The sequence below is a fragment of the Mesorhizobium sp. M7A.F.Ce.TU.012.03.2.1 genome, from assembly GCF_004006095.1.
Classification (GTDB): domain Bacteria; phylum Pseudomonadota; class Alphaproteobacteria; order Rhizobiales; family Rhizobiaceae; genus Mesorhizobium.
The window spans coordinates 4041330-4153945 of sequence record NZ_CP034779.1; the positions used below are offsets into that span (position 1 = coordinate 4041330).

Genomic DNA, 112616 nt, shown 5'->3' on the forward strand with positions numbered 1-112616 from the left:
CGTAGTGGACGTCGGGCAAGCCTTCGAAGCGTGTCGCCAGCGCGTCCCGTACGTTGCGTTTGCCCTCGCAACGCGTTCCCCAGGGCTCGGCGCCTCTCGGCATCTCCAGGACGCAGTCGTCGGCAAAGAACGCCATGATGCGATCGAGATCGTGCGCGTTGAAGGCTTCGAATAGCTGCGTCAGTGTCGCTCGAATGTCCATTCGCCCGTCTCCTGGATAGCCGTCGATGTCGAGTAGGTCACTGGCGACGGGGCCGGTCAAGCGCAAGACAACACGACGAAGGCCAAGCATGACCGTCCGCATCATTCCCGCAACCTTGCGCGATCTCAGTTACATCGCAGCCAATTTGCGCCCTGAGGACCGGGCCGAGATCGACTGCCAGCTCGACCACTGGTCGCCGGCACTGCTGGCGCTGACGGCGCTGCAGGGGTTTGCTTATGTCGCCGAGCTCGACGGCAATCCGGAGGCCGGCTTTGGCGCTGCCGAACAGCGCGGCGGCCTGTGGATCGCCTGGAGCTGGGGCACGCGCCGCATGAAGCGCTGCGTGCCTGGGATCACCGACTTCTTTCACGCTGTGCTGGGGCCGCAAGTATCGGCGCGCGGCGCCTGGCGGGTCGAGGCGCGGGCGCTGGCCGCCAATGAACTGGCGCTGCGCTGGCTCGGGCGGTTGGGCGCGACGCAACGCTGCCTGCTGCCGGGTTACGGCCGCAACGGCGAAGACTTTTTCCTCTACGACTGGACAAGAACCTCTAATTTTGGAGAAGGCTGGAACCATGTGCCTGTTGCAAAAACCACCGGAACTGAAGCCGCTGCCGCCGGTACCGACCGCGCAGGACAAGGATGTGCAGGCGCGCGAGGCGGCATTGCGGGCTGAGCTCGAACAGCGGAACGGCACCGCCGGCACCATCAAGACCGACCTCGCACCGGGCAGCCTGACCGGCCAGCGCCGCGTGCTGTTGGGGATGTGACCATGACCGCGATGAAGCGCAGTTTCAGGAAGCGGGTGTGGGACTGGTGGGTGTGGCGACGCCATGCGCGGGTGATGAGAAGGCGGGGGTGATCTCCCCCCTCGAGGGGGAGATGTCGCCGAAGGCGACAGAGGGGGCCGGTGCGACCGGACTCGGCCTTCTGTCTTGAAAAAAGAGAACGCTAGCGCTCCACGCGAGACGACCCCCTCTGACCGCTTCGCGGCCATCTCCCCCTCGAGGGGGGAGATTAGCAGCGCCTCATCTCACCCCTTCTTCGCGAAAGCCCACACCATCAGCGGGTATTCCTCGTCGTTGCTCAAATCCCGCCACAGGCCGTAGGCGCGGACGGGGCCGCCGATATGGGCTCTGGCGCAGGCCTTGTTGCCCCAGCCGTGGACCTTGACGTTGGCTTCCGCGAAGCCGCCCTCGACCATCAGCTGTTTGAGGCCGGCGGGCGTCCACCTGTTGTAGTCGTGCGGCCTGGCGTGGACGCGGAACAGGAACGGCGTCGCCACCATCGCCCAGCCGCCGGGCCGGGTCATGGCGTGGATGTTTTCCACCGCCGCGTGAGGCCGCCGCACATGTTCCAGCACCTGGTCGGCGATGACGATCGAATATTGCTCGTCGGTGCGATCCCTGCAGATGTCGAAGGCGGGGAAATCGACCGAGCGGTAATTGGGGCACATCGCCCGCCAGTAGCGGTTCCAGCCGGGCGAGATCTCGATCACGTCGGCGGCCTTGCGGTTTCCGGCTTCGAGAAAGAGGCTGAACGCCTCGATCTGGCGGATGCGCAGCCAATTGCGGGAATCGTAACCAATGAGCCGTTTCACGGCGCGTTTGCTTTGGCTTTTCAGGGCGGCAAGGCTTGTCGTCACATCGACCTCCTCCAAAACCCGCCGCGAGCAAGTTCGTAGCATCGCCAAGTGGGCAAAAGATGACAAGACATCGAGGCTGCCAATCTCTCCCCTCGAGGGGGAAATGTCGCCGAAGGCGACAGAGGGGTCGGTACGACGGGACGCGACCTTCAGGCTTAAAAAGAGAATGCTAGCGCTCCATGCGAGACGACCCCCTCTGGCCTGCCGGCCATCTCCCCTCAAGGAGGGAGATCAGCAGCTTCGGCGCCGCGCGCCCTTATCAACCCCATCTCATACCCCAGCGAGGCCTCCCATGACCGACACCCGCGCCCGCAATATCCTGTCCCGCCAGTCCGAGCTCGAGAGCGAGCGCAGCCAGTATGAGGCTGTGTGGGAGCAGGTGGCGGAGTTCTGCGACCCCGATGCGCCCGATATCTGGAGCGGCCGCCGGACCGGCGGCCCGGACTCGCAGGCCGAGCGGCAGGAGCGGCGCGGCGCCCGCGTCTATGCCAACACCATCAACTCGGCCGCCAACCGGCTGGCCGCCGGGCTGGAAAGCCTGATCATCCCGCAGTCGGAAAAATGGCACGGGCTGTCGACCGCCGCGATGAACGACGAGGAGACCGATGAGGAAAAGGAATGGGCGGAGGCCTTGCGCGATTTCCTGTTTGCGCTGCGCTACTCCGCCAATTCGAATTTCGTGCCGGCCACCCAAGCCTGCCTCCGCAATGTCGTGCGCTATGGCCCGGCCTATCTCTATGCCGAGGAGGGGTTCGGCGCGACGCTGATCCGCTATGCCTCGATCCCCGTGGTCGAAGGCTATCTCAGCCGCAACCGCTGGGGCCAGGTCGACATTTTCCACCGCCGCTACGAGCGCACGGCGCGGCAGGCGGCGCAGCTGCTCGGGTATGACAGACTGCCGGCGCGGATCAAGGTTCTGGTCGACGATCCGGCCAAATGCGAGACGAAAATCTCGCTGATCCAGTGCATTGAGTCGCGCGACGAACGCAAGATGTATCGGCTGGGCGGCCAGTACCAATATCTCGACACGGCCTTCGCCTCCTACCACGTCATCGAGGACGAGGAGAAAATCGTCCGGGAAAGCGGTTTTCGCACGTTTCCGGTGTCGACCTTCAACTGGCGGCGCTACGAGGGCGACCCCTATGGCATCTCGCCTGCTATCGAGGCGCTGACGACCGTGCGCGAGGAGAACGCGGTGCGCCGCTCGGGGCTTCGTGCCTTGCAGCAGATCACCGACCCGGCCACCGCCTCGAAGGCGCGGCTCGACTATGTGCCGGTGCTCAATCCGGGCGAGAATTATCCGGGCCTGATCGACGACAATGGCAGGCCGCTGATCGCGCCGATCTCGACCGGGCAGAACCCGACCTATGCCTTCAACTACGCGCAGAGCCGCGCCGACGAGATCCGCGACATGATGTTCGTCAATTTGTTCCAGACGCTGGTGCAGAACCCGCAGATGACGGCGACTGAAGCGCTGATCAGGCAAGAGGAGAAGGGCGCGCTGCTCGGGCCGTCCGGCTCGATCATCCAGGCGGGCTTTGCCAGCAATCTCGACCGCGAGCTCGGCATTCTCGAGGACAAGGGGCTCTATGACGAGGACAGCCGCTTCGTGCCGCCGGAGAGCCTGGCCGGCAAGGCGGTGCGGCCGACCTTCACCGGCCCACTCGACGTGCTCAGGCGCTCGGCCGAGGCGCGCGACACCATCCAGGTGGTGACGACGGCCATGCAGATGGCGCAGTTCGATCCAGGCGTGATGGACAATATCGACAGCGACGAGGCGATCAAGATCGTGCAGAGCGCCGGCCGCAGCCCGCAGCGCATCTTTCGCCGCAAGGAGGAGGTGGACGAGTTACGCGATGCCCGCGCCAAGGCCAGCCAGGCGCAGGCCGGCATGGCGGCGATCGCCACGGCCGGCAAGGCCGCCAAGGACGCTGTGCCGGCGGCGGTGCAGGCACGCGACAGCGGCTTGCTCGACGGGTTGCAGGATATGCTGGGCGGCGGTGGTCAGAGTGGGCAGCCCGTCGGTCCGACGGGTAACGGCGCATGAGCCGGAAACGCTTCGCTCATTCCGGCCAGGCCGGCAGTCCTGCCAGGGCGCGGGACGCGCTGGCCAAGGCCTATCTCCGGGTGTTTTCCGGCGAGGACGGCGAGACGGTGCTCGCCGATCTCGCGGCGACGACCGGCTATTACCGGCGTCCGTCCTATGGCGAGTGGATGGCGCGTACCCGGACGCCGAACGGGTTTGAGCTACACAGCGCCTTGAGCAATGCGCGCGCCGAGGTGGTGCAGCATATCATGGGGTTCCTGACGCTGGACGATGCTCAGCTTGCGGCGCTGGAGAAGGCGGCGCGGGCGGAGGGGTAGCGGAGCCCTGAAGCTGCCGATCTCCCCCACGAGGGGGGAGATTGGCTGTTTCGGCGCCGGCGCCTCAGGTCCACCGACCCACCAGGGCAGCACCGCTCCAGGATTTTCCAGAAAAGTCGAACCGACAAAACCCGTGAACGCGACAGCCAGCGTGCGGCCCGGCCCTGCCGTGATCGCCCGCGCCGCGCGCCCTTTTGTTCAAAGCCAGTTGGGCAGGAAACAGCCAATGGTCAGCATTATTCCTCTCTCCATTGCCCAGCGCCGGCTCGATACCGGCAATGCGGCGCAATATCCCCAGGGATCGCCGATCGGCGGCGCCATGCAGGGGCTTGGCGACCAGTTTTCCGCTGTCGGACGGCGCCGGCCTGCATGAGGCCATGTATGGCCAGGTCGACCCGCGTAGCGGCCAGGTGGTCAAATCAGGCCTGTTCGACACGCTGTTCGACGATGCCTTGCCTGGCATGCCCGAGAGCCAGCGCGCCAACTTCGCTGGGCAGAACGAGGCGATGCGGGCGGTTGGCGCGCGGCGCATGGCGCAGCGGCAGCTCCAGCAGCGCAAGGACTACGAGCAGGTCGAAACGACCACGGTGCTCCAAGCCATCACCACCGCAATAGGCAAGGCCGACCCCGACGACCCCGTCAGCTTCGAAACGGCCAGGCAGGACGGACTCGACCTGATCTCCAAGAGGGGCCTCGACCCGCAGATCAGGCAGCAGGTGGTGAAGGACTGGGTCAGCACCGCCGCCAAGGCGCGGTTCGAGGCGCTGATCGCCAGGGACCCGAAGCGCGCGCTGGAGATGTTTGGCGTCGGGACGCCGACCTCCGGCAGAGAGGCCCCCGGCGATGCCATCCAAGCGGCAGGCAGCTTTGGGAAAGGCGACCGCATTGGAAAGCGAACGTCCGATCCGGTGCCCGATCCGATCGTGACCAAGCCGGCAGCCGACCCTCTCGCCAACCTATCTCCAAACGACATTCGGCGACTGATCGACCAGGCGCACGCCGCGAACACGGCCCAACTGATCGAGGCGCGCACCAACCTCACCCTCGCTTCGCAGAACGCTCCGGACGCAATCGCCAACACAGGCAGCTATGCCGGCAATATGCCCAGCCCCGGGGACTTCGCCGCCGTCTATGGCACTGAGGAGGGCGGCGAACAGTACAGGGACTTCAGCCTAAAGCTGGATGTCGGCCGCCAAACCTTCGACATGCGAACGATGTCCAACCAGGCCATCCACGCAGCACTGAGCGATGCGGAGCCTGGGCCGGGAAGTTCGCTGGAAGAGCAGGAGCGTTACAGCGCGCTCAATGAGGCAGCTTCGCGCAACCTGATGGCAAGGACCGCCGATCCTGGCGGCTACGTCCGCCAGATATTCCCTGACATTGAGTTGGCCTGGAACGATGCGTCAAAAAACGCGGATTATCAGGGTGCAATCATTCGATCCGTGGCGGCACAGCAGCAACTTGGCATTGAGGATGTTCAGCCGCTGCCGGACTCCATAGCCAAGAGAGCGGTTATGTCGTTCGCAAATCATAATGCCAAGGTCAGCGATTCATATACGGGCAATCGCGATCTTTTTGGCGGGATATCGGATCCTACCCTTCGTTTGAAGCTGGTGATTCAACTGATATATGGGGGTGTGTTGCTTAGTTTAAATATAAATCAATAAGTTCCTATTTTTCATCGTTGACTTCTATATCGAGTTTCGCAAGTCCGTTCGGGACGACATAGACCAAGTTACTTTCTGTTGTATTGTATATCATGAATGTATGTTTCACTCCCGTCTTGTAAAAGTCTATGTTCGGTTTCCAATTTGAGAAAGAGCAGCATCCCATCGGAGAAAATTCTTCTCCGATGTAATCGATATATATCGAGTAGGATTCTTCGTCGGCGGTTAATTCGATGGAGAATTTTCCCGCGAGGTCAATGTCGCACTTCCTATCCTTCTGGCATTCATATGTACCTTCGTATTTTTTTCCGTACTTTGTAGCTATTTCTATATGCGCAGTGTATTTTTTTTCTTTTATTTGATCGTATCCAAAGTACTGAACTTGAAAAATATGTGATAGCGCAGAAGCATATACGATGATCTGTATTGGTGTGATCATGTCTTAATCCATATACTTCTTGATATTCGAGCGTTTTTACGGAGAATTCTATGGTCGAGAGAAAGCCGCTTCCTCCCATCGTCACGAAGGGGACCTCCATTAGTCCAGAAGACGCGCGGCGCTTTGCGGTCGATCTTCTGGACAATTATCTCTTGGGTCCAAATTCTTTCTACCTGGAGGGTCCTTGGAAAGATCCGTACAGCCCGCACAAAACCGTGCTCAACGGAATCTATGATCCCGATCATCGTACGAAGAAGGGTACGCTATACTACAAGCTTTCCGAGCTTCAATCCAGGACTGGTGACTCTGAATCCAAGGCATATGTGGCGTCCTTGATGGATGGCTTGGAGAAATTCAGAAAAGCGTTCGGGAATCGAATGGATTATGAAGAAGAGACGGAGCCATTCGAGAATTCTCCAGAGATTGATCCAGAAAGTTATGTCTCAAAGAATTTTGACCGCAACATGGTAATCGATCCTACCGGTTTTCTAGATATTCGGGATCGGATTCCCCGGAAGCCGGTTCAATTGCCTATGCGTCGGCCAAGGCCATAGCTCAAAATTCCGGTGACTCTACGGCAAGCAATTCACTTTTATCGGTCGCACCCCTGCGTTTCAAAAGTTCCGCCCCGGGAATTCAGTATCAACCTGCCTGAGGATTACTATCCCGCCGAGCGATGAACAGATACATTCTGAAAGTAGATGGGAAGGCTGGTCGCGACGATTTCGGGATCGCGATACCCTTCCGCCTCGTCATTCGAAACGCATTCTCAATCTGCTAGAGTCGTTGGGAATACCGTTCGCTGTGGTCGAGCCTTACGAACAGTAACGGGAACACGCTGTCGCAACGTTGCCGGGGTGTCGCCAAGCTGGAACACCCCTCATCCGGCCGCTGCGCGGCCACCTTCTCCCCGGGAGGAGAAGGGAAGATCAGCGCCTCAATAATCGCCGTTATAATACCGGTCGTCGCAGGGCGCGGTGTAGATGCGGCCGCTGCGGTCCTGGTAGCGGCACATCTGTTCGCCGCGGCGCTGCGGTGTGGTGGAACTGCCGACGACCGCGCCGAGCAGGGCGCCGGCGCCGGCGCCGATGAGCGTGCTTTCGGTGTTGCCGCCGATGGCCTGGCCGACGAGAGCGCCGCCGGCGCCGCCGATCAGCGCGCCGGTTCCGGCCCGCTGCTGGCCTTCGGTCTGCGCGCAGCCTGCGAGTGCGGCGGTCATCAGCACGGCGGCAATGGCTTTGTGAAAGTTCATGTGAAGTCTCCCTTGAAGGCCTGAAATTCCTATGCCTGGCCACGTGCGGTCGCATTGCGGCGGAACGGGGGCACGAGGCCTCACGATATAAGACATGGTTTCTCGGGCGTTGATAGGCCGGCGGCCGAAAACATCTCTTTCGAACAAGGCGCTAGCGGTGCTCCTTGTCAAAATGATTCAGCCTTCGACGGCTCGCCCCGCCGGGGCTTGATGGGTCGGGCTGTCAGAATTGCCACTGAAAAAATGGAGAAATGCCATGACCCGAGGTCTTCCCCGGACGCTTGCCCGTGCCGCCGCCCGCGAGGCCGGCCTTGCCCCGCCCAGGCCCGGCCTGAAAGCCGTCACCACAGGGCAGGGCGGAGCGTACCGCACCGTGTTCACCTTCGCCGGCATGCAGGTGCCGGTCACCGACGCGCTGGCCTATGCCGCCCAGAAGATCTTCGACTTCACCGAGGGCAAGGTGCGCATCAAGGGCGGCACGGCGCGGCTGCAGTTCGCTGTGCTCGGCACCCGCGCGACGACCATCAACGACAATGCGGCGCTGACCTGGTCTCTGGGTTCGGCGGCTGCATCGAGCGCGACGCTGATCTCGACCATGGTCAACGTGCTGGCCTCGACCGCGCGTACACTCGACGGCACTGGCGCCGCGCTGTCCACCGCCTCGGCCACCGACATCGCCGCCGCCGCGACGCTGGATGGGACGACGACGCCGGTCGACCTCTATCTCAACCTGGCGTTCGCCACCGGGACGGATATCGACGCCGACGGGACGATTGCCGTGACGGGCACGATCACGCTGCTTTGGGAGAACTGGGGGGATAATTAGCCGCTAATCTCCCTCCTTGAGGGGGAGATGTCGCCGAAGGCGACAGAGGGGGTCGTCTCGCGCAGAGCGCTAACCTTCATCTGTCGCAAGAGGTCGCGTCCAGTCGAACCGACCCCCTCTGGCCTGCCGGCCATCTCCCCCTCGAGGGGGGAGATTACGAAGCCGCCCCGGCTCTTTTCTAACCCCTAGCAAAAGGAACATCACATGACAGATCTGGCAGACGCCGGGTCCGTGGCGGCGCGTGCGCTGCCGGCGGGCAACCCGGCACAGTCACCGGCAGGCGCGGACAACGGGTCCGCCGCGCCTGGCGGCAAAAGTTGGTTTGACGGTCTTTCCGAAGGCAACCGCAAGCTCGCTGAAACCAAGGGCTGGACCAAGCCTGAAAGCCTCGATCGGGCTTTCACATCCTATGCGGAGCTGGAGCGGCAGCAGGGTGAGAGCCTGCGCGTTCCCGCCCTGGACGCGTCACGGGAAGACTGGGACCGGTTTCATGCCCGGCTTCCCGAGGCCATGCGTCCGGTCACGTCGTCCGAGAAGGTCGAATACCTCAGGCCGGAAGGGCTGCCGGAGAACTTCGCCTATTCGGACGAACTCGCTCAGGCGTCCAAGGCCTGGGCGGTCGAGGCGGGTGCCTCGCCGAAGACCGCGCAGGCCTATCACGACAGGTTCGTCGGCTACATGGCCGAGCAGGCCAAGCATCAGGAGATCGCGCTGGCCCGCTCGGTGGAAGCCACCCATGACGAGCTTGTCAGGGACTGGGGACCGACCGACAGCGACGGCTTTCGCCAGAGACTGGAGGTCGCCAACCGGGCGATGAAGAAGCTCGGCCTGGTCGATGCCTACAAGGCGAAGGGCATCCTTCTGCCTGACGGGGCGCTGACCGATCCGCGGATCGCCAAGGCGTTCCAGGCGATCGGCGAGGCGATGTTCCGTGAAGACACGATCGACGGCGGCGCTTCTTTCGGCGGAGCCAATCCGTTCAAGCGCAACGCCGCCGGCGAACGCAACCTGACTGACATTTCAGCCCTCGTCAAAAGCGACCCCGCCCGCGCCCGGCGACTGGCTCGCGAGGCGGGGGAAAATCCCGACCGCTGGATGCCCAACAACCCGCGCTGACGATCGATCAGCAGCACTGAAACGCCCCTCATCCGGCCGCTTCGCGTCCACCTTCTCCCCGTCGGGGAGAAGAGGCGCGCCGACGTCGCAAGTCTCCTCTCCCCCCGGGGAGAGGTCAGCCGAGCGAAGCGGAGGCTGGGTAGGGGGGCACCCGCCGCCAACCCAAACCTGAAGGAAGAGAAAAATGGCAGATGCCTATACCCGTATCGCGGACGCGATCGTTCCGTCCGTCTATGCGCAATATGCTTTCGAGGAACATGTGCAGTCGCTCGAGATCTACCAGGCCGGAATCCTGTTTTCCGACCCGGCCATCTCGTCAAAGCTGTCGATGGGCGGTCGCTCGGTCGACATGCCCGGCTGGAAGGATCTCGGCAACGATCCGTCCGAGCCGGTCAACGACGATCCGGCCGATTCCATCGAGATGAAGAAGATCGGCTCGCGCCGCGAGGTCGCCGCCCGCAATGTCCGCGCCCAGGCGTGGGGCGTTCCGGACCTGACCTCGATCCTGGCGGGCGACGATCCGCAGAAGCTGATCGTCAAGCGGCAGACCGAGTACTGGCAGCGCGCCAATAAGCTGACCCTGCTCGGCATCCTGAAAGGCGTCGTCGCCGACAACATCGCCAATGACGGCGGCGATCTTGTGCGCACCACCGGCGCCTCCATCGTCGACACCGACATCATCGAGGCCGCCTATCTGATGGGCGACCGCGCGGACAAGTTCAAGGCGATCTGGATGCACTCCAAGCAGATGAAGGCGCTGAAGCTCGCCGACCTCATCGACTATGTGCCGTCTTCCGAGCAGGGCGGACCGCTGATCCCCTACTACATGGGTCTGCGCGCCGTGGTCGACGACGACATCCCGGTGACGGCGGGCGTCTACACCGCCTTCATGTTCAAGGACAAGGCGATCCTGTGGAACGAGCTGCCGGTCAACACCGAGGGCGGCCCGCTGGAGTTCGACCGCAAGCCGCGCCAGGGCCATGGCGGCGGCGTTACCGAAATGGTCGGCCGCCGGCATTTTGTGCCGCATGTGCCCGGCACCCGCTTCCTCGACGCCTCCTCGGCCGGCGAGTTCGCCACCGATGCGGAACTGGCGCTGGCGGCGAACTGGGACCGCACCGCGTCGAGCGTCAAGAACATGACGTTCATCGCGCTGAAGACGACCGAGGCCTGATAGGACCGAGGTGGAGGGCGGGGGCGATGCGCTCCCGCTTCTTTTCTAAACTTGGCGCCGGCCATGTTCCGATCCTGGCGTGACAAACAGAGCCGGAATCCGTCGCCGGCACAGGATTGGCCCGCAGAATCAATGCGTGGGCAACACGCTCGTTGGCGGCCTCTCCAAAATCCGGATCCGACGAAGGCATCGGCCTCGAGCGCCATTGCCGGCCGTGCCGCAGCGGCCGGGTGATTTTCGGCGGTTCAGCCCTCAGTGCTTCGTGAGCAGGAAACAGCCATGGTACACATCATCCCCCTTTCCATTGGCCAGCGCCGGCTCGATACCGGCAATGCGGCGCAATATCCCCAGGGATCGCCGATCGGCGGCGCCATGCAGGGGCTTGGCGACCAGTTTTCCGCTGTCGCTGCATGAGACCATGTACGGCCAGGTCGACCCGCGTAACGGCCAGGTGGTCAAATCAGGCCTGTTCGACACGCTGTTCGATGATGCCTTGCCTGGCATGCCCGAGAGCCAGCGCATCAATTTCGCCAGGCAGAAGGAAGCGATGCGTGCGGTTGGCGCGCTGCGCATGGCGCAGCGGCAGCTTCAGCGGCGCAAGGACTACGAGCAGGCAGAGGTCGACACGGCGCTGAAGACCAGTGCCATCGCCATTGGCAAGGCCAACCCCGACGACACCATCACCTTCGAGGCAGCCCGTCAGGAAGGGCTCGATCTGATCGACAATATGGGTCTCGACCCCGGGATCAGACAGCAGAAGGTCAAGGATTGGTTCGGCACTGCGGCCAAGACGCGCTTCGAGGCGTTGATCGCCAAGGATCCGAAACGCGCGCTGGAGATGTTTGGCGTCGGGACGTCGGGAGAGTCTTCTGGGAGCGAAGCCTCCGGCGTTCAGCCGGTCACCTGGATCCACGTTTCGGGCAGCTCGAATGCAGCTGCCGCGAAAGGCGATCACGTTGGCACGCTCACGCCAGACGAGCGAGTGGCGCAGGCGTTCGGGGACATTGCTCCGGCGCCTGATCCAATGGCGATCAAGCCCGCAACCGACCGTCTCGCGGGCTTATCGCCAGATGATGTTCAGCGGCTGATCAACCAGGCACATGCCGCGACCACGGGCCAACTGATCGAGGCGCGCACCAACATCGCCCTCGCTTCGCAGAACGCTCCGGACGCAATTGCCAATACGGGCAGCTATTCCGGCAGCGTGCCTGGCCCTGCGGACTTCACCGCCGTTTATGGCACTGAGGAGGGCGGGAAGCGCTTCCAGGATTTCAGCCGACAAATTGATGTCGGCCGCCAAGCCTTTGGCATGCGGACGATGCCCAACCAAGCGATCCACGCAGCGCTGCGCGATGCGGAGCCTGGGCCGGTCGGCTCCAACGAAGAGGAGACACGGTATCGGGTTACGGCTGCCGCTGCGCTCAAGACCCTGGACATGAGGCGGGCGGACCCTGCTGGCTACGTCCGCGAGGTCTTCCCCAATGTCGACGCCGCGTGGAAGGCGACAACGAGCCCGGAGGCGGCGACTCCAGAGGCGTACAAATGGGCCATCGCCGTCTCTGTTGCAGCCCAGAAGCAACTGGGTATCGAGACCCCTCAACTTCTACCGAGGGCCGTTATCCAAAGCCTTGCCGACACCTTCGGCGACAAAAACATACCGCAGGCTGAGAAGCACATCATCCTGCGGGATCTTCTGGCAGCAGCGCCCGATCCGAGTGTCCGCCAGGCCTTATCTCAGCAGTTGGATCAAGCTGGCCTTTCTCGGTCGGCCCAAGTCGACCCGATCGTCACTACTGCGACAGTGCAAGGACGGCTTCCATCAGCGCCTCCTGGCGAAGCCCGGTCTGCACTCCAACGAGCTGCGGACGACTTCGGCGATTATCTGAGCGAGGGTTTCGAGGCCCTAGGCCGAATCCCCCATGACATTGGGCTAGGCCTCCGGGATCTGCACGATTCTCCTTTGGGTTTCCTTGAGCAACTGCCCGCCACCCCTGGCTCGGGGGCGGTTGGTGAAGGGCGCTTAGCATTAGAGGCAGTCGGCGAAGCTGTTGCAAAAGGCTTGGCCATAATCCGCGGCGGGACCGGCAAGTTTGCCAAACCGCTGGAGGAGTTTGCAACAAGTGGTTCGCGCGCCACATCGGAGCTTGCCGCTGAGGGCGCGGTGGCTCGCCAAGCCGTCGGTGCGGAGGCTCGTGCAATAAATGCAGCAAATGAGGCCGCTTACCGCTTGGGCACAGGTGCAAAGCCCGACAAGGCCGAGCTTCTTGAAATAATAAAGTCAATCGCGAGAGACCCTCAAAGATAAAGTACGCGGGGGCATCGTTTGGCAAGGCTCTTTCAAAAAATTACCGCAAAACGTTTCTCGACGCGAACCCGAAACTGGAGGGTGAAGTTGTGGTCCACCACGCGGCTGAGCAGCAAATCTTGAAGAGATATCTCGGGCTCGTGGCCAAAGAGGAGATGCACTCGCTTCAGAATCTGCGTGGGATTCCTAAAAGCTTGGACAACCTTTTGCACAACAAAATTTTCCGATACGAATGGGACGAATTTTATGCGTCGCATCCTCAGGCCACTCGTCAGCAGGTGCTGGACTACGTGGCTTATATCGACAAAAAATACGGACATCTGTTCAACCCTCCAATAGGTGGATAATGCAGTATTTCTATATCAGACCTGATGTGGCTGGTGGGCTTGGCAGAAACACCGTTTTGGACCCCAGCGTCCATCCTCCGATTGTGACCAAGCTCCACTACGTGGTAGAGGGCTGGACCGGTGATGTGCTCGTTACGACGTTCCCGTGTTACCTCGTCACCGAAGAAACCCAGCGTGCACTGCAGAACATAGGTTTTTCGGGTGCGACGTTCGCTGAAGCCGAAGTGACGACATCCGAAGAGTTTCATGAATATCAACCTGGGCAGGAACTTCCACCTTTCGTCTGGTTGAAAGTGAATGGGAAGGCTGGCCGCGACGACTTCGGGATCGCAGCGAACTATCGCCTCGTCATCTCGAAACGCATTCTTGATTTGCTGGAATCATTGGGAATACCGTTTGCAGTGGTCGAGCCTTACGAACAGTAACGGGATTACGCTTTTGAATTGCGATGACGGCTCATTTTTGTCGGCCGCACCCATGTGACTGCAGTGAATCTTCAGACCGAGAACTGGAAATAGTGCACTGTCACGCAATTCCTCATGGGAACGGCATCGCTCCGGGGTCGCGCCCGACGAAATCGCGCGCCTTGCCCTGGAGGCCGGACTACTTCAGACTTCACTGCCTCCGGCAATGATCTTTCACGAGAAAAGAAAATGAAGAAAGTGATGGTTCTGACGACCGCAACTATCTTGGTGGCTGCTGCAACTTTTGTTTATTGCAGCCCTCTTCTCGTCAAGCTTGAGACGGACGGATTTGTGGGCGGAACGCTGGAAATTGCAGGCACCAAACTGGATGAAGCGGCAGGATCTGGAACGACGTACCACCTCGTTTTCGTGAATGAGGAATCCAGCGCGAGCGTTTCTTGCAGCAAAGATGGGAAAGTTACAAGCCGGGATGGATATCTATCTCCATGGCTTGGGTGGTACGTAAGTTTCCATCTTTCGAATTGCTCGATTAGTGGATTTCGTCCGGTATTTTAAGGGTTGGAATCACGAATGACAGTGAGATGCCGGAGATCTCGCGCGTTTTGTCGATAGCATGTCCGGACTGAGACTTGGAAAATAGTGCGCTGCCGCCGTAATTCCTCGTTCTGACAATATTTCTTCGCGCCCCCTCCGTCCTGCCGGCTTTCGTCATTCGGAAAGCCAAGCAGTTGGCTTTCCGTCCGCTACGCGGATCACTCTTCAACCCCACGAAGGGAGATCGGAGGGGGTCGTAGAGCACGATCTCTGAATATTGCCATCTAAACCCCAGCCGCTTCGCAGCGGCTTTTTTCATGCCCGGAGAAAATCATGACCCGACCCACATGGACGAGGCGCTGACCCATGGCCATCACCCCGCTCGATATCGCCAACATGGCGCTGGCCGTGCTCGACGAGGCACCGATCGACAGCCTCGACCAGGACGTCAAGGCAGCGCGCTTGCTGAACCTGCATTTCGACCTCGCACGGGAAGCAGAGCTCACCAAATGCGCCTGGGTGTTCGCGATCCTGCGCGCCACGGTTGCCGGGGCGGACACCGGCAGCGATTGCGGCTTGAACTTCGCCTATGAACTGCCGGCCGACTGTCTGCGGGCGCTGCCGCTGACCCGTGATGGCGAGCCGGACGGCGCGCCGATTTCGTGGCGCCAGGAGGCGGGGCTGATCTATTCCGACCAGTCCGGCCCGCTGACCATCTGCTACGTCGCCAACCTCACCGACCCCAACGACTGGGATGCGCTGTTCACCGAGGTTCTGGTGGCGGCGCTTGCCATCAAGGTCGCACATCCGCTGACCCACAAATCGGGCATGATCGACATTGCCCGCTCTGCCTATGACCGGGCGCTGGAGGCGGCGCTGAGCGCCAACGCCGTCCAGCGCGGCGGCCGGCTCTACACCGCGTCCTGGTCCAGCCAGCGCGGCGACAGCAGGCCCGGCAATAACAGGATTGCGCGCTGATGACGACGCTGTACCCGATCCAGGACATCTTCACCCGCGGCGAAATCTCGCCGCGCCTGCATGCACGCGCCTCGCTCGACTTATATCGGGCGGCGCTGGCCAAATGCGAGAACTTCATCACCCTGCCGCATGGCGGCATCCGCAAGCGCGGCGGCACCTATTTTGCCGGCGAGGTGAAGATTTCCGCGAAGACGACGCGGCTGATCCCGTTCATCTTCTCGGCCGATCAAGCCTATGCGCTCGAATTCGGCGACCGGTACATCCGCGTCCATGCCTATGGCGCGCGCGTCGGCGCGGTGGAGGTCGCCTCGCCCTATCTCGAGGCGGACCTGTTCGAGCTCGCCTATGTGCAATCGGCCGACCAGATGTGGATCACTCACCGGGACCATCCGCCCAAGGTGCTGACCCGCAGCGCGCATACAGCGTGGGCTCTGACGGATTTCGAATTCCTCGACGGTCCCTACGACCCGGTCAATGACACGGCGACAACGCTGACGCCGTCCGATACCGGGCATCTGACGCCGCGGATGACCAGCAACACGACGCCTTCCGGCACCGCTTCCACCGGCAGCGGCAGCGCCTCTGCCTGGCAGATGTTCGACCGCGACAAGACGCAGGATATCGAAATTGCGAGCGGCGGCGACGGTTACATCCGGTTCCGCAATGCCGGCGGCGCTCAGCGCGTGGTCGATGCCTACTGGATCACCACGTCGCGGCTGGCAACTGGCGATTACGATTTCTTCACTGCCTGGGAATTGCAGGGTTCGAATGATGGCACCAACTGGGTAACCCTGGACACGCGTACGGGCGAACTCGGCTGGGGCAATGGCGAGACCCGCTTCTACGACTTCACAAACAAATCGGCGTTCGAATACCATCAACTGGTGTTCAGCGGCGGCGGTGGAGACGATGCAGTTGTCACCGTCTCGGCCGAGTTGGCGATGCATATCGCCGCTTTCGATCAGACGCCGTTCGATCTTACGGCGTCCTCAATCATCGGCATCAACAACGACACCGGATTCCAGGTCTCTGATGTCGGTCGATCCATTCGCCTCCTGGGAGCTGACGGCATCTGGCGCTGGGCCAGGATCACCAGCCGCACCGGCACGACGGTCGTCGAGATCATCCTCTACGGCCATGCGCTGCCGAACACGAACCCGATCACGCGCTGGCGGCTCGGCACCTTCGTGCCCGGCAAGTACGTCGAAAGCGGGTCGCTCTATGAGGAGCGGCTGGCCTTCAGCCGCAAATTCTCGGTCTATGCCTCGGCCACCGGCGACTTCGACAATTTCGCTCTCGGCGAGAAGGACGACGACGCGCTGAGTTCGTCCAGGCGGGCGGCGGCCAGGCCAACGACATCGTCTGGATCGCCGACAGCGACGGCGCGCTTCTAATCGGCACCGGGGGCGGCATCCGCGCGCTGTCGGGCTCGGGCATCGACGAGGCGCTGACGCCATCCTCGTTCAAGAACCGGCGCTCGCGTACCTTCGGCTGCGCCCGCATCCGCCCGGTCGATGCCGGCCAGTCGTTCCTCTATGTCACACGCTCGCGCAAATCGATCGCCGAGCTGACGCAGACGGCGCAGAGCCGTTTTGCTTCGGACGATGTCGGCCAGGTCTCCGAGCATATTCCCAAAAAGGGCGTGGTCGAGCTCGCCTTCCAGACCGATCCCGATCCGTTGCTGTGGTTCCCGCTGGAGAATGGCGAGCTTGGCGGTTACACCCACCAGCCGAGCCAGGAGGTGCGCGGCATGCACCGGCATCGCCTCGGCGGCAGCGTCAGCGGGGCGGGCCCCGATGGTTTAAATTGGGCTAATGTCGAAAGCGCTGCGGTCACCCCCGGCCAGGACGGCAATGACGACCTCTGGCTGATCGTGAAGCGCAGCATTGGCGGCGTGACCAGGCGCTACATCGAGATCAAAACCGCGCCGTTCGAATACGGCGCCATCGCGGACGCCTTCGAGATCGATTGCGGCCTGAGCTACGCGGGCCTTGCTGTCACCACGGTGGGCGGCGCCATGCATCTCGCCGGCCAGTCCGTCGATGTTCTCGCCGATGGAAAAGTCTATCGCGGCCTGACCGTCAGCGGCGGCGGCACCGTGACGCTGCCCGGCGGTTCGACCGCCGCCAAATGGCAGCTTGGCCTGCCCTATGCTGCGGGCGCCGACACGCTGGAGCTTGATGTCGGCGGCCGCGACGGCTCCGTCATCGGCCGCCGCAAGAAGGTGGCGAAAGTGATCCTGTCGCTGCTGGAGACCGACACCACGGGGCTTCAAGTCCAGTCCTTGATGCGCGGCCGCTGGGAGCCGGTGCGCATGCCCTCGATCGTTGCGCAGGACGGGCGGGCAACGCTGTTCACCGGCAATGTCGAGGTGCCGATCGACGACAGCTGGGAAGGGCAGGGCCGCGTGAGGATCCGCCACATCAACCCGACGCCCTGTACGATCAGGGCATTTACGCCGGTGTTTGACGCGGAGCCGTAACTAATCTCCCCCCTCGAGGGGAGATGTCGCCGAAGGCGACAGAGGGGGTAGGTACTATGTGACGCGACCTCCCACGTTGAAAAAGAGGATGCCGGCGCTCACGCGGGACGCCGACCTTCATCTGCCGCAGAAGGTCGCATCCGGTCGTACCGACCCCCTCTGGCCTGCCGGCCATCTCCCCCTCGAGGGGGGAGATAACCCTCTGCCCGCCCGCACTCCATCCACAAGGACACTCCTCCCATGACATCCCTCCATGCCGAAATCCTCGGCAGGGCGCGGACGGCTGCCGAATTCGCCGCCGTCATCGCCATGCTCGATACCGACCTCAACGACGCGCTTCACTGCAGAGCCGAACTGGCACAAGCCGAGGACCGCGCGGTCTTCGGCGATGGCGACCTGGCCGCCGCGCGTGCCGTGCTGGACGATTGCAACGAGCAGATCGGGCTGCTGGAAAAGATCATCGTCGCTGCCGGCAAATGCCGTGCGGAGGCTGCTCGGAGCGAAGCGCGGGCCGACATCGCCGCGCTTGGCGACGAGATCAAGGCCAAAGCTGCAACGCTTGGCGAGCGCTGGCGCAGCGCCCGCCGGCTGGTCGAGTTGCTGCGCCAGGAATTGTTCGAGGCCGATGCGCTCGCCCGCACCATTGCCACCGCCAACGGCCTGTTCGATGCCGCCGGCGTCGCGGAACTGAAGATCAACCTGACCACCACCCGCCGCGCCGCTATGGCCGGCCCGCGGGCCGCTGCCCCGGCCCGTCTCAGCCGGCCGGCGCTGCAGGCCGACAGGCTGCTTGTGTCGTTCCTCACCCCCGGCGGAGCGCTCGACCCGCGCCCGGCGCTCGGCGCGCCGGTGGACGGCGTCAAAAGCAAATTCATTCCCGCAACCACCTCCTTTGGCGAACGAGGCTGAACCATGTGCACACTTGCCCTTATCGGCACCGCCCTTTCTGTTGGCGGTGCGCTGGTCGAAGGCCAGCAGTCGAAGCAGATGGCCGACTATCAGGCCAAGGCCTACGGGCAGCAGGCGCAGGCCGAGGCGCAGAGTTCCGCCTTCGAACAGAGCCAGGAGCGGCACAAGCAGGATCTCCTGCTGGGCCAGGCGCGCGCCCAGGCCGGCGCCTCGGGCGTCGGCCTATCAGGCTCGCCGGCCGAGGTGCTGGCGGCCAATGCCAGGCAGGGTCAGCTTGATCTCGACGGGATGCTGTACGGCTCGCGGCTGCGCCAGAACAACCTGAACACGCAAGCCGCCATCTCGCGCTTCTCCGGCAAGCAGGCGGCGACGGCATCGATCTTCAACGCCGGCAGCGCGCTCGTTGGCGGCCTATCCAAAATCTACGACCCGACGAAGGCCGTGAGCCTCGGCGGTTCTGCATTTTCGCCTCGGGCGAGCGCGGCCATAGCCGGCGGCTATTCGGGGCTCTACTGAAATGGTCCACATCATCCCCCTTTCCATTGGCCAGCGCCGGCTCGATACCGGCAACGCGCCGCAATATCCGCAGGGATCGCCGATTGGCGGCGCCATGCAGGGGCTTGGCGACCAGTTTTCGGCTATCGCCGCGCGCTACCAGCAGATGAAGGACCAGCAGGAGGCGTTCGACGCCGAGCTGGMRCGSCGCCGGTTCAACGGCCGGATCGCGCAGGCGGAAGACGARGTGRCRGCGAATGCGCCGCCCGATGGCGCCGGCCTGCATGAGGCGATGTACGGCCAGGTCGATCCGTACAACGGCCGGGTGGTGAAGACTGGTCTGTTCGACAGGCTGTTCGACGATGCCTTGCCTGGTATGCCCGAAAGCCAGCGCGCTGGTTTCGTCGGGCAGAAGGAGGCGATGCGCGCGGTTGGCGCACGGCGCATGGCTCAGCGGCAACTCCAGCGGCGTGACGAGTATGAGGTGGCCGAGTGGACCAAGGTCGACAACATCTCCACCGGTTCCATTGCACAGGGCGATCCGAACGACACCGAGACCTTCGAGGCGATCCGGAAGAGCGGGTTCGACCTGATCGCCAAGATCGGCAATCCGATCCTTCGGCAAACAGCCGAGGCCACTTGGCGCGGCAACACGGCCAAGGCGCTGGTCCAGGCGATGATCGCCAAGGACCCGAAGCGGGCTGCGGAGATGCTGGGTGCGGGGACGCTCGGAGAGCCTTCCGGTGATGCCTCGGTTCAGCCGATTATCTGGATCGATGTTTCGGGCAGTTCAGATGTTGCGACCGCGAAAGGCGATCGTGTTGGCAAGCCCGCGCCGGACGAACGAGTGGCGCAGGCTTTCCGAGACGACATTCCGCCTGAAGACCGGCCGGCCTTAGCCCAGCAAGCGCGGACCGCTGAGATCGCACGGCAGGTCGAAACACGAACCAGCATCGGCCTGGCAGAACAGAACGCGCCTATGGCGATCAGGGAGACGGGTAGTTATTCAGGACCGACTTTCACACCTGAACAGTTCGTGGCGCTCTATGGCTCGACGGAAGGGGCCAAGCGTTCTCTGGCTTTCAATCAAGCGCTTGATGTCAGTCGCCAGTTTTACGGCATGCGCACGATGTCTAACGACGCCGTGCAGGCCATGGTCAACCAGTCCGCACCCAAGGCCGATAGTGCGACGCCGGAAGAGGACAGGGCGCGTCATGACGCCATAGCTTCGGCCGCCGACCTGACGTTCAAAGCGAGGCAGGGCGATCCGGGTGGCTATGTACGCAACACATTCGCGAACCTCGACGCGGCTTGGAACAATTTGTCGAAGCCGGAAGACTATCAGAATGCCGTCATCGGCTCGATCGCCGCCCAGCAGCAGTTAGGTTTCAAAACCGTTCAGCCTTTGCCTAATTCCGTTGCCGAAGACATTAGCGACAAGCCCGGTGACGAGAATCTGACCCCGCGGAACAAGGAAGCAGATCTAAGCAATGTGCTCCAGGCGGCGCCGCCTGGGTTTCGCCAAGCAATATTTGATCATTTGCTTCGCACCAGCGTCGCCAAATCGAACAAAGGCACGCTGAATGACGGCTCCCTGGCATGGTTGGTGAGTCCGGAGAAATTGGCTGAGACAAAGGAGTTTGTCCGGCGCGCGGTATCCGGAGAGGGGCCAAAACCGGAATGGCTGACCAGTTATGTCCAGACCAACCAGGAATGGTTGGGGGAATTGCTCGCCGGCGACAGCGAACGCGGAAGCTTGCAGCGCCTTCTTGCGCAAAAGCTCGTGGGCTCTGACGGACTCGGCGAAGACGGCATTTCCGTGGCTGATGTCACGCCACTAGGAGCGTCATTTGCACTGGAGAAAGCCGCGAACGCAGCGCTGGACGGCAATTACGGTGAAGCATTGTTCAACGTCGTGGGAGCAATTCCTGCCGAAAGGCTGGCCGGAAAGGCCTTGGAACAAGCCGGAAAAATTGCGAAGCCATGGGTAGAGAGCCTCTCAAAATTTTCGAAGAGACCAGCTGAACTTGTCGAAGGGAGCAAGGCTCTCATCCGACGAGTCGACGCTGAAACCCTTCGATCCCAACAAGAGATTGCGCGCACGGTCTCCCCACGGGTTCCAAAGCGGAGGAAGCTACCGGGTGAAATCCCCGAAAATGCTTTTAATACCGCATTACTGGCTTGGTTACTTGCGAGGGATCCCTCTGCCATCAAATATGCTGGCGCAAAGGTTGGATGGACAAAATCAAAGAACTACCGAAAAACCTTCTTTGCTGCCAATCCTACCCTCAATAGCGGAAAATACGTGATTCATCATGCTGTCGAGCAACGGATAACTAAGAAATACCCCGGTCTTTTTGCTGAAGAAGAGCTGCATTCGATAGATAATCTTCGCGGAATCCGACAGGAATTCGATATAAATCTGCACCAAAAAGTCATTCAGTCAGAATGGCACGAATTCTATCAAACGCACGTAACCGCCACCCGGCAGCAAGTGCTTGACTATGCGAGTCATTTGGACAAGAAATATGGGCATCTGTTTGATCCACCGATAGGTGATTGATGAATTATTATGAAATTAAGCCTATAGTCTGCGGAGAGATAGGCGAGGATACTGTCATGGACACCAGTGTCCATCCGCCTATAGTCAGCGAACTTCATTTAGAATTCGTTGGTTGGCATGGCGACGCGCTTGTGACGTCGTTTCCCTGTTTCCTCGTGACCGAAGAAGCCAAGCGTGGGTTGCTCGCTATCGGCATCACTGGCGCCACATTTGCCCATGCGGAGGTGACCATATCCGAGGATTTTCACCTGGTGCAGCCCGGCGTAGGGCTTCCCCCGTTCGTGTGGCTCAAGGTCGATGGCGAGGCGGGCCGAGATGATTTCGGGATCAACCAGAAACTGAACCTCGTGATATCGGAGCGCGCCTTCGATGTGTTTGATGAACTGTTTGGCCTCCCTTCCGCTGACTTCTGGCGGTTCGACGGCAGCAGTAACTAGGGTGTCACCCGCATCGTAGCCTGCGTCGAAGCAAAAACGACCGCTTCCAACCGAGCTATTTTGGACTTCTAGCTAGGGCTAACGCGGCTCCTGAACTCCACGCGGATCCGAGGCGTCAACCTATCTCGCGGAGTTAGTTAGTCATGGAGAACAATGCCGAGCCCGATTTAAACAGCGTCACACGTCTGCCTCCGGCCGATGTCAGCACCGGTGACGACGAGCTTGATTCCGCCCGGATCGAGGCGCGCCAATACCTTGAATTCTATACTTGGGTATCAGCCATCAAAGGCGAATATCTTGGTTACGGCGCCGAAGGGATAATTTACATTTTCCTTTTCGAGATAGAGGCCAACCGAGCAGATGTGAACCCATGGACATGGGTGATCGTCGGTGATGTGCCGCCGACGTATCTGCCAGCCGACGATGGAAAGACCCCATTTGAAGCGTTGGATGGGTATATTGGTGCCCTTGAAGTCTGGATTGAGGCCGCGCGCCACGGAAAATCCGTAGCGAAATTGATACCAGTCAATGTCGACGCGAATCCCGCCAACGCCGAGATTCTGGCGAGCCGGCTGAAATTCCTCGACGAACAGATTCTGCCGTTGCTTCCGCACTGATCTGCCGCACGCACCCCGCGCGAGCATCGTGAGTAGGGCTGAGGCCGGGCGGCAACCGAGTTGCTGCACGAGGGGTCGGCAGGGCGGGCCGACCTGTGATTGAACCGCAATCTTCACAGCCTCGCTTTCGCGGGGCTTTTTCATGGAGCAAGCCTCATGGCCCGACCTGCAACCGCCGCCGTTCGCTTGTTGACCGGCGAGCGCGAACCCGTGCGCCTGGCGACGACCGCGAACCTGGAGACGATCGTCATCGACGGCGTCGCCTGGATCCAGGGCCTCAAGATGGTTGACGGCGCCCAGACAGCGACCGGCGACCGGGTGCTGGTCAAGGACCAGGCGGACGCCAGGCTGAACGGCATCTATACGGCGTCGGAAGGCTACTGGTACCGCGCGGCCGATGCGCGCACGGGTCGCACCATGCAGAAGGGGACGACGGTGCATGTCCAGGAGGGCACGGCTTCGGCTGATTTTGTCTTTGCCTTCCAGACAGTGAGCCCCGTGATCGGTGCCGACGACATTGTGCTGTCGTTCTACCAGTCCGACGACACCGTCGGCGATATCCAGGCAGCCGCGCAAGGCATCATCGACCAGGCCCAGGCGGCCGCGGACGTGGCGACGGGCGCCATGACGACCGTGCTCGATCCGCAATTTGCGACCAAGGCGACGGCGGAAGCCTATTCGCCGGCGGTTGCGCCGGATTATATCAGGACTGCCGGCTATTCGCAGGTCGGCGACGGCCAAGCCCTCTACAGGAAGAATGGCACCATTTTGGCTGGCGGGGGCGGTCTGGCGATCACGCTGCAAGGTGGAGCGAAAGCCGGCTTCGACATCATCAACGCACCGAGGTCGAAGGAGATCAACATTCGCGCGGCGGGCGCCGACACGGCAGCCGGCAACAACAGGACCGCGATCGTCAACGCCATTGCTGCCGCCGGGCAGGGCAGGCTGATCATCCCGGCTGGCACATTCTCGCTGGCCGGCAATATCGACATTCCGCAGGGGTTGACGGTCGAGTTTGATGACAGGGCGCTTTTGCAGCGTACCGAGGACGCCATGCACCTTTTCAACCTGAAGGGCGACAACCGTATCATCGCGCCGAAGGTCAACGGCGCCTGGAATCATGTCGCGGTTGCGAACGGCTTTGGCGTCTTCAACATCAGCGGCATCTCCGGCGTCACGATCGAGCATGGCACGCTCACCGGTACGCAAGGCGACCACTACCGCATTGCCGATTCCAGCTGGGTCTACATCGACGACGCCAAGGGCGACACGGCGCGCAACATCGTCACCATCAACGACGAGGTTTCCGGCACAAGTCACGTGTTTGTCCGCCGCGCTCGCGTGAGTGCCTATTTGAACGGTTTCGATGCAGAGAGCGACGACGACTGGCCGGTGAGCGATATCGAGGTGGATATCGACTGGACGCAGCTTGGCGGCGTTCAGCTTGGCGCGGCCGTCGCCTTCACCCGCAGCGCTGCGCCCGCCGGATCGGTGTTGAAGTACAAACGCCTTCGCATCAGTGCCAAATCCAGGGATGGCCTTTATGGCCTGGTGCTGCGAGGGGCCAAGGATATCGAGGTGCGCAGCCTGGTGACGGAAGGCGTGCAGCAAGGCATTCGCGCCGGCACCGGCCATCATATCGAAGATCTTCGCCTGCTGTCGTTCGACATCCAGGCGACGCATCAGGGGATCTATATCGAAACCCCGGCCGGGCAACAGATCTCGCGCGGCGCCAGGATTGGTGCCGGCCGCCTCTTTGGGTTCACCCAGGCCAATGCCTATGGCGTCTTCAGCGCCGCGGATGAGACCATTGTGTCGGCCGACACGCTTGTCGACATGGGCGGCGCAGCGGCGTCCATTGGCGTTCGATTGAACGGCGACATGTCGCAAACCCATGCAAGCATCGCGGATGCGCGATCGTCCTATGTCGCACTGTCGACACTATCGAGCGAACGGCAGAGGGCGACGGGTGGCCTTTTCAAGGCGACGACCGGCAGCGTCGTCAACGATGTGAAAATCAGCGGATCCTCGCCAAACGTCGAGGTGCGGGACAACATCTACTCCGGCACGGCGACGGGCAAGCCAACCGATGACGGATCGCACATGGCGCTGATTGAAGGAAACCGGTGCGGCGATCTTTTCAAGGGCTATAAATCGACGGCGGACGCAACGCCCGTTCTTATGGTCTTCGAAGCCGGAAACAGCTTTGTTCCGATCAGGCCAGGGCAAGGCGCGAAGTTCACCGCCGATGTCGCTGCCCGCCGCACGGATGGTTCGTCGTCGACCAGCGCCGGCTATGTGTTCGCCGGCGTGATCCGCAACACAGGCGGTACCCTGGCAGTCGAAGGTGCTATCACCAAAACGGTGATCGGCGAATATGCGACCGACGCCGCGTCGCTCGACGCCTCCGTCGCCGTGGGGGCTTCCGGAATTGAGGTGACCGTTGCCGGCGTCGCGGCAAAGACCTATGGCTGGAACGCCGTTGTGCGGCTTCAGGAGGTTTGATGCTGCATGGAAGCTCGACGCTGCCAATGCCATCACAATCGCAGTTGATATCTGCCGGCTGATCCAAAGGCCTGCCTCCTCTATCTCAAGACCAAAATCTCTTTTCAGCCTCGCTTCGCGGGGCTTTTTTCATGGAGCACGCCAGCATGGCCCGATCTTCAGCCGCCGCCGTTCGCCTTCTGACCGGCGAGCGCGAACCTGTTCGCCTGGCGACGACCGCCAGCATTGCGCTTTCCGGCCTTCAGACCATCGACGGGGTGGCGACGGAGGTGGGCGACCGCGTGCTGGTCAAGGACCAGGCCGACCAGACGCAGAACGGTATCTATACGGTCAGCGAAGGCCGATGGTTCCGCGCTGCCGATGCCCGCACCGGGCGCACCATGCAGAAGGGAACGACGGTGCATGTCCAGCAGGGCAACTCGAACTCCAGCAAGGTCTACGCTTTTCAGACCGATAACCCGGTGATCGGGACTGACAATATCGTGATCAGCTTCTACCTCTCCGACGACGCCGTCGGCGATCTTCAGGAGGCGGCACAGGAAATTCTCGGTCTCGTAACGGGCGCTATGACGACCGTCATGGATCCTCAGTTCGCTACCAAAGCGACGGCTGAAGCATTCTCGCCGGATGTCGCGCCCGACTACATCCGCACGGCATTCTACGACGGCAACCAGGTGGCAGGCAGCGGCGGCGTCTATCGCAAAAATGGCACGACGACCGGCGACCTCGTGATCACCTTGCACGATGGCGTGACGGTCGTCGGATACACGCTCTCTGACACGCCGACAGCTTCGCAGAAGGGTGCCCGGAAAAACAACTCGACTGATGATGCCGCAGCCGTGCAGACCGCGCACAATCTGGGTTCGGGCGGCGTAGAGTTTCCGTCCGGCATCTACAAGATGGTGCCCGGCTCGGTCTCGCCATTCACGCTCGGCAACACCACTGCCAATGTCTATCGCGCGGTGGCACTGACCGCCGACAATGTCACCTTCAGCGGACATGAAGCAGTGCTGCATGGCGTGAGCCGGGCAAGTGTTGTCGCTACCGACATTCAACCGGTCTTCTCGACCGACAAAAATATGGCAGTCGGCGCACGCAAGAATATCGCGTTCGACGGCGTCACCTTCGATTCCAACAATGACGGCGACGCGACGAACAGCAACCAGCGTTTCCTTTACGCCGTGGGCGTTGATGGTCTGCGGTTTATCAACACCAAGGCCGAGTCGAGTGGCGGCCGTCGCGGCTATTATACCCACATTCAGAACAGCAAGAACGTGCAGGTGAACGGCCATCGTCACCAGAAAATGACAGGCGGATTTAATGTCCGCTATGTCGACAGCTTCGTGATGACCAACTTCATTTTCGAGGACTTCTCGGAGGCGATCGATCTCGACGGCACAAGCCAGCTTGTCGTGATCCGAGGCGGGGTCTTTAAATCGGTCGCGCGCGTTAACCAGTGCATAGATATCAACGACCAGATCGATGCGTCGATCGGCGATTTCTCGGTCCACAACACCGGCAACATCGCGACCATCAACTACAAGACGACGACGCCAGATACTTTTGCAGAGTACGTGGCCGGTACTGCTGTCAGAAATTTTCAGGTCAGCAAGCGCATTATTTTGTCCAACATCAGCGGCTCGGCCATCGGCTCGACCACGGCCCCTGCCTTCTACATCGGGTGGGATTGGGCGGCTGGCGGCCATGCAGGCACGGGTCCGGTGCAGGACATCACGCTACAGAACATCACGCTTGATGATCATGGGTATTTCTGGATCCGCGAAGCCGTCAACCTGAAGCTCAAGGACATAACGTCCTATCGTGCGATCTGCGGTTTCAACCACGCCTTTACTTGCTTTTCAAGCGTAGCCAACGCCGATCAGATAGGGTGGTCAGACCTTGATATCGACATCGATGGAATGCGCATCGAGGCTTCCGATAAAGGTGGCATCAGTATTCAATCCCCATCGAGCGTAAAAGTGCGTCGCCTTATCACTCGGGGCAACAACACTTCAGGATCAACCCAGGCTGACCTTGTCATCACCGCGCTACACCAGCGAGCGGGTTGCGCTACCGTCGATGAGTGCGACATTGAGGGCAGCGTGAACCTCAATGGGGACAGCACCGCAATTGCCTCGTGGGCTGCCGACACGATCTACAAGCGCAACGCCATGGTGACGAACGGGGGAAATTTCTACCGTGCGACCACCGAGGGCCGTTCGGCAAGCAGCGGGGGACCAACCGGGACGGCACTGTCCGTGACTGACGATGGCAGCGCATCCATTGCCGCGTGGGCTGCCTTAACACCTTATGCGGTTGATGCTGTGCGGAGGAATGGGAGTGCCTACTTTATCTGCATGACGGCCGGCACCTCTGCGGCGTCGGGTGGCCCGAGCGGAACCGACCAGCGGATTGCCGACGGCACGGCTGTCTGGCGTACCATTGAGGGGCTGGTAAGGTGGGAATATCTCCTCCACCCCTACTCCATCCGGTGGGGCAAAAACAACCGCGTCAGGGGCACCGTCACTTTTCAAGGGGATGCGCAGAAGCACACGTTCGGCGAGAGCATCACGGCGATCGCGGGCGACTACTCGGCGACCGGCACCGTGAACAAGTGCGTGTTCGTCGCGCGGCGTCGGTGCCTTGTCGCACGGGCCAGCTATCAGGTGCTCGCCGACGTTGCCGCAAGCGGCTCCAACTACCGGAACCTCATCCTGCGGCGGTATCGGGCGGGCTCATCTGCAAACGCTGCGACAATCGACACGACCGCAACCGGGTTCACTGCCTTTGTGTCGCGAGATGCCGGGGTCACTGCGAGCCCGGCCGGCGCATATCTGGAGCCTGGGGACGTGTTGATCCTCAACTCCAACTCTGCCGGGTCCGGCATCGCTCTGTCCGGGCTTGGCGTGACGGTCGACTATATCGAGTATTGATCGGCTACCGAAGCGCGCTGAACAGCAGGACGATCCACAGGTAGACGAAATAGGTTGCGGTCGGGCCAAGCACGATGATCGCCAACCATACCATCTCGTTGGTCATGATCTGAAGCTCAGCTTCTTCATCGAATGGGGCGTCTTTGTCCTTGGCGCCTCTTTCGATCATGGTCCATCCTCGCCAGCAGCACGAGCGCAGACCCATATCAAGGAGCGGCTAGCCAAGCAAGGAACGTCAATAACGCGTATCGACGGCGCCAAGGGCATTGATTAAATTGCAAGAGATGAGCAATGGTTGCAGCCATCGCTATACGAGAGAGTCCTTCGAATGCGGCCCGTTCGTCAGAATTGGTTCCCGGCACTGGCCTGCTTAGTGCCAGTGATGCTATTTGCGGTTTCGAGGACTGACTATGCCAATTACGTGGCATACACAGCCGATGGCGACATCGTCAGCTATTCGCGTGGTTTCTCCTATGCGACGCGAACTGGCTTTGTCCTCTATGTGACATCTGTAGAGCACGAGCGCGTGTTCCTAGCAATGCATTGGATGTATGCAAACCTGGGATTTTCGCTCTCCGACAGCATGCTGGCAAACAGCATGATGATGATCGCAGCCTATTTCTTCTATGCCTCCCGGCAGAGCAACAATGTGCTTCTTGGCGCACTAGCTACCGTGGCCTTCATCATGCTGCCATGGTTTGAACAGCTCGGGCAAAACACGCTAAGGCAAGGGTTTTCGCTGATATTCATTCTCACCTTTTTTCGGGCGGTGAATTATCAACAAAAACGTTGGGCCGTCCTCTTCGCGGCGCTCGCTATAGGTAGCCATTACAGCGCCGCATTGTTCGTGAGCGTGTACATCCTCACCGACTTCTTGCCGAGGTCCGGCAAGCTGTTTGTCGCGGTCGTTGTCCTGACGTTCGTCGGCTATGTCACCGATTACATCACTGTTCTATCTGGGATGATCGTCACCCCGATCCTCTTATGGACTGGGCTTTACACCCAGTACTCAACCGACGCGTTCTTGACTTATCAGGTGGGCTACAAGGCGCTGTTCTTCTACTACTCACTGTTTCAGTGCGTCGTGAGCGTCCTGCTGCTTCAAAAGGCCGAAAAGCAATCGGATGCGCGCTTGGCTAAATACTGCATTGTCATGACCGTGATCTACATGGCAGCGAGCGGCCTGCCTTATTACAATCGAGTGGCGATGATGCCGATGCTGCTGCTGCCGGTGGTGGTCGTGACCCTGTGTTCCCGAATAACTTTGCCTCGCTTGGGTCTGAGATCAATGCTTGATCCCGGGAACTATCCGTTCTTGCGGCGCGTCGGGTAAAGACGATCTTGCCGACCCTTCTTCGCAGGCCGGTTCGTCGGCTATCGGCTATAGCCGTTCCGCAAGAATTGCCGGAATTTTCGCAGCCAACCGAAGAACCGTCGCGGCTCGCTACCAAGGGCCAAATAGTGCGAGCGCCATCGTCAACCTTATGTAGGCTGCGCCGCTCGGCATGGGTATGCACCCTCAGAGGGTCGTACCTGTTCCAGACAAACCAGACAAACCAGACAGCCTGAGAGCAATGGGAGGTTCCCCGTCCCGTAAGCCGGCAGGGACGGCGGGCGCTCGGGTTGTCAGCCAGTTCCGCGTTGCTGTCGCCGGGTCGAATGACTTCCCACCCGCCGTCGTAGACAAGCAAGAGCCCGCCGTCGTGGGTTCTGATTTCGCCAGCCTTCGCCGCTGCGTTCGCACGAAACTTAGCGCTGTGCTTAGCCCACGGCGCGGCGAGTATCACTAGGTCCTTGCGTCGCTCATCATCCATCAGCCCGCTCCCCGGCGCCGACCATAGCCAAATCATCCGAAGAAGGAAAACCACCATGGACCGCAACTTCGCGCGGGCGCTTGCGCTTGTTCTCAAATCGGAAGGCGGCTGGTCGGACAATCCGGCTGACCCCGGTGGCGCCACCATGAAGGGCGTGACGCTTGCCAGCTTCCGTCGCTATGTGAAGGCCGACGCGACGAAGGCGGATCTGCGTGCGATCAGCGACGCGCAGGTCGCCACCGTCTATCGCCGCTTCTACTGGGACGCTGTGCTCGGCGCCGAATTGCCCGATGGCGTCGACCACGCTGTGTTCGATTTCGCCGTCAACAGCGGGCCTGGCCGGGCGGCCAAATATTTGCAGGCGGCCGTCGGCGTTGCGCAGGACGGGCGGATCGGACCGGTCACCGTCGCGGCGGCCAAGGCAAAGCCGGCCGGTGTGACCATCGATGCGCTTTGCGATGCGCGGCTGGCGTTCCTCAAGCGGTTGCCGACATGGGCAACATTCGGGCGCGGCTGGTCGGATCGGGTCAAGTCAGTGCGGGTTCAGGCCCTGCTGATGTCGGCGCAGCGCCCCGCGGCACCGGTGACCGCGCCGGCGCCGCCCAGGGTCGAAACATCGCCCAATGGGGCGTCGTCGATCCAGCCCGTGCCGCCGGCGCCCGGCGGCAAGGCGGCTGCCGCGGCCGGCATCCTCGTTCTCCTGGCCGGAGCGCTCGCTGCCTTCCGGCATCAGGTCGCCGCTCTTTTCGGGAGCCTGTTTCGATGAGATGGTTCAACACCAATGCGCTGCACAATCTCCTCAACACGCTGATCGCCATCATCTGCGGCGGCGCACTCGCCGGCTTCGACTGGACGCTGCTCGGGGTGAGCGACCGCACCGCGCTTCAGATCAGCGGCGTCATTGCCCTGGCCAAGATCATCATCAACGCAGTCCGTGACGGCCCGCGCGGCATGGTCGCGCCGCCGGCCAAGGAGACATGAGATGGGAACACTCGCCCTCGCGCTGCTCGGCCAGGCCTGGCCGTATCTTCTGGCAATTGGCGCCGCGCTTGCCGGTGTCTGGACGGCCTATGCCAAGGGCAAGGCCAGCCAGAAGGCCAGGCAGGATGCCGCCGACGCCGCGGCGCGCACCGAAGCCCAGAAGATCGACGATGCCGTCGCCGGCCGGACGCCGGAAGACAACAGAGGGAGGCTGGCCAGATGGTCAAAATCATAGCGCTCTCGCTGCTGCTGGCCGGCTGCACCACATCAGGCGGGTCGTTCTGCGCGGCCGGGCATCCCCTCCGGCCGACAAGGGCGGAGGCGGCGACCCTTTCCGACGCGTCGGTGGCGGCGATCCTGGCTCACAACGAAAAGGGCCAGAAGCTTTGCGGCTGGAGGCCATGATGAACGATCTTTTCGACCTGCTCGGCATCAAGGGACCGGTCGTGGCGGCGGGCCTCGCCGGCGGCGTTCTGCGCGCGCTGTCGCGGCATCGCTACAAGCTGCGCGAAATGGTGGCCTCGCCGATCTGCGGCGCGCTTGCGGCGGCCTATCTGACGCTGCCGGCGGTTTCCTACGCCAGGATCGCCGGCCTACCGATGCCCGCTCCCGCCGACGACACCACCACGCTGGCGGCCGCCTTCCTGATCGGCGTCTGCGCCATGTGGATTTCGGACGTCCTGTTCGAGTTCGTGGTGCGGAGAGTCAGCCGCGCGCGGGACGAATAGCTGGTGCGGCGGCGATTGCTTGGCGGAATTGCCGAGGCACGTTTCCCGCGGCATCGAACCATCGAAGACAACCCAAAATAGCCCGTTCCGGTTCGCCGGGCGGGCCATTTTTGCGTTTTGGCCTAATCAAGCCAGAATGTTGACCGCGCGTGCCGCGACCAGCGCGATGGTCAGCAGCGAGATCATGGCCTCGGCCATCATCAGCAGCTTGGCGCGCTGGGAGAGTGGCAAGGTATCGGTCGGCGAAAATGCGGTCGCATTGGTGAAGGCGAGGAAGAAATAATCGACGAAGCCGGGCAGCCAATCTCGAAGCTCACGGTCGTTCAACGTCATCTGCGCGAACAGGAAATCGGCCTGTGCGAGCTTGACGAGGCCGCAGGTCGGCGGACCGCCGCGGTCGGTGCTCCAGAACCACAAGGCAAAAACGGTGACGTTGGTGACCCAGATGTTGAGCGCGTCGATCAGCAGCGTCGTACCGCTACTGCCGGCATGGCCCTCCAGCAAGGCACGCACCAGCAGGACCAGCGAACCGCAATTGATGATGCTGATGATGGCGGTCATGGTCAGGGCTGTTCTGCGGATCATGACCCGAAACTGGCCGATCGCATGCCACTCGTGGTCCTCGACCGCCTTTCGGGTGGCGGCCTGCGTCCAGGCGGTGGCCACCGACAAGGGCAGCAGCAGGGCCGCCTCCAGCGCGGGCGCCACCCAGCGCGGCCCGAATGAGAGATTGTTGATGACCAGAAGCTGCAGGCAGATGATGACGAGAACGGCCGCACGGGCCATCCAGAAATCGAGCGCACGGTAGTGAATGACGGCGTGGTGGTGGCGCATTTTTCAAATCCTGGATGCTTTTTGGGGACGGTAACCGGTCAGGCGTAGGCGACGCCTGCCGCGATCACGCCCAAGGCGCCATGCCCGGCATGTTCAGGGTGCTGCGGGATGGCGTGTTCCATTGTTGTCTTGCTGGCGTGTGATGACGGGAGAGGCGGCATGGTGGCGCGAAACTCTGCCTCAATCTTGGTTTTGCCATGGTCGGCCAAGTATACATTTTCGTAAGCTTCAAGTTCTGGGCTGTTCGTAAAACCGTCCGGTGTGATTTATCCACCGCATGACGCGAATCGACGAAACCATGAACGGTTGGCTGCCGGTCGGCAGTTCTGTTCCAGGCGACTGGTGGCAGTCGTCGATCTGGCCGGGGCTGACGCGCTATCCAGAAGCCGGCCTGGCGCTTTTATGCCTGACGCAGATCCTGTGCTGGACCGTGATGCCGGCGCTTGTCGATGCCGCCCCGCCCGGCGACGTCGTCGAGAGTTTCATGTGGGGCCGCGAATGGGTGCTTTTGACCTACAAGCATCCGCAGCTCCCCGGCTGGCTGCTCGAGATCAGCCATCTTCTGACCGGATCGTTCCGCTGGCCGCAATATCTGCTCGCCCAGCTTGTCGTCTCGGCGACCTTCGTCTTCGTCTACCTGCTGGCCCGCGACATGCTCGGGAGAACCCGCGCGCTGGCCGCCGTGCTTTTGATGCCGTCATTGTATTTCTTCGGCTGGCCGACACCGCAGTTCAATCATGATTACGCGCAGATGCCCTTCTGGGCCGCAATCTGCTGGCTGCTGTGGCGTGCGGGCCGTAGCGGTGGGCCGGGCTGGTGGCTGGCGCTCGGACTGGTGTCGGGCGTCGGGCTCTATGCCAAGTTTTCCACCGGGCTGCTGTTGCTCTTCGGGGCGATCTGGCTGTTGTCGGACACGCGGGCACGCAATCGGCTCGCCACGCCCTGGCCCTGGCTTGGGCTCGCGGTTTTCCTCGCCGTCGCCGCGCCACTGGCCATCCAGCTCTACCGCATCGATTTCCTGCCGCTGACCTATGTCGCCGGCCGCGATGAATGGGTGTTGGTCCACCGCGCCCGCCTTTACTATATCGGTGTCCAAATGGCGGGGCTCTGCGGCTTATTGCTGGTGCTGTCGATATCGGGGCTGTTGCGGCGTTCGCCCGCGCCGGAACAGCCCATTGAGCGCGGCGCGCTGGCCTATCTCGTGTGGATGGGGCTTGGTCCGGCGGTGCTTGTCATGGTGGCCTCGCTGTTTACCGGCGCCGGCGAGGCGTGGGGCGCGCCGATGTACAATCTGGTCGGCGTTGTGGCGATCGCCTTGCTGGGTCATCGGCTTGGCGCCGTCGAACTGCGACGGCTGGCGATCTGCGCGTTCGCCTGCATCCTCGGCATGTCCGGTGCCTATGCGGGCATCCGCTGGACGAGTTGCAATTTGCGCGGGCGCATGGATGCCGTCTGCTGGCCAGCGCGGCAGATTTCGGACGAAGCCGAGGCGGTCTGGCACGCGGCGGTGCCCGGTCGGCTCGACATCGTCGGCGGCGATACCCGCATCGCGTTGCTGGCGGGCCTCAACGCCTATGACAAGCCGTCGATCTTCACAGACCTCGACATGCGGCTCGCCCCCTGGATCACCAGCCAGCGGCTGCGCGATCACGGCATGCTTCTGGTCTGGCCCGGGAGCGGCGTGCCACCTCGGCTGCTGGCGTGGCTGGGAAACATCCCGGTCAAGACCGTTCTTTTCGACTGGTCGCTCAGGGCACCACCGGTGGCGATCAGCTTTGCCGCCATTCCGCCTGGCATGAAGCTACTGGGTTTGATCGACAGCCTCGCCCAACCGAGCAATTGAGGTAGATCCACCGCGTCCGCTGGACGAAGCAGGTGACAATGCCCATTTATGGCGAGACCACTTGCTTTCACGCAATTCCAGACGGAAAACCGCCACACACTTTTCCTGGAATTGCTTTTGAGGAGACGTGACATGGCGACTTCGACCGAACGTGCAGTCCTTGCCGGCGGCTGTTTCTGGGGCATGCAGGATTTGATACGGCGCTATCCCGGCGTCATCTCCACCCGTGTCGGCTACAGCGGCGGCGACGTGCCCAACGCCACCTACCGCAACCACGGCACCCACGCCGAAGCCATCGAGATCAATTTCGATCCGGCCATCATAAGCTATCGCACGCTGCTGGAACGCTTTTTCCAGATCCACGATCCGACGACCCGCAACCGCCAGGGCAACGATGTCGGGACGAGTTATCGCTCGGCGATCTATTACACCAGCGACGAACAGAAGCGCGTCGCCGAGGACACCATCGCCGATGTCGATGCCTCGGGCCTGTGGCCGGGCAAGGTCATCACCGAAGTCGCACCCGTTGGTCCGTTCTGGGAAGCCGAGCCCGAGCATCAGGACTATCTGGAGAAATATCCCAACGGATACACCTGCCACTTCGTCAGGCCAGGCTGGAAGCTGCCGGTTCGCGAGACGGCGGTTTCGTAGAGTTCAAGGTTGTACCAAACCCCGATCCCCGCGTCGTGGTAGAACAAAGCCGCGGAGGTTGTGCTCCGCGGCTTTGGTTCGATCGCGTGCAGATTACTTGCCGCAATTGTTGTCGTTGACTGTCGGCGAGGTGGTGCCCGGGGAGGTGCCGTTGGCATCTGCCTGCGCCCCCTGCGGACTTGCCGGGCAATTCTGATCCGCGTTTGAATTCATATCTCCTACCGTGCCAGTCGTGCTGTTGGTCGTGCCCGGGTCGACAGTGTCCGGCTCGACCGTATTCGGTGAAGCCGGCGTGTTCGGCTCAACCGTCACCGATTTGCCGCTGCCGCTTCCATTTGCGTTGTTGCTGCCGGCGCTTTGCGCCATGGCTGACGTGGCCAGACCAATGGTGAGAACCGAAGCTGCGAGGATTTTCATGAACATGGTTTGTCTCCATTTCTGTGAAGTCGTCGCTTGTTTTCTACGAAAGTGATCGCGTTGCGACTGTGGGGACAACCGGTCGCAGCGGCGAAGGTTCCCGACAAAATTCCGCACAGGCGCACCGTGACTGGCGCAATGCTTTTGGCGCAGTGCTCTGAAAAAACGGCTTTCCCTTGAACTCGAATGATGCTTTAAGGCGCACATCCACAGGGGTGCTCCGTACGGTCGGGGCTGAGACGGGGGCGGCAAGCCCACAGACCCTAGAAGCTGATCTGGGTAATACCAGCGGAGCGAGGCGGGCGATGTTTTCAGGCGCACAGATTTCCCTATACCCCATGACCGACGATTTCGTCGGTGTCATTCTTGGCGCGCTCGGTGCGCTCGATCCCTGGCGCGACAAGCTCAGGATCGAGACCGACGACATCTCGACCTTGCTGGTCGGGCCGCCCGAAGTGCTGTTTCCCGCCATGCGCGACCTCTTCGTGGCGGCGGCACGCAGCGGCAAACATTGCGTGTTGTCGGCCACCATCTCGCGCGGGTGCCCTGGCGAGCCGGATGATCCGATCTGCCGCTCCGATGCACTTGGCGGGCCTGTTGGGCCACTCGGCCCGCGCAAGGATGCGGCCATCGCGGCGGTGCGCAATGCTGCTGCCACCGGCCAGCCGGCGGCGGCGCAGTTCTCGCTCTATGTGATGGGCACCGACGACCACATGGACGAGATCTACGGCTGCATCGATTTTCTCAAGCAGTCCGGCGTCTATGAGCGTTCCAAGCATTTCTGCACGAAACTGCGCGGTGATGCCGGTGCGATCTTTTCGGCGCTGGACGAGGCCTTCTGCCGCTTCGGACCAGGCGCCGGCCACGTAACCCTCGACGTCACGGTCTCGGCCAACAGCCCGTCGGCTGTCTGAGCCAGCCGCGCTTTCGCGCTGCCGTCAAAGGTTATCTCCCGTGGCCACATCATCAGTCGCTTCGCGCCCGATCGCGAGCCTTCTTGTCAAGGCAATGCCGGCCATGATCTCGGTCGGTTTGCTCCTGCTGGCGTGGGAGCTTTATGCCACCTATTCCGGCATCAGGCCGACGACACTGCCGGCGCCGTCGCGCGTTTTCGAGCAAGCGCTGCTCAATCGCCAGGCGCTGGCCGACAACGCCATTCCGACCATCGGCGCCACGCTGCTCGGCTTTGCCTGTTCGCTCAGCGCTGCCTTCGTGCTGTCAATGCTGGTCGACTTCTTCCAGCCGCTGCGGCGTGCGATGTTTCCTGTCTTAATCGTCAGCCAGACCTTGCCGCTGGTGGCGATCGCGCCGCTGGTGGTGCTCTGGTTCGGCTTCGGGCTGGCGCCCAAGATCATGCTGGTGGCGCTGGTTACCTTCTTTCCGATGCTGGTTGCGTTGGTCGAGGGTTATGAGTCGACCGAGGCCGAGATCGGGCAAATGCTGCGCGCCATGGGGGCAGGGCGCTGGCGCATCTTCGTGCTGGCACGGCTGCCTTCGGCGCTGCCCTATTTCTTCGCTGGTTTGAGGATCTCCATCACCTACGCCGTGGTCGGCGCGATCTTCGCCGAATATGCGGGGGCCGCGAAGGGGCTGGGCATCTACATGCTCAACGCCAAGAACAATTTCCGTCCTGACCTGGTTCTTGCCGCCGTCGGAGTGAGTGCCGCGCTGACACTTGTCCTGTTCGGGTCGACTGTACTGCTGCAGCGCCTCGCGATGCCCTGGGAGCGGGCCGGCAAGGAAACCGCCGGGAAGGGGGCCTGGCGATGAACCGGCTCGAGCTGCGGCATGTGCGCAAGGCGTTCGGTGGGCTCGACGTGCTGGCCGATATTTCGCTTAGCGTCGGCGCTGGTGAATTCGTCTCGATCCTTGGACCCTCGGGCGCCGGCAAATCGACACTCTTCCAGCTCCTGACCGGCGCCGAGCATGGCGAGGGCGAGATGTTGTTCGACGGCGCGCCGCTCGACGACCACGGCAGGCATTTCGCCTTCATGCCGCAGCGTGACGCGCTGATGCCGTGGCGGCGCATCCTCGAAAACGCGACGCTCGGGCTCGAAGTGCAAGGCATGAGGAGACAGGCGGCGCGGGCGCGCGTTGCGCCGTTGTTTGCCGAATTCGGGCTTGCCGGCTTCGAGCGGCATTTTCCAGCGCAACTGTCCGGCGGTATGCGCCAGCGCGCGGCCTTGCTGCGCACGGTGGTGCAGCAACGCGACATGCTTTTGCTCGACGAGCCGTTCGGCGCTCTCGACGCGCTGACCCGCACGGCCATGCAGCGCTGGCTGGAACAGATGTGGCGGCATCATCGCTGGACGGCGCTCCTGATCACCCATGACGTGCGCGAAGCCGTGTTCCTGTCCGACCGCATCTATGTGCTGTCGGCGCGCCCGGCCCGCATCGTGCGTGAAATCAAGGTGCCGCTGCCGCGCCCGCGCAGCCTTGGCGGCGATGCCGCGCGCCAGGCAAGTACGCTCGAGGCCGAGATTCTCGACATCATCCTCAACGCCACCCCATCCAAAGGACACGATCATGACTGACTTGACGCGCCGGCAGGCGTTGTTGCTGACCCTTGCCACAGGCCTTCCGCTCGTTGCCGGATCGGGGCGAGCCCAAGCACAATCGGCACAAAAGGTCACCGTTGCCCTCGACTGGACTGTCAACACCAACCACATCGGACTGTTCGTCGCCCGCGACAAGGGCTTCTATCGCGAGGCCGGGCTCGAGGTCGACATCCTGCCTTACAGCGATACCGGTGCGGGCACGCTGGTTGCAAATCGCGTCGCCGATTTCGGCATCAACGGCACCATCAGCCTGTTCACCCAGAGAACCGCCGGAGCGGACCTGAAGGGCGTCTATGCGGTGGTGCAATCGGAAACCGGCCGCGTGGTCTTCAATGCGGCCCGCAGCGAGATCGTAAGCCCGAGAAACCTCGACGGCCTGACCTATGGCGGCTTCGGCAGCGCCTGGGAAAACGCCCTGATATCGACCATCATCCGCCATGATGGCGGCAAGGGCAATTTCGAGACGGTGACGCTCGGCACCTCAGCCTATGAGGCGCTGGCCAACGGTTCGGTCGATTTCACGCTCGAAGTCTCGACCTGGGAGGGTGTCGACGCCGAGCTCAGGGGCGTCAAACAACGCAGCTTCGTCTATGCCGATTACGGCGTGCCTGACGAGCACACGACACTGATCTCTTCGAGCGAAGCCTATCTCCAGGCAAACCCCAAGCCTGCGGCCGCCTTTGTCCAGGCGACGCGGCGCGGCTACCAGTTCGCGGTCGATCACCCCGAAGATGCGGCAGCCCTGCTGATCGCGGCCAACAAGGATGCGTTGACCAATCCGGCGCTGATCCACGCCTCACTGAAGGCGCTGATCGACGGCCATTATCTGCGCAGCCAAAGCGGCGCCATCGGGACGATGGATCCGGCCAAGATGGGAGCGATCGGCGGCTATCTCTTCGCGTCCGGCATTTTGCGTGATGCCGACGGCAAGCTGGTTGCTCAACGCCCGGATTTCGGGAGCTATTTCCGCAACGACTATCTGAGCTAGTCTGGCAAAACCAAATGAGATGGGTCGCCAGTCTTTCTGGGCGACCGCGTGGAGCAGGTCGTCTGGGAGTGGCGCCCTGGCTCCCCGACAGCCAGTTTAATGCCGATCTGATCTTGTTGATTAACTGCCCGGCAATGGTTGCGTGCAAAGGTCGCCCTGAGGGATCATTGGGGTGTTTGCATTGCTCATATCAAAAAGCGAGGCGCTTTCGCACATCAGTGACGGCAGGATTTTGTCCGCAGCCCGAACGCGCGAAATCCTGGTGGATTTGCGCGAAGGTTTCTTTCGGATCTGCGCGCTGGCCTTCGCGGGCATGTTCGTCTACCGCGGCGTATATCACCTGATGCTCGACCCGACTCGCATCAATGTGGCGCTGGTGGCAATTTCAGAGATCCTGACCTTTACCTGGCTGCTTCTGTCGCGGCGACCACAGGTACGCGACTGGAACCCGCTGACGGTGGTTGTTTCGGTGGTCGCCAGCTTCGGTGTCGGCTTCATCGACCTGGAACCGGGCGTGGCCATCATCCCGATCTATGCCGCCGCGCCGCTGCAAGTCCTGGCGTTGGGGTTCGTGATCTGGGGGAAGATATCGCTAGGGCGTTCTTTCGCCATTCTGCCGGGCAATCGCGGCGTGATGACCGACGGTGCCTACCGCCTGGTGCGGCACCCGATCTATGCCGGATACCTTGCCGGTCATGTCCTGTTCCTGCTGTCGGCCTTTTCCTTCTACAATCTTGCTGTCTACGCCGCGATCACCTTCTTCCAGGTTCATCGCATCCTGCGCGAAGAGGCGCTGTTAGCCGCGACGCCGGAATACCGGGACTATATGAAGCGCGTCCACTACAGGCTGTTCTACGGGATCGTCTGACAAGCCGGCCAGCGCAGAATCGTTCGGCCTGCAATCACGCTTGCACTCTCTCGCTCCCGCATCCGCCGACAGACTCTGGCCACTTGCAATCATCGTGGCGGTCTTGCTGATCTTGCGAGAGGCTCATGCGCTGTCCGGTGCGGTGTACGGCCTCGCAGTAAAGACGAGCAGAGTAACGTCCGATCATCAATGGCCTTACGCGCTGTTAGTGTAAAGAGAAATTATTCCAACTTTATTATAATTTTATTTCAGAAATTTTGTTGATGTATACCACGCTTCAGGTTGAGTATTCTCTCTCTGAAACTGAAATTCACCACCTCGCGTAGTTGATCTTGCAATCGGCCTCTCGCCAATTGCTTTAGCGCAACGACAACAGGAGAGTGTTATGGCTCACACCATCAAGACAGTCGCCAACATGTTGGCGGGTAGTGCGGTAATCTTAGCCCTTTCCCTGCCCGCCAATGCTGCGGGAATCGGCCTTGGCGTTGGTGCCTCGGTGGGTGGTAGCGGCGGCGTCAATGCCGGCGTCGGGGCTTCCGTTGGCGGCAGTGGCGGCATCAGCGCCGGAGTGGGCGCCTCGGTGGGCGGCAGCGGTGGTGTAAAGGCCGGGGCCGGTGCCAATGTCGGCGGCTCGAGCGGTGTCAATGCTGGTCTCGGCGCTTCGGTCGGCGGCAGCAATGGCATCAATGCCGGCGCGGGCGCCAATGTTGGAGGATCTGGCGGCATTGCTGCCGGCCTCGGCGCCAATGTGGGCGGGACGAGCGGCGTCGGCGTCGGTGCCGGCGTGGGTATTGGGGGCGGCATCAATCCGTCCAATCCGTCGAACCCGAGCAATCCGTCCAATCCGTCAAACCCCAGCAGGCCGAGCCTGCCGGGTGTCGTGGCCCAGATGTCGGATAGCAAGGTGGCGCGGATGAAGAAGCGCTGCGTCGACGTGCTCGGCAGCGAAGGCGCCTACGACCGCGACCTACGGCAACTCTGCCTCCTGATCGCGCGCCGCTGATGCTGGAGGTGCCGGGACTGGAGGTGCCGAACAGGCCCTGAGGCTCGGCCGCACGCTCCTGGCCTCCGGCTGGTAGGAAGGCCCGCCACACTGGCGGGCTTTCCGCGTTCATTGGCGTGCCGGTATCAAAGTTCTGGCTTGCATCACGTTGGATGGCCGTTTCCGTTGCCACGATCGCACGGAACGGTAGAGCCTTGGGAACGTTCTCGTCTTCGAACATCGCGGCCGCGATGTTCGACCCAATGCGTCAGCGCTAACGGGAGCTGAAAGCCATGAGTCTTGGAACTATACTGATCATCATTCTTATCCTTGCGCTGCTTGGCGGCTTCAGCGGCCTCGGCGGCGGCCCTTTTTATGGCACCGGTTACTATGGCGGCGGCGGCCTCGGGCTCGTGCTGCTCATCGTCATCGTGCTTGTCGTGCTCGGGCGCATCTAGCCAGGCCCGCCCGGTTGTCGCCGACAGATCGCAATCTCGTGAGCGCCCCCAATGCCGGCGCGCACCGGATTGTGATGCAGGCAAGCCGGCTTGTGATCCTGCACTCTGCAAAACTTTCGTATGGTCATTGCGGTCCACACCCCCCCCGTGGAAACAAGAGGAGAGGGTCCCACCCCTTGTCCTCCTCCAAGGCCCGCTCCGGTTCACCGTGGCGGGCTTTTGCTTGATGGGCGAGGGAACCGGCTTGCATCAAGCTTCAAGGAAAGGCGGGTGTTTTCTGAGAAGTCTCCGTTCTGGCTGCGGCGTTGAGCGCAGGCCAGATCCTGACGCCAGATTACTCCATGTCAGGTACGTCGCCGCTGACGAAGAGCGTGTTCGGCGGGCCGTATTCGCCTAGCGTCGGATCGGCCTCACGGCTCCAGGCGATGACGCCGGCATGCTTTGCCGCCAGAGCCTTGGCGGTGCGTATAGCGCGGTCTTCGCTTTGCTGGTCGGCGGGTCCAAAGGCTGGGAACAGCTCGCCATCCTCACCGCGATCGAAGGCGACCACGACGATCAGCCTGGGATTTTTCTGGCCACTGGAATCGGACATCTTGCACCTTTGGCGCGGAACCTATCACATTGCTCGGGGTTGAAGGCCGCGAATCGATGAATGCCGACTTTGGGGAGTGGCATCGTGCAAGATCAGCGTTTCGATGAGCCGGTCAGGATTGCGCTCGGCCGATCGCGAAACTCGATCTTCAACGTGGAGCGGGTCGCTCAGGCTGCAGACATCCTGCTGAACCGCTGGCCGGTTGCGACCGGGCAAAAGCATATGGTTGCCCGCAAGGTCTGTCTGGCCGTGCTCGAGGGAAAGAAAGAAGTCTCGGCGGCAAGGGCCACGTTCATCAACGCGGCGGTCGAGGCGGACATCCTCGTCGAACCGCGTGAGGTGTCGATCCCGTAGCCTGCCCCGGTGAAATTGAATCAGGATCTGGCTCCATCCCCTTGGATGTGTGCCTCTTTTGGCGACGGCCGACCGGCTTTTCGGGGCTATTGACCTGCCTCTCGGCACGCCCTGCACGGTTATTCCGCCCATTCCGCTGCCTTTCGGTCAGTCTTCAGCATCCGTTGACAAGGCATCCGGGCCTCTGTATTGAACAGGATTATACAGGTTCATTGAACAGGTCCCTTATGAAACGGCGCGCGATTCAACTGTCTCCCGGCACGGGCAAGCCCGAGCAGATCGCCACCGTCCTCGAACATGAGATCCGCTCCGGCGTTCTCGGCTTCGGCGACCGCCTTCAAAGCGAGAACGAACTCGTCCAGCGCTTTTCCGTGAGCCGCAATACGGTCCGCAAGGGTCTCGAGGAACTGTCGAGCCGCGGGCTGATCACGACCAGGGTCGGTATCGGCTCGTTCGTCACCTTCGACGGCAAGCCGGTCGACGACGCGATCGGCTGGTCGCGGGCGCTGGCCGATGCCGGCGCCAATGCCGAGACGCGGACGCTGCGGCTGGAGGTCATCGAAGACCCCGATCTGGCTGCGCTGCTTGGTATCGAAAGCCCGTTCTTCATTGCCGTTGACCGGGTGCGCACCAACGCCAGCGACGGCCATGCGATCTCCATCGAGCGCAGCCGGCTGCCATTGTCTTCCGAGCTTGAGGACGTACCGTTGCGCGGACTGCGCGAGGGCTCGCTGCACCAGACGCTGCGCGCCGCCGGCCTCATTCCCGACCATGGCGAGGAATGGGTCGAGATCGAGATGCTCAATGCCGAGGATGCGGCCATCCTCGGTTGCCCACAAGGCACGCCCTTCCTGCGCGGGCGCCGGTTGACGCGTGCGGCTGACGATCGGCCGATCGAGTATGTCACCAGCCTGCTCAATCCGGCACATTTTGCGCTGCATATGAGGTTCTGAGCGATGTCGGATGCAACCAGCAAGACCATCGATCGCGCCATGGGCGCGCTTGTCGGCGGAGCGCTGGGAGACGCGCTCGGCATGCCGACGCAGCTTTTGTCGCCGGCTCGCATTGCCGAACTCTACGGCCATGTAGAGGATTTCATCGAGCCTGTCGCCGATCATCCGGTGTCGAAGGGCCTGGCCGCCGGAACCATCACCGACGATACCGAACAGGCGCTGCTGCTCGGCCGCATCCTGCTCGAATCCGGCGACCGTTTCGACCACGCGCGCTGGGTCAATGCGCTGCTCGACTGGGAGCGCGAGGTCAAGGCGCGCGGCAGCTATGATCTTTTGGGGCCGTCGACCAAGCGTGCCATCGATGCCATCAACAATGGCGTACCGGCCGAGGAAGCGGGACGCAGCGGCGACACCAATGGCGCGGCCATGCGCATCGCGCCTGTCGGCATCATGATGCCGCTTGAACCGTTGGAGACGTTCGTCGGCAAGGTGGCGGAGACTTGCCGGGCGACGCACAACACCTCGATCGCCATAGCCTCGGCCGCAGCCGTCGCAGCCGCCGTCAGCCGCGGCGTCGCTGGCGGCGGTTGGCGCGATGCTTCGGCCAGCGCGGTCGCGGCGGCGAGGCGAGGGGCGACGCTCGGACATTGGGTCACCGGCGGCGACATCGCCGCGCGCATCGTATGGGCGCAGGACATCGTGCGCGGCAAGGCGATCAGGGATGCGATCCGGCTGATCACCGATCTGGTCGGCACCGGCGTTGCCAGCCAGGAATCCGTTCCGGCGGCTTTCGCCGTGCTGGAAGTCGCCCGTGGCGACCCCTGGCAAGCAGCCATCATCAGCGCCAATCTCGGCGGCGACACCGATACGATCGGCGCCATCGCTGCCGGCATGGCCGGCGCCTGCACCGGCTTTTCCCGATTGCCGCAAGAGCACATCCTCCGGCTTGTCGGCATCGACTTGTCAGAGGTTGGCGCGCTCGCCGCCGACCTTGTCGTGGCAAGGGCGGCGAGAGCCGGTTCCAGCAAGGACGCGGCGGCGTGAGCGGCCGTCTCGTCCATATCGGCAGTGCCGTGGTCGATTATGTCTATCGCATCGACGCTTTGCCGGAGCCCGGCATGGAAAAGACGGCATCGAGCTTCGCCCAGGTCGCCGGCGGCGGCTTCAACATGATGGTGGCGGCCAGCCGCACCGGCATGCAGGTGGTGTTCGGCGGCCAGCTCGGCAGCGGGCCGAATGGCGACTTCCTGCGCGCCGCCTTCATGGCCGAGAACATCGCGACACTGACGCCGCCATCGCCCTTGATGGACAGTGGCAATTGCGTCGCCATGATCTCCAGCGACGCCGAACGCACCTTCGTGTCATGGCCAGGTGCGGAGAGCATACTCGGCCTCGAAATGATGGCGCCGGTCGCGGTGGCACCGGGCGATTGGGTGTTCACCTCCGGCTATACGCTGAGCTACCCCAAGAGCCGCGATGCGCTCACCGACTGGATCGAGGCACTGCCGGACGAAACCCCTTTCGTCTTCGATCCGACGCCGATCATCTCGGACATTCCACGCTCCATCCTGTCGCGGGTGCTTGCCCGCACCACATGGCTGAGCTGTAACACGACGGAGGCGGCTGAGATCGCCGGTTCGGGCAATGTCCAGGCTGTCGCTGCACGACTTCTGGTCGACCATTGCCCACGGGCTGCGGGCGTGGTCATCCGCACCGGCGCGAAGGGTTGCCATATCAGGCTGGCCGATGGCTCAGTGCAGACCATTGCCGGCTTCAAGGTCAACGCCGTCGACACCAATGGCGCCGGCGACACCCATATCGGCGCTTTTGTCAGCGCGTTGGCGCGCGGCACCCCGCCCTTCGAGGCAGCGCGCTATGCCAATGCTGCGGCGGCCATTTCGGTTACCCGCCATGGTGGCTCGTCGGCGCCGACGAACCGTGAAATCCAGACATTCCTGAGCCATGCCGCCGATCCATCGGGAGCAGGCCGGACACAGAAGGCCAATGCATAACAGCTGGAAAAGCCTGACAAGCCCGGGAACCGGGCAAACCCACAGAGAGGAACCAACCATGCGCATGCCTGATTTGACTGCTCTGCTTACGGCGACCGCCGTCTTTACCTCCGCACTTGCGTTCGCCGCCAAGGCCGACGAAGTGCATGTGCTCAACTGGAAGGGTTACGGCGCCGACGAACCGTGGGCTGTCGAGGCTTTCGAAAAAGCGACCGGCAACAAGGTCGTCAACGATTTCTTCAATTCCGAACAGGAAATGCTGACCAAGATCCGGACCAATCCCGGCCTCTATGACGTGGTCATGATCAACGCCGCCTTCAACGACCAGGCGATGGACGGCAAGCTGATCCAGCCGATCGACGTCTCCAAGCTGCCGAACTACGCCGACATCAGCAAGGACAAGGCGGGATCACCGATGCTCGTCCACGACGGCAAGGTCTATGGCGTGCCGTGGGTATGGGGCCTCACCGCACTCGCCATCAACGACAAATCCTTCGACAAGCCGCCGACGAGCATCGCCGAGATGTGGGATGCCGCCCACAAGGGCCGCGTCGTCATTCGCGACGATGCCGTCGAAGCGGTGCAGTTCGGGGCCATCGCCACCGGCCAGAACATCAACGACATCAAGGATATGGATGCGGTCAAGTCGAAGCTCACCTCGCTGATGCCGCAGATCAAGACCTTCTGGAGCTCGGAAAACGACTGGAACCAGATGGTCGCCTCCAACCAGATCGACATCGGCACCTATTGGAGCGGCTCGGCCGACCGCGCCAAGACGCATTTCAAGCTGCCGGTCTCGCTGGTGGTGCCGCAGGAAGGCGCCGTCGCCTGGCTCGACGCGTTTTCCATTCCGGTCGGCGCCAAGAACGTCGCCGGCGCCGAGGCCTTCATCAACTACATGATCGACCCGAAATTCTACGTCGAATGGGTCACCAAGGTCGGTGCTCCCGTCTCCGCCAACAACAAGGCGGTGGAAGCGCTGCCCGAGGATGCCTTCAACCGCAAGGTCATGGGTGATCCCGAAGTGGCCAAGCGCATCCAGTTCCAGGCGCCGATCACCGATGCCCAGCGCGAAGCCTATCTGGCGCTCTGGCAGCAGCTTAAGGTCGACGTGAAGTAAGATCACAGCCAGGCCAGCCGGCGGTTCGCGTCGGCTGGTTCTTCCAATCCTGGGAGGAGGGTACCATGGCAGCTGCGACAGCGTCGCGAAGCGGGCTGAGATCGGCATTGCCGCTGCTGGCACCGGCCTATCTCTGGCTGACGGTGGCGATCTTCCTGCCGCTATCCGCTATGGTCTTCTTCTCGTTCATGACCGAGCTGCCGCTGTCGGGAAAGCCGTGGGCGTTCACGCTTGGCAACTATGCCGCCTTCTTCTCGCAGAGCCTCTATCTGACGCTGCTGCTGGCCTCGCTGCGCCTTGGCCTCGAAGTGACGCTATGGTGCATCGTCATCGGCTATCCCGCCGCTTACGTGCTGGCCAAGGTGCTGAAGGGGCGCAGCCGTGAGGCGATCTTCCTGCTCGTCATCCTGCCGTTCTGGTCGAATGGGTTGGTGCGCATCTTTTCCTGGGCGATGGTGCTGCGCGAGGGGGGCATCCTCGACACCGCGCTCAACGCGGTGCTGCCGTTCAAGATCAACATCGACCTGATGTACTCTTATCCGGCCGTCATCATCGGGCTGGTGCATTCTTATGTGCCCTACATGGTGCTGACCTGTTATCTCACGCTACAGGCTATCGATGACTCGCTGATCGAGGCCGGCCGCTCGCTTGGGGCGTCGCGGCTGCAGGTGCTGAAGCGGGTGATCATCCCGCTGTCCATGCCCGGATTGGTCGCGGGTGCGGCCCTGATCTTCGTGCCGGTCGTTGGCTCGTTCATGGAACCGCGCATCCTCGGCGGCCGCACCGGCACCTTCTACGGCACGATCATCGAGGACCAGTTCGTCGCCGTATTCAACTGGCCGCTCGGAGCCGCACTCTCCTTCATCCTGCTGGCCGTGGTGCTGGTCATCCTGGCGGTTGCCTCGCCGGTGCTGCGGAGGGCTGCGTGATGACGACGACCCGCATCCTCGAAGGACTCGGCCGCCTCTATATCTGGCTGCTGCTCGCCTTTCTTTATCTGCCGATCATCATCATGGCGCTGATGTCGTTCAACGTTTCTCCCTTCTACCAATTGCCGTTCGAATGGACGACCGAATGGTATGCTTCGCTGTGGCAGAACGACCAACTGATCGCAGCGACCTGGAACAGCGTCGAGATCGCGGTCATCACCACGATCATCTGCGTCGTGCTCGGCTCGGCGGCATCACTGGCGCTCTATCGCTATGAGTTTCGCGGCAAGAAGTTCCTGCAGGCGCTGCTGTTTCCACCGATCGCCATACCGTGGCTGATCACCGGCACGGCGATGCTGATTTTTTTCTTCGGCGTCGGTATCGGTCGTGGCCTGCACGCGATCCTGCTCGGCCATGTCGCATTGGCGCTGCCCTATGTCATCGTCGTCGTCTCGGCCCGGCTGCAGACCTTCGCGCCGGAGCTGGAAGAGGCGGCGCGCTCACTAGGCGCCAACCAGTGGCAGGTGACGCGCCGCGTCACGCTGCCCTGGATCATGCCCGGCGTCATCGCAGGCGGGCTGTTCGCGTTTGCCGTTTCGTTCGACCAGTTCGTGGTGTCCTATTTCCTGGCGACGCCGGGCCAGACGACGCTGCCGGTCGAAATCTACGCCGCGATCCGCAAGGGTTTCACGCCCGAGATCAACGCGGTCTCGACCATCATCATTGTCGTGTCGATGGCGCTGATGCTGCTGACGGCGCGGTTCTTCAAATTCGGCGGAGAGAAATAATGGCCGGCGTGCAGGTATCTGATGTCTCGCGCAGCTTTGGCGCACACAAGGCGCTGGACAACGTCTCCATCGACTTCGCCGATGGCGGCTTTTACGCTCTGCTCGGGCCGTCGGGCAGCGGCAAGACCACGCTGCTGCGGCAGATCGCCGGTTTCGATTTTCCTGACTCGGGTCGCATCACCATCGGCGGCGAGAGCGTCGAGCGGGTGCCCGTCGAGAAGCGCCGTATCGGCATGGTGTTCCAGAACTATGCGCTGTTTCCCAATATGAGCGTCGCCGACAATGTCGCCTTCGGCCTGTCGGTGCGCGGCGAGGCCAAGGCAGTGATTGCGACGGAGGTGCAGCGCGCGCTCGATCTGGTGCAGCTCGGCAAACTCGGCGGGCGGCGTCCGCACCAGCTGTCGGGCGGCCAGCGCCAGCGCGTGGCGCTCGCCCGCGCCATCGTCACCAAGCCGCGCGTGCTGCTGCTCGACGAGCCATTGGGCGCGCTCGACAAGGCGCTGCGCGTCGACATGCAGATCGAGCTCAAACGTATCCAGCGCGAGATCGGCATCACCACGATCTTCGTCACGCACGACCAGGAAGAAGCGCTGACGATGAGCGACCGCATCGGCATATTGCGCGACGGCAGGCTGGTGCAGGAGGGGCCGCCGGAGGAGATCTATAACAGGCCGAAGAGCGAGTTCGCTGCCACCTTCCTCGGCGACGCCAACATTTTTCGCGGCGATACGACGGGCGATGGCATCCGGCTGCCGGACGGTACGGCGATTGCCGCCGGCGCGGGTGCCAAGCTTGCCGCCGGCGCCAAGGCGAGCTGCGCCGTGCGCCCCGAACGCATCCGCATCGCCACGGATGCCGGAGCACCGGATGGCACCGCCAACATGCTCAAGGGGCAGGTTTCCAAGCGCATCTTCGCCGGCAACAACAGCACCTATTTCGTCGAGCGTGGCGGCCAGACGTTGAAGGTGATTGTGCAGAACACGGGTGTCGACAGGCTGGCGGAAGGTCAGGACGTGATGCTCAGTTGGTCGCCGGAGAGTACGGTGTTGATCGCGGCGGGTTAAGTAGGACTGTGGAGGGATGGGATGGTTGGCGTTCCTTCGCGCCCCCCTCTGTCCTGCCGGACATCTCCCCCACAAGTGGGGAGATTGGCTTTGATAGCCGGTTTTCGCAAATCGCCGGCGTTGCAAAAAATGCGATAAGGCTCAAGCTGCCGATCTCCCCCTTCGTGGGGGAGATGCCCGGCAGGGCAGAGGGGGGGGCGCTGCCCCGCCATACGATCGCGTAAATGGTGGAGTACTGATGACGCTTGAATTGACCGCACAGGACCGGTCCATGCTCGACGGCGAGCAGGGTCCGTCCGCCGCGGCTGCCATGAAAATCCTGGCCGCGTTTTCCAATGCTGTCGGGGCGGGCGGCCTGCTCGACATTGCCGGTGCTCATATCGACGGCTGTCTCTACCACGGCAAGGCCGGTCTCGATTTCGTCGAGCGGCTGGTCGAAGGCGGTGGCCGTGTTCAGGTGCCGACGACGCTGAATGTCGGTTCGTTCGATCTCATCCATCCCGGCATGGTCAAGATGCCGGCCGCCGAAGAGGTGCCGGCGCGGCGGCTGATGAAGGCGCATCTGGAACTCGGCTGCCAGGCGACCTTCACTTGCGCACCTTACCAGACGCGGTTCAGGCCGGAGTTCGGCGAACAGATCGCCTGGGGCGAATCCAACGCCATCGTCTTTGCCAATTCGGTGATCGGCGCGCGCACCAATCGCTACGGCGATTTCATCGATCTGTGCTGCGCCATGACTGGGCGCGCGCCGGCCTGGGGTCTGCATCTGAGCGAGAACCGGCGCGGCCGGATCCTGTTTGAGCTGGATGTTCCGGACGGCGAGCCGAGCGACAGCCTTTTCGTCGGCGTCGGGCTATTCATTGGGCAAGCGAGCGGCGACCGCGTTCCGGTGATTGCCGGCCTGCCGCAGCCGCGCGATGAGGATCAGCTGAAGGCGCTGGGTGCGGCGGCTGCAACGACGGGTGCTGTGGCGCTGTTCCATGCGCTCGGCATCACGCCGGAAGCGATGACGCTCGATGAGGCGTTCCAGGGTCATGCGCCTGACGAGACGATCCGCATCAGCCGCGCCGATATCGACCATGCGCTGGCCAGGCTATCGAGCGTACGGGATGGCGCGCCGGTGGCGGCCGTGTCGCTCGGCACGCCGCATTTTTCGTATGAGGAGTGGATGCGCCTGTTGCCGTTGCTGCGCGAGGCAGCACCCGGAAGGCGCATCCCGATCTACGTCAACACGGGCCGTGCGACCCTGGCGCGACTGCAGGAGGAGGGCGCGCTGGCTGGGATGGAGGCGTTCGGTCTGGTCCCGGTCGCCGATACCTGCACCTATGTCACATCGATCCTGGAACGCCTCGACGGCGTGGTCATGACCAATTCCGGCAAATGGGCGCATTACGCGCCGGGCAATATCGGCGTGTCCGTCGCCTTCGCCGAGATGGAGGATTGCATCCGTTCCGCTGCCGTCGGGCATATCGTGCGGAGCGCCTCATGACGCGACCGGTGGAACGAACCGGCACCTTTCAGTTGGCCGGCGCGGCCGAGGGCCAGGCGTTGGTGTTTTGGCAAGCGCTCAGCTTTTGGGGTGGCATCGATGCCGAGACCGGCAACATAACGGACCATTCGCATCCCGGTCTCGGCCAGAATGTCGCTGGCAAGATCCTGGTCATGCCGAGTGGTCGCGGCTCGTCGTCGTCATCCTCGGTCCTCGCCGAGGCGATCCGCAGGGGTACGGCGCCCGCCGGCATTCTTCTGGAGCGGCCGGACCCGATCCTGGCGGTTGGCGCCATCGTTGCCGAATTTCTCTATGACATCCGCATGCCGCTGGTGGTGTGCGATATTTCGAGCCTTGTCTCCGGTGATCAAATTGACATCGGCATCGGCAAAGACGGCGGGCCGATCATCAGAGTTCACCCCGCCATCAATCCAGCCGCGCCGCGCCGCCAGTAGGCTGCAGCCAGCGTTTGATCACGACCGAGGCCCAGCGTGTCGCGCCAATATTCGCGCACGATCTTGGCGGCGGCGGCTTCCGCCGCGAACCAGCCGAAGGCCGAACCGTCCTGCGGCCACGCTACCGAGCGGACAGCCTCGGCCAGCAATCTGTCCTCGCCCGCCGCCACGCCGTTCCTTGTCAGCCAATGCAACTCGATGCCCGTGGCATTGTTGATCGCTTGCCTTTCGCCATCATTGGCGATCTCGACAAAGGCGACGCCCTTTGTCTCGGCCGGCAGCGTCTCCAGCAGCCGCGCCAGCGCCGGCAGGCCGGTTTCGTCGGCGCCCATGAGATACCACTGCGCCTGTCGCACCGGACGGCCCACCGGCCCCATGATGCCAACGTTCATGCCGGGCGCGGCCTGCATGGCCCAGGCGGAGCCGACGCTATCGCCGGGATGGATCAGGAAGTCGACATCGATGATGTCCCTGGCCACGTCCAGCGTGCGGATGGTGTAGACGCGCGCCACCGGGCGCCGGTCGTCGGCGGGCCAAGCCGGCAGGCCATTGCCGCCCAGCACTGGCCACAGCGGATCGGGCACCTCCCTGGTCGGAAACAGCATGCGGATGTGCATGCCGCCGAATTTGGTGAAACGCGAGAGATTCTCGCCGGCCAGCCGGATGCGGCGCATGTGCGGGGTGAGGTCGCGAATATCCGTCACCACCATCTCGCGGAACTGGGCGAGGCTGGTTTCGCCTGAGAGATCGCCGGTCCAGACGATCTCGGGGTTTTCCTCCTTGGCGTAGACCTGTACGGCTGTGGCCAGCAGGTCCTTGATACGGGCGAGCCCGTCGCGGTCGGCGGCATTGGCCCGCATCACCAGCCGTTCCATGTCGAAAGAGGCCCCGCCGAAGGCAAAGCGGAAATCGATGCGCTTTCCCTCATGCGAGGCATCGGCCTCGAAGCTCTGCAGTCTGTCGCTGATGCTGTCCATGTAATCAGGCAGATGTCGCAGGTTGAGCTGTGCCTCACAGGCCAATTCACGCACCGATGCTTGGCTCATTGTCAGCCTCCGATCCTGCCGGTGAGGGCCACCTTGAAGGTGCGGCCCTTGCCCTGTTCCGTTGCCGCCGAGGTCGACCATGCGCTTTGCGGGTCGGTATAGGCGGTGTTGAAGACGTTATCGACGCCGAAATCGAGCTTGAGGTTGTCATTGACGCGCCAGTTGGCGAAGACGTTGACCAGGTCGAAGGCGTCGTCGACGACGATTGGGTTGTTCAGACTGGTGCGGCGGGTGCGGGTGATCTCGCCGATGCTGAGATATTGCGCGCCGATGGTGAGCTGGTCTTCCAGCATGCGGAAGCCGATCGTGGCCGAGAAGCGGTCGAGCGGCGTGTTGTTCAATGCCTGGCCGGAATAAACCCCGCTGACCACCTTGGCGTCGATGAGCGCGCCGGAGAGGTTCACGAAACCCCAGACGTAGTCGTAGACGATCTCCGCCTCAATGCCTTTCAGTCGCGCGTCACCAATGTTGGCCGCCGTGCGCGGCCGGACGGCCGTTGGCACGGTCAGGTCGGTTTCGATATAGTCCTCGACGTCGGTGTGGAAGACGTTGACCTTGGCGCGCAGGCGGTCGCCCTCGGTCAGCACCTCGTCATACTTCACGTTGATGCCGGCTTCCCAGCTCTTCGCCGTCTCGGGCTGGAGCAGCAGGTTGGGCACATAGGTGTCGTCTGAGCCATGCGCGCCGCCACCACGGAAGACATCCTGCAGGCCCGGTGCCCGGTAGCCCTCGGAATAGGTGCCGTAGAGCTGAAAACCTTCGAAGGGCGTGACGCCGACAGTGACACGCGGCGACCAGCGGTCGCCGGAGATCGAGGCTTCCTGCGGCGGCACGGTTTTGGTCTCGCCATCCAGCGTATAGCCATCGTAGCGCAGGGCCGTGATCACCTGCAGCCAGTCCTCGTAATCGCCCTGCCACTGCAGGAAGCCGCCATAGCCCTGCTGTTCGCCGGCGCCGAAATGCGCCGCTTCCGAGGAGGCCTCGAGATAGTAGTAATCGAGTCCGTAGGTCAGCGTGTGGGCTAGCCCCCAGGCGTCGAAGCGCGAGGAGTTCTTCACGTTGAAGCCCGAGGTGGCGACATCATAGAAACGGAAATTGCCGATCCCTGAGGCGGGCGCGACCTGCGTCTGCTCGGCGCGGGTGCGGTTGTGATAGGCATTGGCGCTGAAGTCGATCAGCGCGTTGTCGTCGGGCTTCCAGGTATAGGCGGCGGTGTAGGTCTGGTTGGTGGTGTTGGTGTCGTAGCGGCTCAGTGTCGGCGAGGTCGAGCCGCTCGATCCGGTGATCTGGTCGTTGTAGCGCTGCAGGATGGCGCCGAGCTTCAGCTCGTGGTCATCGGCCGGCCGCAGAGTCGTCTTCAGATAGCCGCTGGTCACCCGCTCGCCGGTCCATGGCACGGTCTCGCCATTGCCGTCGGTGTAGCTGTCGCGGTCGCGATAGATGAGGTTGCCGATGATGTCGGCATCGTCGCTGAAACGGTAGGCGCCGGTGGTGCTGGTGGTGAAGCCGTTGCCATTGTCCTCGTAGCCGAGCTTCTCGCTCAGCGCCCAGCGTTCATCCTTCTTGAGGAAATCACCGGCATCCTTGGTCTCGAAGGAGACGACCCCGCCGATGCCGCCCGAACCATAGGCGTTCGAAACCGGGCCGCGAATGACGGTGGCTTCCTTGATGAGGTCAGGTTCGACATAGAACGAGCCAGAACCATGACCGACGCGCCAATAGTCCTGGCGGGCGCCGTCGAGCGTCACGACGACGCGGCCATATTGTTCCAAACCGCGAATGTTGATGGCGGTCGCCGGGTCGTCGCCATTCATCGAGGCAGCGACGCCGGGCGTGGTGCGAAAGATGTCGGCGGCGGTGTCGGGCTGGATACGGTCGAGTTCGTCCTGATCGATGGCGCTGATGGCGGCCATCGATTCGATCACCGCCGTCTTGATCATCGTTGCCGAGATGGTGATCACGTCGAGCATCGTCGCCGGCTGGTTCTGTGCGGGATTGGCCGGCGCCAGGCGGCCGGCCTTGGCGGCGGCCTTTTTCTCCTGGTCCTGTTCCTGCGCGCTGGCAAAGGGCACAGCGCATAGGCCGAGCACGAAGGCGAGCGCGGTGCTCGCCATCAAGGTCGTGTTTGTTGTCGTTGTCATGCAGCCCCTAAGCAAAAGCAAAACTGCTGGCGGTGGCTGAAAAGCCTTGGCTGGCATGATTGAAAATCCCTCGACCAGGCGGGTCGGGGCAGGGGTCACATATTAAAACATGATGACATGAGTCAACTTTAATTTTATAGCCGACCGTCATCGAGAAGCATCTGGCACGGAGCAGCGGCATGGTCGGAAGTGTGGGCGAGGGCAAGAGGATCGGCTGGTTGCAACCAGGCAGGATCGCGGCGATGCTGCTTCTGGCGCTGTCGGTGCTGGCGCCTTCCTGCGGTTTCAAGGCGCTGGCCGCCGAGGGCGTTGTCGACGCGCTGGGACGAACCGTCGCGCCGGGACCGGCAACGAGGATCCTGACGCTGGGCTCCGACGTTACCGAGATCGTCCACGCGCTCGGCGCCGGCGAGCGGATCATCGCCGTCGATCGCGGCAGCAAATATCCGCCATCCGTGGCCGGGAAGCCTAATGTCGGCTACCGCCGCCAGCTTTCGGTCGAGGGGTTGGCGAGCTTGCGTCCCGATCTGATCCTGGCGGCCGAGGACAGCGGGCCGCCGGAGGCGGTCGAGGTGCTGAAATCACTGGCGATCCCGATCGTCTTCGTCCCGCAGGACAACACCCCGCAAGGCATCGAGCGCAAGATCACCCTGATCGCCGCCAGCCTTGGGCTCGAGGACAAGGGCAAGGTGGTTTCCGCCGAGGTGCTCACCGCCTTTCAGACGGCAGCCGATCTGACAGCAAAAATCCCGCCGGAGCGGCGCAAGAAAGTGGTGTTCTTTCATGGCCTTGTGAAGCTGAGCGCAGCCGGTGCCGGCACCTCGGCCGACGCCATCATCCGCTACGCCGGCGGCCGCAACCCGATGGATGTCGTGCAGGGCTACAAGGCGGCATCAGAGGAAAAGCTGATCGAGATGGCGCCTGATGTCATCCTGATGATGAGCGACGGCAAGGGTGGCCCGACGCCCGAGCAGGTGTTCGGCAACCGCGCGCTGGCGGCAACGCCGGCGGCGGCCAACAAGGCGCTGGTGGTGCTCGACAGCGCCTACATGATCGGCTTCGGCCCGCGCACATCAGATGCGATCCGCGACCTGGCGAAGGCGCTCTATCCGGAAGGGGAATGACGTCGCGAAAATCGCAAGGCGTTTCGGCTGGGCAGTACCAATTCGTCGTCGAACCCGTTGCGCTTGATAAATCCTGTCCGTCCGGATTTCTCCGGATCGGCTTCCGCCCGAACAAACTTGGCGGCTCGGCCTGAAACATTGGCACGATATTCTAAGCCGCTCGGTTGACCGTGAATGTGCTCTCCAGCCTATAATTATACTAAATTCATAGACTAACTGCGAACGTTCGAGGCGCTCGCACTTGGCCTGTGAAAACCGGCTGCACAAAGGGAGCGCGCATCGATGCCGAAGACAGAGTCCAATCCGATCGACCTCGGCACCAGGGCGGCCGATTTCCTGTTGCCCGACGCGCAAGGCGTGCTGCACCGCCTCGCCGATTTCGACGCCAAGCCGGCCTTGCTCGTCGCCTTTATTTCCAACCGCTGCCCGTTCGTCGTGCTGATCCGTGAGCAGCTTGCCGTTTTCGCCAGGGATTATGCCGGCAAGGGGCTGCAAGTGGTGGCGATCAACGCCAATGACCATGAGGCGCATCCGGAGGAGACGCTGGCCCGCATCGGCGAAGAGGCCGAAAAATTCGGCTATTCCTTCCCCTATCTCAAGGATGCGTCGCAGCAGACGGCCAAGGCCTATGGCGCCGCCTGCACACCCGACTTCTTCCTGTTCGATGCCGACCGGCGGCTCGCCTATCACGGCCAGTTCGACGATGCGCGGCCGGGTAATGGCAAGCCGGTGACCGGTGCCGATCTGCGGGCAGCGGTCGACACGGTGCTGGAGGGCGGCAGGCCCACTGCCAGCCAGGTGCCGTCGATCGGCTGCAACATCAAGTGGAGCGCCGGCAACGAGCCGGTCTGGTCTTCCAGCGCGGCCCGCGCGGCCTAGCGCCGTCCTCGACGCATTCGCCAGGTATCCATGCCCAAGCCGCAAAAATCCGTTTCTGACAGCTTGCTGCTCCAGGCCGACGTGCTGGTGCTGGGCGGAGGTCCGTCAGCGGCCTGGGCGGCTGTCGCTGCGGCCGAGAGCGGCGCCAAGGTGGTGCTGGCCGACAAAGGTTATCTTGGCACCAGTGGCGCCACCGCGCCCTCCAACACCGGCACCTGGTGCGTGCCGCCGGGCGACAACAGGCATGCCGTCGTTGAGCGGCGTTGGCAGCGCACCGGCGAACTCGCCGACCCGCGCTGGATGCTGCGCTGCGTCGATACCGCCTACCGCAATCTGCTCAGGCTGTCCGAATGGGGCTATCCCTTTCCGAGCGAGGATGACGGCCGGCTCTACATCGCCAATCTGCGCGGGCCGGACTACATGCGCTTCATGCGCCGCCGGGTGCTGTTGGCCGGCGTCACCGTGCTCGACCATCACCCGGCGCTCGAACTTCTGTCCGACGGCGATGCCATCGTTGGCGCCGCCGGTGTCGCCCGGCAGATCGGCCAGGACTGGCGCGTCGACGCCAACGCGGTGGTGCTGGCGACGGGCGGCTGCGCTTTCCGCGAGCGCATCCTCGGCGCGACCGGGCTGACCGGCGACGGCTATCTGATGGCGGCGGAAGCCGGCGCCAGCCTGTCGGGCATGGAGTTCACCGGCAAGTACACGCTGGCGCCCTATGGCTCCTCATTGAACAAGGGCCTGCCGTTCCGCTGGGCATCGTTCCATCGCGAGGATGGTTCGCCGATCCTCGGGCCGACCGGCGAGCCGTTGCGCAACGGCATCGGCGACCGCGAGGAGGAAGTGGCGCGTGCGCTGATCGACGGCCCGGTCTATGCGCGGCTCGATCAAGCCGAGCCGGCGCTGCAAGGCTGGCTGCGCCAGGGTCAGCCGAACTGCTTCGTGCCCTATGACCGCGCCGGCATCGACCCGTTCAGCGAACTGTTCCGTATCACCTTGCGCGCCGAAGGCACGGTGCGCGGCACCGGCGGCATCGACATCGTCTCCGACGATTGCGCCACCGGCGTGCCCGGCCTCTATGTTGCCGGCGACGCTGCCAGCCGCGAGATGATGACCGGTGCGGTATCAGGCGGCGGCGCCTTCAATTCGTCCTGGGCGCTGGCCAGCGGCTGGTGGGCCGGCAAGGGCGCCTCGATTCATGCCCAGCGCCGCACCGGCAAGGCGTTCCGCAGCGCAGTGCAATCGCTCGGCCAGGCCGGCTTGCGTCCTGCATCATCGGCGAGGGCCGACATCTCGGCGGGCGAAGTTATCGAGGCGGTGCGTAGCGAAGTCACGCCGCTCGACAAGAATTTCTTCCGCACTGGCGAGGCCCTGGAGAAAAGCGGCGAGCGGCTGGAGAGTGTCTGGCGCGACGTGCGCAGCCATCTGCAAGGCGAGGGGCTGGACCGGGTCCGTACCCGAGAGGCAGCTTCGATCGCCGCTGCTGGGCGTTGGTCCGTGGCCGCCGCGCTGCACCGCACCGAGAGCCGCGGCATGCACCGCCGCACCGATCTGCCGGGCAAGAGCCCGGCCTTCGCGCACCGGCTGGTCATCACCGGTGTGGATGCGTTCCGCATCGCAGGTGCGCCTGAGCGGCTGGCGGAGCTGGCGTCATGATCGAGATCGTCTCGGCCACGCGCTGCGTCGAATGCGACATCTGCGTCAAGGTGTGCCCGGCCAACGTCTTCGACGCGACCGACAATGGCGTGCCGGTGATCGCTCGCCAGGAGGACTGCCAGACCTGCTTTCTTTGCGAGATCTATTGCCCGACCGACGCGCTTTATGTGGCCGAGTTCGCCGAAGGGCCGACCGGCATCACGGAAGCTCAGGCCGACGCCCGCCAGCTGTTCGGCTCCTATGCCCGCGCGCTTGGCTGGAAGCGCGGCAAGGCGGGCGGCTCGGAATTCGACCCGACGCACCGCATCCGCGTGGCGCAGTGAACCGATCGGAGACAGATATGGATCGCCCGAACATGGACCGGATCGTCGTCAGCGACATCAGCAAGACCTTCCAGCTCAAGCCGGGGCAGTTCGTCACCGTGGATGGCGAGGCGACCGACCGCGTCACCGTGCTCGACGGCGTCGATCTTTCCATCCGCAAGGGCGAGTTCATCACGCTGGTCGGCCCGAGCGGCTCGGGCAAGTCGGTGCTGCTCGATATCATTGGCGGGCTGACGCAGGCGACCGGCGGCAACGTCCAGCTCGACGGCAGGCGCATCACCAGGCCCGATCCAAAGACCGGCTATGTCTTCCAGCAATATGCGCTGTTTCCCTGGCGCACGGCGCTCGCCAACATCGAATATGCGCTGGAAGTGCGCGGCGTGGCCAAGGCCGAGCGTACCGCCACAGCCCGCCATCTGTTGGCGCTGTTCGGCCTTGCCGGTTTCGAGGACCGTTTTCCCAACCAGCTGTCCGGCGGCATGCAGCAGCGTGTGGCGATCGCGCGTGCGCTGGCCAGCAACCCGGAAGTGCTGCTGATGGACGAGCCGTTCGCGGCGCTCGACCAGCAGACGCGCGAGCTTCTGCAAGGCGAGCTGCTGCGGATCTGGGGCAAGATCAACACCACGGTGATTTTTGTCACCCACTCGATCGACGAGGCGATCTTCCTCGCCGACCGCGTCGTGGTGATGACGGCACGGCCGGGCGCGGTGAAAGAGATCATCGACATCGACCTGCCACGACCGCGCGACGGCGACATCCGCGCCAGCGCCGAATTCAATCTATATCGCGCCCGCGTCTGGGACGTGCTGCGCGACGAGGTCAACAAGGCGCAGAAGGACTGGACCCTGTCGCCAGCCTTCAGTCACTGAGGAGCTGGACCAATGGCCTATCTGACCGAGAAGTTTGGCTCCGCGGGAGCGCTCCACCTGTTTGCCGGCGCTGGCGAAACGGTAGCCGCCGCCAGGGTCCCGGCCATCAAGGCCAGCGCCAAGATCCGGAGCAAGAAAGCAAGCCACGGCACGTTCCTCTATGGCGTGCCGCTGCTCGGCCTGTTCTTCCTGCTGTGGGAGACCGCGCCCCGACTCGGCTGGCTGAACCGGATCTTCTTTCCGCCGCTGAGCGAGGTCCTGGTCGCCTGGTGGGCGCTGCTCGCCTCGGGCGTGCTGATCGAGCATATCGGCATCAGCCTGCAGCGCGCAGCGATCGGCTTCGCACTCGGCGTGGTGGTGGCCATCCCCCTCGGTCTGTTGATGGGGCGCTATTCGCTGTTCGAGAAGGTTTCCGACCTCCTGGTGCAGACGCTGCGAAACACATCGCAATTCGCACTGCTGCCGGTGTTCATCCTGTTGCTCGGCATCGGTGAGGAATCGAAGGTCGCGATCACCTTCTACTCCTCGGTTTTCTTTCTCCTCGTCAACACGATCAGCGGCGTCAAGTCGGTGGATCCGCTGCTGATCAAGGCGGCGCGCTCGATGGGTACGTCCGACTTCGATCTGTTCCGCAAAGTCATCCTGCCGGCCAGCATTCCCTCGATCGTCGCCGGCGCCCGGCTGGCGGTGAAATCCTCGCTGTTCGCGGTCATCGGCGCCGAGATGCTGGCGGCCAAATCCGGCCTCGGTTTCCTCATCCAGAACTCGCAGCTGATGATGGAAACGGCCGACATGTACGCCGGCATCCTGACGCTGACCGTCATCGGCCTGACCGTCAATTACCTGCTCGTCTGGTTCGAGCGCTGGGCAACGGCCTGGAAAGGCCAGTCCGAGACCTCGCTCATCTGAGCCACCCATTCATTCCAATCAGGAAGGATTTTTCCCATGCCCAACATTCCATTCGACGCCCTTCGCCGGCTGCTGCTGAAGGGCGCTATTGCCGTCGTCATCGGCCTTGGCGGCATGCCTGCCTTCGCGCAGGACAAGCCTGAAATTATCCGCATCGGCAGTACCGCGCCGGGGCATCTCAAATTCATCCTCGCCCAGAAGGACGGCTGGTGGGAGAAGGAGTTCGCCAAGGACGGCATCAAGGTCGAACTGGTGACTTTCAATGGCGGTTCGGAGGCGACGACCGCGCTGGCCACCGGCGCGATCGAGTTCACCTATACCGGCAACAATCCGGCGCTGCGGGTTGCTGCGTCCGGCGCCGACGTCAAGCTGATCGGCCTGTCGAGTTATGTGAAGGCCGGCGGTTCCTACATCGTCGTCAAGACCGACTCGCCGTTGAAGACGCTGCAGGATCTCAGGGGCAAGAAGGTCGCCTATCTCACCGGCACGGTGCGGCATTCGAACTTCAGCAAGGCACTGAACAGCGTCGGCCTGACCATCAATGACGTCGAAGGTCTGAACCTGCCGTTCGAGGCATCCGGCCCGGCGTTGCTGCGCGGCGATATCGACGCCATTGTCGAGACCGATTCGACGGCGGCCAAGCTGGTCGACACCGGCGAGGCGCGCGTCCTGTTCGACACCAGCACTCATCCGGAATGGAACGTGCCCAACGTCATCTCGGTCAACGGCGCCTTCGCGGCGAAATATCCCGATCTGGTCAAGCGGCTGCTGAAGGTCGATATCGAGATTTCGCGTTGGGCCGATGCCCATCCGGACCAGACGATCAAGACCTTTGTCGAGGCCACCAAGTCGTCGGAAAAATCCGTCCGCAAGACCTACGCCGACGGGGTGTTCCATCAGGATCCGAAACTCACGGACGACGCGATCGCCGCCTTGCAAGGCGAGGAGAAATTCATGGCCAGCGCCGGGCTCCTGAAGGGCTCGATCGACTATGGCAAATGGGTCGACAAGAGCTTTGTCGATGGCGCCGCGGCTGAAGTCGCTGCCGTCCAATAGACTAGAAGCATCGAGCGGGGCGGGCGCTTTGCCGCGCCGCCCCGTTCGTCTGGTTCGTCAAATCTCCGGGATGTTCTCCTTGAAGATCACCTGCAGCCTTGGCTGGTGCAGTTCATAGGGCAATCCCCGGACCGCATGGATCAGGGTGTTTAGCGCTTCGCGGGCCTCGACGCGCGGGTTCTGGTCGATGACCGCGTCGAGCGTGCCGTCGAGCAGAAGGTCCTTGGTGCCGTCCGTCACTTCGTGACCGAGGAAGACCATGGATTGGGCGCGGCCGCGCTCCTTGAGCGCGCGGGCGATACCGGTGTTGCCGGCGCCGACATTGTAGATCGCGGCAAGGTCGGGGTGCCGCTCCAGCAGGGCTGATGCCTCCGAATAGGCCTTCTCGCGATCGTCGAGCATTTCGCGCATCTCGACGATCTGCAGATTGGGTGATTCCTCGGTCAGCACGTGGCGGAACCCCATCTCGCGTTCTTCGTGGCCGCGATAGGACAGCGAGCCGGCGAACAGCGCCACCTTGCCCGGACGCCCCGATCCCATGAAGCGGTTGAGCAGATAGCCGGCCAGCCGCCCGGCGGCGCGGTTGTCGATGCCGATATACGCGACCCTGGGCACATGCAGGATGTCGGAAGCGATGGTCACCACCTTGATGTCGTTGGCCGACAGGGAGCGGATCGCTTCGCGCACCGTCGGATGGTCGAGTGCGATGACGCCGACGCCTTGCGTCTGTCCGCGCAGATCCTGCAGCAGGCGAGCGAGCCGGTCAGGATTGAAGCCCTCTATGGTGGCGATACGAACATCGAGGTCGGGCCGCGCCAGAGCCTGTGCCTCGATGTGGCGGTGCAGCATCTTGATGAAGGAATTGGTGCCGGCCGGCAGGGCGAAGTCGAGCCGGATGACCTCGCCGGGCGAGGGCCGTGGCGGCGTGCCGTTCGGGCCTTCGGCGATGTAGCCGAGGCGCTGCGCCATTTCGAGCACGATTTCCCGCGTGCGCGCCCGTACGCCGGGCCGGTTGTTGAGCACGCGGTCGACGGTGGCGGCCGAGACGCCGGCCTCCCGGGCTATGTCAGTCAGGGTGGAACGCACCGTCTTTCATCTCCTGCATGCGTCGGATCGGCTGGTGACGGCTTCCGCGTCATCGGCGATTCTGATGGGAAATGATGTATCCGCCCTTGGCCGATGTGCAAGCCGCCGGGCTAAATCAAATGGTCCGGCAGGGGTGCGCAGGGCCGGGAAGGGTCGGGTGCCCTCAAATTGAGGCATCCGGCTTGACGGATGGATCCCGTTTTTGTGCATTTCCTTGCCCTATTGCGATGTTATGATGTGTTTTGATTATTTATGATGTTGACAGCCTTGCCATGCTGTCGTCAATATCCCTCATAAGGGTCGTGGAGGAAACGTGGCCCTGAGGGAGGAGTTTCAATGTCTGACTTGATCCGCATCTCGCGGCGCCGGCTGCTGGCATCTGGAGGAAAGGCGGCCGTCATGATGGCCGCTGCTGGTATCGCACCCCAATTCATTCGTCCCGGCCGTGCCTATGCGGCCGACGCGCTGGCGCCAGGCATGATCGGCGGCCCGACGGGCTTCGAAGGGGCCGAGCGCTACCAGTATGGCGCCGATACGCCGGAAGGCCGCGCCATCGAGGCGGCGAAGGCGCTGAAGGGCGCCGGCAAGGCGCCGACCAAGATCGTGCTCGGCCTGTCCGACGGCTCGATCGGCCAGCTCACGCAGCCGTTCCCGGCCGGTGCGCCGTCGATCAAGGAGCTGTGGGAAAAGGAAACCGGCATCGCGATCGAAATCGTCGGTCTGCCGAACGGCCAGGAATTCACCAAGACGATGCAGGACATCTCCACCAAGGGTGGGGCCTACGACATCTACTCGACCGAATGGAACCGCCTCGGCGACCTCGCCGAAACCGGCGGCATCGCCAAGCTCGACGACTTTGTCGCGCAGCATAAGCCTGAATGGGACGATCCCGTCAGCGGCTATGTCAACGGCGCCAAGGGCGTGTCGCTGCTCAACAAATACCGCGGCTCGAACTATGGCGTGTCGCTGGACGGCGACTTCCAGACCTGGGTCTACCGCACCGACCTGTTCGGCGACGAAGCCGAGAAGAAGGCCTTCAAGGACAAATACGGCTACGATCTGGCGCCGCCGAAGACCTGGAAGCAGCATGGCGACATCGCCGCCTTCTTCCAGCGACCGGACAAGGGCCTGTTCGGCTCGACCGACCTGCGCAACCAGGGCTGGGGCTACACGAACTGGTACCAGCGCTATGTCTCGATGGCTTCGCCCAACCAGTTCCTGTTTGGCGATGACGGCAAGCCGATGATCAATTCCGAGCAAGGCATCGCCGCCACCAACGAATATGTTGCTTCGCTCGCGCATCATTCGCCGGATGCGATCTCCTGGGGCTGGCCGGAGCAATATGGCAACTTCGCCAAGGGTGGTGCGGCGATGACCTGCGCCTTCTCCAACCTGCCGAAATTCCTCGACAATGCCGGCAACAAGGATTCAGCCGTCACCGGCAAGATCGGCTCGATGCTGCCGCCCGGCCGCGAGATCGGCGGCAAGCTGATCAGCCGTTCCGTGCTGTGGTTCTCGCTGACCGGCATGGTCTCGTCGCAGTCGAAGAACCAGGAGGTCGCCTACCTCCTGCTGCAATGGCTGGGCTCGGCCCGCATCTATGCCTGGATGAGTGCCAACCCCGGCGGTTATCTAGACCCGTTCCGGCTTTCGGACTTCTCCGATCCGCTGGTGCGCCAGACCTATCATGCCTACCACATGGACGTCGTGCGCGAGACGGTCGCCCGCACCGTGCCGACCATCAACTATCCCGGCGCGACAGCCTTCCACAATGCGCTCGACGAGAACCTGATGGCGGCGCTGACCAAGGCCAAGACATCGGAGCAGGCGATGGCCGACACCGAGGCAGAGTGGAAAAAGATCGCCCGGCGCACCGGCGAGGACAAACTGCTCGAAGCCATCAAGACCAACAAGGAGGCCTGGCCGACAGTTCTCGATCCAATCGTCTGATCCTTCTCCCTGGATCATATCGAAGGAGGGGAGGAGCCTACTTCTCCCCTCCGCCCACAACGCCACCAGCAAAGCCGCCAGATGAAGCGTTCCGTTCCTTTCCTGATATTCCGCTATGCCGCGATCTTCGCGGCCATGGCGGTGACGCTGGTGCCGATCCTGTGGATGGTGTCGATGGCGTTCAAGCCGATCGCCGAATGGTCGGCGACCGGCGCCGAACTGACCTGGTGGCCGAAGAACCCGACGCTCAGCAATTTCCGTTTCGTCTTCGGCGAGTCGACCAACAATTTGATCGTCGCGCTCGACCGTAACGCGCTGAAGCCGATCCTCGCATCGCTGCTGTCGGCGGTTTTCGGCACGGTGATCGCCATGTCGGCGGGCACAGCCGCGGCTTATGGGCTGTCGCGTTTCGGCTCCGGCCAGAACCTGCCGCTGGCGCTGATCCAACTCAGGATCTTTCCGCCGATGGCGGTCATGATCCCGGTGATGATCATGTGGGCTTTCCTCAACTTCACCGACAGCTGGTGGGGCCTGGCGCTGATCTACGGCATCGTCACCTTGCCGTTCGCCTTCTGGCTGATGAAGACCTTCTTCGACGACATGCCGCGCGAGATCGAGGAGGCAGCGCTTGTCGAAGGCTGTTCGCGGCTGCGCGTCTTCACCCGCATCACGCTGCCGATGATGCGCGCGCCGCTCGCAAGTGCCGCGCTCTTCGTCTTCATCCTCAACTGGTCGGACTATCTGATCGCGCTGCTTCTGACGACGCGCGAATGGGTGACGATCCCGGTCTACATGGCCTCGCTATCCTCCTCGATGACCGGGCAGCTCTATGGCGCCAAGGCGGCGCTTGGCCTGATCGCGGCCGTGCCGCCGGTCATCATGGGCATCGCCATCCAACGCCATCTGGTGCGCGGGTTGACGTTCGGGGCGCTCAAGCAATGAGCGCGGTGACTGCCATGACGTCCAAGGATGAGATGAAAGCCGTCGGAGCAAAGCCGGTTTCGCGCGATGAGGGCGCAAGGCTGGGTTTCCGGCTGACGCTGCCTGCGCAGATCCTGGTGCTGTTCATCTCGGCCTTCCCGCTGTTGATGCAGCTCTACATCAGCGTCACCGACTGGTCGCCCCTGTCGGGCACCGGCTGGTGGAACGCCTGGTCGATGTGGAACAGCTTTGCCAACTACACCGATCTCGCCGCCGACGCGCGCTTCTGGAGCGCGCTGAAGCGTACGGTCATTGTCATGATCGTCTGCGTGCCGGCGGAATTCCTGCTTGGGCTAGCGCTGGCGACGCTGTTTGCCGACGATTTCCCGGGCAAGCGCGCCTTCTATTCGATCCTGCTGATGCCGATGATGGTGGTGCCGGCGGTGGCCGGCTACATGTTCTTCATGCTGTTCCAGTCGGGAGGGCCGGTGAACGACATCTTGTCGGCGCTCACCGGATCTCCCGTCACCATCGCCTGGCTGTCGGATCCGACTCTGGCGCTGATTGCGGTGATGGTCGCCGACATCTGGCAATGGACGCCGCTGATGTTCCTTATCCTGCTTGCCGGCCTGGTCGGCGTGCCGGAGGACCAGATCAAGGCGGCGACGCTGCTCGGCGCCAATCCGTGGCAGCGCTTCGTCACCATCGTGCTGCCGAAGATGAAGACGATCATCATCATCGCGCTGGCGATCCGGGTAATCGAGAACTTCAAGATCTTCGACACGCTCTACATCATGACCGGAGGTGGCCCCGGCGTCGCCACCGAAACCATCTCGGTCTACATCTACAAGCTCACCACGCAGGATTTGATCTGGGGCTATGTGGCGGCGATCGCGCTGGCCATTCTGGTCGTGCTGTCGATCGTCGCGGTGTTTGCCATGAAGCGCATGGCGCGGGCACGCGAGGTAGCGGCATGAGCGCGATCCACTTGCAGAACCTGGTCAAGAAATTCGGCGACTTCACCGCGCTGAAGACCATGGATTTGGCAATTGCCGATGGCGAGTTCATGGCGCTGCTCGGCCCGTCGGGCTGCGGCAAGTCGACGACGATGAACATGATCGCCGGCATGGAAGAGCCGACCGGCGGCAAGATCCTGTTTGGCGAGCGCGACATGGCCGGCGTGCCGATGGGCCGGCGCGGCGTCGGCTTCGTCTTCCAGAACTACGCCATCTTCACGCATATGACGGTGCGCCAGAACCTTGCCTATGGACCAAAAATGCGGGGGGCTGCCAAAGCCGAGATCGATCGCCGCGTCGGCGCCATCGCCGAGATGCTGCAGCTTTCGCCGCTGCTCGACCGCAAGGCCGACAGGCTGTCGGTCAATATATTGCAACGGGTGGCGATCGGCCGCTCGGCGATCATGGAGCCGGCGATCTTCCTGCTCGACGAGCCGCTGTCCAATGTCGACGCCGCTTTCCGGGCCGTCATGCGCACCGAACTGAAGCAGCTGCAGCGGCAGTTCCGCCAGACCATGGTGTATGTCACCCACGATCAGCTCGAGGCGATGACCATGGCCGACCGCATCGCGGTCATGGATCATGGCGTGCTGCAGCAGGTCGGCACGCCGCTCGAGGTCTACAACGATCCGGCCAATGTCTTCGTCGCCCGCTTTATCGGTGCGCCGGGCATGAATCTGCTCAAGGGCAGGCCAGCGGAGAGCGACCGCGGACTGGTCGTCGATCTCGGACCGCTGGGCGTCACGCCGCCGCTGCCGGGCGAACTCGCGATGGCCATGCGCGGTGCGCGCGGCGAGGTGCTTTACGGATTCCGGCCTGAACAGGCGACGTTGGTGCAGAATGGGCAGGGGCTCGCAATGCCGGTGACCTTTGTCGAACGGATCGGTGCGCGCACCATCGTTCATCTCGGCCAGGGCGAGGCGGCTGTGAAAACGGTGTTCGACAATGATGTCGGACTGGCTATCGGCGACACCGCTGTCATCGCCCCCACTACGTCGTCGGTGCGCGTCTTCGACGCCGCTACCGGCCGCGCCATGAGGGTGGGAGGCTGAGATGTTGGTCCGGCAAATTTTCGCAAGTTGGCGCCGCCCCTCACCCTTACCCTCTCCCCGTGTAGAGACGGGGAGAGGGGGGCGTCATCGTTGGAGCTTCTCCCTTCTCCCCGTCCCTATACGGGGAGAAGGTGCCGGCAGGCGGATGAGGGGCGGCGCCGGCGTTCGCTACCTGTCACTGATCCGTGGAGCGACCTGAGCCATGGCCGATATCGTCTTCCGTAATGTGACCAAACGCTACGGCAATACACTCGCCGTCGATGACGCCTCGTTCACCGTTAACGACAATGAGTTCTTCTGCTTCTTCGGTCCGCCGCTGTCGGGCAAGTCGACCATCCTGCGCCTGGTGCTCGGGCTGGAGACACCTGACACCGGCGAAATCCTGATCGGAGGCAGGCCGGTCAACGCGATGTCGCCGGCCGAGCGCAACGTGGCGATGGTGTTCCAGAACCTGGCGCTGTTCCCGCATATGAGCGCGCTCGAAAATGTCCGCTTTCCCCTGGTCGAACGCCGGGTCGCCGAGGCCGAGATCAAGCGGCGGGTCACCGACGTCGCGGCGAAGCTGCATATCGGCCATATCCTGCACAAGCCGCCGGGACAGCTTTCGGGCGGGGAGCGGCAGCGCGTGGCGATCGCGCGGGCTCTGGTGCGCGATCCCAATGCCTATCTGATGGACGATCCGATCTCGGCGCTCGACGCCAGGCTGCGCGAGGAAACGCGCGTCGAACTGAAGCGCATCCAGCGCGAACTCGGCAAGACGCTGATCTATGTCACGCATGACCAGGAAGAGGCGATGTCGGTCGCTGACCGCATTGCTATCCTGGAGGACGGCAAGATCAGGCAGATCGGTACGCCGGCAGAGATCTACGACCGCCCGGCCAGCACCTATGTGGCAAGGCTGCTTGGTTCGCCGATGATGAACATCCTCAGATCGGCGCGCGGCGAGGGCGGTGTCGAAGCGGCTGAAGGCACGATTCGCATCGACGACAAGACAGCGCCCGCCGACGCCGTGGAGATCGGGCTGAGGCCGGAGGACATCAAGGTTAGACCGTGGGCGGATGGGGGCCCGGGCCGCCCGGCGCGAGTGTTCGAGGTCGAGCCGCTTGGCGGCTATACCGTGGTGACGCTCGCTGCCGGGCAGGCGCGGCTGAAGGCATTGCTGCGCGGCCAGCCCGACATCCGGCCGGATGCCATGGTGGCGATATCCTGCGAGCCGGCCAGAGTGCATTATTTCGAACAGAGCGGCGGAGCGTTGGCACGATGACGGCCGCCGCAAGGAAAGAGTTTCGGGAGGAAGAGATGGGAAGCAAAGGCTTCGAGCCGGACGTGAAGGTCCGCACGAAGGAATACAAGATCGGCTGCGTCGGCGCAGGCATGATCATGGCCGAGTGCCATCTCGCCGCCTACAAGGAAGCTGGGTTCCCGGTGGTGGCAATGGCCTCGCGCACCAGGGCCAGCGCCGAGAAGGTGGCGACGCGCTGGGGCATTCCGACCGTCCACGACACACCGGAAAAACTGATCGAGGACGAAAATGTCGAGATCATCGACCTTGCTTTCCCGCCCGACCTGCAGCCGGCGCTGATCCGTCACGCGCTGAAGCAGAAGCACATCAAGGCGATCCTGGCGCAGAAGCCGTTGGCCTTGTCGGTCGAGGAAGCGGTCAAGCTGCGCGACGAGGCGGCAAAAGCCGGCAAGATCCTCTCGGTCAATCAGAACATGCGCTACGACCAGTCGATGCGCGTCTTGAAGCAGATCATCGACAGCGGCGCGCTGGGCGACATCGTCTTCGCGCAGATCGACATGCACGCCATCCCGCACTGGCAGAGCTTCCTCGAGGACTATGACCGGCTGACGCTCGCCAATATGAGTGTGCATCATCTCGACGTGCTGCGCTTTCTGTTCGGCGATCCCGACGAGATCACCACGCTGACACGCAAGGATCCGCGCACGACATTCGACCATTCCGACGGCATCACCGTGTCGACGCTGCGCTTCCCGTCCGGTGTGCTTGCCGTGTCGCTGGAGGATGTCTGGTCCGGTCCGCGTCAGGATGGCTACAAGGACGACCAGCACATCAACTGGCGCGTCGACGGCAGCAAGGGGGTCGCGAAGGGCACCATTGGCTGGCCGACGGGCGCTGCCTCGACGCTGACCTATGCCTCGACCGAGACGACCGGAGGCGAGTGGGTCAGTCCGAGCTGGGACACGATGTGGTTCCCGCATGCCTTTATCGGGGTGATGGAGCAGCTCCAGCACGCGGTGAAGACCGGCACACCGCCGGCGCTGTCGGTCGCCGACAACGTCAAGACCATGGCGCTGGTCGAGGCGGGTTATCGCTCGATCGACGAGGGCCGCACGGTCAAGCTTTCCGAAATCGCTACCTGATCACCGCAACTGAAACACCAGACAACTGAATCGCTTACAGGGAGGAATTCACACCATGATGCAGGCAGGTATTTTCACGGGCTATTTCCCGTACGGCCTCGAAGAGACGGCGAAGAAGATCCGTGGCCACGGTTTCAACACCGTGCAGCTCGACCTTCATTTCAAGGATATCGACCTGTCGGCCGGCCAGATCACCAAGGATAAGGCCAAGAAGGTTCGCGACACGTTCCGTGCCCACGACCTGCCGATCTGCTGCATCTCGGGCTACACCAATGTCATTCATCCCGACCTCGCGCACCGCAAGGCGAATGTCGATCGGCTGAAGGAAATCATCCGCAACGCCCGCCAGCTCGGCAGTCCTTACGTGATCTCGGAGACCGGTACCTACAACACCGAGAGCGAGTGGATGAGCGATCCCAAGAACAAGTCCGAAGAGGGTTTTGAGATGTGCCGCAAGGTGATCTCCGAACTGGCGCAGGAAGCCTATGACCACGGCTCAATGTTCCTGCTCGAAACCTACGTCAACAATGTCGTCGGCTCGGTCGAGGAAACGGTGAGGATGTTCGCGCAGGTCGACCATCCGGGCCTCGGCCTGCTGATGGATCCGACCAACTACTTCGAAAGCCACAACATCGACCAGATGGACAAGGTGCTGAACCAGGTGTTCGACACGCTGGCCGACAAGGTCAAGATCGCGCATGCCAAGGATGTCGCACGAGCCGGCGACGACAAGAGCGAGAAGCATGCGGACATCGGCGATGACGACGCGCTGGCCTCGCACACCTTCCGCGGCGTTGGCGAGATGGTCCTCAACGCGCCGGGCACCGGCTCGCTGAACTACGACCTCTATCTGCAGCGCCTGTCGCAGAAGAACCCGAACATCCCGGTGATCATCGAACACCTTTCGGAAGACGACGTGCCGAGGGCCAAGAAATTTCTCGACGACAAGTTCCGCGCCAACGGTCTCTGACCAGCTGTGCGCCGCCCTTTGCCGGCGGTGCATCCGGCTTGGAAGCAACAACAAGGGAGGAATTGCAGTGTTGAAATTCGGATTGAAACTGGCAGCGGCCGCGACTGTTTTCGCGGGCATCGCATTCGCCTCGCCGGTAATGGCGCAGGATGGCCAGAAGACGTTCTACCTGCTGTCGCATGGCGGCCCGTCGGATGCGTTCTGGCTGGACTGGAATGCCGGCGCAACCAAAGCCTGCGACCAACTCAAGGTTACCTGCAAGATTTCCTTCAGCGGCGGCGACATGGCGGCGCAGAAGGAGGCCTTCAATTCCGCGCTTGCGGCCAAGCCCGACGGCATCGCCACCACCTCGGCCCAGCCGGGCCTGTGGACCGAGGAAGTGAAGGCTGCCAAGGCGGCCGGGATCCCGATCGTGTTCTTCAACACAGACGATCCGGCGACCGGACGGCAGGCCTATGTCGGCGCCGATCTCAAGGAGGCGGGCGTGATCTGGGCCAAGTATCTCGTCGACCACAAGATGGTGAAGCAGGGCGACAAGGTGTTCCTGCCGGTGGAAGTGCCTGGCGCCAGCTATCAGCAGCTGGAGACCGAAGGCATCGCCAGCGTCTTCGATCCGTTGGGGATCAAATATGATGTGGTCGATTGCGGCACCGACCCGGCCGGCATCATTGCCAAGATGACCGACTACATGGTGGCCAACAATCCGCCGGCGATCATCGCGCTCGGCGATTCCGTCGCGGCCAGCGTCAAGCGGGTGTTCGACGGCGCAGGTGTGCCGGCCGGCAAGATCCCGGTCGTCGGCTGGGGCAATTCGAAGGAAACCGCGGAGGCCGTCAAATCCGGCTTCGTCAACGCGGCCGCCTGGCAGTTCCCGTCTGCGCAAGGCTTCATGCCGGTGGCATTGCTCGGGCTCGCCGCGTCGGGCGAACCGATCGGCTACGACATCCATACTTTCAGCCTCTACGACGCCTCGAGCGTCGAACCGATCCTGAAACTCTACGACACGAAGTGAAACCGGTGCCCGCGGCGCAGGCCGCGGGCACCATTTCAAAGCATGGTTCAAGCAGTCATGATGATCGCCGCAGAAGACGAAATGCCTGTCGGGAAACGTAGATCGAGCCTTATGCGCTCGCCGCAATTCTCCTCGCTCGTCATCCTCATTGTCCTGCTCGCGGTGTTCGCCATCGCCGATGCCAATTTCCTGTCGCCGCTCAACATCTCCAACATGATGGCGTTCCTGCCCGAGCTCGGCATTATCGCGCTCGGCATGACGCTGCTTCTGACGGCGGGCGAATTCGACCTGTCGGTTGGTGCCGTGTTCGGGCTGGCGCCGGTCGTCGTCATGCTTCTGGTGCAGAACGGAGGCGTCGATATCGGCATCGCGCTTCTGGCCGGGCTTCTGCTGTGCATCGCCATCGGCGCCATCAACGGGCTGATCGTCACCAAGATCGGCATTTCGTCCTTCCTGGTCACGTTGTCCATGCTGCTCGTGGTGCGCGGGGCGGCGCTCTACATCACGCAGGGCTTTCCGCTGAAATCCTGGGACCAGCCAGGCTTTTTCGTCACGCTGCTGGCCGGCAGCTTCAATGTCGGGTCGTTCCGGTTCTACACCTCGCTGTGGTGGTTCATCGGTCTCTCGCTGCTGGCGATCTACGTGCTGCGCTATGCCAAGCTCGGCAACTGGATCAGCGCCATCGGCTCCAACCGGAACGCGGCGGTGGCGCGCGGCGTGCCGGCGGACGCCGTCAAGGTGTGGCTGTTCATCCTGACTTCGGTCCTTGCGGGACTGGCCGGCATGATCAGCGCCTTCCGCATCTCGGCCGCCTCACCGGTGGCCGGCACCGGCTACGAGCTCGAAGTGATCGCCATGGTGGTGGTCGGTGGCACGGCGCTGACCGGCGGACGCGGCACGATCCTCGGCACCGTCGTCGGCGCGCTGATGCTGCGCGCGATCCGCAACGGCATCGTGCTGATCGGCGTGCCGGGCCTCGCCTACAACATCTTCGTGGGCCTCATCATCCTCGCCATGCTCATCCTGCACGCTTTGCTGCAGAAGAACGCCGCAAGGGGCTGATCATGGAAGTTCTCCGGCTGCAGAATCTGCAAAAATCCTTCGGCAGCGTTCGGGCGCTGAAGAATGCGTCCTTTGCTCTCAAGGAGGGCGAGGTTGTGGCCTTGCTCGGCGACAATGGCGCCGGCAAATCGACGCTTATCAAGGCGATTTCCGGTGTGTTTCCGATAGACCGTGGCGACATCTATGTGCGCGGCGAGAAGGTCTCGATCCGCTCGACGCGCGATGCGATGGACCTCGGCATCGAGACCATTCACCAGGATACGTCTCTGGCGCCGGATCTCAGCATTGCGCGCAATCTTTTCCTTGGGCGCGAACCGGTCAAGCTGAAATGGCTGGGCGTGTTCGCGCCGCTCGATTTCGCCAAATTGCGCGATGCGGCGTCGGCGCTGTTGAAGCGCGTCGGCATCTCGAAAAAACTCGACGCCGATGCGCTGGTCTCGACGCTGTCGGGTGGCGAGCGGCAGTCGATTGCGATTTCTCGCGCCATGCAGTTCGCCGCCAAGGTCATCATCCTCGACGAGCCGACCAACAATCTCGGTGTCGAGGAAACCCATGGCGTGCTGCGCTTCGTCAAGGAGGTGCGCGACGCCGGTCATTCCGTGCTTTTGATCACCCACAACATCCACCACGTGTTCCAGGTCGCCGACCGCATCATCGTCATGCGCCGCGGCGAGATCGTCGCCGAGCAGACGGTTGCCGATACCGATCTCCTGACCGTGGAGAGCATCATCACCGGCGCCGACATGTCGGCCTTGCTGAAAGAAACGAGAGCGAAGTGAAGAAGTTGGCCGTCACATGGTAGAACTTTACGGCAAGACGCTTTCGCGCCGTCAGGTGTCGGAACGTTCGGGCATGCTGTCGCAATTTGCCGGCGTGCGACTGATGACGCTTGGCGACGGGGTGGAACGCGGCATCCGCATGCTGGAGTTCCGTAGCGGCACGGGGCTGCGCTTCACGACGCTGGTCGACCGGGCGCTCGATATCGCCGACTGCGACTTTAAGGGCCAGGCGATCGGCTGGCATTCGCCGAGCGGTTTTCGCCACCCCGGCTTGCACGATTATGAGGGGGAAGGGGGGCTCGCCTGGGCGCGCTCGTTTTCAGGCCTGCTTGTCACCTGCGGCCTCGACCACATATTGGGCCGCGAAGAGGTGCCTGCCGATAGCTACAACTACCCGGGCAAGAAGACCGTGATCCATTCGCTGCATGGCCGCGTCGGCACCATTCCAGCGCGGCTGACCGGTTATGGCGAGGCCTGGGATGGCGACCGCTGCGTGCTTTGGGCCGAAGGCATCGTTCAGCAATCGGCGGTGTTCGGCGAGGATTTGCATCTGATCCGGCGTATCGAGGCCGATGTCGGCGGCAACGAGATCCGGCTGTCGGACCGCGTCGTCAACCATGGCTTCAATCGCACGCCGCACATGTATTTTTACCACGTCAATGTCAGCCACCCCTTGCTCGACGAGGGTTCGCGCTATCTGGCGCCGATCCGCGACGTCGTCTGGGCTGGCCATGCAGGCGAACGCTACGAGGCGCAGAAGGTCGGCTACCGCACCGTGCCGGCGCCGCGACTGGGCTTCAGCGAGCAGGTCTGGCAGCATGAGATGGCGGCGGACGCCAATGGCGAGGTGCCGGTGGCGGTGGTCAACGATCAGCTCGGGCTCGGCTTCGAAGTGATCACGCGCAGGGATCAGCTGCCTTGCGCCTACCAATGGCAGAATTTCCAGGCAGGGCAGTATGCGCTGGGCATAGAGCCCTCGACACACCATGTCTTGGGCAATCTCGCGGCGCGCGAGCGAGGCGAGATGATCTGGCTGGAGCATGGCGAAGGCCGTTCTTACGACGCGGTGTTCCGGGTGCTCGACGGCGCCGGCGCGATCGCCGCGGCCGAAGCAAAGATCGCGTCGATCGCCAGGCAGCCGCAACAGGATTATCCTGTGCCGTCGGGCAATTTTCCGGGATTGGCGGACAGGGCATGATGCGAAACGAATGCTCCGGCTGGCGGGCCGGAAATCGGAGGTCGATGTGATGGAGAAAAAGCGCGACTACAGCCTGGTCGGGGAAAGCACGCGCATCGCGATCGAGACCGGGCTGGCCTCGGCCGAGTGGTATCACACCGATGTGCCGCGCAAGGCGATGAAAGAGCTGATGCAACGCTCGGACGGGCCGGCGATCCGCGACACGATCATCTGGATCGTTGCCATATTGGGCTCTGCCGCCGGGATCGTCTGGTTCTGGGGCACGTGGTGGATGGTGCCGTTCCTGCTCGTCTATGGCGTGCTCTATGGCTCGTCCAGCGACTCGCGCTGGCACGAGTGCGGCCACGGCACCGCCTTCCGCACGCGCTGGATGAACGATGCCGTCTACCAGATCGCCAGTTTCATGCTGATGCGCAACCCGGTGACCTGGCGCTGGAGCCATGCCCGCCATCACACCGACACGATCATCGTCGGCCGCGACGCCGAGATCGCGGTGATGCGTCCGCCGGACCTGCTGCGCGCCGCACTCGCCTTCACCGGCATTCTCGATTTCCGTTATTCGCTGCCGACGCTGGTGCGCAATGCGTTCGGCAGCATCTCGCCCGACGAGAAAAGCTTTATCCCCGAGATGGAGCTTCACAAGGTGGTCACCGCCGCGCGCTGGCATGTCGCCATCTATGTCGCGACGATCGTGCTGGCGCTCTATTTATGGTCGTTCCTGCCGCTGGTGCTGATCGGCCTGCCGCGCCTCTACGGCAGCTGGCACATGGTGCTGACCGGCCTGCTGCAGCATATCGGCCTGGCCGATAATGTCACCGACCACCGGCTGAACACGCGCACCGTCTACATGAACCCGATCAGCCGCTTCATCTACTGGAACATGAACTACCATGTCGAACATCACATGTTCCCGATGGTGCCGTATCACGCGCTGCCGAGGCTGCATGAATTAATCAAGCACGATCTGCCCGAGCCGAACCCTTCGATGTGGCATGCCTATCGCGAGGTCTGGCCGGTGCTGCTGAAGCAGCTTCAGTACGAGGACTATTTTCTCAAGCGTGAATTGCCGCCGACGGCCAAGCCATACCGGGACGAGTTCCATGCGCTGACCGTTCCGGCGGCGGCGGAATAGGGGAGAGGCAGATGGCCGACTGGGTTGAAGCGTGTGGCGTCGACGATGTCGAGGAAGAGGATGTCATCCGCTTCGATCATGGCGGGCGTACCTTCGCCATCTATCGCAGTCCCGATGACGAGTATTTCGCAACCGACGGGTACTGCACGCATGAGAAGGCGCATCTGGCCGATGGGCTGGTGATGGACGACATCATCGAATGCCCCAAGCACAATGGCCGCTTCAACTACAAGACGGGTGTGGCCCGAGGCGCACCGGTATGCGTCAATCTCGCCACCTATCCAGTGAAGGTCGAGGCTGGCAAAGTGATGATCCAGATCGGCTGACCTGCCGCCGAATGCAACTGAGGGAACCCTTTTGATGAGCCGGAAAAGACCGACGGTGGCGGATTTGCGCGCCATGAAAGGCAAGCGCCAGCTGACCATGCTGCGCGTGCTGACGATGGACGAGGCAGAGGCCGCGGAGCGCGCGGGGGTCGACATCGTCTCGGTGCCGCCCGAACTGGTGCTCAACCCACAATACCGGGACGCCGCACCCAGCCTGTTCACCATGCCGGGCGACAATTTCTACGAGATCGGCACGGCGGACGATTTCGTGCGCTGGGCCTTCCGGCTCTACAAGGCCGGCGCCGACGCGGTCTATTGCAGCGCCGGCTACGCCACGATCAAGCGGATGGCCGATGACAATATCCCGGTGATCGGCCATGTCGGGCTGATCCCGTCACGGGCCACCTGGACCGGCGGCTTCAAGGCGGTCGGCAAGACCGCCGACACCGCCATGGGGGTCTTCGCTGCGGTGAAACAACTGGAGGCCACAGGCGCCATCGGCGCCGAGATCGAGGTCGTGCCGGTCGAGGTCGCCAAGGCGATCTCGGAGCGGACGTCGCTGATCATGCTGTCGATGGGGGCGGGCACTGGCTGCGACGCGCAGTACCTGTTCGCCGACGACATCCTCGGCCAGAACCGTGGCCACATGCCTCGTCACTCCAAGGTCTATCGCAACTTCGCCGCCGAGTATGACCGGCTGCAGGCCGAGCGCATCGCCGCGTTCTCGGAGTATGTTGCCGATGTCAACAGTCTCGCCTATCCCGAAGACAAGCATGTGGTGCATATGGATCCGGCTGAGCTCAGCCTGTTCATGAAAAGGGTCGACAGGGCGTGAAATCTCAAGACAATGATGCGACGGACGACGCCGCGCCGGTTCATATTCTTACGCTTTCCTGCGAGGACCGGCCGGGGATCGTCGCCGCCGTCACGGCGGAGCTTGCCGCGAACGGCGCCAACATCGCCGAAAGCAGCCAGTTCTGGGACCGGCAGACCAATCGCTTTTTCATGCGGATCGCCTTCATCAGCCCGCCAGGCTCGACCAGCGACAGCCTGGAGCGGGCCTTGAAATCAAGTGTCGACCGGTTCGGCATGAAGACCGCGCTCGTCGATCAGGGGCGCCGCCCGAAGATCATCGTCATGGTCTCCAAGTTCGACCACGCGCTTCTCCATCTGCTGTACCAGATCAGGGTCGGCTGGCTGAACGCGGAGGTTGCCGCCGTCGTCTCCAACCACGAGGATGCCCGCCGCTTCGCCGAGCTGGAGGGCATTCCCTACCACCATTGGCCGACCACCAGGGAGAACAAGGCCGAACAGGAACAGAAGCTGCTGGACCTGGTGCAGCGGACAGGGGCCGAACTGGTCATCCTGGCGCGCTACATGCAGGTCTTTTCAAAAGGCCTGTCGGACCGGCTGTTCGGACGGGCGATCAACATCCACCATTCCTTCCTGCCGAGCTTCAGGGGCGCCAAGCCTTATCACCAAGCCTTCGACCGCGGCGTCAAGCTGATCGGTGCGACGGCGCATTACGTCACCTCCGACCTCGACGAGGGCCCGATCATCGACCAGGAGACCGAACGCGTCACCCACGCGATGAGCGCCGAGGATTTCGTTGCAGTCGGGCGCGACATCGAAAGCCGGGTGCTGGCGCGCGCGGTCAAGCTGCATCTCGAAGCCCGCGTCATGCTCAACGGCCACAAGACCATCGTCTTCTGAGAAGCCACGTCAGGCCGGCCAACTGCCGCCGGCGAGCGCGGCGTAAAGCGTCTCGGCGTCGATACCGAGCGGCCGGTCCTCTTTCAGCATGGGGACGAGCGAGCGTATCGCCGTGTGAATTGCGGCGGTGCGTGGCGCCAATGTGAAGCCGTCGCGCAGGTCGATGGCCTGTGCGGCGGCCATCAATTCGAAGGCGATCAGGCGGCGCCACAGCGCAATCATCCCGGCGCATTTTGCCACCGCCAGAGGCGTCTGCGTGGCGTGATCCTCGACTCCTTCCGACACGGCCAGGAAGTCGAGCATCACCGGATTGGCCTTGTGGCGGATGGCGGCCAGGATCGACGTCACCGTCTTCTGCAGCGGTACGAGGCCGGCCGAGGCGCCGCCGACCGGCGACAGATATTTCGGCAGGCCATTGCGGCCCGAACCGGTGAGCTGGATGAAGCGCGCTGCACTGGCCGCGGCACATTGGGCGATCGCCAGGCCGAGCGTCTCGAAGGCGAGCGCCAGCGAGGCTGTGTGGAAATTGCCGGTCGACAGCACCAGCTCATCATCGCCCAGCACCAGCGGGTTGTCGGCGGCGGCGTTGAGTTCGATCTCGACAGCCTGTCTCGCCTGACCGATCGCCTCGATCAGCGCGCCATGGATCGACGGCATGCAGCGGATCGACAGCGGGTCCTGCAAGGTGGTCGGCGCCGGCGCCTCGTCGCGGACGAGCAGATCGTGCAGCACCTTGGCTGCTTGCTGCTGGCCTGCCGCCGGACGCGCCATATGCAGGCGCGGATCGAGGATGGTGCGGTTGGCGCCAAAACCTTCCATGGTCAGCGCGCCGGCCTGCTGCTGCTGGGCAAGGGCGGACAGCGCATCCGTCACCGCAAGCGCGCCGCTGCCGGCGGATACCGCCGAGGCGTTGATCAGCGACAGGCCGTCCTTGGGCGCCAGGCTGATGGGGGCGAGGCGCGCCATCATCAGCGCCTTGGCTGCCGGCATGCGACGGCCCTGATAGTCGGCTTCGCCTTCGCCGGTGAGCATGCGGGCGAGTGCCGTCATCAACACCAGGTCGCCGGCGCCGATCGAGCCGAGCGACGGCATGACGGGATGGACGCCGGCATTGAGCGCGTCGACCAAAGCGACGAAGACGGAAGGCGACAGGCCGGAGCCGCCGACCGAGAGCATCGCGGCGCGGGCGGCCATGGTTGCCCGCACGGCTTCGACCGGCAGCACCTCGCCGACGGCGCCGCTGCGTCCTTCAAGCAACTGGCGCTGGAAGGCGCCGGCGTCGCCGTCGACCGCGGTGCCGAGATTGGCGCCGAGCCCGGTGTTCAGGCCATAGATCTTCTGGCCGGATGCGGCGGCTTGGTCGAGCACTTTTCGTGCCTTTTCCAGCCTGCCGATGACATCGGGTCCAATCTCCACCTTGCGCCCATCGCGGGCGACCGCAGCGACATCGTCAATACCGACACCGGTTCCGGTGAGGACGAGCGCGCTCATGCGAAGCGCAGCCGCTGGCCGATGCCTTGCACTTGGGCCTTGGCCAGCATCGCCTTACCCAGCGCAATGTCGGACAGCGACAGGCCGCGATGCCAGAACAGGATCGTTTCGGCGTCGCTTTCGCGCCCGGCTTTCAGACCGGCGGCGATCTGGCCAAGCTCGGCATGCAGCGTCTTCTCGCTCAGCCGCCCGGTCTCGACATGGGCGCGCAGCGAGCCGAACTTGCCGCCCTTGCACTGGCCCCAATCGTCGACGACGATCTTCTGCATAATATCGGTCAACGACAGTTCCACCGCGCTCATCGTGCCGTAGGGCACGACCAACGCGCCGGGCTTGATCCATTCGGTCTTGAGCAATGGCTGCGGCTCCGGCAACCGCGAGGCCTCGACGACAATGTCGGCGCCCTCGATGCAGCTTTTCCAGTCGGCGACCGCCGTCACCGTCTTGCCGAGATCGGCGGACAGTCTGGCGGCAAAACCGTCGCGGCTTTCCGGGCGGCGCGAATGGACGCGGATCTCGTCGAAATCGAAGAGATGGTCGAGCAGGCGGACATTCCAGTAGGCGGTGCCGCGCGCGCCGATATGGGCCAGCACTTTGGAATTCTTTCGCGCCAGATGCCTGGCGCCGATGGCGGTGACGGCGCCTGTGCGCATGTCGGTGATGACGGTGGCGTCGAGGATGGCGCGCGGCGCGCCGGTGCGCGGGTCGAACAGGTTGAGGATGCCGAATTCGGAAGGCAGGCCATGCAGGTAATTGTCGACATAGTCGCCGACGATCTTGACGCCGGCCGTGTCGAGCGGCGCGACGTAGCCGCGCAACACGTTGAAATGGCCGTGGAAGGACGGGTCCGGCTCAAGATGGACGCGCGGTTCGACCACCGTCTGGCCCTTGCCTTGCGCCACCAGGCCAGCCTCGACGGCGGCAATGATTTCGCCATCGGTCATGGCAAGGGCGTCGATGTCGAGGGCATTGAGGTAGTCGATGTAGATGGGCTTCATGTTACGCGGACACTTTCCTCGACCACCCCGTTCATCCCATAGCAGGCCAAGGCGGGACACGAAAGTTTGTTGCGAGGTCTCTGGACGCCGCCGGTGAGATGCTGTTCAAACCGGTTCCGTCATGACAGCCGTTCCCGAGACCGCAACCTTATCCGAAACGGCCACCAATGCGCGGCGCGTGGCGCTGATTGTCGCCATCGCTTTCTTCATGCAGTTTCTGGATTCGACGATCATCTCGACCTCGCTGCCGCAGATGGGGGCTTCCTTCGGCGTGTCGGCGGTGGCGATCAGCATCGGCATCACGGTCTACATGCTGACCATGGCCGTATTCGTGCCGCTGTCGGGCTGGCTCGCCGACCGGTTCGGCGCACGTAACATCTTCCTGCTGGCGATCGTCCTGTTCACCCTGGCCTCGCTTGCCTGCGGCGTCTCGCAAAACCTGACCCAGTTCGTCGCCGCACGTGTCGTGCAAGGGCTCGGCAGCGCGCTGATGACGCCGGTCGGGCGCATCCTGGTACTGCGTAATGCGTCGAAGTCGGAGCTGCTGAACGCCACGGCACTGATCACCTGGCCGGCGCTGTTTGCGCCGGTGATCGGGCCGGTGCTTGGTGGCTTCATCACCACCTATCTGTCCTGGCACTGGAATTTCTTCATCAACATCCCGCTTGGCGTGGTCGGGTTGGTGCTGGTCGCCCGCTTCATTCCGGGCGATCGCGAAGCCGACCCCAAGCCGCTCGACTGGCCGGGTTTTTTCCTGACATCGGCGGGGCTTGCGTTGCTTCTCTATGGCCTTGAACGCATCGCGCACCCGGAGGACGGCGTTTTACCGACGGTGCTGCTGGTCGTAGCCGGCATCGTCATCGGCTGGCTGGCGGTGCGGCATCTCAGGGGCGCGCCGCATCCGCTGCTCGATCTCTCCTCGTTCAAGGTGCTGACCTTCGCCATCTCGACGCTTGCCGCCGGCACCATTTTCCGGGTGGCGATCAACGCCACGCCATTCCTGTTGCCGCTGCTGTTCCAGGTCGGCTTTGGCCTCTCGTCCGTCGATGCCGGCTTGATGATCCTGGCCTATTTCCTCGGCAATCTCGGCATGAAGACGGTGACGACACCAACGCTGCGCCGTTTCGGCTTCCGGTCGGTGCTGGTCGTCAACGGCCTGATCGCTTCGGCGGCGATCATGGCATGTGCTGCGATCTCACCGCAGACGCCGCAAGCGCTGGTGGTGGCGTTGATGCTGATCGCCGGCCTGTCGCGCTCGATGCAGTTCACCGCGCTCAACACACTGGCCTTCGCCGACATCGATGCGGCGCAACGAAGCTCGGCGGCGACGCTGTCCTCGATGCTGCAGCAGGTGGCGATGTTGTTCGGCGTCGCGGTGGCGGCGGCGATCCTCAATTTGTCGCAGATCGCCAGGGACCGGCCGGCCCTCGATCTTGTGGATTTTCGAGTAGCCTTCCTGGCGATCGGCGCCATCGGGCTGGTGGCGGCGTTGCGTTTTCTCGTGCTGCCGCCAGGTGCGGGCGCGGAGGTTTCCGGCCACTCGCCGGGAAATTGAGATCGATTTTTCCGCCTAATGCGGAGATAAATTCCGTCTTGTCCTTTCGCCTTGGTGCAGCCTTTTCGCGAGTGGCGGCTATGGCGCAAGCAATTGCCAAAAGTGCAGAGTTTTCCGAGCATTGCGCCAGCTTCGGCAATCGATGCGTCCATTTGGCAAATATCGCTGCCGGCCGGGGTTCCGAGCGCGGATTCATTTGACGAACCGGCGTTGGGCCGATTAGCGTTCTTTCCCAGGGATGGCAGCGCTGCCATCGGGGCAAACGCAGACATGAACACGATCGGCTGGCCGAATTTCAGGAGCCTGAATCAGGAAGGCATTGTCTTTGCCATAGCGGTGGTGTTGTTCGTTGCGGCTGGCATAGGCCTGCCGGGCTTCATCGACCCCAACAATCTCGTCGCCATTGTCCGCTCGGTGTCGGTGCTGGGCATCCTTGCGCTCGGCATGGCCGTGGTCGTCATCGGCCGCGGCATCGACCTCTCCGCCGTGGCGATCATGGCGATGTCGGTCGCCTGGTACCTGCAACTTCTGAATTCGGGTACGCCGGACGGGCTGGCCTTCGCCTATGTGCTGGCCGGTGTGCTGGCCATCGGCCTGCTCAATGGCTTTCTCGTCGCCTATGCCGACGTGCCGGCGATCTTCGTGACGCTGGCGACAGGCTCCTTCGTCTTCGGCTATGTGCGCTCGCAACTGATCACGCAGGATGCCGTGCCGGTGCCGCAGGGCCATTGGGTCGAGTTGCTCGGCGGCCTGCGCTTCCTCGACATTCCCATCGAGGTTTTCGTCTTCGCCGGCCTGGCCTTCCTGTTCTTCCTGTTCCTGCGCTACACCAAATGGGGCCGCTACATCTATTTCGCCGGCGACAATCCGGTCGCCGCCCGCAACATCGGCATTCCGGTGCGGCCGATGCTGGTGCTGCGCTATGTGCTCTCCGCCCTGGTCGCGCTGATCGCCGGCCTGCTGACGGCGGCGAGCCTGCATTCGATCAACACCCGGGTCGTCAACTCAACGCTGCTCTACGATATCGTGCTGGTGGCGGTGATCGGCGGCATCGGCCTGTCCGGCGGGCGCGGCGGGGTGCGCAACGTGCTGGTCGGTGCGGCGCTGATCGGCATCCTGCTCAACGCCATGACCATCATCGACATCCCGCTGCTCTACCAGAACCTGATCAAGGCCGCGATCCTGCTCGGCGCCATCATCGTCGACGGCATCATCAATCCACGTGACGAGCAGACCGCCCAGCAGGGCGATATTTAGTACCTGAACTGCAGCGGACGGTTGGGGCCGGCCGCTGATAACAAAACCAAACCAGAGGATGTGACATGAAACTGATCAGAACACTCATGGCAGCTGCCACGGCGCTTGCCGTCACCGCCTTCGTGCCGCCCACCTTCGCCGCCGACGATCCCGGCCCGGCGGCTTACGCGCAGGCGCTCAAAGGCAAGCGCGTCATGCTGGTGCCGCTGGCGATGGGCTTCGACCTGGCGCAGGGCTGGGCGCATTATCTGAAGACCGAAGTCGAGGCGTGGGGCGGCGTGTTCGAGACGCGCGATCCGAACTGGGTCGTCGACGCCGGCGCGCAGGCGATCACCGACGCCATCTCGTCGGACACCAGGCCGGATGTGCTGATCATCCATGCGCCGGACCTCAACTCCTATTCCAAGCTGATGAAGAAGGCGCAGGCCGCCGGCACCTACGTCATCCTGGTCGACAATCCCGCCAACTTCCCGGCCGACGCCTTTATCGGCAGTGACTGGGACCGGCTTGGCCAGCTCGAGGCCGAAGCGGCGATCAAGGGCTGCGGCCCGAACTCCTCCAAGAAGCTCGGTTTGGTGCAAGGCGACCAGGCCAATTCGTCGAGCCTTTACCAGTATGCCGGCATCATGAAGGTGCTGGAGAAGCATCCCGACTTCAAGGTGGTGGCAAAGCCCGATTCAAACTGGGATGCGACGACCTCGCGCAATGTGACGACGACGATGCTGCAGCAGAACCCGGACATCTGCTCGATCATCGATTTCTGGGATGGTGACGCCACCGGCGCGGCCGCCGCGATCCGCGACGCCAAGCTCGACGGCAAGGTGTTCCTGGTCACCACGGGCGGTGGCGAGAAGGCGGCCGATTGCGACAAGCTGCAGGACGGCACCTATGGCGCCGTGGTGATGACCGACCTTGCCCGCCAGTCGGGTGACATGAACGCCATCATCAAGTTCTTGCTGCAGAGCGGCCAGCCGGCCGGCACGTCGCACACCTACATCTACACGCTGGAGAAGGCGACGACCAAGGCCGACCTGAAGCCCGACAGCTGCTGGGACCTGAAGGCGCTGCAGGCACAAGCGGCGGCGAAATAAGCGAACTCTTCTCAACACCGATCGAAGAGGTGGCCGGATTGCCCGACCACCTCTTCTCTTGAATCCCAGATTTGCAGCAGTGACCTGATGTCCTTTCGCGAACGCCTCCAGTCCTGGCGCTACAATCTCGTGCCCGACCATGTCGTCGGCGAGATACTGACCAAGCGCTGGACCGACAATGCCATTCCGTTCCTGGCACTGGTGGCGACGCTGGCAACCTTCGGCTCGATCATTCCGGGCTTCTTCAAGCTGACCGCTTTGCAGGAATCCACCCGCCAGCTTGGCGAGTTCTCCATGGTGGTAACCGGCATGACAGTGGTTATGCTGGGCGGCGGCATCGACCTGTCGGTCGGCTCGATCTTCGCACTGTCCTGCTTCTCCGCCGTCTATGTCTTCTTCATCCTCGAACAGTCGATCTGGCTGGCGCTGGCCGCGTCGCTGGCCACCGGCCTCATCTTCGGCGCCATCAATGGCTATCTCGTTGGATATCTGCGCCTGCGCGCCTTCCTCACCACGCTGGTCACCTTCATCTTCGGACGGGCGCTGTTCGACATCCTGGTCACCACCTATGCCGCCGATGTGCAGCTCTCGACCGCGACATCGGATGTGCTCGACTTCATCGGCGACAGCACCTTCTGGGGGCTCTCCGTCTCGGTGTGGCTGGCGATCATCCTGGCCATCGTCACCCATATCGCGCTGACCCGTTCACGTCCGGGCTGGCACGTGCTGGCGGTCGGCGGTTCGAGGCGCTCGGCCCACAATGCCGGCATCCGCGTGCGCCGCACGGTGTTCATGACCTATGTCTTCTCCGGCTTCTGCGCCTCGATCGGCGGCTTCCTCATCGCTTGCCGGCTGAGCGGGGCAGGGCCGGGCACGGGCCTCAACCTCGAGATCATGGCGCTGACGGCGGCGGTGGTCGGCGGCGTCAGCCTTGGCGGCGGCCGCGGCTCGGTGATCAAGGGGCTGATGGGCGCCATCATCGTGCTGACCATGACCAACGGGCTGATCCGGCTGGGCTATGGCACCGGCACCAACCAGATGGTGCTGGGCATCATGCTGGCGGTCGCGGTGACCATCGACATCCGCTGGCTGAAGAACCGCCACAAGGTGCTGAACGAGGTCTATGTTGCGCCGGTCTATCTCAAGATGGGCGAGACGCAGTCGGCCGCACCAGGCTCCGGAACGCCCTACGAACTCGACAACCGGTTGTCGGCCGCAGAGCATATCGGGCTTGGCGAGCTGGAAGGGCCTGAAGACGTCATTCTCGACCGTGACGACAATCTCTATTGCGGCACGCGCCATGGCGAAATCGTCCGCCTCTTCGCGCCGGACTACGTCAAATCCGAGGTGTTTGCTCACATCGGCGGTTTCCCCCTGGGGCTGGCCTTCGACAAATCAGGCAATCTGATCAGCTGCGTCGGCGCCATGGGGCTCTACTCCGTCTCGCCGGAGCGGGAGGTCAAACGCCTGTCGGCGGAGACGTCGCGTTCGTGGACCTCGATCGTCGACGATGCGCGGCTGCGCGATCCCAATGACTGCGACATCGCACCCGACGGGCGCATCTATTTCACCGACTCCACCAAGCGCTACGACGCGCATGAATGGGCGCTGGATTCGATCGAGAACCGCGCCACGGGCCGGCTGCTGGTCTATGACCCGAAGGACGGCTCGACGAAGACGCTGCTCGACGGTTACCGCTACACCAACGGTGTGTGCATGGCGCATGACGGCAAGTCGCTGTTCTTCGCCGAAAGCTGGGCTTGCCGCGTGCATCGCTACTGGCTGGAAGGACCGAAGGCCGGCACCGCCGAATGCGTCATCCGCGACATGCCGGGCTATCCCGACAACATCAACCGCGCCTCCGATGGTAATTATTGGATGGCGTGGCTCGGCATGCGCACGCCGAGCTTCGACCTGTCGCTGCGCCATCCCGACATGCGCAAGCGCATGACGCGCCGCCTGCCGCAGGATGAATGGCTGTTCCCCAACATCAACACCGGCGGCGTGGTCAAATTCAACGAGAAGGGCGGCATCGTCGAGGCAATGGGCGACCTCACCGGCGGCGCGCATCCGATGGTCACCTCGATGCGCGAGCACAAGGGATATCTGTTCGTCGGCGGCATCCTCAACAACCGCATTGGCCGCTACAAGATCGCAGGCGCCGACCCGAACTGGACCAGTCCCGCTTCCTATTGGGGGGCGAAGCCATGATCCTCGATCCGGTGCTGGACCTGTTTCGCGGCAAGGCGGTCACCATCCCGCCGCTCGACGGCGCTTTTCGCCCCAACACGCGGCTGGATGATGCGCCGGCCTTTGCCGAGCTGACGGAACCAGACAATCTGCTCGTTACCGGTGACAGGCTACTGGCCTCCAGCGGCAACGCCATCCATTCGATTGCGGCTGGAGCGGAACCTGTCGTGGTCGAGACCTTTCCGTCTGCCGTCACCGCGCTGGCGCTGTCGCCATCCGGTGAACTGACGGTCGGGCTGGAAAGCGGAAAGCTGCTGATCGGGGGCAGCGACGTTTCGCTGCCGGCTGACCTCAGCTGCATCACCGCACTTGCCTATGCGGATGACGGCACGTTGTGGCTGGCCAATGGCTCGGCCGAGCACGCGCCGTCGCAATGGGCTGCCGATTTGATGAAGAAGGGTGCCTCCGGTTCGCTGTGGAAGCGAGACGCCGCGGGCGGTGATTTCCGCAAAGTCGCCGGCGAGATTGCCTTTCCCCATGGCCTGCATCCAGTCGGCAGCGATGTGCTAGTCTGCGAAAGCTGGCGTCATCAGTTGGTGCGTTTCGATGGCGCGACGGGCAGCCGCTCGACGGTTCTGACGCATCTGCCCGGCTATCCCGCGCGGCTGTCGCCTTCCGCCGATGGTGGGGCGTGGCTGACCCTGTTTGCGCCGCGCAACCGGCTGATCGAGTTCGTGCTACAGGAAACGCATTACCGTCAGGACATGCTGAGCCAGGTGCCGCCGGCCTACTGGATCGCGCCGGCGCTGGCCTCCAGCCGCAGCTTCCTCGAGCCGCTGCAATGCGGCGGCATCCGCACCATGGGCATCCACAAGCCATGGTCGCCGAGCCGCTCCTACGGGCTGGTGGTCAGGCTCGACCAGAAGATGCAGCCGCAATTCAGCCTGCACAGCCGCGCCAACGGCACGCGCCATGGCATCTGCAGCGTTGCGGAAAAGGACGGTCTTCTGTTCATCGCCTCCAGGGGCGGCGACTGTATCCTTTCCGTCGCCACGGGAGGTTTCTGATGGAACCGATTGTCCGTCTGGAGAATGTCACCAAGAACTACCGCGGCGTGCCCGCGGTGAAGAATGTCAGCTTCGACCTGCGCAAAGGCGAAATCCACGCGCTGCTCGGTGAGAACGGCGCGGGAAAATCGACGCTGACCAAGATCATCGCCGGTGTGGTCGACGCCACCTCGGGCAAGATGTTCCACAAGGGGCAAGAGATCGCCTACGCCTCGCCGCATGCAGCGCTTGAAGCCGGCATCGCCATGGTGTTCCAGGAGACGAGCCTGGTGCCGTCGATGACGGTGGCGCAGAACCTCTATCTCGGCACCGAAAAGTTCCTCAACCGGCTGCGCGGCACCTACATTTCGGCGCAGCAATTCCTGCAATCGCTGAACTTTCCCGTCGACCCGAACGCCATGGTGGCGACGCTGGGTGCTGCCAAGCGGCAGATGGTCGAGATCGCGCGCGCGGTGCACCACAATGCCGAGATCATCATCTTCGACGAGCCGACGGCGACGCTGACGCCGGAAGAAAAGCGGCACTTCTTCGCGCTGATCCGGCGGCTGAAGGCGAGCGGCGTGTCGATCGTCTTCATCAGCCACGCGCTGGAAGAGGCGCTCGATATCGCCGACCGCATCACCATCCTGCGCGACGGCGAGCTGGTCATCACCGACGACACGTCTGCTTTCGACCGCGACAGGATCGTGTCCGCAATGGTCGGGCGCACGCTGTCGGGGCAGATCTACCGGCAGCGCGACGAAGCGAAGCTTCGCAAGGCGGGCAAGAAGGTGCTGTCGGTGCAGGACATCTCGATGAGCAATGTCGTGCGCAACACGTCCTTCTCGATCTTCGAGGGCCAGATCACCGGTGTGTTCGGGCTGATTGGCTCCGGCCGCACCGAAACCTTCAAGATCGTCTCCGGCATCTACAAGCGCGACTTTCTGCGCGGCGGCGCCATCGAGCTGGACGACAGGCCGGTGCGCTACCTCGTGCCGAGCGAGGCGGTGGCCGACGGCATCGTCTATGTCACCGAGGATCGCAAGAGCGAGGGCATCTTCGAGACGATGGGCATTGCCGAGAACCTGTTCGGCGGGCTGCTGGCGGCGGGCCGCGAAAAGGCCTGGGTAATCAACGCGCAGGAAATGCGCGCGCTCTCAGCCGAATGGACGAAGACGTTGAACATCAAGGCGATCAACGACAATGCGCGCGTCGTCGAACTGTCCGGCGGCAACCAGCAGAAGGTGGTGATCGGCAAGGGGCTGGTGCAGCAGCCGCGCATCGTCATCTTCGACGAGCCGACGCGCGGCGTCGATGTCGGCGCGATCGCCGAGATCCATCAGATCATCAACCGGCTGGCCGACGAGGGCCTGGCCGTCGTCGTCATCTCGTCCTACCTGCCGGAGATCATGAACCTGTCCGACCGCATCCTGGTCTGCCGCCAGCGCCGCATCGTCGAGGAGTTTTCGCCGGCCGAGGCGACGGAGGAGAAGATCATGTACGCGGCCGTGCATTAGGTTTTTGGCTGGTGCCTACGTTGATAATTGGCCAGGACATCCATCCCTTCGTCATCCACGGGCGGAGCAAGGAGCGCAGCGACGCGGCGCAGACCCGAGGATCCATGCCGCGACTTCCAAGCGTCGCTGCGGTGCAGGATTCTGTTCCGCTGTACGCTTTGCGAGACGTCACGGAATGGATCCTCGGGTCTCCGCGACGGCGCTTCGCTCCTGCTTCGCCCGTGGATGACGAAGTTTAGGTGCCTCGGCTAATCTTCAACGCTATTGCGCGCCAAAAACTGGGTCAAAGAAGCCGGTTAGCCGCCTTTGCTCGAAACTTGATTCAACGAACCAGTTCATCGATCGAAGCGAAAGGACCACACCATGGCCACAGCAAGACTCCTGACCGATGCCGAAGTCGAAAAAATCCCGGCCGTGAAAGTCGTCTTCGACGACATCCGCGCGACGCGCAAATCTGATTTCGTCAACAATTTCTGGCGCGGGCTGGCCAATGATCCTCCGGCGCTGAAGCGGATCTGGGAACAGTTGAAGGTGGTGATGGTGGCCGACAGCGCCATCGATCCGCTGACCAAGGAGATGATCTACATTGCTGTCTCGACCGCCAATGGCTGCTCCTACTGCGTCCACTCGCACACGGCGGCAGCGCGAGCCAAGGGCATGACCGATGCGCAGCATGGCGAGCTGGTGTCGATCATCGGGCTCGCCGGCCAGACCAACCATCTGGTGACGGCGATGCAGATTCCGGTCGATCCGCAGTTCGAGGTGAAGTGAGGCCTCACACCGGCCGGTAAACCTTCTCCGCCGTGTTCCAGAAGATATCCGCTTCCGCTACCGAACCATGCTTCGCCACCGCGTCGCGGTGCGCCTTGATCAGCTCGGCGTGGCTGGTCCACAGTTTTTCGATCGGGAAGTTCGAGCCGAACATCAAATGGTCGGCGCCCAATATGTCGATCGCATTGTCGACGATATAGGCGATCAGAGCCGGGTCGTTGCGGTGGACGAAGGTGCCGAGGCCGGAGAGCTTGGCGTAGAAGTTGGGGGCGGCTGCAAGCGTGCGCAGGCCTGCCTTCCAGGCTTCGGTGGTTTCCGGCTCCATGCCGGTCAGCATACCGGCATGGGTGAGGATGAAATTCGTCTCCGGGTTTTCGCCGACCAGCGTCAGGCCGTCCTTCATCTGGGCGGGGAAGAGCTGCAGGTCGAAGGACAGGCCATAATCCTTGAGCCGCGCCACATTGGCGCGCACCTTGGGGTCGATCACCTGGTCGGCGGAGGCGGCGAAACGGAAGGCCGGCGTCTCGTGCCAGTGCAGCTGCATGCGCACGCCGCGCAGCAGCGGATACTTTTTCAGGCGATCGATCTGAGGCCTGATATCGTCGACGGTCATGTCGGTATAGCCGACGATGGCATGCGGCCAGCCGGTTTCGTCGGATGTCTTCTGCAGGAAGGCGACTTCCTTCTCGAAATCCTCCTTGGCCCAGTTGGTCTGGACATAGACGGCCTTTTCGACGGCTGAATCCCTCTGGTCTTCGAGAAATTCCTCGATCGGGTAGTCGCGCCGGATCGGCTCGTAGGGACCGAAGATGCGCGGCACCATCGGCCCGACCAGCCAGGGCTGGTCCTTTTGGCGCCAGATGTGGAAATGCGCGTCGATTGTTTTCTGCATCATGAAACCCTCTTCCAGATTGCCGCCGCCGCTGAAGCAGGGCGAGCGAGCGACAGGATGAAATCGGTGAGGCCGGCGAGTGATGAGCCGTCGACCAGATCGTCGAGCACCGGCAGGATGGCGCGAAGTGCAGCCGTTGCCGGCCGGAAGCGCGGGTCGCCGGCTAGCGGTGTGGCCAGCGACAGCCGGAAAGCGCGGGCGCTCAGCCGTCGCATGGCTGTCTCCAACTCGCCATGATCGCCGCGCTCCAGCGCGTCGGACAGGATCACGACCGTGGCACCGCGTGCAAACGACGAGAAGCGCGGCACCGAGAGGAAGGCGAGCAGCGTCGGTCCCATGCGGGTGCCGCCGTCCCAGTCGTCGACCTGGGCAGCGGCGCGCGCCAGCGCCTGGTCGCGGTCGCGGATGCGCAATGCCGTGGTGATGCGCGTCAGCCGCGTGCCGAAGGTGAAGATTTCGGCGCGGTCGGCACCTTGTACGGCCGCATGTGCCAGCTTGAGATAGTCCGCTGTGTGCAGCTTCATCGAGCCGGACACATCGATCAGCAGAAGCAGCTTGCGCGGCACAGTCTGGCGGCGGCGCAGCAGCGGCGAGGGGACGTCGCCATCGGCGCTGACTATTTCCCTCAGCGACCGGCGCAAATCGAGCTTGCCGCGCGAGTGGGTGCGTACGGTGCGGAAGGAGCGCCGGGCTGGTAAAGCGGTCGAGAGTTTGCGACGAAAGGCGGTCAGCCTGTCATCGTCGCGCTGGAAGTCGCGGGCACTCAACTGCTCCAGGGCCGAAGAGAGGTCGCCGCCCTCTTGGCTTTGTTCGGCCTCGAGCCGTTCGTCGTCGGCGCCGCCATCATCCTTGATGCGAGTTTCCTCGTCGGCGTCGCCTTCGACCACGGCGGACGTATTGCCATAAAAGTGGCTCTGGAAATGCGCCTCGAATTCGTCGCGGCGGTCGGGCGGCGGCGCCAGCGTGGCAAGGGCGGCCTCGCGGATGTCTGCCATCGAGCGCGGCCCGAGCAACGTCACCGCCTGCATGAAACAGGAGACCTGCTCGGGGGCGATGGCGAAACCATAGCGGCGCAGCAAGCGGCCGAAGCTGAGGAAGGGCGCAGCGGCGCGAGGCAAGCTTGTTTCCCGCATCATTGCGTGGCGCCCCCCTCTGTCCTGCCGGACATCTCCCCCTCAAGGGGGGAGATTGGCAGGTTCGACGCTTCGCTCTGTTCGGCGACGTCAGCGATTAGCGAAAGCGGGGATGACATCCGATCTCCCCCCTTGAGGGGGAGATGCCCGGCAGGGCAGAGGGGGGCGCTCTCCCGCCAGCATTGCAAAATGACCTCCCGCGTCACGCCAGCGCCTCCTCGACGATCCGGCCAAGCCCCGGTGCGATGTAGGAAAGGTCTTCCTCGTCCTTGATCAGCACGCCGATGGCGCGGCGAAAGGCTTCAGGCCACGGGCTGCCGCCTTTCTCCAAGATGGTCGCCGCGTTGGCCCATTCGACGGCCTCGGCGATGCCGGGCGGCTTGGCCAGCGGCCGGGCGCGAATGGTCTGCACGGCTGCCGCCACGGCGCGCGCCGTTGCTTCAGCCACATTGCCGGCGCGCAGCATGATGATGGCGGCCTCGCGCTCGGCGCCGGGATAGCCGATCCAGTGATAGACGCAGCGGCGGCGCAGCGCTTCGGCGAGCTCGCGGGTGCGGTTCGAGGTCAGGATGACGATCGGCTGTGCGGCGGCGCGGATGGTGCCGCGCTCGGGAATGCTGATCTGGAAGTCGGAGAGGAATTCCAAAAGCAGCGCTTCGAATTCGTGGTCCGAGCGGTCGATCTCGTCGACCAGCAGCACGCGCTGCTCGGGCGCCTTCAGCACCTGCAGCAGCGGTCGTGCGATCAGGAAACGGTCGTCGTAGATGTCGATCTCATGCTCGCCGGCATGGCGGATGGCAAGCAGTTGGCGCTGGTAGTTCCATTCGTAGAGCGCGTGCGCGGCGTCGATGCCTTCATAACATTGCAGCCGCACCAGATCGCGGCCGAGCAGCTCGGCGATCGCTTTGGCCGCTTCCGTCTTGCCGACGCCCGGCGCGCCTTCGAGCAGCAGCGGCTTGCCCAGCCGGATTGCCAGGAAGATGGCGGTCGAAAGGCTTTCATCGGCCAGATAGCGCGAGGCGGCCAGATGCTGCGCCACCGCCTCCGGCGAGGTCGCTGATGTCTCGGCGCTTGTCCCGGTCATTTCGGCCCTCAGTTCGCCGCTTGCGCCTTCAGCGCGCGCAGGATGCGCTCCGGCGTGATCGGCAGCGTGTCGATGCGCACGCCGACGGCGTCGAAGACGGCATTGGCGACCGCCGGGATCTGTGGGTTGGCGCACATTTCGCCCGGCCCTTTGGCGCCGTATGGTCCGTCCGCCGATGGCCGCTCCAGCACGATGATCTCGGTCTCGGCGAGGTCGCCGGGACCCGGCATCAGATACTGGTTGAAGTCGGTGCCGCCATGATCGCGGTTGGGATAATAGGGCTCGGTCGTCTCATAGAGCGCATGGCTGATGCCCATCCACGAACCGCCGACCAGCTGCTGTTCGACCATTTTCGGGTTCAGCGCGCGGCCGATCTCGAAGACGTTCTTCACCGTCAGTACGGTGACCTCGCCGGTTTCGTCGTCGACCTCGACCTCGGCCACGGTGCAGGCATGCGCGTAGCAGGTCGACGGCTTCATCGCGCCGGTTTCTTTCTCGGGATAGGAGCGCGGGATCAGGAACATGCCGCGGCCTGATATCGAGCGGCCGCGCTTGAAATGTGCCGACAGCGCGACATCGAAGATCGAGATCGATTTTTGCGGTGCGCCCTTGACCAGGATGTTGCCCTGGCCGTCGGTCTCGAGGTCGGATGCATTCACCTCCAACTCCTCGGCCGCCACTTCCAGCATCACCTGGCGGGCTTCCCTTGCCGCCTGGATGACGGCGTTGCCGGCGCGGTGCGTGCCGCGCGAGGCGAAGGTGCCCATGCAGTGCGGGCCGGTGTCGGTGTCGGCGGTGTCGACGACGACACGGTCGGTCGGCACGCCGATCGTCTCGGCGCAGATCTGCGCCATGATCTGCTTCATGCCCTGGCCGAGATCGACCGATGATAGCGTCAGCATGAAATTGCCGGTCGGCGTCGAATGCACCAGCGCCTGCGTCGGGTCGCCGCCGAGGTTCATGCCGGTGGGATAGTTGATCGCGGCAACGCCGCGTCCACGCCTGATCGCCATCTCAAGCTCCCTTCACGTAGGATGACATCGCCATGTATTTCTCCGCCACCGGCCAGTTGGCGGCGCGCGAGGCTTCCTGCATGCACTCGATCAGCGCCGCGCCCTCGGTCGGCTGGCGGTGCGCCTTCATGTCGCCGTCGCGATAGGCGTTGATGAAGCGGAATTCGAGCGGATCCATGCCGATCAGGCGCGCCAGCTTATCCATCTGCACCTCCAGCGCGAAGTCGCCGATGGTGACGCCGAAGCCGCGCATGGCGGAGGAGGGCGTGCGGTTGGTGTAGACGCAGTAGGTGTCGATCCAGACGTTCGGGATGGTGTAGGGGCCGGGATAGTGCCCCGCGCCCTTCTGCGCGCCATAGGGCGAGTGGCGCGAATAGGCGCCGGCATCGGTGTAGCCAGTGACCTTGCGCGCGACGATGCGGCCGTCCTTCATGACGCCGTCCTTGATGACGACCTTTTCAGCGGCGCGTGGCGACGAGATCTGCATCTCCTCCTCGCGGCTGTAGATAAAACAGACTGGTCGTCCTGTTAATTTTGCGCCGAGGATGGCGATCGGCTCGACGATGACGTCGACCTTGCCGCCAAAACCGCCGCCGACGGTGCCGCCGACGAAATGCAGTTTGCTGCCCGGCATCTGCAGGATGATCGAGGTGTTGTCGAGCGTGAAGAACATCGCCTGCGTGTTGGTGTAGCAGGTGAAGCGGTCATTGCCCTCGGGTGCCACCACGCAGCCGGTGGTCTCGGTCGGCGCATGTTCGATCGGCGAGGACTGGTAGCTCTCCTCCAATATGTGGTCGGCGCCGGCGAAGCCCGCCTCGACGTCGCCGAAGCGCACCTTGCGGCACTCGCCGCTGTCGTAGAGATAATAATTCTGGCCGTGATATTCGTTGACCAGCGGCGCGCCAGGCTTCAGCGCCTCTTCCATATCGAAGACGGCCGGCAGCACCTCATAGTCGACCTTGACCTTGGCTGCGGCCTCTTGGGCGGCCCGCTCGGTTTCGGCCAGCACCGCCACTACGGCCTCGCCCTTCCAGCGCACCTTGCCGTCGGCAAGCACCGTTTCGTCCTCCGGCCCGACCTGGATCAGGATCAGGATGGTGTAGACATTGTGCGGCACGTCCTTGGCGGTCAGAATTTTCACCACACCCGGATGCTTTTCCGCTTCCGACGTGTCGATCGAGCGGATGCGGGCATGGTGATGCGGGCTGCGCACCATCTTCAGGTGCAGCATGCCGGGGAAATTGCGGTCGGCGAAAAAGGCGGTCTTGCCGGTGACATGGCCGGGTGAATCGGAGCGCGGCCGAGGTTGGCCGATCTCGTGCAGATCATCCTTGCGGACATCGGCGAAGTAGCTCTTGCGCAGTTCCATTCTTTTGGACCCCTCAGGCCGCGTTCTGCTAATTGGCGCGGGCGGCGGTCAGCACCGCCTGGATGATCGGTTCGTAGCCGGTGCAACGGCAGATGTTGCCCGATAGCGCCTCGACCACCTCGTCGCGGCTGGGGTTGGGCGTGTGGTCGAGCAGCACCTTGGCCGCCATGATCATGCCCGGCGTGCAGAAGCCGCATTGCGTGGCGAAGGTGTCGAGGAAGGCGCGCTGCAGCGGGTGCAGCACGCCGCTTTCCGAAAGCCCTGAAGTCGTGCTGATGGCCGCCCCATTGCAGGTTTCGGCCAGCGTCAGACAGGAGAGCCTGAGTTCGCCGTCTATGATGACCGAACAGGCGCCGCAGGTGCCTTGATGGCAGCCGCCTTTCGGCGAGGTGTCGCCGATCTTGTCGCGCAGCGCCTGGAGCAGCGTCGTGCCGCTGTCGATGAATTCGGCCTTTTCCGAGCCGTTGAGCGTGAATTGAACCGGAACCTTTGCCATGTTTTCCTCCCAGCGCGCCTGCCCAACCAGCGGACAGACGCGCGCCCCCGAACGAATATTAAGCGAGCAGCAACCGGCCGAGATGAACCGGCAGGACTTCGGCGCGATACCAGGCGCTGGCGATCGGGTCGGTGATCGGCGAGATGCCATCGCCGGCCGCGGCCAAGGCCGGCGCGATGCCGTCAGCGGTCAGCGTTCGGCCGATCAGCGCTTTTTCCGCCGCCCTGGCGCGCATTGGCCGATCCGCCATGCAGCCGAGCGCGATCCGCGCCGAGGTCACGGTGCCATCCGGCGACAGTTCCAGAACAGCGGCTATGCTGAGCACAGAGACGCCCTTGGGCTTGACCCTCGACACTTTCAGGAAGCGGAAACTGTCGGTCTTCGGAAGCGTGAAGCTTACGGAAGTGACGACGGCGCGGCTGCCGTCCCGATTGGCCAGAAAAGTCTCGATCGGCGTTTGCCCGTCATCGGTGCCGACCGTCGCATCGAGCGCCAGCAGGGCAACGGCGAAATCGCCATAGGGGGCCGGGGCAAAAAGATTGCCGCCGATGGTCGCCATGTTGCGGATGGCCGGGCCGCCGACGGCGCGGGCGGCCTTGGCGAGCGTGCCGAGCTCCGGATGGCCGGCGATCGCCGCCATCGTCACCGAAGCGCCGATGCGGACTTTGCCGCCGGCAACAGCGATGGTGGACAAAGACGGCTCGGTCGACCTGACAAGGCCGGAAACCGAAACATCGCCTTCATTGGCCGCGCGGACGACCAGCGTGCCGCCGCCGAGATAGCGTGTGCCCTGGGCTTTCAGTGCCGCGTTCGCGTCTTTCACCGTTGCAAAGGTCTGCAGTGCCAGCGCCATGGTTTGGCTCCTGTCAGCTCTGGCCGGCGAAATGGCTTTTCAGGGCGTTGAAGCCGCCCTGAAAGACATTCGCGCCCATGCCCTCGGCCAGCTTGTCTGCCTCCTCGGGCGCGGCGTCGAAGCTGGCGGTCCATTCGGCGTAGGTGCGGTCGCCATCGGTCACACGCCGCAGCTGCAGGGTCGCCTTGTGATTGGTCAGCGGTTGCGGCGTCTCGAGGATGGAGTAGCTGACCAGGAAATTCTGATCGGAGAAGTCGAGCAACTTTTCGCGCAGGCGGGCGCCGCTGGCGAGCTGGAAATTGCGCACGCAGCCGATCATGGTGGCATCCTTGCCGTCTTCAATGTGGCTCTCCACCATGCGCGGATGCCAGCCCGGCAGCCCGTTGAAGTCGCGTATGCGCGCCCAGACCTTTTCGACCGGCGCGTCGATGACGCTGGATATGGTGACTTTGGCCATTCAAATGTTCCCTTGCAAAAACGATCCGGTGCAAGGGTAGGGCGGCCATTTCAGCGACGCTTATCAATGCGTCTTGAGCGTGTATCAAGGAGTCTGAAAAACAGTCGACCTTGACTAAACGAGGACAGGCTCAGGCAATCGCCCGCGCGGCCTCGCGGTAGAGCGTCGGCGGCACGCCGACATGGTCGCGGAAAAAACGCGAGAAATTGCCCTGCGTGGTGAAGCCGAGATTGCAGGCGACCGAGATCAGCGGCTCCCGCGACCATTGCAGCTGCCGCACCGCTTCCTCCATGCGCAGCGTGTTCCAGTAGACATTGGGCGTCAGATTGGTCTGTTCCTTGAACAAAGCGAAGAAATGCGGTCGCGACAGGCCGACGCTGCGCGCCACGTCGTCGAAGCAGATGCGCTCGCAGACATTGGCCTTCATCAGCTGGATTGCCTTGCGGACACGGAAATCCTGCATGGTGTTGATGCGGACACGGGCCTCCTGCGGCGCCGAGGCGTCGGCGGCGTCGAGCACGCTATCGATGAAACGCTCGATCTCGTAGTTGGCGATATCGTCGACGCTCTCATTGTCGCTGAGGTGGTCGAGCAGATTGGCGGCGGCCTGATGCAGCCACGGTTCCAGCGTGATCGCGGCTTGTGAAAACAGCGGTGCCGACGAAGGCAGGTCGCGGCGGCGCCGCGCCCAGTCGGGATCGATGTAGAAGGCTAGAAACAGACCGGGCGTCCCGTTTTGCGACAGAACATGGCTGTGCGGCTGGAAGGAGTTGATGCCGGCGGCCGTTCCAGGTCCAAGCCGGACGGTCTCGCGGCCGATGGTCATTTCGCCGGCCGTACCTTCCAGCCAGATGATCAGATGGGCCTCGACATGGGCATGGGTGACGAAGTCGCTTGCGACATTCAGGATAGATACATGTCCGAACCGGCCCCAGTAGAGCCTGATCGCTTCCGTCATGGGTATATCCTCCCGCAGACGACTGGCCTCCCTTCGTCTGCAACAGGGATTGTGCGGCTGAGTTCGGGGCCGCGTCAAGACGCGCGGGGGCGGCGAGGGCGAATGACGGCCGATGCGGCAGGATTTTCAGACTGAGCGATAGGTTTCCTCTCCTCCCACAAGGGAAGAACGCCCCTCAAACCGAAGCCGTCATGCCGCCATCGACATACAGTGTATGGCCGTTGACGAAAGACGATGCGTCGGACGCAAGGAACACGGCGGCGCCGATCAGCTCGTCGACAGCGCCCCAGCGTCCGGCGGGCGTGCGCTTTTCCAGCCAGGCGGAAAATTCCGGATTGTCGACCAGCGCCTGGTTCATCTCGGTGCGGAAATAGCCGGGCGCGATCGCATTGATCTGCAGGCCGTGTTTGGCCCAGTCGGCGCACATACCCCTTGTCAGGTTGCGGATCGCGCCCTTGGTCGCGGTGTATGGTGCGATGTTCGGCCTTGCCAGTTCGCTCTGCACCGAGCCGATGTTGATGATCTTGCCCTTGCCGCGCGGGATCATGTGGCGGGCGACCGCCTTGCCGACATGGAAGGCGCCCGACACATTGGTCTTGAACAGGCGCTCCCATTGCTCCTCGGGAAAGTCCTCGAGCGGGGCGCGGAACTGCACGCCGGCATTGTTGATGAGGATGTCGATGGCGCCGATCTCGGCCTCGATGCGGGCAATGTCCTCGTTGACCGCCTGAAAATCGGTGACGTCGAAGGTCGAGGCGTGCACCTTGAAGCCGGCATTGCGCAGCTTTTCGACGGCACCGCCGATCCTGGCGGCGTCGCGGCCGTTCAGCACCACGCTTGCCCCATGTTCAGCCATGCCCCGAGCCAGCGCGAAGCCGATGCCCTGGCCGGAGCCAGTCACCAGCGCCAGCCGCCCCTCGAGGCTGAACAGGGAGTTGGCCATCAAACCGTCTTTTGTTTGACCATGATCTCCGGACAAACGGTTCCGTTTGTCCGAGAAAACCGGTTTCCACTTTTCGGGATCATGGTTCTAGTCACTGCGGCGGAAATTGCGGATGCGGTCGAACAGCACCGCCAGCAGAATGGCGCCGCCGATGAACACGCCTTGCCAGAAGGCATTGATGCCGAGCAGGCCGAGACTGTTGCGGATCACCTCGATCAGGGCCGCACCGACGATGGCGCCAAAGGCGGTGCCGACGCCGCCAGCCAGATTGGCGCCGCCGATGACGGTTGCGGCGATTACCTGCAGCTCCATGCCGGTGCCGAGATTGGTGGTGACGGCGCCCAGCCAGCCGGTCTGGATGATGCCGGCAATGCCGGCGGACAGCGCCGAGATCATGTAGACGGCAACCTTGATCTGGCGCACCGGAACGCCGGTCAGCGTTGCCGCGTGCTCGTTGCCGCCAATGGCGAAGATGTGGCGGCCGAACTTCGTCCAGCGCAGGATGAAGCCGGTGATCAGCGCCAGAAGGATCATGTAAAGCACTGGATTGGCGATGCCGAACACCCAGGCGCCGCCGCCCAATGACAGAAGCTTGGCGTGGTCCGGCCCGAACTGGAAGACGACGGTGTTGTTGGAGGCGACCATGGCGAGGCTGCGGGCGATCGACAACATGCCGAGCGTCACCACAAAGGGTGGAAAGCCGAGATAGGCGATCAGCACGCCGTTAAAGGCGCCAATGGCGAGCGCGGTGGCAATGGAGGCCAGGATGCCGACCTCGATCGAGTAGCCGGCATGCATGGTGACGGCCAGCACCATTGACGACAGGCATAGTACCGAGCCAACCGACAGGTCGATGCCGCCGGTGATGATGACGAAGGTCATGCCGAGCGCGATGATGGCGACGAAGGTGATGTTGCGGGTGATGTTGTAGAGGTTCTTCGAGGTGGCGAAGGCGTCGGTGGCAAACGACAGGAACACGCAGGCGAGGATAACGGCGATCACCACCCAGAAGGTCTGGCTGGCAAACACTCTCGCGGCCAAGGATTGCTGCTTGTGTTCGATCGGCTGGTCAATTGTCAGTGCCATCGTCGACCTTCATCTGCTGTGCGTGGTGAAATTCGCTGAAATCAAACCTGTTCGATGGCGCCGGTGATCAGCCCGGTGACTTCCTCGGGCGAGCTCGACGCAATCGTCTTGTCGGCGACCTTGCGGCCGCGCCGCATGACGATGACGCGGTCGGCGACGGTGAAGACGTCAGGCATTCGGTGGCTGATCAGCACGACGGCGATGCCCTGATCGCGCAAATGGCGGATCAGGTTCAGCACTTCGGCGACCTGGCGCACTGAGATCGCCGCCGTCGGTTCGTCCATCAGCACGATCTTGGCCTGCGACAGCATGGTGCGGGCGATGGCAACCGCCTGGCGCTGGCCACCCGACATCTGCTTGACGAGATCGCGCGGACGGGTTTCGGACTTCAATTCGGCGAAGAGCTGGCCGGCGCGCTTGTACATCGAGGCATAGTCGAGGATGCGGAACGGCCCGACGCCGCGCCGCAGCTCGCGGCCGAGATAGACATTGGCGGCGGCGGTCAGATTGTTGCAAAGCGCAAGGTCCTGGTGGACGATCTCGATGCCGTGCTGGCGGGCTTCCGCCGGCTTGTGCAGGATCAATTCCTTGCCGTCCATGTGCATGGTGCCATGGCTCGGGCGGAAATTGCCGGCGATCATCTTGACCAGCGTCGACTTGCCGGCGCCGTTGTCGCCCATGAGGCCGACCACCTGTCCGGGCTCGATCGACAGCGAAACGTCGTTGACAGCCTGGATGGCGCCGAAATGCCTTGAGATGTTGGTGAGTTCGAGAACCGCCACCAGCCTTTGCCTCCCCTTGATTGCGACCTGCTGCTGTTCCCGGCATGGATGCCGACGCTGCTTAGGCCTCGCTCTCCCCGGCTCCTCCCGAAGTCGGCGTTAGCGTTCTTTTACGCAAAAGCCGGCGCACGTCAATCAATTGTCGGACGAATTGGGCCAGGACTATTTTAAAAATCCGTTTTGTAGGACAAATAGCATTGACGTTGGCGCCAAGCCGATATTAGCTAAGCGTCGGAGGAGATTATGTCGATCCCCGCTGGCGGTTCGCCGGCCGGAATCGGCGGAGGTTTGACGGCCCAGCATCCGGCGGCACCTGTGTGTGAGCTGATCTGAAGCCGAATCTGGAAATGCTTATCGATCTGTCCTGGCGACACGAGCGCTCGAAACGACCCTCGGTCATCACGCATCCGGTCGATCTGTATGGCGGGCACGCCGTGTCCGTTTGTTTCAAGGGAGGACTGACATGAGGAAGACACTTTTGCTCGCCGCCGTCGCCGCAATGGCGTTGGGTGCCGGGCCGGCTTTGGCCAAGAAACAGCTCGTCATTGTCGTGAAAGGTCTCGACAATCCGTTCTTCGAGGCCATCCACCAGGGCTGCGAGAAATGGAACAAGGAAAACGCCAGCTCGGAGTATGAATGCTTCTACACCGGTCCGGCGTCGACTTCGGACGAGGCCGGCGAGGCGCAGATCGTCCAGGACATGCTGAGCAAGGCCGACACGGTGGCGATGGCCATCTCGCCGTCCAATGCGCCGCTGATCGCGCAGACGATCAAGAGCGCCAATCCGACGATCCCGATCATGACGGTCGATGCCGATCTCAGCAAGGAAGACGCAGGTCTTCGCAAGACCTATCTCGGTACCGACAATTACCTGATGGGCAAGAAGATCGGCGAGTACATCAAGAAGGGCAAGCCGAATGGTGGCACGATCTGCACCATCGAAGGCAACCCGGCAGCCGACAACATCCTGCGCCGTGCGCAAGGCATGCGTGACGCACTGTCGGGCAAGGAAGGCCTTGCCGCACTTGCCGGTGAAGGTGGCTGGACCGAAGTCGCCGGCTGCCCGGTGTTCACCAATGACGACGGCGCCAAGGGCGTACAAGCGATGACCGACATCCTCGCCGCCAACCCCAAGCTGGACGCCTTCGGCATCATGGGCGGCTGGCCGCTGTTCGGCGCGCCGCAGCCCTATCGCGATCTGTTCGGGCCGCTCAAGGACCGGATCGCCAGCAACGACTTCGTCATCGGCGCCGCCGACACGATCGGCGACGAAGTGGCGATCGCTCGTGACGGCCTCGTGACGGCTCTGGTCGGTCAGCGGCCGTTCGAAATGGGTTACAAGGCACCGTCGGTGATGATCGACCTGATCGAAGGCAAGGCAGTCGCCGATCCGGTGTTCACCGGCCTCGACGAGTGCACCAAGGATACGGTCGACACCTGCATCCAGAAGTAGGTTCTCGATTTCGGGGCGCCCGGTTGCGGGCGCCCCGTCATTCCTGAACGGAAGCGATAATTCCCGAACGGACGCAATGGTTGGGGCAACCGGCTCCGGCTTTGCCGTGCCCGTGATCTGGATTTTTCGGCAACGAGATCGGCGCCCGTGCGGTTCGGCTCAATCCGGACGACAGACGGTCGACGCATTGGAACGTGGATGCCGGACGAGAAGTCAAGCAAGCAAACCGACCGGGCCAAGGCACAAGCCAGCCACGGCCCGGCTGTCATGCGCAAGGCCGGTGCCGCGCATTTTGCGGGAGCGAGCGTCCATGTCTCGCTGGCCGGCGAGATTGGCCTGCGGATCGTGCGTGGCGACTATCCGCCCGGCACCATCCTGCCCAACGAGTCCAGATGGGCCGAGATCTTCAATGTCAGCCGTTCGGCGGTGCGCGAAGCCATCAAGATGCTGATGGCGAAAAGCCTGCTGGCCTCACGCCCCAAGATCGGCAGCTGGGTCGAGCCGAAGGAGCGCTGGAACCTGCTCGATCGCGACGTGCTGGCCTGGTACGCGACGGCGCCCGACCGCGAGGCGTTCCTGCGAACCGTGCAGGAGTTTCGTCATATCATCGAACCGGAAGCGTCGGCCTTTGCCGCCATACGGCGCAGCGACGAGCAAATGGCGGAAATCAGCCAGGCCTGCCGCGAGATGGGCGAGGCCTTGAGCCTGCAGGAGCGTATCCGCGCCGATACGCGCTTTCATCTGGCCATCCTGCGCGCTTCCGGCAACGACCTTCTGGTGCCGCTCGGCGTGCTGATCGAGTCGGCGCTCGACCATCTCTTCGCATTCACGACGCAGCAGGTCGCCGATCAACGCCAGGCGCAGAAGCTGCATGAGGCGATCGAAAAGAACATCCGCCTGCAGCGCCCAGCCGCCGCGCGCAACGCCGTGCACAAGCTGCTTGCAGATACCGACGATGGGATAGGGCGGTGGAGGCGGTGATCGGCGCCAGCCTTGGGCAATCGGTTAAATGGTCTGCTTCTTGCCATCCTTCATCGGCATCAGGTCGACACCGTTCACCCCCGCGATATGCGTTGCCAGCATCGGCACGAATTGCTCGGCCGGCCCGGTTGCATGGGCACCGGCGAAGGAGTTCTTGGTGGCGTTGCCGAGCGGATTGGCAATACCGGCCGCACCCGCCATCGATTCCAGATAGGTCAGGTCCTTGAAGGCATTGGCGATGGTGAATTTGTGCGCGTCGCGGTCACCTTCCAGCGTCCAGCGCATGAAGGTCTGGTAGAAGCCGCAATCCATGCGGCCATTGCGAATGACGCTGTCGAAGCGTGGCGGCGAGATGCCGACCTTCTCAGCCAGCGCCAGCGCCTCGGAATAGATCGCGGCGTAGCCGAGCGAGATGAAATTGTTGAGCAGCTTCATGCGATGGCCGTCGCCGGTGTCGCCGATATGGACGATGCGGCCGGCCCAGGTTTCGATCACCGGCTTCACCCTGGCAAAGAGGGCGTCCGGCGCGCCGACCATGGCGTCGAGCGTGCCTTCCCAGGCTTCCTTCGGCGTGCGGCTGAGCGGCGCGTCGACAAAATCGATGCCGAGCGCCTTGAGTTCCGCTGCCAGCGCCACCGTCGAGACCGGATCGGAGGTCGAGCAGTCGACGACGACCGAGCCCTTTTTCAAGCCCTCCTTGAGGCCGCCGGGGCCGCGAATGATGGCTTCGACCTCGCGCGAACCGGTGACGCAGATGAAGACGATATCAGATGCCGCCGCCACATCGCGCGAGGTCGATGCTTCCGTGGCGCCGCGGCCAAGCAGGTCTTCCGCCGGTTTGCGGTTCTTGCGGCCGAGGAAGGTCAGGCTGTAGCCCTTGTCGACGATGTTCTTGGCGATCCCGTGGCCCATAAGGCCAAGCCCGATGAAGCCGATCTTTTCGCTCGCGGCAGTCGTGTTCATGTCTTCAAGTCCTGTTGCAATGATTGATGTCAGGCGCTGCCGTTTTGCAGGCGAGGGTGGTTGCGAATGGCGATATTGTCTGACAATACACATAAATTCCTGAGGATGTGGAGAGCAAAATGACGAAGCGGATCATGTTCACCGGCGGCAGCGGCAAGGCCGGACGCCATGTCGTCCAATATCTGGTCGAGCAAGGCTGCCAGGTGCTCAACATCGACACCAAGCCGCTCGACAATCCCAAGGTGCGCACGCTGATCACCGACATCACCGACAGCGGGCAGGTGTTCAATGCACTGTCGAGCTATATGGGCCTGCATGAATTCGACCCCTCGCTGCGCCCGCAGCCGGTCGATGCGGTGGTGCATTTCGCTGCCATCCCGCGCATCATGATCACCACCGACAACGAGGTGTTTCGCATCAATGCGCTCGGCACCTACAATGTCATCGAGGCGGCGGTGAAGCTCGGTATCCGCAAAATTATCATCGCCTCCAGCGAGACGACCTATGGGCTTGTGTTCGCCAACGAGCCGCGCGATCCCAAATATTTCCCGCTCGACGAGGAGTATGATGTCGATCCGATGGACAGCTATGCTTTGTCCAAGGTCGTCAACGAGAAAACGGCGCGGGCCTTTGCGCAACGCAACGGCACCGACATCTACGCCCTGCGCATCGGCAACGTCATCGAGCCGCACGAATATTCGCTGTTTCCGAAATGGTTCGCCGATCCGGGTTTCCGCAAGCGCATCGCCTGGAGCTATGTCGACGCGCGCGACCTCGGCCAGATCACGCTGCGCGCCATCGAGAAGGACCGGCTCGGCTATCAGGTGTTCAACGCCGCCAATGACGACACCTCGTCCGACCTGCCGACTGCCGAACTCCTGAAGCGGTTCTACCCCGGCGTGCCGGTCAAGGCCGAACTCGGCGAATACGAGACGCTGCTGTCGAACCGCAAGGCGCGTGACGTTCTGGGCTTCCGCCCGGAGCATAGTTGGCGCAAATACGTCAACCAGTCCTAGGCATGTCGACATTCAGGTGATGCCGGCCTGCGAATGACAGCTTTCTGCGCTTCCGGTTCTACCGCGTTGCGGTAGAACGGTGCTCACGTACCCAAAAGTACGCTGCGCTCCGGTTCTCGAAATCCATCATTCTCGGCTCGGCCTGACCTGAATATCGACATGCCAATCAAGCGGCGGATCGGGGCTGATCTGTGCACAGCGGGCGGCTTTGCGGTGCAAGCCGCTTGCCGCGCTTGACAGCCTGCTTAATACGGACTTTCTGGAACCCATGCGGGACGCGAAGCCGAACAAGGAAAAATCGTTGGGGAAAGCGGCCTCCGGGGACCGTCCGGGCGGCGTTCGCCGCGCGGACGCCGCGCGTATTCCAGGCTCCAGCGTCCACGCCTCGCTGGCCAGCGAAATCGGCCTCAGGATCGTGCGCGGCGACTATCCGCCCGGCACCATCCTGCCCAATGAAGCGAAATGGTCGGAGACCTTCAGCGTCAGCCGCTCGGCGGTGCGCGAAGCCATCAAGATGCTGATGGCCAAGAGCCTTTTGGCCTCACGCCCCAAGATCGGCAGCTGGGTCGAGCCGAAGGAACGCTGGAACCTGCTCGATCGCGATGTGCTTGCCTGGTACGCGACGTCGCCGGATCGCGAAGTGTTCCTCAAGACGGTGCAGGAATTCCGCCACATCATCGAGCCGGAAGCGACCGCGTTTGCCGCCATGCGAAGAACCGACGAGCAGATGGCCGAGATCAGCCTGGCCTGCCGGGAGATGGGAGAGGCGACGAGCCTGCAGGAGCGGACCCGCGCCGACACGCGCTTCCATCTTGCCATCCTGCGGGCTTCGGGCAACGACCTTCTGGTGCCGCTCGGCGTACTGATCGAGTCCGCGTTCGATCACCTCTTTGCCTATACGACGCGGGAGATCGACGATCTCAACCACGCGCAGAAGCTGCACGAGGCGATCGAGAAGAACATCCGCCTGCAGCGCCCCGACGCCGCGCGCAATGCAGTGCGCAAACTGCTCGCCAACACAGACGGCGTCATCCGCGCCCGGTAGGGCCGGCCGCCGCTAATCATCCTTGTCACGTCCGAAGGCGCTGCGCAGTTCGTCCTTGGCGTCCTCAAGCACTTTTTTGCGCGCGGCAGGCAAGTTCTTGCCGGCGCGGTTGATGTAAAAATTCAGCATCGACATGGCGGATTGGAAAGGCTCGGCCTTGCGCCTGTGGCTGTGTTCGGCGGATCGTTTCAGCGAGCCGGCGATCTTCCTGGCGTCGTCGGATTCGAAGACGTGATCCTCAAGATCCATTGCGTTGCTGTGCTCGGTCACCTCGGCCGACCATTTTTTCCTGGTGGCGGTCATCGCTGGACTCCTTTGCAGGGGTGGGTTGCCGGGAAAACTCTGCACATCGGCATCGGTTCCGGCCTGGCTCTGGAGCCACGGATTTGCCCGCTGTGGCGCTGCTGCGGCCTGAGAATGCGCCGATAGTGGCGCAAACGGCAGCCGATCTCCGAGACCGCCGACAGGAAACGCCTTGACCCGAACCGACAGCATCCAGCCCGGCCCCGGCATCGACAGCTCCTATGCCTGGATGCGGCTTGCCATCTCGATGCTGCTGGCGACGATTGGCGCCGTCGGTATGTGGGCTGTCGTCGTCGTGCTGCCCGCGGTGCAGGCCGAGTTCGGCGTCGACCGCGCCGCGGCGTCCATGCCTTACACCGCGACCATGGTCGGTTTCGCCGCTGGCAACGTGCTGGTCGGCCGCGCCATCGACCGGATGGGTTACTGGATCCCGGCGCTGCTCTCTTCGATTGCGCTTTCCGCCGGCCTGCTGCTCGCGGCGCTGTCGACCTCGATCCTGCAATTCACGCTTGCCCAAGGAGTGCTGATCGGTGTCGGCACGTCGGTGATCTTCGGGCCGCTGATCGCCGATATCTCGCACTGGTTCAACCGTCGTCGCGGTGTCGCGGTCACGGCGGCGGCGGCCGGCAATTACCTTGCGGGGGCGTTGTGGCCGACCATCATGCCGACGCTGATGAAGGCGGAGGGCTGGCGCTTCACCTATGCGGCAATCGGCATCTTCTGCCTGGTGACAATGGTGCCGCTGGTGCTGATGCTGCGGCGCGGTGCCCCGGCGGCCGCCGTCGCGGGTTCGCCCGGAAGCCGGTCGGTGCAGCCGATCTCGCTGTCGCCGGCGGCCTTGCAGGTGCTGCTGGTCGTCGCCGGGCTCGGCTGCTGCGTGGCGATGTCGATGCCGCAAGTGCATATCGTCGCCTATTGCATGGACCTCGGCTACGGCGTGGCGCATGGCGCCGACATGCTGTCGATCATGATGGCGGGCGGCGTCGTCAGCCGGCTGGCGTCCGGCTTCCTCGCCGACCGGATCGGCGCCGTGTGGACATTGATGATCGGCTCGGTGCTGCAGTGCCTGTCGCTGCTGTTCTATATCCCGTTCGACGGGCTTGCCTCGCTCTATGTGGTGTCGCTGGTGTTCGGCCTGTCGCAGGGCGGCATCGTGCCTTGCTACGCGATCATCGTGCGCGATTACATGCCGGCCAACGAGGCCGGCCAGCGTATCGGTATCGTCATGATGGCGACCATCTTCGGCATGGCGATCGGCGGCTGGATGTCGGGCTGGATCTACGATTTGACCGGTTCCTACGCCGCCGCATTCCTCAACGGCATCGCGTGGAATTTGCTGAACCTGGTGGCGATCGGGCTGCTGTTCTGGAAGGCACGGCGCAGCACAGCCGTGATGGCGTGAGCTCACCGTGCCCAATGGTCCGGGAGCTGCGCGGCTTGACAACCACCCAAGGCTGCGCGACGCCGGAAGGCGAATGGGTGCGGCAACAGGCCGGTTTGGCATGACGACGGTGGCAAAGACCCCGAATATGGTACCAAAGGCGCTTGGCTGCACAAGCCAGTCGCCAGGAGTGCGTCCTTGACCAAGCCGCGCTCGCGCCGGGGCGGCGGCCGCCCGACCATCGCGGATGTCGCGCGTAAGGCCGGCGTCGGCGCCATTACCGTGTCGCGCGCCTTGCGCGAGCCGGGGCGTGTCTCCGAAGAATTGCGCCGCCAGATCCAGGCCGCCGTCGACGAACTGGGCTACGTGCCGGACCCGAATGCCCGGGCGCTGGCCTCGGCGCGCGCCGAGGTGTTCGGCGTGCTGGTGCCGTCGCTGACCAACAACGTCTTCGCCGAGGTGGTGCGCGGCATCTATGACAGCCTGTCGGCCAGCCCGTTCCGCATCCAGCTTGGCAACACCCACTATTCCGGCCTTGAGGAAGAGCGGCTGCTGCAGCTGTTCGGTTCGCAACGGCCAGCCGCGCTGATCGTCGCCGGCATCGATCAGACACCGGCTTCGCGAAAGCTGCTGGAAAGTGCCGGCTGCCCCGTGGTGCAGGTCATGGAAACCGGTCCAGATCCGGTCGACATGATGGTCGGCTTCTCGCATCTTGATGGCGGCAGGGCGGCGACCGAGCATCTGATCGAGGCGGGCTATCGCCGCATCGGCTTCATCGGCGCGCGCATGGATCCGCGTTCGCAGCGGCGCCTTGCCGGCTATCGCGCGGCGATGGAGGCCGCGGGCCTGTTCGACCCGCGCCTCGTCACCACCACGCCGGTGCTGTCCAGCGTGTCGCTTGGCCGCGAGATGTTCCGCGACGCGCTGGCCAAGGTGCCGACACTCGACGGTGTCTTCTGCAACAATGACGACATCGCGCTCGGCGTCTTGTTCGAATGCCATCGCGCCTCGATCGCGGTACCGAAGACAATCGGCATCGTCGGTTTCAATGATCTCGACATGATGCAGGTGGCGTTTCCTTCAGTCACCAGCATCCGCACCCCTCGTTATGAGATCGGCCGGCGTGCCGTCGCCATGGCGCTGGCGGCGATCGCCGGCAACAGACCGGAGCAACGGATCGTCGACCTCGGTTTCGAGCTCAAGCGCCGCGAGAGCACGGCGCGTTGAAACGCACAGGAGCGACTGTGCGAATGCCGGTTTACACGCCAGTTTGGTAGCGCTACCATCCTTGTTTGACAGGCGCATGTGGGAGAGATAACGCCTGTTTATTATACATAAGCGACAACTGATACTTGTTTATTATGGATAATATGATAGTTTCAGCTTTGCTGACGGGGACAAGGGGAGGAACCGGGTCGGCCATTCACCGACCAATGAAAGCGTGGCCAAGGCAGGAGGTGCCGGGCATCGCGCGAGACTTCGCAAAGTCAAATAACAAACAGAACTGCAATTGGGAGGAATATCGATGATCAAGTCACTTGTTGGTGGCATCGTTGCCGCCACTGCATTCGTCATGTTGAGCTCGTCGGCGATTGCTGCGGGCCCCGAAATCGTCAAGGGTCCAGCGGCCGAGCCGGATTGCTTCGCACCCTGGGCTGCGGATACGCAGTTCTTCAAGTTCCCCAAGAAGGACGGCCCTTACCGCATTGCGCTCGCCAACGGCTATATCGCCAACACGTGGCGTATCCAGATGGTGCAGACTGCGAAGGCCTATGCAGCCCAGAAGGACGTTGCTGCAAAGCTGAAGGAATTCAAGGTCGTCTCGACCGGAGAAGACGTGCCGGCACAGATCTCGGCGATCAATAACTTCATTGATTCCGGCTATGACGCGATCGTGGTCAACGCCCAGAACCCGACCGCTTTCGGGCCGGTGATCAAGCGCGCCAAGGAAGCCGGTGTCATTCTGGTTGCCTTCGACAACATTCTCGACACCAAGGACGCCATCAACGTCAACGTCGACCAGAAAGGTCTTGGCGAGCTGTGGGGCAAATGGTTGGTCACGCATGTGCCGAATGGCGGCAAGGTGCTCGAAGTGCGCGGCGTTGCCGGGACATCGGTCGACACCGACCGCCACAACGGCATCCATGAGGCTCTCGACGCGTCCGGGAAGAAGTGGGAGGTCACCGAGGTGGTCGGCAAATGGGATGACGGCGTGGCGCAAAAGGCCTCGGCCGACGCCATCGCAACCAACGGCCCCTTCGACGGCGTGACCGGACAGGGTGGCGACACCGGCATCGTGCAGGCGATGATCGATGCCAAGCATCCCTTCGTGCCGTTCGGCGGCGAGACCGAGAATGGCTTCCGCAAGTTCTGCGCCGCTCATGCTGCGGACGGGCTGAAATGCTCATCGGCCGGCACCGGTCCGGCCCAGGTGGCGGTTGCCATCAAGACGGCGATTGCCGCACTCGAAGGCAATGTCGTTCCGCAAGCGGTCAAACTGCCGCTGGCGATTGTCGAGGATCCGAACTTCAAAGCCGGTCAGGATTTCTTCCCCGACCAGTCTGACAATTTCTTCGTCGGCAACTCCTTCCCGACCTGCGGCATCAATTTCACGGCGCAGGAAATCATGGGCCAGACCAAGGCGGACCAATAGGCAGCATACAAGGCGCCGCGGGATCTCCCGCGGCGCCGGCCATTCGATATCCCTGGTCGTCAAAAGTGCCTCGGGAGGGCCGATGGACGGTATGGTTCCGCTCTTCCGGATGGAAGGCATATCCAAGCGCTATGGTGGTGTGCGGGCGTTGGAAAAGGCCGAGCTTTCGGTCTCATCCGGCAGCATTCACGCCATTCTCGGCGAAAACGGCGCCGGCAAATCGACGCTGATCAAGGTTATGGCGGGCGTCGTCGCGCCCGACGAAGGGCGCATGACGCTGGATGGACGCGAAGTGACATTCGCCTCGCCAGGCGCGGCCAACAAGGCCGGTATCGTCTGCATCTTCCAGGAACTGTCGCTGGTTCCCGAACTCAGCGTTGCCGACAACATAGTCATTTCCGATCCGCCGAAGCGTTTTGGCATGATCGACCGCAAGGCGCAGCGCCGCATCGCCGAGGAGGCGCTGGCACGCGCGGGCGCCGCCGATATCCACCCGCTGGCGCTGGTCAAGGACCTGCCGCTGTCACGCCGCCAAATGGTCGAGATCGCAAAGGCGCTGGCCAGGAAGCCGCGCATCCTGATCCTCGACGAGGCGACCTCGGCACTGACCGCGACCGACGTTGCCAAGATCTTCAGCGTGCTCAAGCGATTGCGCTCGGAAGGGCTGGCGCTGCTTTACATCTCGCACCGCATGAACGAGATCGCCGAGCTTGCCGACCACTGCACGGTGTTTCGCAACGGCCGCAATGTCGCCAGCTACAAGGCAGGCACAAAGAGCGACAACGAAGTGGTCGAACTGATGATCGGTCGCGAATACAGCCATATCTTTCCGCCCAAGCCGGCGGCGGTGCCTGCCACCGCAGCCCCCAGGTTAGAGGCCCGCAAGCTCTCCTGGGCCGACCGGCTGCACGACATCTCGCTGACCGTCAGGGCAGGTGAGGTGGTCGGCATTGGCGGCCTCGACGGTCAGGGCCAGCGCGAATTGCTGCTCGCCTTCTTCGGCGTGCTGCGGGGCCTCAGCGGCCAGATCCTGATCGACGGCAAGCCGGTGTCGATCACCAGCCCATCCGTTGCGCGCGACGACGGCATCGGCATGGCGCTCATCCCCGAGGACCGCAAGACCGAAGGCCTGATGCTGCCGATGACGGTGCGCGAGAACCTGTCCTTCGCGGCGCTCGACCGGCTGTCGAAAGCCGGCATCATCGATCGCGCCGCCGAGCAGCGGCTGATCGACGACATGGTCGGCCTTTTGGCGATCAAGACGGCAGGCCTCGACATTCCGGTCGGCGCGCTTTCGGGCGGCAACCAGCAGAAAGTGGTCATCGCCAAATGGCTGATGCGCCAGCCGCGCATCATCCTGCTCAACGATCCGACGCGCGGCATCGACGTCGGCACCAAGCAGGAGCTGTACCAGCTGATGCGCAAACTGGCCGACGCGGGTGCTGCGATCCTGTTCTACTCGACCGACTATGATGAACTGATCGGCTGCTGCGATCGCGTGCTGGTGCTCTATGACGGGGCGGTCAAGCGCGAGTTGGTCGGTGCCGAGATCACCGAGCGGGCGCTGATATCAAGCGCGCTCAACATCCATGGCGAGGAGAGCCCGGTGGGCCTGGGAGCAAGCGCGTGAAAGATTGGCGCTACTGGCTGGCCGAGCAGCGCGGAACTCTGCTGGCGCTCGGCATCTTCATCGTCATGTTCGTCATCTACACCTCAAACCATCCGGCGGGCTTCACCGCCAATGTCGTGCAGACGGCGTCGAACAAGGGCGTGCTGCTCGCCTTTGTCGCCATGGCGCAGACGCTGGTGGTGATCACCGCCGGCATCGACTTGTCCGTCGGTATGATCTTCCTGCTCACCAACTGCCTCGCCTCCTGGCTGGTGGTCGGCACGCCGATGCAGACGACGCTCGGTGTCATCGCCGTGCTGGCGGTGGGGCTGCTGTGCGGCGCGATCAACGGCGCCATCGTCATCTATGGCCGGCTGCAGCCGATCGTCGCCACCATTGCCACTGGCGCCGTCTATTACGGCATCGGCCTTTTGCTGCGGCCATTTCCGGGCGGCTCGGTCAATGAGGATCTGGCCGATGCGCTGACCGGCCGCGTGTTCGGCGTGGTACCGGCAAGTCTCCTCGTGCTGCTGGC

114 protein-coding genes and 1 riboswitch (2 of these 115 cut by a window edge) are annotated in these 112616 nt (G+C 63.0%); of the genes, 86 read left to right on the forward strand and 28 right to left on the reverse strand.

Going from position 1 to position 112616, the window contains the following annotated elements:
- On the reverse strand, positions 1–202 hold the 5' portion of the coding sequence (locus tag EJ079_RS19790) for a nuclear transport factor 2 family protein (RefSeq protein WP_127809876.1). 170 nt of this gene lie to the left of the window's left edge; 202 of the gene's 372 nt are visible here — the first part of the coding sequence; its start codon is at positions 200–202; the stop codon falls past the left edge of the window.
- 88 nt (positions 203–290) lie between these two features.
- Between EJ079_RS19790 and EJ079_RS19795 the strand changes: the two genes are divergently transcribed.
- Positions 291–875, forward strand: coding sequence for a hypothetical protein (locus EJ079_RS19795; RefSeq protein WP_127809877.1), 585 nt, complete (start codon positions 291–293; stop codon positions 873–875).
- A 357-nt stretch (positions 876–1232) separates the two neighbouring features.
- Here the strand turns inward: EJ079_RS19795 and EJ079_RS19800 are convergent, their stop codons facing one another.
- Positions 1233–1886: a methyltransferase domain-containing protein gene (locus tag EJ079_RS19800; RefSeq protein ID WP_127809878.1), complete on the reverse strand. Its 654-nt coding sequence runs from the start codon at positions 1884–1886 to the stop codon at positions 1233–1235.
- 250 nt (positions 1887–2136) lie between these two features.
- On the opposite strand from EJ079_RS19800, the gene EJ079_RS19805 reads away from it, so the two are divergent.
- The 4 genes from EJ079_RS19805 to EJ079_RS33515 all read left to right on the forward strand — a co-directional run bounded on the left by EJ079_RS19805 (position 2137) and on the right by EJ079_RS33515 (position 5875).
- Positions 2137–3891: a portal protein gene (locus EJ079_RS19805; RefSeq protein WP_127809879.1), complete on the forward strand. Its 1755-nt coding sequence runs from the start codon at positions 2137–2139 to the stop codon at positions 3889–3891.
- Positions 3888–4208, forward strand: coding sequence for a hypothetical protein (locus EJ079_RS19810; RefSeq protein ID WP_127809880.1), 321 nt, complete (start codon positions 3888–3890; stop codon positions 4206–4208). The genes EJ079_RS19805 and EJ079_RS19810 overlap by 4 nt, the downstream gene beginning before the upstream one ends.
- A gap of 226 nt (positions 4209–4434) precedes the next feature.
- Positions 4435–4581 carry a hypothetical protein gene (locus EJ079_RS33510; RefSeq protein WP_174800317.1) on the forward strand — a complete coding sequence of 49 codons (147 nt, stop codon included), beginning with the start codon at positions 4435–4437 and terminating at the stop codon, positions 4579–4581.
- 4 nt (positions 4582–4585) lie between these two features.
- Positions 4586–5875 carry a hypothetical protein gene (locus EJ079_RS33515; RefSeq protein ID WP_174800318.1) on the forward strand — a complete coding sequence of 430 codons (1290 nt, stop codon included), beginning with the start codon at positions 4586–4588 and terminating at the stop codon, positions 5873–5875.
- A 4-nt stretch (positions 5876–5879) separates the two neighbouring features.
- Here EJ079_RS33515 and EJ079_RS19820 read toward each other — a convergent pair whose 3' ends face one another.
- Positions 5880–6314, reverse strand: a complete 435-nt coding sequence (locus tag EJ079_RS19820; protein ID WP_127809881.1) for a hypothetical protein — start codon at positions 6312–6314, stop codon at positions 5880–5882.
- A gap of 50 nt (positions 6315–6364) precedes the next feature.
- On the opposite strand from EJ079_RS19820, the gene EJ079_RS19825 reads away from it, so the two are divergent.
- A complete protein-coding gene (locus EJ079_RS19825) occupies positions 6365–6868 on the forward strand; it encodes a hypothetical protein (RefSeq protein ID WP_127809882.1) in 504 nt (167 codons plus the stop codon).
- A gap of 383 nt (positions 6869–7251) precedes the next feature.
- Here the strand turns inward: EJ079_RS19825 and EJ079_RS19830 are convergent, their stop codons facing one another.
- Positions 7252–7566, reverse strand: a complete 315-nt coding sequence (locus EJ079_RS19830) for a YMGG-like glycine zipper-containing protein (protein ID WP_127809883.1) — start codon at positions 7564–7566, stop codon at positions 7252–7254.
- Between the two features lie 256 nt (positions 7567–7822).
- Here EJ079_RS19830 and EJ079_RS19835 point away from each other — a divergent pair, with 256 nt between their 5' ends.
- From EJ079_RS19835 to EJ079_RS33365, 17 genes are all read left to right on the forward strand, one after another.
- Positions 7823–8392, forward strand: coding sequence for a hypothetical protein (locus tag EJ079_RS19835; RefSeq protein WP_127809884.1), 570 nt, complete (start codon positions 7823–7825; stop codon positions 8390–8392).
- A gap of 204 nt (positions 8393–8596) precedes the next feature.
- On the forward strand, positions 8597–9508 hold the full coding sequence (locus tag EJ079_RS19840; protein ID WP_127809885.1) for a hypothetical protein: 912 nt from the start codon (positions 8597–8599) through the stop codon (positions 9506–9508).
- Between the two features lie 184 nt (positions 9509–9692).
- Positions 9693–10682: a Coat protein gene (locus EJ079_RS19845; RefSeq protein WP_127809886.1), complete on the forward strand. Its 990-nt coding sequence runs from the start codon at positions 9693–9695 to the stop codon at positions 10680–10682.
- Positions 10683–10961: 279 nt separating this feature from the next.
- Complete coding sequence (locus EJ079_RS34230) at positions 10962–11096, forward strand: hypothetical protein (RefSeq protein ID WP_281040137.1); 135 nt, start codon at positions 10962–10964, stop codon at positions 11094–11096.
- A 4-nt stretch (positions 11097–11100) separates the two neighbouring features.
- Positions 11101–12987, forward strand: a complete 1887-nt coding sequence (locus tag EJ079_RS33520) for a hypothetical protein (RefSeq protein ID WP_174800319.1) — start codon at positions 11101–11103, stop codon at positions 12985–12987.
- A 346-nt stretch (positions 12988–13333) separates the two neighbouring features.
- Entirely contained in the window at positions 13334–13759 is a 426-nt protein-coding gene (locus EJ079_RS19855; protein WP_127809887.1) for a hypothetical protein, read from the forward strand.
- 228 nt (positions 13760–13987) lie between these two features.
- The gene (locus tag EJ079_RS19860; protein WP_127206771.1) at positions 13988–14314 is read left to right on the forward strand and encodes a hypothetical protein; all 327 of its coding nucleotides are present in this window, start codon (positions 13988–13990) and stop codon (positions 14312–14314) included.
- Between the two features lie 345 nt (positions 14315–14659).
- A complete protein-coding gene (locus tag EJ079_RS19865) occupies positions 14660–15271 on the forward strand; it encodes a hypothetical protein (protein ID WP_127809888.1) in 612 nt (203 codons plus the stop codon).
- Positions 15271–16665, forward strand: a complete 1395-nt coding sequence (locus EJ079_RS33950) for a hypothetical protein (RefSeq protein ID WP_245481708.1) — start codon at positions 15271–15273, stop codon at positions 16663–16665. The genes EJ079_RS19865 and EJ079_RS33950 overlap by 1 nt, the downstream gene beginning before the upstream one ends.
- Before the next feature lie 248 nt (positions 16666–16913).
- On the forward strand, positions 16914–17753 hold the full coding sequence (locus EJ079_RS33955) for a hypothetical protein (RefSeq protein WP_245481709.1): 840 nt from the start codon (positions 16914–16916) through the stop codon (positions 17751–17753).
- 240 nt (positions 17754–17993) lie between these two features.
- Entirely contained in the window at positions 17994–18662 is a 669-nt protein-coding gene (locus EJ079_RS19875) for a hypothetical protein (protein WP_127809889.1), read from the forward strand.
- Between the two features lie 3 nt (positions 18663–18665).
- Positions 18666–19178: a hypothetical protein gene (locus tag EJ079_RS19880; RefSeq protein ID WP_127809890.1), complete on the forward strand. Its 513-nt coding sequence runs from the start codon at positions 18666–18668 to the stop codon at positions 19176–19178.
- Position 19179: 1 nt separating this feature from the next.
- Positions 19180–21720, forward strand: a complete 2541-nt coding sequence (locus EJ079_RS33525; protein WP_174800320.1) for a hypothetical protein — start codon at positions 19180–19182, stop codon at positions 21718–21720.
- A 56-nt stretch (positions 21721–21776) separates the two neighbouring features.
- Positions 21777–22157 (forward strand): hypothetical protein, encoded by a 381-nt coding sequence (locus tag EJ079_RS19890; protein ID WP_245481710.1) that lies wholly within the window; start codon positions 21777–21779, stop codon positions 22155–22157.
- A 143-nt stretch (positions 22158–22300) separates the two neighbouring features.
- The gene (locus EJ079_RS19895; RefSeq protein WP_127809891.1) at positions 22301–22774 is read left to right on the forward strand and encodes a hypothetical protein; all 474 of its coding nucleotides are present in this window, start codon (positions 22301–22303) and stop codon (positions 22772–22774) included.
- A gap of 156 nt (positions 22775–22930) precedes the next feature.
- Positions 22931–25279 (forward strand): hypothetical protein, encoded by a 2349-nt coding sequence (locus EJ079_RS33360; RefSeq protein WP_164873821.1) that lies wholly within the window; start codon positions 22931–22933, stop codon positions 25277–25279.
- A gap of 131 nt (positions 25280–25410) precedes the next feature.
- The gene (locus EJ079_RS33365) at positions 25411–28212 is read left to right on the forward strand and encodes a hypothetical protein (protein ID WP_164873822.1); all 2802 of its coding nucleotides are present in this window, start codon (positions 25411–25413) and stop codon (positions 28210–28212) included.
- Positions 28213–28216: 4 nt separating this feature from the next.
- On the opposite strand, the gene EJ079_RS33370 is transcribed toward EJ079_RS33365, so the two are convergent.
- Positions 28217–28381 (reverse strand): hypothetical protein, encoded by a 165-nt coding sequence (locus EJ079_RS33370; RefSeq protein ID WP_164873823.1) that lies wholly within the window; start codon positions 28379–28381, stop codon positions 28217–28219.
- Between the two features lie 159 nt (positions 28382–28540).
- Here EJ079_RS33370 and EJ079_RS19910 point away from each other — a divergent pair, with 159 nt between their 5' ends.
- The 6 genes from EJ079_RS19910 (at position 28541) to EJ079_RS19935 (ending at position 31735) form a co-directional block, all read left to right on the forward strand.
- Positions 28541–29545: an EpsG family protein gene (locus EJ079_RS19910; protein WP_127809892.1), complete on the forward strand. Its 1005-nt coding sequence runs from the start codon at positions 28541–28543 to the stop codon at positions 29543–29545.
- A 536-nt stretch (positions 29546–30081) separates the two neighbouring features.
- Positions 30082–30792: a glycosyl hydrolase 108 family protein gene (locus EJ079_RS19915; protein WP_127809893.1), complete on the forward strand. Its 711-nt coding sequence runs from the start codon at positions 30082–30084 to the stop codon at positions 30790–30792.
- Positions 30789–31007: a hypothetical protein gene (locus tag EJ079_RS19920; RefSeq protein ID WP_127809894.1), complete on the forward strand. Its 219-nt coding sequence runs from the start codon at positions 30789–30791 to the stop codon at positions 31005–31007. Before EJ079_RS19915 ends, EJ079_RS19920 begins: the two co-directional genes overlap by 4 nt.
- 1 nt (position 31008) lies before the next feature.
- Complete coding sequence (locus tag EJ079_RS19925) at positions 31009–31242, forward strand: hypothetical protein (protein ID WP_127809895.1); 234 nt, start codon at positions 31009–31011, stop codon at positions 31240–31242.
- Positions 31227–31412, forward strand: coding sequence for a hypothetical protein (locus EJ079_RS19930; protein ID WP_127271123.1), 186 nt, complete (start codon positions 31227–31229; stop codon positions 31410–31412). The genes EJ079_RS19925 and EJ079_RS19930 overlap by 16 nt, the downstream gene beginning before the upstream one ends.
- Positions 31412–31735, forward strand: coding sequence for a hypothetical protein (locus tag EJ079_RS19935; protein ID WP_127399487.1), 324 nt, complete (start codon positions 31412–31414; stop codon positions 31733–31735). The genes EJ079_RS19930 and EJ079_RS19935 overlap by 1 nt, the downstream gene beginning before the upstream one ends.
- A gap of 126 nt (positions 31736–31861) precedes the next feature.
- Here the strand turns inward: EJ079_RS19935 and EJ079_RS19940 are convergent, their stop codons facing one another.
- Both EJ079_RS19940 and EJ079_RS33375 read right to left on the reverse strand, forming a co-directional pair.
- Positions 31862–32569, reverse strand: a complete 708-nt coding sequence (locus tag EJ079_RS19940) for a hypothetical protein (protein WP_127809896.1) — start codon at positions 32567–32569, stop codon at positions 31862–31864.
- A 38-nt stretch (positions 32570–32607) separates the two neighbouring features.
- On the reverse strand, positions 32608–32778 hold the full coding sequence (locus EJ079_RS33375) for a hypothetical protein (protein ID WP_164762750.1): 171 nt from the start codon (positions 32776–32778) through the stop codon (positions 32608–32610).
- 68 nt (positions 32779–32846) lie between these two features.
- Between EJ079_RS33375 and EJ079_RS19945 the strand changes: the two genes are divergently transcribed.
- Entirely contained in the window at positions 32847–34412 is a 1566-nt protein-coding gene (locus EJ079_RS19945; protein WP_245481711.1) for a glycosyltransferase family 39 protein, read from the forward strand.
- Positions 34413–34544: 132 nt separating this feature from the next.
- A complete protein-coding gene (gene msrA, locus EJ079_RS19950; RefSeq protein ID WP_127272383.1) occupies positions 34545–35063 on the forward strand; it encodes a peptide-methionine (S)-S-oxide reductase MsrA in 519 nt (172 codons plus the stop codon).
- Between the two features lie 93 nt (positions 35064–35156).
- Here the strand turns inward: msrA and EJ079_RS19955 are convergent, their stop codons facing one another.
- The gene (locus EJ079_RS19955) at positions 35157–35486 is read right to left on the reverse strand and encodes a hypothetical protein (RefSeq protein ID WP_127398906.1); all 330 of its coding nucleotides are present in this window, start codon (positions 35484–35486) and stop codon (positions 35157–35159) included.
- A 195-nt stretch (positions 35487–35681) separates the two neighbouring features.
- A riboswitch (TPP riboswitch) is annotated at positions 35682–35795 on the forward strand.
- Here EJ079_RS19955 and EJ079_RS19960 point away from each other — a divergent pair.
- The 7 genes from EJ079_RS19960 (at position 35786) to EJ079_RS19990 (ending at position 41334) form a co-directional block, all read left to right on the forward strand.
- Positions 35786–36394 carry a YkoF family thiamine/hydroxymethylpyrimidine-binding protein gene (locus EJ079_RS19960; protein WP_127382253.1) on the forward strand — a complete coding sequence of 203 codons (609 nt, stop codon included), beginning with the start codon at positions 35786–35788 and terminating at the stop codon, positions 36392–36394. (Overlaps the previous riboswitch by 10 nt.)
- Positions 36395–36488: 94 nt before the next feature.
- On the forward strand, positions 36489–37250 hold the full coding sequence (locus EJ079_RS19965) for an ABC transporter permease (protein WP_174800358.1): 762 nt from the start codon (positions 36489–36491) through the stop codon (positions 37248–37250).
- Positions 37247–38014, forward strand: coding sequence for an ABC transporter ATP-binding protein (locus EJ079_RS19970; RefSeq protein WP_127398783.1), 768 nt, complete (start codon positions 37247–37249; stop codon positions 38012–38014). The genes EJ079_RS19965 and EJ079_RS19970 overlap by 4 nt, the downstream gene beginning before the upstream one ends.
- On the forward strand, positions 38007–39026 hold the full coding sequence (locus tag EJ079_RS19975) for an ABC transporter substrate-binding protein (RefSeq protein ID WP_127809897.1): 1020 nt from the start codon (positions 38007–38009) through the stop codon (positions 39024–39026). The genes EJ079_RS19970 and EJ079_RS19975 overlap by 8 nt, the downstream gene beginning before the upstream one ends.
- Before the next feature lie 172 nt (positions 39027–39198).
- Complete coding sequence (locus EJ079_RS19980) at positions 39199–39894, forward strand: isoprenylcysteine carboxylmethyltransferase family protein (RefSeq protein WP_127809898.1); 696 nt, start codon at positions 39199–39201, stop codon at positions 39892–39894.
- Between the two features lie 385 nt (positions 39895–40279).
- Positions 40280–40897, forward strand: a complete 618-nt coding sequence (locus EJ079_RS19985) for a hypothetical protein (protein ID WP_127809899.1) — start codon at positions 40280–40282, stop codon at positions 40895–40897.
- A 272-nt stretch (positions 40898–41169) separates the two neighbouring features.
- Positions 41170–41334 (forward strand): DUF3309 family protein, encoded by a 165-nt coding sequence (locus EJ079_RS19990; protein WP_127382248.1) that lies wholly within the window; start codon positions 41170–41172, stop codon positions 41332–41334.
- A gap of 334 nt (positions 41335–41668) precedes the next feature.
- On the opposite strand, the gene EJ079_RS19995 is transcribed toward EJ079_RS19990, so the two are convergent.
- A complete protein-coding gene (locus EJ079_RS19995) occupies positions 41669–41926 on the reverse strand; it encodes a hypothetical protein (protein WP_127268781.1) in 258 nt (85 codons plus the stop codon).
- A gap of 84 nt (positions 41927–42010) precedes the next feature.
- Between EJ079_RS19995 and EJ079_RS20000 the strand changes: the two genes are divergently transcribed.
- From EJ079_RS20000 to EJ079_RS20050, 10 genes are all read left to right on the forward strand, one after another.
- A complete protein-coding gene (locus EJ079_RS20000; protein WP_127809900.1) occupies positions 42011–42280 on the forward strand; it encodes a DUF982 domain-containing protein in 270 nt (89 codons plus the stop codon).
- A gap of 227 nt (positions 42281–42507) precedes the next feature.
- Positions 42508–43233 (forward strand): GntR family transcriptional regulator, encoded by a 726-nt coding sequence (locus tag EJ079_RS20005; RefSeq protein ID WP_127809901.1) that lies wholly within the window; start codon positions 42508–42510, stop codon positions 43231–43233.
- A 3-nt stretch (positions 43234–43236) separates the two neighbouring features.
- The gene (locus EJ079_RS20010; protein WP_127809902.1) at positions 43237–44277 is read left to right on the forward strand and encodes an ADP-ribosylglycohydrolase family protein; all 1041 of its coding nucleotides are present in this window, start codon (positions 43237–43239) and stop codon (positions 44275–44277) included.
- The gene (locus EJ079_RS20015; protein WP_127809903.1) at positions 44274–45245 is read left to right on the forward strand and encodes a PfkB family carbohydrate kinase; all 972 of its coding nucleotides are present in this window, start codon (positions 44274–44276) and stop codon (positions 45243–45245) included. The genes EJ079_RS20010 and EJ079_RS20015 overlap by 4 nt, the downstream gene beginning before the upstream one ends.
- A 58-nt stretch (positions 45246–45303) precedes the next feature.
- On the forward strand, positions 45304–46365 hold the full coding sequence (locus EJ079_RS20020) for an ABC transporter substrate-binding protein (RefSeq protein WP_127809904.1): 1062 nt from the start codon (positions 45304–45306) through the stop codon (positions 46363–46365).
- 65 nt (positions 46366–46430) lie between these two features.
- Positions 46431–47294, forward strand: a complete 864-nt coding sequence (locus EJ079_RS20025; RefSeq protein WP_127809905.1) for an ABC transporter permease — start codon at positions 46431–46433, stop codon at positions 47292–47294.
- A complete protein-coding gene (locus EJ079_RS20030; RefSeq protein WP_127270907.1) occupies positions 47294–48082 on the forward strand; it encodes an ABC transporter permease in 789 nt (262 codons plus the stop codon). The genes EJ079_RS20025 and EJ079_RS20030 overlap by 1 nt, the downstream gene beginning before the upstream one ends.
- On the forward strand, positions 48082–49146 hold the full coding sequence (locus EJ079_RS20035) for an ABC transporter ATP-binding protein (RefSeq protein WP_127809906.1): 1065 nt from the start codon (positions 48082–48084) through the stop codon (positions 49144–49146). The genes EJ079_RS20030 and EJ079_RS20035 overlap by 1 nt, the downstream gene beginning before the upstream one ends.
- Before the next feature lie 238 nt (positions 49147–49384).
- Positions 49385–50635 (forward strand): aconitase X, encoded by a 1251-nt coding sequence (locus tag EJ079_RS20045; RefSeq protein WP_127397684.1) that lies wholly within the window; start codon positions 49385–49387, stop codon positions 50633–50635.
- Positions 50632–51090: a DUF126 domain-containing protein gene (locus tag EJ079_RS20050; protein ID WP_127397682.1), complete on the forward strand. Its 459-nt coding sequence runs from the start codon at positions 50632–50634 to the stop codon at positions 51088–51090. The genes EJ079_RS20045 and EJ079_RS20050 overlap by 4 nt, the downstream gene beginning before the upstream one ends.
- Here EJ079_RS20050 and EJ079_RS20055 read toward each other — a convergent pair.
- Both EJ079_RS20055 and EJ079_RS20060 read right to left on the reverse strand, forming a co-directional pair.
- Positions 51051–52136, reverse strand: coding sequence for a siderophore-interacting protein (locus tag EJ079_RS20055; RefSeq protein WP_127809907.1), 1086 nt, complete (start codon positions 52134–52136; stop codon positions 51051–51053). The genes EJ079_RS20050 and EJ079_RS20055 overlap by 40 nt on opposite strands.
- Before the next feature lie 2 nt (positions 52137–52138).
- On the reverse strand, positions 52139–54277 hold the full coding sequence (locus EJ079_RS20060) for a TonB-dependent hemoglobin/transferrin/lactoferrin family receptor (protein WP_127809908.1): 2139 nt from the start codon (positions 54275–54277) through the stop codon (positions 52139–52141).
- 179 nt (positions 54278–54456) lie between these two features.
- Between EJ079_RS20060 and EJ079_RS20065 the strand changes: the two genes are divergently transcribed.
- The 7 genes from EJ079_RS20065 (at position 54457) to EJ079_RS20095 (ending at position 61093) form a co-directional block, all read left to right on the forward strand.
- Positions 54457–55401 carry an ABC transporter substrate-binding protein gene (locus tag EJ079_RS20065; RefSeq protein ID WP_127809909.1) on the forward strand — a complete coding sequence of 315 codons (945 nt, stop codon included), beginning with the start codon at positions 54457–54459 and terminating at the stop codon, positions 55399–55401.
- 282 nt (positions 55402–55683) lie between these two features.
- On the forward strand, positions 55684–56280 hold the full coding sequence (locus EJ079_RS20070; protein ID WP_127809910.1) for a thioredoxin family protein: 597 nt from the start codon (positions 55684–55686) through the stop codon (positions 56278–56280).
- Positions 56281–56310: 30 nt separating this feature from the next.
- Complete coding sequence (locus EJ079_RS20075; protein WP_127809911.1) at positions 56311–57936, forward strand: FAD-binding protein; 1626 nt, start codon at positions 56311–56313, stop codon at positions 57934–57936.
- Positions 57933–58259 (forward strand): ferredoxin family protein, encoded by a 327-nt coding sequence (locus EJ079_RS20080; RefSeq protein ID WP_127255510.1) that lies wholly within the window; start codon positions 57933–57935, stop codon positions 58257–58259. Before EJ079_RS20075 ends, EJ079_RS20080 begins: the two co-directional genes overlap by 4 nt.
- A 32-nt stretch (positions 58260–58291) precedes the next feature.
- Positions 58292–59128 carry an ABC transporter ATP-binding protein gene (locus EJ079_RS20085; protein ID WP_127270530.1) on the forward strand — a complete coding sequence of 279 codons (837 nt, stop codon included), beginning with the start codon at positions 58292–58294 and terminating at the stop codon, positions 59126–59128.
- A 12-nt stretch (positions 59129–59140) separates the two neighbouring features.
- Positions 59141–60037, forward strand: a complete 897-nt coding sequence (locus tag EJ079_RS20090; RefSeq protein WP_127809912.1) for an ABC transporter permease — start codon at positions 59141–59143, stop codon at positions 60035–60037.
- A gap of 36 nt (positions 60038–60073) precedes the next feature.
- Positions 60074–61093, forward strand: a complete 1020-nt coding sequence (locus tag EJ079_RS20095) for an aliphatic sulfonate ABC transporter substrate-binding protein (protein WP_127809913.1) — start codon at positions 60074–60076, stop codon at positions 61091–61093.
- Between the two features lie 57 nt (positions 61094–61150).
- On the opposite strand, the gene EJ079_RS20100 is transcribed toward EJ079_RS20095, so the two are convergent.
- Positions 61151–62179, reverse strand: a complete 1029-nt coding sequence (locus EJ079_RS20100; protein WP_127396597.1) for a LacI family DNA-binding transcriptional regulator — start codon at positions 62177–62179, stop codon at positions 61151–61153.
- 336 nt (positions 62180–62515) lie between these two features.
- Here EJ079_RS20100 and EJ079_RS20105 point away from each other — a divergent pair, with 336 nt between their 5' ends.
- From EJ079_RS20105 to purU, 15 genes are all read left to right on the forward strand, one after another.
- On the forward strand, positions 62516–64129 hold the full coding sequence (locus tag EJ079_RS20105) for an extracellular solute-binding protein (protein WP_127331050.1): 1614 nt from the start codon (positions 62516–62518) through the stop codon (positions 64127–64129).
- 81 nt (positions 64130–64210) lie between these two features.
- Entirely contained in the window at positions 64211–65071 is an 861-nt protein-coding gene (locus EJ079_RS20110; protein ID WP_127269508.1) for a carbohydrate ABC transporter permease, read from the forward strand.
- Positions 65068–66027: a sugar ABC transporter permease gene (locus EJ079_RS20115; protein WP_127331046.1), complete on the forward strand. Its 960-nt coding sequence runs from the start codon at positions 65068–65070 to the stop codon at positions 66025–66027. The genes EJ079_RS20110 and EJ079_RS20115 overlap by 4 nt, the downstream gene beginning before the upstream one ends.
- On the forward strand, positions 66024–67118 hold the full coding sequence (locus EJ079_RS20120) for an ABC transporter ATP-binding protein (RefSeq protein WP_127809914.1): 1095 nt from the start codon (positions 66024–66026) through the stop codon (positions 67116–67118). The genes EJ079_RS20115 and EJ079_RS20120 overlap by 4 nt, the downstream gene beginning before the upstream one ends.
- Before the next feature lie 202 nt (positions 67119–67320).
- On the forward strand, positions 67321–68382 hold the full coding sequence (locus EJ079_RS20125; protein ID WP_024501564.1) for an ABC transporter ATP-binding protein: 1062 nt from the start codon (positions 67321–67323) through the stop codon (positions 68380–68382).
- A gap of 35 nt (positions 68383–68417) precedes the next feature.
- Complete coding sequence (locus tag EJ079_RS20130; RefSeq protein WP_127809915.1) at positions 68418–69503, forward strand: Gfo/Idh/MocA family oxidoreductase; 1086 nt, start codon at positions 68418–68420, stop codon at positions 69501–69503.
- 55 nt (positions 69504–69558) lie between these two features.
- The gene (locus tag EJ079_RS20135) at positions 69559–70473 is read left to right on the forward strand and encodes a sugar phosphate isomerase/epimerase (RefSeq protein ID WP_127317901.1); all 915 of its coding nucleotides are present in this window, start codon (positions 69559–69561) and stop codon (positions 70471–70473) included.
- Between the two features lie 67 nt (positions 70474–70540).
- Positions 70541–71485, forward strand: a complete 945-nt coding sequence (locus tag EJ079_RS20140; protein WP_127382086.1) for a substrate-binding domain-containing protein — start codon at positions 70541–70543, stop codon at positions 71483–71485.
- Between the two features lie 81 nt (positions 71486–71566).
- The gene (locus EJ079_RS20145) at positions 71567–72547 is read left to right on the forward strand and encodes an ABC transporter permease (protein ID WP_245481712.1); all 981 of its coding nucleotides are present in this window, start codon (positions 71567–71569) and stop codon (positions 72545–72547) included.
- Complete coding sequence (locus tag EJ079_RS20150) at positions 72544–73326, forward strand: ATP-binding cassette domain-containing protein (protein ID WP_164761550.1); 783 nt, start codon at positions 72544–72546, stop codon at positions 73324–73326. Before EJ079_RS20145 ends, EJ079_RS20150 begins: the two co-directional genes overlap by 4 nt.
- Positions 73327–73342: 16 nt before the next feature.
- Positions 73343–74524 carry an aldose 1-epimerase family protein gene (locus EJ079_RS20155; protein ID WP_127809916.1) on the forward strand — a complete coding sequence of 394 codons (1182 nt, stop codon included), beginning with the start codon at positions 73343–73345 and terminating at the stop codon, positions 74522–74524.
- Positions 74525–74573: 49 nt separating this feature from the next.
- Complete coding sequence (locus tag EJ079_RS20160; protein WP_245481901.1) at positions 74574–75656, forward strand: fatty acid desaturase family protein; 1083 nt, start codon at positions 74574–74576, stop codon at positions 75654–75656.
- Between the two features lie 11 nt (positions 75657–75667).
- Positions 75668–75982 carry a MocE family 2Fe-2S type ferredoxin gene (locus EJ079_RS20165; protein WP_013530832.1) on the forward strand — a complete coding sequence of 105 codons (315 nt, stop codon included), beginning with the start codon at positions 75668–75670 and terminating at the stop codon, positions 75980–75982.
- 34 nt (positions 75983–76016) lie between these two features.
- Positions 76017–76817 (forward strand): 3-methyl-2-oxobutanoate hydroxymethyltransferase, encoded by an 801-nt coding sequence (locus EJ079_RS20170; protein ID WP_127809918.1) that lies wholly within the window; start codon positions 76017–76019, stop codon positions 76815–76817.
- The gene (gene purU / locus EJ079_RS20175; protein ID WP_127809919.1) at positions 76814–77695 is read left to right on the forward strand and encodes a formyltetrahydrofolate deformylase; all 882 of its coding nucleotides are present in this window, start codon (positions 76814–76816) and stop codon (positions 77693–77695) included. The genes EJ079_RS20170 and purU overlap by 4 nt, the downstream gene beginning before the upstream one ends.
- Before the next feature lie 9 nt (positions 77696–77704).
- Here the strand turns inward: purU and hutH are convergent, their stop codons facing one another.
- Entirely contained in the window at positions 77705–79186 is a 1482-nt protein-coding gene (hutH, locus tag EJ079_RS20180; RefSeq protein WP_127809920.1) for a histidine ammonia-lyase, read from the reverse strand.
- Positions 79183–80184 (reverse strand): ornithine cyclodeaminase family protein, encoded by a 1002-nt coding sequence (locus EJ079_RS20185; protein WP_127809921.1) that lies wholly within the window; start codon positions 80182–80184, stop codon positions 79183–79185. Before EJ079_RS20185 ends, hutH begins: the two co-directional genes overlap by 4 nt.
- 121 nt (positions 80185–80305) lie before the next feature.
- On the opposite strand from EJ079_RS20185, the gene EJ079_RS20190 reads away from it, so the two are divergent.
- The 7 genes from EJ079_RS20190 to EJ079_RS20220 all read left to right on the forward strand — a co-directional run bounded on the left by EJ079_RS20190 (position 80306) and on the right by EJ079_RS20220 (position 89611).
- On the forward strand, positions 80306–81739 hold the full coding sequence (locus tag EJ079_RS20190; protein WP_127809922.1) for a DHA2 family efflux MFS transporter permease subunit: 1434 nt from the start codon (positions 80306–80308) through the stop codon (positions 81737–81739).
- Between the two features lie 270 nt (positions 81740–82009).
- Positions 82010–82996 carry an ABC transporter permease gene (locus EJ079_RS20195; protein ID WP_127809923.1) on the forward strand — a complete coding sequence of 329 codons (987 nt, stop codon included), beginning with the start codon at positions 82010–82012 and terminating at the stop codon, positions 82994–82996.
- Positions 82997–83061: 65 nt separating this feature from the next.
- Positions 83062–84087 (forward strand): sugar ABC transporter substrate-binding protein, encoded by a 1026-nt coding sequence (locus EJ079_RS20200; RefSeq protein WP_127809924.1) that lies wholly within the window; start codon positions 83062–83064, stop codon positions 84085–84087.
- 87 nt (positions 84088–84174) lie between these two features.
- Positions 84175–86298 carry an SMP-30/gluconolactonase/LRE family protein gene (locus EJ079_RS20205; protein WP_127809925.1) on the forward strand — a complete coding sequence of 708 codons (2124 nt, stop codon included), beginning with the start codon at positions 84175–84177 and terminating at the stop codon, positions 86296–86298.
- Positions 86295–87344 carry a hypothetical protein gene (locus EJ079_RS20210; protein WP_127809926.1) on the forward strand — a complete coding sequence of 350 codons (1050 nt, stop codon included), beginning with the start codon at positions 86295–86297 and terminating at the stop codon, positions 87342–87344. The genes EJ079_RS20205 and EJ079_RS20210 overlap by 4 nt, the downstream gene beginning before the upstream one ends.
- Positions 87344–88840, forward strand: coding sequence for a sugar ABC transporter ATP-binding protein (locus EJ079_RS20215; RefSeq protein WP_127809927.1), 1497 nt, complete (start codon positions 87344–87346; stop codon positions 88838–88840). The genes EJ079_RS20210 and EJ079_RS20215 overlap by 1 nt, the downstream gene beginning before the upstream one ends.
- Positions 88841–89203: 363 nt before the next feature.
- The gene (locus EJ079_RS20220) at positions 89204–89611 is read left to right on the forward strand and encodes a carboxymuconolactone decarboxylase family protein (protein ID WP_127809928.1); all 408 of its coding nucleotides are present in this window, start codon (positions 89204–89206) and stop codon (positions 89609–89611) included.
- A 4-nt stretch (positions 89612–89615) separates the two neighbouring features.
- On the opposite strand, the gene EJ079_RS20225 is transcribed toward EJ079_RS20220, so the two are convergent.
- From EJ079_RS20225 to EJ079_RS20285, 12 genes are all read right to left on the reverse strand, one after another.
- The gene (locus tag EJ079_RS20225; RefSeq protein ID WP_164873972.1) at positions 89616–90503 is read right to left on the reverse strand and encodes an amidohydrolase; all 888 of its coding nucleotides are present in this window, start codon (positions 90501–90503) and stop codon (positions 89616–89618) included.
- The gene (locus EJ079_RS20230; RefSeq protein ID WP_127809930.1) at positions 90503–91639 is read right to left on the reverse strand and encodes a VWA domain-containing protein; all 1137 of its coding nucleotides are present in this window, start codon (positions 91637–91639) and stop codon (positions 90503–90505) included. The genes EJ079_RS20225 and EJ079_RS20230 overlap by 1 nt, the downstream gene beginning before the upstream one ends.
- A 199-nt stretch (positions 91640–91838) precedes the next feature.
- Positions 91839–92720, reverse strand: a complete 882-nt coding sequence (locus tag EJ079_RS20240) for a MoxR family ATPase (RefSeq protein WP_127809931.1) — start codon at positions 92718–92720, stop codon at positions 91839–91841.
- A gap of 8 nt (positions 92721–92728) precedes the next feature.
- Positions 92729–93733, reverse strand: a complete 1005-nt coding sequence (locus tag EJ079_RS34235) for a molybdopterin cofactor-binding domain-containing protein (RefSeq protein WP_127809932.1) — start codon at positions 93731–93733, stop codon at positions 92729–92731.
- Between the two features lies 1 nt (position 93734).
- On the reverse strand, positions 93735–95102 hold the full coding sequence (locus EJ079_RS34240; RefSeq protein ID WP_127255455.1) for a xanthine dehydrogenase family protein molybdopterin-binding subunit: 1368 nt from the start codon (positions 95100–95102) through the stop codon (positions 93735–93737).
- 28 nt (positions 95103–95130) lie between these two features.
- Positions 95131–95598 carry a (2Fe-2S)-binding protein gene (locus tag EJ079_RS20255; protein ID WP_127809933.1) on the reverse strand — a complete coding sequence of 156 codons (468 nt, stop codon included), beginning with the start codon at positions 95596–95598 and terminating at the stop codon, positions 95131–95133.
- A 58-nt stretch (positions 95599–95656) separates the two neighbouring features.
- Positions 95657–96451, reverse strand: a complete 795-nt coding sequence (locus tag EJ079_RS20260; protein ID WP_127809934.1) for an FAD binding domain-containing protein — start codon at positions 96449–96451, stop codon at positions 95657–95659.
- A 13-nt stretch (positions 96452–96464) separates the two neighbouring features.
- A complete protein-coding gene (locus EJ079_RS20265; protein WP_127266792.1) occupies positions 96465–96908 on the reverse strand; it encodes an SRPBCC family protein in 444 nt (147 codons plus the stop codon).
- A 130-nt stretch (positions 96909–97038) separates the two neighbouring features.
- Positions 97039–97866, reverse strand: coding sequence for an AraC family transcriptional regulator (locus EJ079_RS20270; protein ID WP_127266791.1), 828 nt, complete (start codon positions 97864–97866; stop codon positions 97039–97041).
- 175 nt (positions 97867–98041) lie between these two features.
- A complete protein-coding gene (locus EJ079_RS20275; protein WP_127809935.1) occupies positions 98042–98809 on the reverse strand; it encodes an SDR family oxidoreductase in 768 nt (255 codons plus the stop codon).
- 87 nt (positions 98810–98896) lie between these two features.
- The gene (locus tag EJ079_RS20280) at positions 98897–99895 is read right to left on the reverse strand and encodes an ABC transporter permease (RefSeq protein WP_127266789.1); all 999 of its coding nucleotides are present in this window, start codon (positions 99893–99895) and stop codon (positions 98897–98899) included.
- A 41-nt stretch (positions 99896–99936) separates the two neighbouring features.
- A complete protein-coding gene (locus EJ079_RS20285) occupies positions 99937–100677 on the reverse strand; it encodes an ATP-binding cassette domain-containing protein (RefSeq protein ID WP_013530854.1) in 741 nt (246 codons plus the stop codon).
- A 463-nt stretch (positions 100678–101140) separates the two neighbouring features.
- Here EJ079_RS20285 and EJ079_RS20290 point away from each other — a divergent pair, with 463 nt between their 5' ends.
- Positions 101141–102130, forward strand: coding sequence for a sugar-binding protein (locus EJ079_RS20290; RefSeq protein WP_127396614.1), 990 nt, complete (start codon positions 101141–101143; stop codon positions 102128–102130).
- 198 nt (positions 102131–102328) lie between these two features.
- On the forward strand, positions 102329–103111 hold the full coding sequence (locus EJ079_RS20295) for a FadR/GntR family transcriptional regulator (protein ID WP_127396613.1): 783 nt from the start codon (positions 102329–102331) through the stop codon (positions 103109–103111).
- Positions 103112–103135: 24 nt separating this feature from the next.
- On the opposite strand, the gene EJ079_RS20300 is transcribed toward EJ079_RS20295, so the two are convergent.
- Positions 103136–104074: an NAD(P)-dependent oxidoreductase gene (locus tag EJ079_RS20300; RefSeq protein WP_127331723.1), complete on the reverse strand. Its 939-nt coding sequence runs from the start codon at positions 104072–104074 to the stop codon at positions 103136–103138.
- 119 nt (positions 104075–104193) lie between these two features.
- Here EJ079_RS20300 and EJ079_RS20305 point away from each other — a divergent pair, with 119 nt between their 5' ends.
- The gene (locus EJ079_RS20305; RefSeq protein ID WP_127809936.1) at positions 104194–105090 is read left to right on the forward strand and encodes an NAD(P)-dependent oxidoreductase; all 897 of its coding nucleotides are present in this window, start codon (positions 104194–104196) and stop codon (positions 105088–105090) included.
- Between the two features lie 268 nt (positions 105091–105358).
- Positions 105359–106135, forward strand: coding sequence for a FadR/GntR family transcriptional regulator (locus tag EJ079_RS20310; protein ID WP_023813240.1), 777 nt, complete (start codon positions 105359–105361; stop codon positions 106133–106135).
- 12 nt (positions 106136–106147) lie between these two features.
- Here the strand turns inward: EJ079_RS20310 and EJ079_RS20315 are convergent, their stop codons facing one another.
- Positions 106148–106438: a DUF3175 domain-containing protein gene (locus EJ079_RS20315; RefSeq protein ID WP_127270870.1), complete on the reverse strand. Its 291-nt coding sequence runs from the start codon at positions 106436–106438 to the stop codon at positions 106148–106150.
- Between the two features lie 172 nt (positions 106439–106610).
- Here EJ079_RS20315 and EJ079_RS20320 point away from each other — a divergent pair, with 172 nt between their 5' ends.
- The 5 genes from EJ079_RS20320 to EJ079_RS20340 form a co-directional block, all read left to right on the forward strand.
- A complete protein-coding gene (locus EJ079_RS20320; protein WP_127809937.1) occupies positions 106611–107840 on the forward strand; it encodes an MFS transporter in 1230 nt (409 codons plus the stop codon).
- Between the two features lie 177 nt (positions 107841–108017).
- Positions 108018–109046: a LacI family DNA-binding transcriptional regulator gene (locus EJ079_RS20325; RefSeq protein ID WP_127809938.1), complete on the forward strand. Its 1029-nt coding sequence runs from the start codon at positions 108018–108020 to the stop codon at positions 109044–109046.
- Positions 109047–109344: 298 nt separating this feature from the next.
- Complete coding sequence (locus EJ079_RS20330) at positions 109345–110472, forward strand: sugar ABC transporter substrate-binding protein (protein WP_127322625.1); 1128 nt, start codon at positions 109345–109347, stop codon at positions 110470–110472.
- Positions 110473–110554: 82 nt separating this feature from the next.
- Complete coding sequence (locus tag EJ079_RS20335) at positions 110555–112102, forward strand: sugar ABC transporter ATP-binding protein (RefSeq protein WP_127396020.1); 1548 nt, start codon at positions 110555–110557, stop codon at positions 112100–112102.
- Positions 112099–112616, forward strand: the 5' portion of a protein-coding gene (locus EJ079_RS20340; protein WP_127396019.1) for an ABC transporter permease. Its footprint extends 463 nt past the window's final position; only the first 518 of its 981 coding nucleotides appear in the window; its start codon is at positions 112099–112101; its stop codon lies beyond the right edge, outside the window. The genes EJ079_RS20335 and EJ079_RS20340 overlap by 4 nt, the downstream gene beginning before the upstream one ends.

Excerpts from the sequence above, each read along its gene's own strand:
- EJ079_RS19940 (WP_127809896.1), bottom strand. The coding sequence starts at position 32,569 with ATGCGCCACCACCACGCCGTCATTCACTACCGTGCGCTCGATTTCTGG.
- EJ079_RS19955 (WP_127398906.1), bottom strand. The coding sequence starts at position 35,486 with ATGTTCATGAAAATCCTCGCAGCTTCGGTTCTCACCATTGGTCTGGCC.
- EJ079_RS33950 (WP_245481708.1), top strand. The coding sequence starts at position 15,271 with ATGACGACGCTGTACCCGATCCAGGACATCTTCACCCGCGGCGAAATC.
- EJ079_RS20300 (WP_127331723.1), bottom strand. The coding sequence starts at position 104,074 with ATGAACACGACTGCCGCGAGCGAAAAGATCGGCTTCATCGGGCTTGGC.
- EJ079_RS19930 (WP_127271123.1), top strand. The coding sequence starts at position 31,227 with ATGGTCAAAATCATAGCGCTCTCGCTGCTGCTGGCCGGCTGCACCACA.
- EJ079_RS33360 (WP_164873821.1), top strand. The coding sequence starts at position 22,931 with ATGGCCCGACCTGCAACCGCCGCCGTTCGCTTGTTGACCGGCGAGCGC.
- EJ079_RS20090 (WP_127809912.1), top strand. The coding sequence starts at position 59,141 with ATGGCCTATCTGACCGAGAAGTTTGGCTCCGCGGGAGCGCTCCACCTG.
- EJ079_RS20290 (WP_127396614.1), top strand. The coding sequence starts at position 101,141 with ATGAGGAAGACACTTTTGCTCGCCGCCGTCGCCGCAATGGCGTTGGGT.
- EJ079_RS19830 (WP_127809883.1), bottom strand. The coding sequence starts at position 7,566 with ATGAACTTTCACAAAGCCATTGCCGCCGTGCTGATGACCGCCGCACTC.
- EJ079_RS20280 (WP_127266789.1), bottom strand. The coding sequence starts at position 99,895 with ATGGCACTGACAATTGACCAGCCGATCGAACACAAGCAGCAATCCTTG.
- EJ079_RS34230 (WP_281040137.1), top strand. The coding sequence starts at position 10,962 with ATGGTACACATCATCCCCCTTTCCATTGGCCAGCGCCGGCTCGATACC.
- EJ079_RS19880 (WP_127809890.1), top strand. The coding sequence starts at position 18,666 with ATGTGCACACTTGCCCTTATCGGCACCGCCCTTTCTGTTGGCGGTGCG.
- EJ079_RS20165 (WP_013530832.1), top strand. The coding sequence starts at position 75,668 with ATGGCCGACTGGGTTGAAGCGTGTGGCGTCGACGATGTCGAGGAAGAG.
- EJ079_RS20065 (WP_127809909.1), top strand. The coding sequence starts at position 54,457 with ATGGTCGGAAGTGTGGGCGAGGGCAAGAGGATCGGCTGGTTGCAACCA.
- EJ079_RS20115 (WP_127331046.1), top strand. The coding sequence starts at position 65,068 with ATGAGCGCGGTGACTGCCATGACGTCCAAGGATGAGATGAAAGCCGTC.
- EJ079_RS20160 (WP_245481901.1), top strand. The coding sequence starts at position 74,574 with ATGGAGAAAAAGCGCGACTACAGCCTGGTCGGGGAAAGCACGCGCATC.
- EJ079_RS33370 (WP_164873823.1), bottom strand. The coding sequence starts at position 28,381 with ATGATCGAAAGAGGCGCCAAGGACAAAGACGCCCCATTCGATGAAGAA.
- EJ079_RS20155 (WP_127809916.1), top strand. The coding sequence starts at position 73,343 with ATGGTAGAACTTTACGGCAAGACGCTTTCGCGCCGTCAGGTGTCGGAA.
- EJ079_RS33520 (WP_174800319.1), top strand. The coding sequence starts at position 11,101 with ATGTACGGCCAGGTCGACCCGCGTAACGGCCAGGTGGTCAAATCAGGC.
- EJ079_RS19820 (WP_127809881.1), bottom strand. The coding sequence starts at position 6,314 with ATGATCACACCAATACAGATCATCGTATATGCTTCTGCGCTATCACAT.
- EJ079_RS20035 (WP_127809906.1), top strand. The coding sequence starts at position 48,082 with ATGGCCGGCGTGCAGGTATCTGATGTCTCGCGCAGCTTTGGCGCACAC.
- EJ079_RS20085 (WP_127270530.1), top strand. The coding sequence starts at position 58,292 with ATGGACCGGATCGTCGTCAGCGACATCAGCAAGACCTTCCAGCTCAAG.
- EJ079_RS20135 (WP_127317901.1), top strand. The coding sequence starts at position 69,559 with ATGATGCAGGCAGGTATTTTCACGGGCTATTTCCCGTACGGCCTCGAA.
- EJ079_RS19970 (WP_127398783.1), top strand. The coding sequence starts at position 37,247 with ATGAACCGGCTCGAGCTGCGGCATGTGCGCAAGGCGTTCGGTGGGCTC.
- EJ079_RS33510 (WP_174800317.1), top strand. The coding sequence starts at position 4,435 with ATGGTCAGCATTATTCCTCTCTCCATTGCCCAGCGCCGGCTCGATACC.
- EJ079_RS20330 (WP_127322625.1), top strand. The coding sequence starts at position 109,345 with ATGATCAAGTCACTTGTTGGTGGCATCGTTGCCGCCACTGCATTCGTC.
- EJ079_RS19990 (WP_127382248.1), top strand. The coding sequence starts at position 41,170 with ATGAGTCTTGGAACTATACTGATCATCATTCTTATCCTTGCGCTGCTT.
- EJ079_RS19995 (WP_127268781.1), bottom strand. The coding sequence starts at position 41,926 with ATGTCCGATTCCAGTGGCCAGAAAAATCCCAGGCTGATCGTCGTGGTC.
- EJ079_RS19945 (WP_245481711.1), top strand. The coding sequence starts at position 32,847 with ATGACGCGAATCGACGAAACCATGAACGGTTGGCTGCCGGTCGGCAGT.
- EJ079_RS20185 (WP_127809921.1), bottom strand. The coding sequence starts at position 80,184 with ATGAAGCCCATCTACATCGACTACCTCAATGCCCTCGACATCGACGCC.
- EJ079_RS19975 (WP_127809897.1), top strand. The coding sequence starts at position 38,007 with ATGACTGACTTGACGCGCCGGCAGGCGTTGTTGCTGACCCTTGCCACA.
- EJ079_RS20230 (WP_127809930.1), bottom strand. The coding sequence starts at position 91,639 with ATGATGCGGGAAACAAGCTTGCCTCGCGCCGCTGCGCCCTTCCTCAGC.
- EJ079_RS34235 (WP_127809932.1), bottom strand. The coding sequence starts at position 93,733 with ATGGCGATCAGGCGTGGACGCGGCGTTGCCGCGATCAACTATCCCACC.
- EJ079_RS20255 (WP_127809933.1), bottom strand. The coding sequence starts at position 95,598 with ATGGCAAAGGTTCCGGTTCAATTCACGCTCAACGGCTCGGAAAAGGCC.
- EJ079_RS20210 (WP_127809926.1), top strand. The coding sequence starts at position 86,295 with ATGATCCTCGATCCGGTGCTGGACCTGTTTCGCGGCAAGGCGGTCACC.
- EJ079_RS20120 (WP_127809914.1), top strand. The coding sequence starts at position 66,024 with ATGAGCGCGATCCACTTGCAGAACCTGGTCAAGAAATTCGGCGACTTC.
- EJ079_RS19805 (WP_127809879.1), top strand. The coding sequence starts at position 2,137 with ATGACCGACACCCGCGCCCGCAATATCCTGTCCCGCCAGTCCGAGCTC.
- EJ079_RS20095 (WP_127809913.1), top strand. The coding sequence starts at position 60,074 with ATGCCCAACATTCCATTCGACGCCCTTCGCCGGCTGCTGCTGAAGGGC.
- EJ079_RS20055 (WP_127809907.1), bottom strand. The coding sequence starts at position 52,136 with ATGAGCCAAGCATCGGTGCGTGAATTGGCCTGTGAGGCACAGCTCAAC.
- EJ079_RS19890 (WP_245481710.1), top strand. The coding sequence starts at position 21,777 with ATGGACACCAGTGTCCATCCGCCTATAGTCAGCGAACTTCATTTAGAA.
- EJ079_RS20335 (WP_127396020.1), top strand. The coding sequence starts at position 110,555 with ATGGACGGTATGGTTCCGCTCTTCCGGATGGAAGGCATATCCAAGCGC.
- EJ079_RS19985 (WP_127809899.1), top strand. The coding sequence starts at position 40,280 with ATGGCTCACACCATCAAGACAGTCGCCAACATGTTGGCGGGTAGTGCG.
- EJ079_RS20125 (WP_024501564.1), top strand. The coding sequence starts at position 67,321 with ATGGCCGATATCGTCTTCCGTAATGTGACCAAACGCTACGGCAATACA.
- EJ079_RS20025 (WP_127809905.1), top strand. The coding sequence starts at position 46,431 with ATGGCAGCTGCGACAGCGTCGCGAAGCGGGCTGAGATCGGCATTGCCG.
- EJ079_RS20305 (WP_127809936.1), top strand. The coding sequence starts at position 104,194 with ATGACGAAGCGGATCATGTTCACCGGCGGCAGCGGCAAGGCCGGACGC.
- EJ079_RS20315 (WP_127270870.1), bottom strand. The coding sequence starts at position 106,438 with ATGACCGCCACCAGGAAAAAATGGTCGGCCGAGGTGACCGAGCACAGC.
- EJ079_RS20195 (WP_127809923.1), top strand. The coding sequence starts at position 82,010 with ATGAACACGATCGGCTGGCCGAATTTCAGGAGCCTGAATCAGGAAGGC.
- EJ079_RS20020 (WP_127809904.1), top strand. The coding sequence starts at position 45,304 with ATGCGCATGCCTGATTTGACTGCTCTGCTTACGGCGACCGCCGTCTTT.
- EJ079_RS33515 (WP_174800318.1), top strand. The coding sequence starts at position 4,586 with ATGTATGGCCAGGTCGACCCGCGTAGCGGCCAGGTGGTCAAATCAGGC.
- EJ079_RS20010 (WP_127809902.1), top strand. The coding sequence starts at position 43,237 with ATGTCGGATGCAACCAGCAAGACCATCGATCGCGCCATGGGCGCGCTT.
- EJ079_RS19835 (WP_127809884.1), top strand. The coding sequence starts at position 7,823 with ATGACCCGAGGTCTTCCCCGGACGCTTGCCCGTGCCGCCGCCCGCGAG.
- EJ079_RS20105 (WP_127331050.1), top strand. The coding sequence starts at position 62,516 with ATGTCTGACTTGATCCGCATCTCGCGGCGCCGGCTGCTGGCATCTGGA.
- EJ079_RS19965 (WP_174800358.1), top strand. The coding sequence starts at position 36,489 with ATGCCGGCCATGATCTCGGTCGGTTTGCTCCTGCTGGCGTGGGAGCTT.
- EJ079_RS19800 (WP_127809878.1), bottom strand. The coding sequence starts at position 1,886 with ATGCTACGAACTTGCTCGCGGCGGGTTTTGGAGGAGGTCGATGTGACG.
- EJ079_RS19810 (WP_127809880.1), top strand. The coding sequence starts at position 3,888 with ATGAGCCGGAAACGCTTCGCTCATTCCGGCCAGGCCGGCAGTCCTGCC.
- EJ079_RS19795 (WP_127809877.1), top strand. The coding sequence starts at position 291 with ATGACCGTCCGCATCATTCCCGCAACCTTGCGCGATCTCAGTTACATC.
- EJ079_RS19925 (WP_127809895.1), top strand. The coding sequence starts at position 31,009 with ATGGGAACACTCGCCCTCGCGCTGCTCGGCCAGGCCTGGCCGTATCTT.
- EJ079_RS19865 (WP_127809888.1), top strand. The coding sequence starts at position 14,660 with ATGGCCATCACCCCGCTCGATATCGCCAACATGGCGCTGGCCGTGCTC.
- EJ079_RS20205 (WP_127809925.1), top strand. The coding sequence starts at position 84,175 with ATGTCCTTTCGCGAACGCCTCCAGTCCTGGCGCTACAATCTCGTGCCC.
- EJ079_RS20295 (WP_127396613.1), top strand. The coding sequence starts at position 102,329 with ATGCCGGACGAGAAGTCAAGCAAGCAAACCGACCGGGCCAAGGCACAA.
- EJ079_RS20080 (WP_127255510.1), top strand. The coding sequence starts at position 57,933 with ATGATCGAGATCGTCTCGGCCACGCGCTGCGTCGAATGCGACATCTGC.
- hutH (WP_127809920.1), bottom strand. The coding sequence starts at position 79,186 with ATGAGCGCGCTCGTCCTCACCGGAACCGGTGTCGGTATTGACGATGTC.
- EJ079_RS33365 (WP_164873822.1), top strand. The coding sequence starts at position 25,411 with ATGGAGCACGCCAGCATGGCCCGATCTTCAGCCGCCGCCGTTCGCCTT.
- EJ079_RS20225 (WP_164873972.1), bottom strand. The coding sequence starts at position 90,503 with ATGCAGAAAACAATCGACGCGCATTTCCACATCTGGCGCCAAAAGGAC.
- EJ079_RS20275 (WP_127809935.1), bottom strand. The coding sequence starts at position 98,809 with ATGGCCAACTCCCTGTTCAGCCTCGAGGGGCGGCTGGCGCTGGTGACT.
- EJ079_RS20270 (WP_127266791.1), bottom strand. The coding sequence starts at position 97,866 with ATGACGGAAGCGATCAGGCTCTACTGGGGCCGGTTCGGACATGTATCT.
- EJ079_RS19910 (WP_127809892.1), top strand. The coding sequence starts at position 28,541 with ATGCGGCCCGTTCGTCAGAATTGGTTCCCGGCACTGGCCTGCTTAGTG.
- EJ079_RS20240 (WP_127809931.1), bottom strand. The coding sequence starts at position 92,720 with ATGACCGGGACAAGCGCCGAGACATCAGCGACCTCGCCGGAGGCGGTG.
- EJ079_RS20310 (WP_023813240.1), top strand. The coding sequence starts at position 105,359 with ATGCGGGACGCGAAGCCGAACAAGGAAAAATCGTTGGGGAAAGCGGCC.
- EJ079_RS20070 (WP_127809910.1), top strand. The coding sequence starts at position 55,684 with ATGCCGAAGACAGAGTCCAATCCGATCGACCTCGGCACCAGGGCGGCC.
- EJ079_RS20220 (WP_127809928.1), top strand. The coding sequence starts at position 89,204 with ATGGCCACAGCAAGACTCCTGACCGATGCCGAAGTCGAAAAAATCCCG.
- EJ079_RS19920 (WP_127809894.1), top strand. The coding sequence starts at position 30,789 with ATGAGATGGTTCAACACCAATGCGCTGCACAATCTCCTCAACACGCTG.
- EJ079_RS20050 (WP_127397682.1), top strand. The coding sequence starts at position 50,632 with ATGACGCGACCGGTGGAACGAACCGGCACCTTTCAGTTGGCCGGCGCG.
- EJ079_RS20060 (WP_127809908.1), bottom strand. The coding sequence starts at position 54,277 with ATGACAACGACAACAAACACGACCTTGATGGCGAGCACCGCGCTCGCC.
- EJ079_RS19895 (WP_127809891.1), top strand. The coding sequence starts at position 22,301 with ATGGAGAACAATGCCGAGCCCGATTTAAACAGCGTCACACGTCTGCCT.
- EJ079_RS19840 (WP_127809885.1), top strand. The coding sequence starts at position 8,597 with ATGACAGATCTGGCAGACGCCGGGTCCGTGGCGGCGCGTGCGCTGCCG.
- EJ079_RS20170 (WP_127809918.1), top strand. The coding sequence starts at position 76,017 with ATGAGCCGGAAAAGACCGACGGTGGCGGATTTGCGCGCCATGAAAGGC.
- EJ079_RS20130 (WP_127809915.1), top strand. The coding sequence starts at position 68,418 with ATGGGAAGCAAAGGCTTCGAGCCGGACGTGAAGGTCCGCACGAAGGAA.
- EJ079_RS19960 (WP_127382253.1), top strand. The coding sequence starts at position 35,786 with ATGTTTTCAGGCGCACAGATTTCCCTATACCCCATGACCGACGATTTC.
- EJ079_RS20030 (WP_127270907.1), top strand. The coding sequence starts at position 47,294 with ATGACGACGACCCGCATCCTCGAAGGACTCGGCCGCCTCTATATCTGG.
- EJ079_RS20075 (WP_127809911.1), top strand. The coding sequence starts at position 56,311 with ATGCCCAAGCCGCAAAAATCCGTTTCTGACAGCTTGCTGCTCCAGGCC.
- msrA (WP_127272383.1), top strand. The coding sequence starts at position 34,545 with ATGGCGACTTCGACCGAACGTGCAGTCCTTGCCGGCGGCTGTTTCTGG.
- EJ079_RS20190 (WP_127809922.1), top strand. The coding sequence starts at position 80,306 with ATGACAGCCGTTCCCGAGACCGCAACCTTATCCGAAACGGCCACCAAT.
- EJ079_RS19845 (WP_127809886.1), top strand. The coding sequence starts at position 9,693 with ATGGCAGATGCCTATACCCGTATCGCGGACGCGATCGTTCCGTCCGTC.
- EJ079_RS19855 (WP_127809887.1), top strand. The coding sequence starts at position 13,334 with ATGCAGTATTTCTATATCAGACCTGATGTGGCTGGTGGGCTTGGCAGA.
- EJ079_RS19935 (WP_127399487.1), top strand. The coding sequence starts at position 31,412 with ATGAACGATCTTTTCGACCTGCTCGGCATCAAGGGACCGGTCGTGGCG.
- EJ079_RS34240 (WP_127255455.1), bottom strand. The coding sequence starts at position 95,102 with ATGGAACTGCGCAAGAGCTACTTCGCCGATGTCCGCAAGGATGATCTG.
- EJ079_RS19825 (WP_127809882.1), top strand. The coding sequence starts at position 6,365 with ATGGTCGAGAGAAAGCCGCTTCCTCCCATCGTCACGAAGGGGACCTCC.
- EJ079_RS20110 (WP_127269508.1), top strand. The coding sequence starts at position 64,211 with ATGAAGCGTTCCGTTCCTTTCCTGATATTCCGCTATGCCGCGATCTTC.
- EJ079_RS19860 (WP_127206771.1), top strand. The coding sequence starts at position 13,988 with ATGAAGAAAGTGATGGTTCTGACGACCGCAACTATCTTGGTGGCTGCT.
- EJ079_RS19875 (WP_127809889.1), top strand. The coding sequence starts at position 17,994 with ATGACATCCCTCCATGCCGAAATCCTCGGCAGGGCGCGGACGGCTGCC.
- EJ079_RS19915 (WP_127809893.1), top strand. The coding sequence starts at position 30,082 with ATGGACCGCAACTTCGCGCGGGCGCTTGCGCTTGTTCTCAAATCGGAA.
- EJ079_RS20005 (WP_127809901.1), top strand. The coding sequence starts at position 42,508 with ATGAAACGGCGCGCGATTCAACTGTCTCCCGGCACGGGCAAGCCCGAG.
- EJ079_RS20265 (WP_127266792.1), bottom strand. The coding sequence starts at position 96,908 with ATGGCCAAAGTCACCATATCCAGCGTCATCGACGCGCCGGTCGAAAAG.
- EJ079_RS20045 (WP_127397684.1), top strand. The coding sequence starts at position 49,385 with ATGACGCTTGAATTGACCGCACAGGACCGGTCCATGCTCGACGGCGAG.
- EJ079_RS20260 (WP_127809934.1), bottom strand. The coding sequence starts at position 96,451 with ATGGCGCTGGCACTGCAGACCTTTGCAACGGTGAAAGACGCGAACGCG.
- EJ079_RS20200 (WP_127809924.1), top strand. The coding sequence starts at position 83,062 with ATGAAACTGATCAGAACACTCATGGCAGCTGCCACGGCGCTTGCCGTC.
- EJ079_RS20215 (WP_127809927.1), top strand. The coding sequence starts at position 87,344 with ATGGAACCGATTGTCCGTCTGGAGAATGTCACCAAGAACTACCGCGGC.
- EJ079_RS20145 (WP_245481712.1), top strand. The coding sequence starts at position 71,567 with ATGCCTGTCGGGAAACGTAGATCGAGCCTTATGCGCTCGCCGCAATTC.